At 47.3% G+C, this 115,343-nt stretch carries 102 protein-coding genes and 1 pseudogene (1 of these 103 cut by a window edge); 50 read left to right on the forward strand and 53 right to left on the reverse strand.

Annotation, left to right across the window (positions count from 1 at the left end; genetic code table 11):
* The first annotated feature begins 92 nt into the window (after nucleotides 1–92).
* The 4 genes from BC792_RS02115 to BC792_RS02130 all read left to right on the forward strand — a co-directional run bounded on the left by BC792_RS02115 (nucleotide 93) and on the right by BC792_RS02130 (nucleotide 4,835).
* The gene (locus BC792_RS02115; protein ID WP_148907337.1) at nucleotides 93–1,088 is read left to right on the forward strand and encodes a FecCD family ABC transporter permease; all 996 of its coding nucleotides are present in this window, start codon (nucleotides 93–95) and stop codon (nucleotides 1,086–1,088) included.
* Nucleotides 1,089–1,236: 148 nt separating this feature from the next.
* Entirely contained in the window at nucleotides 1,237–2,046 is an 810-nt protein-coding gene (locus BC792_RS02120; protein WP_148907338.1) for a heme ABC transporter ATP-binding protein, read from the forward strand.
* Between the two features lie 65 nt (nucleotides 2,047–2,111).
* Nucleotides 2,112–3,074 carry a helix-turn-helix transcriptional regulator gene (locus BC792_RS02125; protein ID WP_148907339.1) on the forward strand — a complete coding sequence of 321 codons (963 nt, stop codon included), beginning with the start codon at nucleotides 2,112–2,114 and terminating at the stop codon, nucleotides 3,072–3,074.
* Between the two features lie 531 nt (nucleotides 3,075–3,605).
* Nucleotides 3,606–4,835: an MFS transporter gene (locus BC792_RS02130; RefSeq protein ID WP_148907340.1), complete on the forward strand. Its 1,230-nt coding sequence runs from the start codon at nucleotides 3,606–3,608 to the stop codon at nucleotides 4,833–4,835.
* A gap of 114 nt (nucleotides 4,836–4,949) precedes the next feature.
* Here the strand turns inward: BC792_RS02130 and smc are convergent, their stop codons facing one another.
* From smc to BC792_RS02150, 4 genes are all read right to left on the reverse strand, one after another.
* Nucleotides 4,950–8,492 (reverse strand): chromosome segregation protein SMC, encoded by a 3,543-nt coding sequence (gene smc, locus BC792_RS02135; protein WP_148907341.1) that lies wholly within the window; start codon nucleotides 8,490–8,492, stop codon nucleotides 4,950–4,952.
* A gap of 219 nt (nucleotides 8,493–8,711) precedes the next feature.
* On the reverse strand, nucleotides 8,712–9,410 hold the full coding sequence (locus BC792_RS02140; RefSeq protein ID WP_148907342.1) for a DUF4397 domain-containing protein: 699 nt from the start codon (nucleotides 9,408–9,410) through the stop codon (nucleotides 8,712–8,714).
* Between the two features lie 624 nt (nucleotides 9,411–10,034).
* A complete protein-coding gene (locus BC792_RS02145; protein WP_148907343.1) occupies nucleotides 10,035–11,156 on the reverse strand; it encodes an EamA family transporter in 1,122 nt (373 codons plus the stop codon).
* 212 nt (nucleotides 11,157–11,368) lie between these two features.
* Nucleotides 11,369–11,854 (reverse strand): Lrp/AsnC family transcriptional regulator, encoded by a 486-nt coding sequence (locus BC792_RS02150; RefSeq protein WP_148907344.1) that lies wholly within the window; start codon nucleotides 11,852–11,854, stop codon nucleotides 11,369–11,371.
* A 236-nt stretch (nucleotides 11,855–12,090) separates the two neighbouring features.
* Between BC792_RS02150 and BC792_RS02155 the strand changes: the two genes are divergently transcribed.
* Both BC792_RS02155 and BC792_RS02160 read left to right on the forward strand, forming a co-directional pair.
* Nucleotides 12,091–15,012, forward strand: coding sequence for an FAD-binding and (Fe-S)-binding domain-containing protein (locus BC792_RS02155; protein ID WP_317131701.1), 2,922 nt, complete (start codon nucleotides 12,091–12,093; stop codon nucleotides 15,010–15,012).
* Nucleotides 15,013–15,060: 48 nt separating this feature from the next.
* Entirely contained in the window at nucleotides 15,061–15,696 is a 636-nt protein-coding gene (locus BC792_RS02160) for a hypothetical protein (protein ID WP_148907345.1), read from the forward strand.
* 35 nt (nucleotides 15,697–15,731) lie between these two features.
* Here BC792_RS02160 and BC792_RS02165 read toward each other — a convergent pair whose 3' ends face one another.
* The 7 genes from BC792_RS02165 to BC792_RS02195 form a co-directional block, all read right to left on the reverse strand.
* Entirely contained in the window at nucleotides 15,732–15,941 is a 210-nt protein-coding gene (locus tag BC792_RS02165) for a hypothetical protein (protein WP_148907346.1), read from the reverse strand.
* A 198-nt stretch (nucleotides 15,942–16,139) separates the two neighbouring features.
* A complete protein-coding gene (locus BC792_RS02170; RefSeq protein ID WP_148907347.1) occupies nucleotides 16,140–17,159 on the reverse strand; it encodes a cytochrome-c peroxidase in 1,020 nt (339 codons plus the stop codon).
* 151 nt (nucleotides 17,160–17,310) lie between these two features.
* Nucleotides 17,311–18,210, reverse strand: coding sequence for an MbnP family protein (locus BC792_RS02175; RefSeq protein WP_148907348.1), 900 nt, complete (start codon nucleotides 18,208–18,210; stop codon nucleotides 17,311–17,313).
* Between the two features lie 78 nt (nucleotides 18,211–18,288).
* The gene (locus BC792_RS02180; RefSeq protein ID WP_148907349.1) at nucleotides 18,289–18,672 is read right to left on the reverse strand and encodes a hypothetical protein; all 384 of its coding nucleotides are present in this window, start codon (nucleotides 18,670–18,672) and stop codon (nucleotides 18,289–18,291) included.
* A gap of 21 nt (nucleotides 18,673–18,693) precedes the next feature.
* The gene (locus BC792_RS02185; protein ID WP_148907350.1) at nucleotides 18,694–20,682 is read right to left on the reverse strand and encodes a TonB-dependent receptor plug domain-containing protein; all 1,989 of its coding nucleotides are present in this window, start codon (nucleotides 20,680–20,682) and stop codon (nucleotides 18,694–18,696) included.
* 4 nt (nucleotides 20,683–20,686) lie between these two features.
* A complete protein-coding gene (locus tag BC792_RS02190; RefSeq protein ID WP_148907351.1) occupies nucleotides 20,687–21,616 on the reverse strand; it encodes a hypothetical protein in 930 nt (309 codons plus the stop codon).
* A gap of 322 nt (nucleotides 21,617–21,938) precedes the next feature.
* Nucleotides 21,939–22,307, reverse strand: a complete 369-nt coding sequence (locus tag BC792_RS02195) for a hypothetical protein (RefSeq protein ID WP_148907352.1) — start codon at nucleotides 22,305–22,307, stop codon at nucleotides 21,939–21,941.
* A 59-nt stretch (nucleotides 22,308–22,366) separates the two neighbouring features.
* On the opposite strand from BC792_RS02195, the gene BC792_RS02200 reads away from it, so the two are divergent.
* From BC792_RS02200 to BC792_RS02215, 4 genes are read left to right on the forward strand one after another with little or no spacing between them, the layout of a single operon-like run.
* Nucleotides 22,367–23,245: a hypothetical protein gene (locus BC792_RS02200; protein ID WP_148907353.1), complete on the forward strand. Its 879-nt coding sequence runs from the start codon at nucleotides 22,367–22,369 to the stop codon at nucleotides 23,243–23,245.
* Between the two features lie 21 nt (nucleotides 23,246–23,266).
* A complete protein-coding gene (locus BC792_RS02205; RefSeq protein WP_148907354.1) occupies nucleotides 23,267–24,079 on the forward strand; it encodes an alpha/beta hydrolase in 813 nt (270 codons plus the stop codon).
* A gap of 5 nt (nucleotides 24,080–24,084) precedes the next feature.
* A complete protein-coding gene (locus BC792_RS02210; protein WP_148907355.1) occupies nucleotides 24,085–26,400 on the forward strand; it encodes a TonB-dependent receptor in 2,316 nt (771 codons plus the stop codon).
* A 55-nt stretch (nucleotides 26,401–26,455) separates the two neighbouring features.
* The gene (locus BC792_RS02215; RefSeq protein WP_170249930.1) at nucleotides 26,456–27,253 is read left to right on the forward strand and encodes a DUF4249 domain-containing protein; all 798 of its coding nucleotides are present in this window, start codon (nucleotides 26,456–26,458) and stop codon (nucleotides 27,251–27,253) included.
* Between the two features lie 13 nt (nucleotides 27,254–27,266).
* Here BC792_RS02215 and BC792_RS02220 read toward each other — a convergent pair whose 3' ends face one another.
* Nucleotides 27,267–27,902 carry a polysaccharide deacetylase family protein gene (locus tag BC792_RS02220; protein ID WP_317131702.1) on the reverse strand — a complete coding sequence of 212 codons (636 nt, stop codon included), beginning with the start codon at nucleotides 27,900–27,902 and terminating at the stop codon, nucleotides 27,267–27,269.
* 31 nt (nucleotides 27,903–27,933) lie between these two features.
* Between BC792_RS02220 and BC792_RS02225 the strand changes: the two genes are divergently transcribed.
* From BC792_RS02225 to BC792_RS02240, 4 genes are read left to right on the forward strand one after another with little or no spacing between them, the layout of a single operon-like run.
* The gene (locus BC792_RS02225) at nucleotides 27,934–29,286 is read left to right on the forward strand and encodes a TolC family protein (RefSeq protein ID WP_148907357.1); all 1,353 of its coding nucleotides are present in this window, start codon (nucleotides 27,934–27,936) and stop codon (nucleotides 29,284–29,286) included.
* A gap of 13 nt (nucleotides 29,287–29,299) precedes the next feature.
* Entirely contained in the window at nucleotides 29,300–30,613 is a 1,314-nt protein-coding gene (locus tag BC792_RS02230; RefSeq protein ID WP_148907358.1) for an efflux RND transporter periplasmic adaptor subunit, read from the forward strand.
* 51 nt (nucleotides 30,614–30,664) lie between these two features.
* Nucleotides 30,665–31,555 (forward strand): ComEA family DNA-binding protein, encoded by an 891-nt coding sequence (locus tag BC792_RS02235; RefSeq protein ID WP_148907359.1) that lies wholly within the window; start codon nucleotides 30,665–30,667, stop codon nucleotides 31,553–31,555.
* 4 nt (nucleotides 31,556–31,559) lie between these two features.
* Entirely contained in the window at nucleotides 31,560–32,090 is a 531-nt protein-coding gene (locus BC792_RS02240) for an adenine phosphoribosyltransferase (RefSeq protein ID WP_148907360.1), read from the forward strand.
* 177 nt (nucleotides 32,091–32,267) lie between these two features.
* Here BC792_RS02240 and BC792_RS02245 read toward each other — a convergent pair whose 3' ends face one another.
* The 4 genes from BC792_RS02245 to BC792_RS02260 form a co-directional block, all read right to left on the reverse strand.
* Nucleotides 32,268–33,071 carry a M48 family metallopeptidase gene (locus BC792_RS02245; RefSeq protein WP_148907361.1) on the reverse strand — a complete coding sequence of 268 codons (804 nt, stop codon included), beginning with the start codon at nucleotides 33,069–33,071 and terminating at the stop codon, nucleotides 32,268–32,270.
* 251 nt (nucleotides 33,072–33,322) lie between these two features.
* Nucleotides 33,323–33,970, reverse strand: a complete 648-nt coding sequence (gene plsY, locus BC792_RS02250) for a glycerol-3-phosphate 1-O-acyltransferase PlsY (RefSeq protein ID WP_148907362.1) — start codon at nucleotides 33,968–33,970, stop codon at nucleotides 33,323–33,325.
* A 27-nt stretch (nucleotides 33,971–33,997) separates the two neighbouring features.
* Nucleotides 33,998–34,852 carry a carboxylating nicotinate-nucleotide diphosphorylase gene (nadC, locus tag BC792_RS02255; protein WP_148907363.1) on the reverse strand — a complete coding sequence of 285 codons (855 nt, stop codon included), beginning with the start codon at nucleotides 34,850–34,852 and terminating at the stop codon, nucleotides 33,998–34,000.
* 69 nt (nucleotides 34,853–34,921) lie between these two features.
* Nucleotides 34,922–35,365 carry a DUF4783 domain-containing protein gene (locus tag BC792_RS02260; protein ID WP_148907364.1) on the reverse strand — a complete coding sequence of 148 codons (444 nt, stop codon included), beginning with the start codon at nucleotides 35,363–35,365 and terminating at the stop codon, nucleotides 34,922–34,924.
* A gap of 149 nt (nucleotides 35,366–35,514) precedes the next feature.
* Here BC792_RS02260 and gpmI point away from each other — a divergent pair, with 149 nt between their 5' ends.
* Together gpmI and BC792_RS02270 are read left to right on the forward strand one after the other, a co-directional pair.
* Entirely contained in the window at nucleotides 35,515–37,050 is a 1,536-nt protein-coding gene (gene gpmI, locus BC792_RS02265) for a 2,3-bisphosphoglycerate-independent phosphoglycerate mutase (protein WP_425262444.1), read from the forward strand.
* The gene (locus BC792_RS02270; protein WP_148907365.1) at nucleotides 37,037–37,594 is read left to right on the forward strand and encodes a hypothetical protein; all 558 of its coding nucleotides are present in this window, start codon (nucleotides 37,037–37,039) and stop codon (nucleotides 37,592–37,594) included. Before gpmI ends, BC792_RS02270 begins: the two co-directional genes overlap by 14 nt.
* A 59-nt stretch (nucleotides 37,595–37,653) precedes the next feature.
* On the opposite strand, the gene BC792_RS02275 is transcribed toward BC792_RS02270, so the two are convergent.
* The 6 genes from BC792_RS02275 to BC792_RS02300 form a co-directional block, all read right to left on the reverse strand.
* On the reverse strand, nucleotides 37,654–39,324 hold the full coding sequence (locus tag BC792_RS02275; RefSeq protein WP_148907366.1) for a DNA polymerase/3'-5' exonuclease PolX: 1,671 nt from the start codon (nucleotides 39,322–39,324) through the stop codon (nucleotides 37,654–37,656).
* Nucleotides 39,325–39,330: 6 nt separating this feature from the next.
* On the reverse strand, nucleotides 39,331–40,644 hold the full coding sequence (locus tag BC792_RS02280; protein ID WP_148907367.1) for an NAD(P)/FAD-dependent oxidoreductase: 1,314 nt from the start codon (nucleotides 40,642–40,644) through the stop codon (nucleotides 39,331–39,333).
* A gap of 278 nt (nucleotides 40,645–40,922) precedes the next feature.
* Nucleotides 40,923–41,252, reverse strand: coding sequence for a 2Fe-2S iron-sulfur cluster-binding protein (locus tag BC792_RS02285; RefSeq protein ID WP_148907368.1), 330 nt, complete (start codon nucleotides 41,250–41,252; stop codon nucleotides 40,923–40,925).
* Between the two features lies 1 nt (nucleotide 41,253).
* On the reverse strand, nucleotides 41,254–42,258 hold the full coding sequence (locus BC792_RS02290) for an NAD(P)/FAD-dependent oxidoreductase (protein WP_148907369.1): 1,005 nt from the start codon (nucleotides 42,256–42,258) through the stop codon (nucleotides 41,254–41,256).
* On the reverse strand, nucleotides 42,255–42,695 hold the full coding sequence (locus BC792_RS02295) for a MarR family winged helix-turn-helix transcriptional regulator (protein ID WP_148907370.1): 441 nt from the start codon (nucleotides 42,693–42,695) through the stop codon (nucleotides 42,255–42,257). The genes BC792_RS02290 and BC792_RS02295 overlap by 4 nt, the downstream gene beginning before the upstream one ends.
* Nucleotides 42,696–42,893: 198 nt before the next feature.
* Nucleotides 42,894–43,889 carry an acyl-ACP desaturase gene (locus BC792_RS02300; RefSeq protein ID WP_148907371.1) on the reverse strand — a complete coding sequence of 332 codons (996 nt, stop codon included), beginning with the start codon at nucleotides 43,887–43,889 and terminating at the stop codon, nucleotides 42,894–42,896.
* Between the two features lie 280 nt (nucleotides 43,890–44,169).
* Here BC792_RS02300 and BC792_RS02310 point away from each other — a divergent pair, with 280 nt between their 5' ends.
* Entirely contained in the window at nucleotides 44,170–45,393 is a 1,224-nt protein-coding gene (locus BC792_RS02310; protein WP_148907373.1) for a cysteine desulfurase, read from the forward strand.
* Nucleotides 45,394–45,401: 8 nt separating this feature from the next.
* Nucleotides 45,402–45,821, forward strand: a complete 420-nt coding sequence (locus BC792_RS02315) for a SufE family protein (RefSeq protein ID WP_148907374.1) — start codon at nucleotides 45,402–45,404, stop codon at nucleotides 45,819–45,821.
* Between the two features lie 30 nt (nucleotides 45,822–45,851).
* Here BC792_RS02315 and murI read toward each other — a convergent pair whose 3' ends face one another.
* Together murI and BC792_RS02325 are read right to left on the reverse strand one after the other, a co-directional pair.
* Nucleotides 45,852–46,682 (reverse strand): glutamate racemase, encoded by an 831-nt coding sequence (murI, locus tag BC792_RS02320; RefSeq protein ID WP_148907375.1) that lies wholly within the window; start codon nucleotides 46,680–46,682, stop codon nucleotides 45,852–45,854.
* A 237-nt stretch (nucleotides 46,683–46,919) separates the two neighbouring features.
* Entirely contained in the window at nucleotides 46,920–48,338 is a 1,419-nt protein-coding gene (locus tag BC792_RS02325; protein WP_148907376.1) for a glycoside hydrolase family 125 protein, read from the reverse strand.
* 287 nt (nucleotides 48,339–48,625) lie between these two features.
* Here BC792_RS02325 and BC792_RS02330 point away from each other — a divergent pair, with 287 nt between their 5' ends.
* On the forward strand, nucleotides 48,626–50,251 hold the full coding sequence (locus BC792_RS02330; protein WP_148907377.1) for a capsule assembly Wzi family protein: 1,626 nt from the start codon (nucleotides 48,626–48,628) through the stop codon (nucleotides 50,249–50,251).
* Between the two features lie 328 nt (nucleotides 50,252–50,579).
* Nucleotides 50,580–50,996 (forward strand): type II 3-dehydroquinate dehydratase, encoded by a 417-nt coding sequence (aroQ, locus tag BC792_RS02335; protein ID WP_148907378.1) that lies wholly within the window; start codon nucleotides 50,580–50,582, stop codon nucleotides 50,994–50,996.
* 232 nt (nucleotides 50,997–51,228) lie between these two features.
* On the opposite strand, the gene BC792_RS02340 is transcribed toward aroQ, so the two are convergent.
* Together BC792_RS02340 and lgt are read right to left on the reverse strand one after the other, a co-directional pair.
* On the reverse strand, nucleotides 51,229–52,434 hold the full coding sequence (locus BC792_RS02340) for a multidrug effflux MFS transporter (protein ID WP_148907379.1): 1,206 nt from the start codon (nucleotides 52,432–52,434) through the stop codon (nucleotides 51,229–51,231).
* Between the two features lie 46 nt (nucleotides 52,435–52,480).
* Nucleotides 52,481–53,305 (reverse strand): prolipoprotein diacylglyceryl transferase, encoded by an 825-nt coding sequence (gene lgt, locus BC792_RS02345; protein WP_148907380.1) that lies wholly within the window; start codon nucleotides 53,303–53,305, stop codon nucleotides 52,481–52,483.
* A 452-nt stretch (nucleotides 53,306–53,757) separates the two neighbouring features.
* Here lgt and BC792_RS02350 point away from each other — a divergent pair, with 452 nt between their 5' ends.
* From BC792_RS02350 to BC792_RS02360, 3 genes are all read left to right on the forward strand, one after another.
* A complete protein-coding gene (locus tag BC792_RS02350; protein ID WP_148907381.1) occupies nucleotides 53,758–54,876 on the forward strand; it encodes a M42 family metallopeptidase in 1,119 nt (372 codons plus the stop codon).
* Between the two features lie 76 nt (nucleotides 54,877–54,952).
* Nucleotides 54,953–55,294: a DUF3467 domain-containing protein gene (locus BC792_RS02355; protein ID WP_246154789.1), complete on the forward strand. Its 342-nt coding sequence runs from the start codon at nucleotides 54,953–54,955 to the stop codon at nucleotides 55,292–55,294.
* Nucleotides 55,295–55,493: 199 nt separating this feature from the next.
* Nucleotides 55,494–57,005 carry a bifunctional GNAT family N-acetyltransferase/carbon-nitrogen hydrolase family protein gene (locus BC792_RS02360; RefSeq protein ID WP_148907382.1) on the forward strand — a complete coding sequence of 504 codons (1,512 nt, stop codon included), beginning with the start codon at nucleotides 55,494–55,496 and terminating at the stop codon, nucleotides 57,003–57,005.
* Nucleotides 57,006–57,191: 186 nt separating this feature from the next.
* On the opposite strand, the gene BC792_RS02365 is transcribed toward BC792_RS02360, so the two are convergent.
* Nucleotides 57,192–57,638 (reverse strand): acyl-CoA thioesterase, encoded by a 447-nt coding sequence (locus BC792_RS02365; RefSeq protein WP_148907383.1) that lies wholly within the window; start codon nucleotides 57,636–57,638, stop codon nucleotides 57,192–57,194.
* Nucleotides 57,639–57,813: 175 nt separating this feature from the next.
* Nucleotides 57,814–59,079 (reverse strand): DUF819 family protein, encoded by a 1,266-nt coding sequence (locus BC792_RS02370; RefSeq protein ID WP_148907384.1) that lies wholly within the window; start codon nucleotides 59,077–59,079, stop codon nucleotides 57,814–57,816.
* Between the two features lie 162 nt (nucleotides 59,080–59,241).
* On the opposite strand from BC792_RS02370, the gene BC792_RS02375 reads away from it, so the two are divergent.
* Nucleotides 59,242–60,309 (forward strand): Gfo/Idh/MocA family protein, encoded by a 1,068-nt coding sequence (locus BC792_RS02375; protein WP_148907385.1) that lies wholly within the window; start codon nucleotides 59,242–59,244, stop codon nucleotides 60,307–60,309.
* Nucleotides 60,310–60,342: 33 nt separating this feature from the next.
* Here BC792_RS02375 and BC792_RS02380 read toward each other — a convergent pair whose 3' ends face one another.
* Nucleotides 60,343–60,966 (reverse strand): 7-carboxy-7-deazaguanine synthase QueE, encoded by a 624-nt coding sequence (locus BC792_RS02380; RefSeq protein ID WP_148907386.1) that lies wholly within the window; start codon nucleotides 60,964–60,966, stop codon nucleotides 60,343–60,345.
* 300 nt (nucleotides 60,967–61,266) lie between these two features.
* On the opposite strand from BC792_RS02380, the gene thrS reads away from it, so the two are divergent.
* The 5 genes from thrS (at nucleotide 61,267) to BC792_RS02405 (ending at nucleotide 65,284) form a co-directional block, all read left to right on the forward strand.
* Nucleotides 61,267–63,192, forward strand: coding sequence for a threonine--tRNA ligase (gene thrS, locus BC792_RS02385; RefSeq protein WP_148907387.1), 1,926 nt, complete (start codon nucleotides 61,267–61,269; stop codon nucleotides 63,190–63,192).
* A 47-nt stretch (nucleotides 63,193–63,239) separates the two neighbouring features.
* Nucleotides 63,240–63,764: a translation initiation factor IF-3 gene (infC, locus tag BC792_RS02390; protein ID WP_425262445.1), complete on the forward strand. Its 525-nt coding sequence runs from the start codon at nucleotides 63,240–63,242 to the stop codon at nucleotides 63,762–63,764.
* 34 nt (nucleotides 63,765–63,798) lie between these two features.
* Nucleotides 63,799–63,999, forward strand: a complete 201-nt coding sequence (gene rpmI, locus BC792_RS02395) for a 50S ribosomal protein L35 (RefSeq protein WP_148907389.1) — start codon at nucleotides 63,799–63,801, stop codon at nucleotides 63,997–63,999.
* Between the two features lie 100 nt (nucleotides 64,000–64,099).
* Nucleotides 64,100–64,444 (forward strand): 50S ribosomal protein L20, encoded by a 345-nt coding sequence (rplT, locus tag BC792_RS02400; RefSeq protein ID WP_148907390.1) that lies wholly within the window; start codon nucleotides 64,100–64,102, stop codon nucleotides 64,442–64,444.
* 249 nt (nucleotides 64,445–64,693) lie between these two features.
* Nucleotides 64,694–65,284, forward strand: a complete 591-nt coding sequence (locus BC792_RS02405) for a 2'-5' RNA ligase family protein (RefSeq protein WP_148907391.1) — start codon at nucleotides 64,694–64,696, stop codon at nucleotides 65,282–65,284.
* Here the strand turns inward: BC792_RS02405 and BC792_RS02410 are convergent.
* A complete protein-coding gene (locus BC792_RS02410; RefSeq protein WP_148907392.1) occupies nucleotides 65,277–66,749 on the reverse strand; it encodes an aminotransferase-like domain-containing protein in 1,473 nt (490 codons plus the stop codon). The genes BC792_RS02405 and BC792_RS02410 overlap by 8 nt on opposite strands.
* 198 nt (nucleotides 66,750–66,947) lie before the next feature.
* Here BC792_RS02410 and bioB point away from each other — a divergent pair, with 198 nt between their 5' ends.
* From bioB to BC792_RS02440, 6 genes and pseudogenes are all read left to right on the forward strand, one after another.
* Nucleotides 66,948–67,919 (forward strand): biotin synthase BioB, encoded by a 972-nt coding sequence (bioB, locus tag BC792_RS02415; protein WP_148907393.1) that lies wholly within the window; start codon nucleotides 66,948–66,950, stop codon nucleotides 67,917–67,919.
* A 452-nt stretch (nucleotides 67,920–68,371) separates the two neighbouring features.
* Nucleotides 68,372–69,249: pseudogene (locus tag BC792_RS02420) on the forward strand (IS982 family transposase).
* 60 nt (nucleotides 69,250–69,309) lie between these two features.
* Nucleotides 69,310–69,690 (forward strand): response regulator, encoded by a 381-nt coding sequence (locus BC792_RS02425; RefSeq protein WP_148907394.1) that lies wholly within the window; start codon nucleotides 69,310–69,312, stop codon nucleotides 69,688–69,690.
* Nucleotides 69,691–69,791: 101 nt separating this feature from the next.
* Nucleotides 69,792–70,559 carry a DUF3050 domain-containing protein gene (locus BC792_RS02430; protein WP_148907395.1) on the forward strand — a complete coding sequence of 256 codons (768 nt, stop codon included), beginning with the start codon at nucleotides 69,792–69,794 and terminating at the stop codon, nucleotides 70,557–70,559.
* Nucleotides 70,560–71,092: 533 nt separating this feature from the next.
* On the forward strand, nucleotides 71,093–71,389 hold the full coding sequence (locus BC792_RS02435) for a GNAT family N-acetyltransferase (RefSeq protein ID WP_148907396.1): 297 nt from the start codon (nucleotides 71,093–71,095) through the stop codon (nucleotides 71,387–71,389).
* Nucleotides 71,390–71,879: 490 nt separating this feature from the next.
* A complete protein-coding gene (locus BC792_RS02440; RefSeq protein ID WP_148907397.1) occupies nucleotides 71,880–74,477 on the forward strand; it encodes a TonB-dependent receptor in 2,598 nt (865 codons plus the stop codon).
* A gap of 595 nt (nucleotides 74,478–75,072) precedes the next feature.
* On the opposite strand, the gene BC792_RS02445 is transcribed toward BC792_RS02440, so the two are convergent.
* The 6 genes from BC792_RS02445 to BC792_RS02470 form a co-directional block, all read right to left on the reverse strand.
* Nucleotides 75,073–75,645, reverse strand: coding sequence for an OmpH/Skp family outer membrane protein (locus BC792_RS02445; protein ID WP_148907398.1), 573 nt, complete (start codon nucleotides 75,643–75,645; stop codon nucleotides 75,073–75,075).
* A 107-nt stretch (nucleotides 75,646–75,752) separates the two neighbouring features.
* Entirely contained in the window at nucleotides 75,753–76,286 is a 534-nt protein-coding gene (locus BC792_RS02450; RefSeq protein WP_148907399.1) for an OmpH/Skp family outer membrane protein, read from the reverse strand.
* Nucleotides 76,287–76,335: 49 nt separating this feature from the next.
* On the reverse strand, nucleotides 76,336–78,912 hold the full coding sequence (gene bamA / locus BC792_RS02455; protein ID WP_148907400.1) for an outer membrane protein assembly factor BamA: 2,577 nt from the start codon (nucleotides 78,910–78,912) through the stop codon (nucleotides 76,336–76,338).
* A gap of 292 nt (nucleotides 78,913–79,204) precedes the next feature.
* Nucleotides 79,205–79,942, reverse strand: coding sequence for an isoprenyl transferase (locus BC792_RS02460; RefSeq protein ID WP_148907401.1), 738 nt, complete (start codon nucleotides 79,940–79,942; stop codon nucleotides 79,205–79,207).
* 461 nt (nucleotides 79,943–80,403) lie between these two features.
* Nucleotides 80,404–81,297: an NAD kinase gene (locus BC792_RS02465; RefSeq protein WP_148907402.1), complete on the reverse strand. Its 894-nt coding sequence runs from the start codon at nucleotides 81,295–81,297 to the stop codon at nucleotides 80,404–80,406.
* Nucleotides 81,298–81,409: 112 nt separating this feature from the next.
* Nucleotides 81,410–82,072 (reverse strand): CBS domain-containing protein, encoded by a 663-nt coding sequence (locus BC792_RS02470; RefSeq protein ID WP_148907403.1) that lies wholly within the window; start codon nucleotides 82,070–82,072, stop codon nucleotides 81,410–81,412.
* A gap of 288 nt (nucleotides 82,073–82,360) precedes the next feature.
* Between BC792_RS02470 and glsA the strand changes: the two genes are divergently transcribed.
* Nucleotides 82,361–83,194: a lyso-glycine lipid O-acyltransferase GlsA gene (glsA, locus tag BC792_RS02475; protein ID WP_148907404.1), complete on the forward strand. Its 834-nt coding sequence runs from the start codon at nucleotides 82,361–82,363 to the stop codon at nucleotides 83,192–83,194.
* Between the two features lie 3 nt (nucleotides 83,195–83,197).
* The gene (glsB, locus tag BC792_RS02480; protein ID WP_148907405.1) at nucleotides 83,198–84,157 is read left to right on the forward strand and encodes a glycine N(alpha)-acyltransferase GlsB; all 960 of its coding nucleotides are present in this window, start codon (nucleotides 83,198–83,200) and stop codon (nucleotides 84,155–84,157) included.
* A gap of 53 nt (nucleotides 84,158–84,210) precedes the next feature.
* Here the strand turns inward: glsB and BC792_RS02485 are convergent, their stop codons facing one another.
* Genes BC792_RS02485 through ubiE form a run of 4 tightly spaced genes read right to left on the reverse strand, consistent with a single transcriptional unit; the run spans nucleotide 84,211 to nucleotide 86,728 of the window.
* Complete coding sequence (locus tag BC792_RS02485; RefSeq protein WP_211357451.1) at nucleotides 84,211–84,663, reverse strand: GNAT family N-acetyltransferase; 453 nt, start codon at nucleotides 84,661–84,663, stop codon at nucleotides 84,211–84,213.
* Nucleotides 84,664–85,119 carry a GatB/YqeY domain-containing protein gene (locus BC792_RS02490; protein ID WP_148907406.1) on the reverse strand — a complete coding sequence of 152 codons (456 nt, stop codon included), beginning with the start codon at nucleotides 85,117–85,119 and terminating at the stop codon, nucleotides 84,664–84,666.
* A gap of 54 nt (nucleotides 85,120–85,173) precedes the next feature.
* The gene (locus BC792_RS02495; RefSeq protein WP_148907407.1) at nucleotides 85,174–85,947 is read right to left on the reverse strand and encodes an SDR family oxidoreductase; all 774 of its coding nucleotides are present in this window, start codon (nucleotides 85,945–85,947) and stop codon (nucleotides 85,174–85,176) included.
* Between the two features lie 40 nt (nucleotides 85,948–85,987).
* Nucleotides 85,988–86,728: a bifunctional demethylmenaquinone methyltransferase/2-methoxy-6-polyprenyl-1,4-benzoquinol methylase UbiE gene (gene ubiE, locus BC792_RS02500; RefSeq protein WP_148907408.1), complete on the reverse strand. Its 741-nt coding sequence runs from the start codon at nucleotides 86,726–86,728 to the stop codon at nucleotides 85,988–85,990.
* Between the two features lie 419 nt (nucleotides 86,729–87,147).
* On the opposite strand from ubiE, the gene dnaB reads away from it, so the two are divergent.
* The 11 genes from dnaB to BC792_RS02555 all read left to right on the forward strand — a co-directional run bounded on the left by dnaB (nucleotide 87,148) and on the right by BC792_RS02555 (nucleotide 100,829).
* Entirely contained in the window at nucleotides 87,148–88,740 is a 1,593-nt protein-coding gene (dnaB, locus tag BC792_RS02505; RefSeq protein ID WP_148907409.1) for a replicative DNA helicase, read from the forward strand.
* Nucleotides 88,741–88,995: 255 nt separating this feature from the next.
* A complete protein-coding gene (locus BC792_RS02510; protein ID WP_148907410.1) occupies nucleotides 88,996–91,269 on the forward strand; it encodes an ATP-dependent helicase in 2,274 nt (757 codons plus the stop codon).
* Nucleotides 91,270–91,327: 58 nt separating this feature from the next.
* The gene (locus BC792_RS02515; RefSeq protein WP_148907411.1) at nucleotides 91,328–92,014 is read left to right on the forward strand and encodes a DUF4290 domain-containing protein; all 687 of its coding nucleotides are present in this window, start codon (nucleotides 91,328–91,330) and stop codon (nucleotides 92,012–92,014) included.
* A 196-nt stretch (nucleotides 92,015–92,210) separates the two neighbouring features.
* Complete coding sequence (gene murA / locus BC792_RS02520) at nucleotides 92,211–93,533, forward strand: UDP-N-acetylglucosamine 1-carboxyvinyltransferase (RefSeq protein WP_148907412.1); 1,323 nt, start codon at nucleotides 92,211–92,213, stop codon at nucleotides 93,531–93,533.
* Nucleotides 93,534–94,129: 596 nt separating this feature from the next.
* Nucleotides 94,130–95,449: an ammonium transporter gene (locus BC792_RS02525; RefSeq protein WP_148907413.1), complete on the forward strand. Its 1,320-nt coding sequence runs from the start codon at nucleotides 94,130–94,132 to the stop codon at nucleotides 95,447–95,449.
* Nucleotides 95,450–95,832: 383 nt separating this feature from the next.
* On the forward strand, nucleotides 95,833–97,623 hold the full coding sequence (gene lepA, locus BC792_RS02530) for a translation elongation factor 4 (protein ID WP_148907414.1): 1,791 nt from the start codon (nucleotides 95,833–95,835) through the stop codon (nucleotides 97,621–97,623).
* Nucleotides 97,624–97,747: 124 nt separating this feature from the next.
* Nucleotides 97,748–98,632 carry a bifunctional 5,10-methylenetetrahydrofolate dehydrogenase/5,10-methenyltetrahydrofolate cyclohydrolase gene (locus tag BC792_RS02535; protein ID WP_148907415.1) on the forward strand — a complete coding sequence of 295 codons (885 nt, stop codon included), beginning with the start codon at nucleotides 97,748–97,750 and terminating at the stop codon, nucleotides 98,630–98,632.
* Nucleotides 98,633–98,708: 76 nt separating this feature from the next.
* Complete coding sequence (locus BC792_RS02540) at nucleotides 98,709–99,215, forward strand: hypothetical protein (protein ID WP_148907416.1); 507 nt, start codon at nucleotides 98,709–98,711, stop codon at nucleotides 99,213–99,215.
* Between the two features lie 142 nt (nucleotides 99,216–99,357).
* A complete protein-coding gene (locus BC792_RS02545; RefSeq protein WP_148907417.1) occupies nucleotides 99,358–99,810 on the forward strand; it encodes a hypothetical protein in 453 nt (150 codons plus the stop codon).
* A 93-nt stretch (nucleotides 99,811–99,903) separates the two neighbouring features.
* On the forward strand, nucleotides 99,904–100,398 hold the full coding sequence (locus BC792_RS02550; RefSeq protein ID WP_148907418.1) for a BON domain-containing protein: 495 nt from the start codon (nucleotides 99,904–99,906) through the stop codon (nucleotides 100,396–100,398).
* Between the two features lie 8 nt (nucleotides 100,399–100,406).
* Nucleotides 100,407–100,829 carry an SH3 domain-containing protein gene (locus BC792_RS02555; RefSeq protein WP_148907419.1) on the forward strand — a complete coding sequence of 141 codons (423 nt, stop codon included), beginning with the start codon at nucleotides 100,407–100,409 and terminating at the stop codon, nucleotides 100,827–100,829.
* A gap of 386 nt (nucleotides 100,830–101,215) precedes the next feature.
* Here BC792_RS02555 and BC792_RS18255 read toward each other — a convergent pair whose 3' ends face one another.
* Complete coding sequence (locus tag BC792_RS18255; protein ID WP_170249933.1) at nucleotides 101,216–101,356, reverse strand: hypothetical protein; 141 nt, start codon at nucleotides 101,354–101,356, stop codon at nucleotides 101,216–101,218.
* 250 nt (nucleotides 101,357–101,606) lie between these two features.
* Nucleotides 101,607–102,482, reverse strand: coding sequence for a LysR family transcriptional regulator (locus BC792_RS02560; RefSeq protein WP_148907420.1), 876 nt, complete (start codon nucleotides 102,480–102,482; stop codon nucleotides 101,607–101,609).
* 82 nt (nucleotides 102,483–102,564) lie between these two features.
* Here BC792_RS02560 and BC792_RS02565 point away from each other — a divergent pair, with 82 nt between their 5' ends.
* Nucleotides 102,565–103,272, forward strand: a complete 708-nt coding sequence (locus BC792_RS02565; protein WP_148907421.1) for a class I SAM-dependent methyltransferase — start codon at nucleotides 102,565–102,567, stop codon at nucleotides 103,270–103,272.
* Between the two features lie 66 nt (nucleotides 103,273–103,338).
* Here BC792_RS02565 and BC792_RS02570 read toward each other — a convergent pair whose 3' ends face one another.
* From BC792_RS02570 to BC792_RS02615, 10 genes are all read right to left on the reverse strand, one after another.
* Entirely contained in the window at nucleotides 103,339–104,175 is an 837-nt protein-coding gene (locus tag BC792_RS02570) for an MBL fold metallo-hydrolase (protein ID WP_148907422.1), read from the reverse strand.
* 2 nt (nucleotides 104,176–104,177) lie between these two features.
* The gene (locus BC792_RS02575; RefSeq protein WP_148907423.1) at nucleotides 104,178–104,678 is read right to left on the reverse strand and encodes a hypothetical protein; all 501 of its coding nucleotides are present in this window, start codon (nucleotides 104,676–104,678) and stop codon (nucleotides 104,178–104,180) included.
* 103 nt (nucleotides 104,679–104,781) lie between these two features.
* Nucleotides 104,782–107,952, reverse strand: a complete 3,171-nt coding sequence (locus BC792_RS02580) for an efflux RND transporter permease subunit (RefSeq protein ID WP_148907424.1) — start codon at nucleotides 107,950–107,952, stop codon at nucleotides 104,782–104,784.
* 26 nt (nucleotides 107,953–107,978) lie between these two features.
* Nucleotides 107,979–109,106, reverse strand: coding sequence for an efflux RND transporter periplasmic adaptor subunit (locus BC792_RS02585; protein ID WP_148907425.1), 1,128 nt, complete (start codon nucleotides 109,104–109,106; stop codon nucleotides 107,979–107,981).
* A 35-nt stretch (nucleotides 109,107–109,141) separates the two neighbouring features.
* Complete coding sequence (locus BC792_RS02590) at nucleotides 109,142–110,476, reverse strand: TolC family protein (RefSeq protein WP_148907426.1); 1,335 nt, start codon at nucleotides 110,474–110,476, stop codon at nucleotides 109,142–109,144.
* A gap of 1 nt (nucleotide 110,477) precedes the next feature.
* Nucleotides 110,478–111,056 carry a TetR/AcrR family transcriptional regulator gene (locus BC792_RS02595; protein ID WP_148907427.1) on the reverse strand — a complete coding sequence of 193 codons (579 nt, stop codon included), beginning with the start codon at nucleotides 111,054–111,056 and terminating at the stop codon, nucleotides 110,478–110,480.
* 224 nt (nucleotides 111,057–111,280) lie between these two features.
* Nucleotides 111,281–111,706, reverse strand: coding sequence for a c-type cytochrome (locus BC792_RS02600; RefSeq protein ID WP_148907428.1), 426 nt, complete (start codon nucleotides 111,704–111,706; stop codon nucleotides 111,281–111,283).
* A gap of 8 nt (nucleotides 111,707–111,714) precedes the next feature.
* Nucleotides 111,715–112,365, reverse strand: coding sequence for an SCO family protein (locus BC792_RS02605; RefSeq protein WP_246154790.1), 651 nt, complete (start codon nucleotides 112,363–112,365; stop codon nucleotides 111,715–111,717).
* Nucleotides 112,362–112,799, reverse strand: coding sequence for a transposase (locus BC792_RS02610; RefSeq protein ID WP_148907429.1), 438 nt, complete (start codon nucleotides 112,797–112,799; stop codon nucleotides 112,362–112,364). Before BC792_RS02610 ends, BC792_RS02605 begins: the two co-directional genes overlap by 4 nt.
* 178 nt (nucleotides 112,800–112,977) lie before the next feature.
* Nucleotides 112,978–113,532, reverse strand: coding sequence for a YiiD C-terminal domain-containing protein (locus BC792_RS02615; RefSeq protein WP_148907430.1), 555 nt, complete (start codon nucleotides 113,530–113,532; stop codon nucleotides 112,978–112,980).
* A 208-nt stretch (nucleotides 113,533–113,740) separates the two neighbouring features.
* Here BC792_RS02615 and BC792_RS02620 point away from each other — a divergent pair, with 208 nt between their 5' ends.
* Complete coding sequence (locus BC792_RS02620) at nucleotides 113,741–114,964, forward strand: MFS transporter (RefSeq protein WP_148907431.1); 1,224 nt, start codon at nucleotides 113,741–113,743, stop codon at nucleotides 114,962–114,964.
* 238 nt (nucleotides 114,965–115,202) lie between these two features.
* On the opposite strand, the gene BC792_RS02625 is transcribed toward BC792_RS02620, so the two are convergent.
* Nucleotides 115,203–115,343: the 3' end of a uridine kinase family protein gene (locus BC792_RS02625; RefSeq protein ID WP_148907432.1), read on the reverse strand. Its footprint extends 504 nt past the window's final position; only the last 141 of its 645 coding nucleotides appear in the window; the start codon falls outside the window, past its right edge; the stop codon is at nucleotides 115,203–115,205.

Below are 115,343 nucleotides of genomic sequence, written 5' to 3' on the forward strand. Positions count from 1 at the left end.
CAAAAAGAATGTGCGGAAAGTGCATCGTCCTACTATCGTCTATCATATTTTGGAAGAAAGGAAACGTGTCAACAAAACAACGGATTATTATAATGGTACTGACTAGCACTTTGCTAGCCGTAGCGTTGCTGTCTTTAAGTCTAGGAGCTTATTACATAGCAATCGACGACGTCTGGCGCCTTATCCTGGAGAAAATTGGGATGGCGACCAGTGATTCGTTGGATGGTGATGTTCTTTTTGTAGTGCGGACGCCACGGGTTCTACTTGGACTCTTGGTTGGGGCCGCATTGGGTGGGGCGGGTGCCGCGGTTCAAGGTATCTTCAGAAATCCGCTGGCTGATCCAGGGTTGATCGGCATTTCCGCTGGCGCATCGTTATTTGCTGTATTGGTAATAGCATTTGAAAGTATCCTGTTCGTCGGACTATCGCAACTGTTTGGACATTACCTGTTGATCTTGGGATCTTTTGTGGGAGCAGGACTAACGGCATTTATGGTATATCGTCTTTCCTTGAAGGAAGGACGTCCTCAGGTGACGACCATGTTACTGGCGGGAATCGCCATCAACGGACTGGCAGGAGCGCTTACAGGCCTGACGACCTATATGGCAACAGAGCAGCAGTTGCGTACTATTACGTTCTGGATGCTGGGAAGTTTGGGCGGAGCGACGTGGGAAAGTGTGGCCGCGGTCACGCCCTTTATCATACTACCGGTGTTCGGCATGCTGTTTTTCGGAAAGGCGCTGAACGCTTTTGCGCTTGGGGAAACACAGGCCGACCTCTTGGGTATGCGGACCGACAACGTCAAGCTTTGGGTCGTTACGTTGGGCACTCTTGCTGTGGGAGCCGCCGTTGCTGTGTCGGGTATCATCGGATTTGTTGGTCTGCTGGTGCCCCACACTGTCCGCCTGATGGGGGGGGCAGACAACCGGTATGTGCTGGTCGCATCAATCATTATGGGATCGATGGTACTGACGCTGGCCGATGTGCTGTGTCGTACCTTGGCAGCGCCCATTGAGCTACCGATCGGTGTAATAACCGCGCTGCTGGGCACGCCGGTTTTTCTGTATATTTTAATAAAAGAAAGGTAGACTATTTATGTTTGTGTGCTTTCAAGGTATTCATGTATTATGTGGTGCGTTTTGCTCTCCGCTGTTATTGAGGCCTATGTCAGAGAGGAAATGCGGAAGATAGCACTACCTCGGAGACTTATTTAGATGTTGCTTAACACGTTGTACTATGTTACGGGTAGATAAATTAAATTATGAAATCAAGGGTCGAACGCTGTTGAAGGACGTCTCGCTGCAGGTGCGGAAAGGAGAGATCGTAGTTTTATTGGGAGCTAATGGTGCCGGAAAGTCAACACTGATGCGCCTCCTGGCCGGCGATGTGGCGCCGTGCTCAGGAACGGTGAGACTATGTGGGCAGCCGCTGGAAAAATACAACATGCGCCGGCTGGCCAGGCAACGTGCAATGCTCATCCAACAACAGCAGGTGGCCCTGTCATTTACGGTTCGGGAAATCGTCCTGATGGGACGTTACCCACATTTCCGCTCGGCACCACAAGCTGCCGATCTCGCTATCGTGGAAGAGGTGATGGCCTTGTGCGGTGTATCGGATTTCGGAGATCGGGTTTATATGAGTTTGTCAGGAGGGGAGCAGCAGCGGGTGCAGCTTGCCCGTGTACTCGCACAGATCTGGGACAATCCTGAGGGGCTGTTGTTGCTTGACGAACCTATCTCGGCGTTGGACATGTACTATCAGCAAAAGGTGCTGGCTATTGCTAAGGCCCTTTCGCGCCGGGGCTATATGGTGGTATTGATTCTACATGACCTCAATTATGCCGCAAGCTATGCAGACCGGATCGTCATGCTAAAGCACGGACGTAAGTTGTTCGACGGCACTCCCATAGAGGTGCTGACCACTCCGAACATATATACCGTTTTTTCCGTGGAAGCCGAAGTCGACATTAGTCCGTATACCTTACGTCCCTATGTCAGATTCAAGGAGATGAAACTGGATGAACCAGTGATGAGGTGTGTTATTTAGAATTAATTTAAATAATTGAAATAAGTTGTATATCTTTAAGGCATGAATTTGCAGGAACTTTCACTATGCGTGTAAAAAGTAAAATAGTAGAGTTGAGCGAATGGCTTTTTATCGAGGAAGTACCGGATAGCTATGACCCCAATAGACCGTTGGAAGAGCACCGCTCCGTCATCGACAATGAAGCGATGCATATGGAGATATTTCACCTATCTACAAGCGGACTATTTATTTTGCATACAAAAATGTTGTTCGAGCAGGCCATGCACATCCATATCGACATCGAAGGCGAGGCTGTCACGAGCCAGTTTGTCTTTTTTAAATCGGCGGATAATAAACTCCCGTATGGTATGAGTCGCCACAATATCCGGTATATTCCTTCAGCGAAGACCGTACACGGGGTTAAGGAGAATATCGAGTACAGCTATTTTATTGCAGTAATATCAAAGGAATATTATCTCAACCTGATAAAGCGGGACTCGCTGCTTCACGAACATTTTATGCAGGAAATAGAAAAGGGGCAATATGCCTCGTTTTCAGAAGAGGATCTGACGGCGACATATGAGATGCAGCATACCATTACCGAACTGGTTGAATCCAGAAAAACGGGGGAGATCCGGCGCCTGCATACCGAGTCGCGTGTCGTCGAACTGCTCATGTATCAATTTGAACAGTATAATGAAAAGAACGGGAAGCATGCCCCTTTGTTCAATGAAGACGATATCGCCCGCCTTGAGCTTGCGCGGCAGATCCTTGAGCAGCGCCTGTCTAACCCGCCGACGCAGAAAGAGCTGGCTGCGGAAGTGCTGATGAGCGAAAGCAAGCTGCGGAAAGATTTTAAAGAATATTTCTCCGTGACCATACACGACTATCTAACACGGATTCGGATGGAGAAAGCCCGTAGCTATCTACTCGATGATAAGATGTCGGTATATAAAGTAGCGTTGTTAACCGGTTTTGGTCATCAGAACAACTTCAGCAGTGCTTTTAAGAAATACTACGGTATATCCCCGGGAGAATTGAAGTTTTGAAACGTTTAGGAAAAGAAGATTTTAAGTGCGTATTGTTATTCACCCGAACACATGCTGTCCGTAGAGTTAGCGGTCTCTATGGATCGGCTCAAAAACGGGGGGCTGAGATTTCCTTTTTTTGTACTATCCCTTAGTGACGCTCCGCTTCGCAATAAGGACGGTGCTGGGGCCTCGTAGAGGTCCGATGTTTATAGCTTATACATGTTTGTGATTAATACGCCCCCCGTCAGGGGTCGAACTATAACATGCATATATTTCTATAATGTGCAACCCTTCGGGTATATTTTTCATATACGATATATACCAGTCGGAGAATAATTGTATCCAGTTTTTTACTATCTTTGCTTTCGTTATGAAAGTTATTTGGCTCCAATTCCTATTGTCTGTCCGCTACAGAATAGTCTAAAATAGGCTTTTTCTTAGCTTAGACACCGTTAAACAAGCTGTTCCGTGCTTGTTTTATTTCTATTCCCATTTTTATTTATTGATTAAAAGCGCCGGAAGGCATTGGCGTTTTATAGTTTAAAGTGTATGCACGAAAAAGAAAACTGGAAAAAAAAGTTCCTTGTTATTTGGGTTGGGCAGTTTATATCGCTGATGACGAGCTCAGCCGTAAATTTTGCCATCATTATATGGCTGAGTATTGAACATGGATCGGCAGAAGTGTTGGCCTACGGTGCTATAGCCGGGATGCTGCCGGCAGCGGTTATCGGTCCATTTGCAGGAATATACATCGACAGGTGGAACCGTAAAAAGACGATGATGTTTGCCGACGGCTTTGTGGCGCTTTGTACGCTGGTCATGTCGATCAGCTTTTATCTGGGATATGAAAGCCTCCTTTTGATCTATGCAATGCTTGCCTTGCGGTCGGTGGGTTCTGCCTTTCATATGCCTGCTATGCAGGCTTCCATTCCGATGATCGCTCCCGAGCGGGAGCTGTTGCGCATTGCAGGTGTCAACCAGATGATCCAGTCGGTTTCGGCGATCGCCGGGCCTGCATTGGGAGCGCTTGCTATTACACTGCTGTCAATAGGCAACGTGCTGCTATTGGATATCGTGGGCGCTGTCGTGGCGATTGTATCGTTGTTATTTGTCTACATTCCAGATCCAGTCGTTCCCGAAAAGGCTAAAGCGAGTTTCAGGCAGGCCCAGAGCGACCTCCGGTTGGGTTTTAGAGCTATTTTGGACAACAGGGGGCTAACCTGGCTGTTTACGTATTCTTCGATCGCTACTTTTTGTATTATGCCTGTTGCGGTTTTGTTTCCGTTGTTAACGTTGCAATACTTCGGCGGTGGCAAGTTGGAGATGAGCATTATCGAAATGGTGTGGGGGATAGGTATGTTAGTGGGCGGCAGTGTGCTGGGCGTTTTTAAGCTGACGGTCCGGAAGGTCGTCATGATTAACGTTATGCACATGGTGCTTGGCGTGAGCCTTTCTCTATCCGGTGTTATTCCTCCGTACGCTTTTTGGTTGTTTGTGGGCTTGACGGCTATCGGTGGCGTTGCGGCGACAATATATAATGCAAGCTTTATGACCGTGCTACAGGAAGAGGTACGCCCCGAGGTGATGGGCCGTGTTTTCTCCTTGTATTTCAGTATTGCCATCATACCTACCGTGGTCGGATTATTAGGTACCGGGTGGGCGTCTGATCTGTTTGGGGTAAATAATATCTTTATTGTGTTGGGCGCGGTGATTGCCCTCATCGGGATACTGTCTTTCTTTAATCCTTATATAATGGCGTTGGGGAAACGGGACGGCTAGTACATTGGACATAGCAGGGGGGCTTCTTTCTTTACCTCCCCCGCTGTTTTTATATGTTAAGGACGGCGTCTTATCTTATGGACTTGGACTTCATGGATTAAGAAAAAGCTGCCTCTAAGCGACGTCCCGTAGGTCTACCGGCACCACCCGTGATACTCCCTGCTCGACCATCGTAACACCGTAGATAATATCCGTGCTAGCTATCGTGCGCTTGTTGTGCGACACAATAATAAACTGTGAGTTCGCCGAAAAATCACGTATGATGTTGTTGAACTTGTCGATATTCGTGTCATCGAGCGGCGCATCAACTTCGTCGAACACGCAGAACGGAGCCGGCTTGAGTAGGTATAAGGAGAACAACAACGCTGTCGCTGTCAGTGTCTTTTCACCACCCGAGAGCTGGTTGATCGAAAGAGGACGCTTGCCTTTGGGCCGCGCGATAATGTCAATGTCCGACTCCAGCGGGTTGTTTGGATCTGTCAGAATCATGTCGCAGGAGTCTTCTTGGTTAAAGAGTGACCGGAACACCTGAATAAAGTTATCCCGAACTGTATTAAAAGCCTGCATAAACTTGTCGTTCGCCGTCTGGTCGATCTCGTTGATGGTCGCCATCAGCGAAGCTTTCGCTTCTAAAAGGTCGCCCTTTTCTTTCGATATAAATGAGTGGCGGTCATTCATCTCGTCATAGGCTTCCTTGGCCATTGGGTTGATAGACCCGTACGTGTCAAGCTGTTTCTTCAATCTAGTGCAGGTTTCCGTCAGTTCCTCCTGGCTGGCGGCGATGTCCGGCATATCTCCCTCCAGTAAGGTGTTAATATCGATGTCAAATTCAACCGCCAGGCGTTCTTTCAGGCTGTTTAATTCTATCTGAAGTGACGTTTTTTTGTCCTTTAACTCGGCTAGTAAAAAGTCGTTTTGGTCTTTGTTGCGACGAAGCTGCGAAATCGATTCTTCCAGTTCGTTTATTTTTCGCCGGGCGGCGAAGAATTCTTCCTCGATCTCCTGGAGGCCTTTCTCCAGCGCTTCTTTTTGCGCGTACATGGCGACAAGATCATCGTCGTTAACATCTGTATACTGTTGCGCGTCGGTCATGTCTTTTTTGACCTGTTCAAATTCAGCTGTATTTTTTGCTATACGCGTCTCCAAAGATTCTTGTTGGGTTTCACGGTATTCCACATCTTTTTGTAGACTGGATACTTTGTTTTGCTGCTGGTGGAAGCGTATATTCTCTTGATTAAACGCTGCTGATTTGTCCGTTAGGACTTCAGAGAGTTCGGTATACACCTCCTGCAGACTCATGACTTCCTCCTGGCAGTTGGCCTGCTCAGACTTTAACGTGGCTAATGCAGGCTCGGCCGTTTCCAGTTCCTCATTAATGGTCACGATTTTACTTTCGATATCTTGTTTGCGGTTCTGGCTGTTGGTAATGAACGCCTGATATTGCTCCTGCTTGGTTTTTACTGTTAGCAGCTCATTATTGAGACGGTTTAGTATATTCCGGAGCTCGTCAATGACGTCGCGCTGCGACGACAGACGTAAGGTAGCAAGCCTGTCCACATCTTCCGCTTCCTGAGCCTGTAGTTCCTCAATCCGCCGGGTCAGGTCCTTAATCTCTTTAGCCAGATTTTCGAGGTTCTTTGCGCGGCCAATCCGCTTGCCTTCGAACAGGCCGATAGAACCGCCGCTTACGCCGAGCCTGTGTTTGGAAAATTTGCCTTCAGGATGTAGGATCACGACATCTTCGGCAGGCAGTTCCTCATCCAGCGAATCCGCTGCCTCAGACTTTAATAGGAAAACGTGGCGCAGCAGGTGCTCGCATAGCGCTGCATATTTCTTGTCCACTTTTACCACGTCGAGAGCTGGAACAACATAATCAGAAGGTACGGCAACAGACGGGGAGTCCGGCTGTTGTATGGCATCCAGGACGAAAAAGTTGGCTCTCCCACGGGACGCATCACTAAGAAGCTGTATGGCTTGTACGGCTTCCTGGCGGTTCTCGACTACATAGTGGTTCATCACCGGTTCGAGGTAATTCTCGATGGCGACGCGGTACTCCTCCTGGCAGAACAGGATATCAGAAAATAGTGGATATGATTTTTTCCAGCCTGCGTTTTTCCGTAGAAATTTGATGGACTCCGGAAAACCTTCCAGATTATCGACGAGCGATTTCGTAAGGTTATACTCATTTTGTTTGGCGTCGACAAGGCGTGACTCTCGGCTGATTTGCAAACGCGTCTCTGTCAGTCGTTCTTCCACCTCCTGCATCTGCCGCTGGAGCTGCTGCTCGGCAAGGACGGCCGCATCATACTGATTTTGTTGGATGTCTACGCGCGCCTCGAGCTCGGCAACCGCCCGGTTGAATTCCGTTAACTCTTCCTCCTTGACGGTTGTATCGCTCACGGTGCGAAGCGATTCCTGCTGTAAAGCCTCCTTCTGAATGTTCAACACCGCTATGTCCTTTTCCAGCTTGTACGTTTTGTTTTGTATTGTGCTGCTCCGAAGTGTGCATTCATCGAGCTTGGCTTTTGCAGACTGCTGCTGTATGCGGATCTCGTCGACTTCCGTTTTATTTTTTTCAATGGTTTGTTGCAACATTTCCAGCGCCTGCTGTTCCTCGTACAGCTCTTCATGCAGGCGTTTGATGGTGTGGAGTACATGTTCGAGTTGAGACCTGTCCTGGGCCAGCTCGGCAGTTAGCCGTGTTTCTTTGTCCTGCAGGTGTTTAATCTGCTCGTTTTTTATCTTTTTGTCTGATTCGTACGCACGTATTTTATTGATATACTCGTTCGTACTTTTCTGTTGCGTAGCTAAGTTTTTCTCTTTGGAAAGAATGTCTTCGCGGAGTTTCTTTAACTGCTCTTCCTGTTCAGCAATGGCCGAGTGGATTTGCGTTATTGTTTCCTGCTGGATACTTTCCTGTTCGGCTATCCGTTCCAGGTCGGCGCTGAAGCCTTCGAGACGGTAATAGGCCAAGCCCACGCTTGCCTGACGGTATTCGTCTTTCAGTTGGAAATACTTGTCTGCTTTTTTAGCCTGCGCCTCAAGTTGCTTTAGATTTTTGCTAATCTCGTGAAGAAGATCATCCACGCGCGACAGGTCGGACTCCGTGTCTTTAAGTTTAGCGAGGGTCTGTTTTTTACGGACTTTGTATTTAGAGATCCCCGAAGCTTCTTCAAACAAGTTTCGGCGGGAGTTATCTTTGTTGTTGATGATCTCATCGATCATCTTCAGTTCGATAATCGCATAAGAATCTGCTCCTAGTCCAGTGTCCAAAAAGAGGTCGGTGATGTCCTTCAGCCGGCATTTGACGTCGTTGAGCCGATATTCGCTGTCTCCGTTGCGATACAGTTTACGGGTGATCGTTACCGTAGAAAACTCGGTAGGCAATAGCTGACTGTTGTTTTCGAAGGTCAACGAGACTTCTGCTAAATTCGCGGGCTTTCGGTTAGCCGTGCCGTTGAAGATGATGTTCTCCATCTTTTCCGACCGGAGCATACGCGTGCTTTGCTCGCCCAACACCCAGCGTATGGCATCCACCACGTTAGATTTACCACACCCGTTCGGCCCCACGATGGCGGTAACACCTTCATTGAAATTGATGGTGATTTTATCGCCAAAGCTCTTAAATCCTTTGATCTCTAATTTTGTCAACTGCATATGTTGCCCCTCTTCTTTCTAAAAAATCGAAGGACGAAAATACAGAATTTTCAATATAACTGAAAGAGACCGTAATCAGGAGTTGGGAATTAGGCGTTGGTGATTAGTAATCAGAAGTTGGACAGAGGGATGGAGAAAAAGAAAAGGGGCGAGCGAAATGAATCATTTAGCCTCCCCTTTCCGGATTGTTATAAAGATAAATTATGGACTGTCCTATAGTTAGTGTGGTATTACACCAATGTATAGGGGCATACTGTTATCCTCTTTTGTTCCGATCAACAGGATGCTGTAATAATAACCTCTGGTAAAGTTGTAGCTGTCGCGTTCGGCAATCTTGTTGCCATCTGCATCCCTGACTTCGAGCCTGAAACTTCCGCTTTCTTTGGCCACGAAGGTTTGATGTTGCACGGCGGACGCTCCGGTTTCTACTGGTCTGTCAGCAAAAGCGGGGGTGGAGCTGTCTCCGATGAAAAGGCTGACTTCCGAAACACCGTTTGCAAGATTAAAGAAACGGAAGGCCGTTTTATCGCCCAGGTTGTCAATGACCTTATCCTGTGTCATCGCAAACTTGGGTTGGGCGGGTGTACCGTAGACAAATGAAGAGTAGGCCGTACTATCCCTTACTGTGATTGTAGAATCGACGATAGTTTTGTTTTGGCTGGCCGACATTGCCCGCAGGTTGCGGTTTCCTACGTATAAAGATGCTGTAGAATATCCCCTGAACATGATGGGTGCATAGCCCGCATTTAAGGTCCTTCCGTCAATCTGATAGTAAAGGCCTTCCGGACTGGTAAAGGCGTTTACAAAGGTCATAAATCCTGCCGGTACTGGAACTCTATCCTCGTCTTTTAAGCAACCTGCGAAAAATACGAGACTGAAAAGAAGGGTTCCTAATAGCTGTATCGATATCTTTTTCATCTGATTAATTGTTTATTCATATTGTGTTTATTTTCCAATTGCATTCATGAGCTCACTACGTTCGGTTATTCATATTGTGTCTATTTCCAATTGCATTCATGAGTTGGTTTCACCCCACGTATGCAACCGTTGGCCGTCAATGGTATTCGGGAGTCTATGTTTTTCTCCTTTTGCGTGGTAACATATGCTGGTTTCATGCATCATTGTTTTTGGGAATAATACGAGATGGGCTTGCCGATTGCTACAGGGAACAAGACAAAAACTTCCGGAATTCTTGACGGATCGGAAATTTGTGACCCCAGGGGAAGGTAAGACGCAGCAGATGAGTGAGACGGAGGTAAAGTGGAGACTGCTCACACGGTAGCAAAAGACACCCAAAAGTCGTGAAGACGTAAAGGTGTAAAGCGTTTTTTGTATCGTGAGATCACGTTAGCGTGTTAGACGGGGCAAGCTGCGTTCTACCCCTGATTATAAGTCTCTAATCGCAGGTTATGTATCCCTAATCGCGAGAAACGCTTTATCTGCCCATCCGGATCGAATCATATAACGTATGTGTTTCTATAGATAGGATTAACGACGCGAAGAAAACCTACGACGGTGGCGTCAGGCTTTTTGGAATGCTTCCTATTCGTGATCGTCCCCGACGCGTTCTCCCTTTTTATTTTTCTTTTCGTGCTTGCTGTTAAAGTTGGATATCTCGACGATACGGGGAATGCTGCTTTTTGGAGCCATATCGCGTAGCTTCTTTATCCGTTTAGCCCGCTTCAAAATCTTGAATTTTTTATTATCGCGGTATAGGTTCCAGTTCATCAGCATGACGCTCGACAGCACAACTACCAAACCTGCGATTTGTAAAGCTGTTACCTGATGGCTTGTGAAATAGTGTGCCAGTATCAGTGCGACGATCGGGTTAATATACGCGTAAGAGCTGACCTCTGTTGCCGGGCGGTGTTGAAGCAGCCAGATGTAGCTACCGAAAGCCAGTATAGAACCCATTGTCGCGAGGTAGGCCATCGCTCCCCAGTCTACGGGGTGGACAGCGTTCAAATCAAACCGCGCATATTCGCCGCTGACCAAGGCTACAACCGTGAAAGAAACGCCAGCCGACACCATCTGCCAGGCTGTTTTAACCATGACATGGAGATCGTTACTGTCTTTCTGTCCCTCGTTGCGTCTCTTTTCTTTGCTATACTTCGAAATCAGCGATCCGATCGTCCAGCCGATCGTACCGAGGATGAGTACGACCATGGCGATCAGCTTCATGTCTTTATTGCTGTGGCTGTTGTCCGGGGTAAAAAGCTGTTCGGCAAATAACATAAATACACCTACAAATCCAAAAAGGAGTCCCATGACGATAGGCAGGCTTGAAAAATTTTCTTTCCATTTCGGTTTATCAAAAACAACAAACCAGATAGCTGTTGCCGAGGATAGGATGGTTACAATGGCGCTGGAAATGTACTGCTCTGACCAGATAATCGCTGCCATGTCCACAAACAGCAACAGGAAGCCGATAAGCAGGGCATCTTTGACTGCGGGCTTTAGGAAGAGTTTATACCCCCTTAGCCAGCAATAGCTCATCAATATGGTGCCGGCAATAAAGAAGCGGATAGACCCCAATACAAAGGGACTAAAGCTCCTTAACGCTTTCTCAATAAAGAAAAAGGTAGAGCCCCAGACAATGTATACCACAAGGTAGGCCAATACGATCCTAATAAGGGCGGGGGAATCGGTTCGCTGTGTTGTCATAGTCCTTTTCGAGTATACGTGTTTTTCTTTCCGGGTGTGAGCCTTCCAATTAATACGGTTCTACGCAAATGTGATTAATGTCACGTTCTTGGTCCATCTTCCCGGCAACCACCGCCGGTGCAATCGCGCTTCATAGGCGGACGTCTGGCATAGCCATACCAATGACCTATTTATGCGTGGCGTACAAATGGATCTATATATTTATGTATGCGTTAAGATGTTTTTTTTGTTGGTATAACGAGCTTCTGTTCTTCTTTAACCGTCTCTAATACGATTGTCGTTCGTGTGGATATAATGCCTTCAATTTTTCCTAATGTGTTACGCATGAGGTCGACAAGTCCGGCCGCGTCATTTGTCCGTACTTTGATTAAATAACCGTCGTCTCCAGCGATGTCGTGAACCTCTTGGACTTCGGGTATTTCCGCCAGCATGAAACCTACCTTCTGCACGCCGATAATATCTTGCGCTTTGATGAAGATGAAAGACAACAGTTTCTGATCCAAAGCGTTCGGATTTATTTTAGCGTTGTATTGCAGGATGACCTCTTTCTGCTCCAATTTCTTGACACGCTCCAATATGGCGGATGGCGCCATGCCTAGTTCCCTGGCGATGTCCGCGTTGTTCGTGCGCGCATTTTCCTGCATAATGCGCAATATTTGATAGTCGATATGATCAAGGTTGTATTCAAATTTTGCCATAGTGCTGCAAATATAGGTATATTCTGAATTATATTCAAAACTAACTGCTAAAAATAGAATTTTATTCTAAAGTATGTTGGTCTCTCTTTACTATAGACGTTTAGTCGCTTTATCGACTATCTTGTTAAAGGGTGCGTGTTTTTGCGTTTTTGGAAACAAACTTGGGTAAAAAGAATAAAACACTAGCGAATCATACGCGAATTAATTAGTTTTGTTATCATAAAAATACCAAAAAAGTGCAAATAAGAGCGAAATTAAGTCAACTTTCATCTCTACTCTCTGGAGACCTGTTTTTCCTGCCGGACAACCCGAAGCATCAGACGATGCGGATGGCGTATGCAACGGACGCTTCCGTGTACCAGGAAATACCATTGGCGGTAGCCATACCGAAAGGAAAAGCAGATTTGCTACATCTCATCAACTTTGCCGGGACGGAAGGGGTGACGCTGATACCGAGGACGGCGGGGACGTCGCTTGCAGGACAGGTGGTCGGCTCCGGTATTATTGTTGACGTATCGCGGTATTTTAACCGTATAATAGAGTTGAACGTAGAACAGAAATGGGTTCGTGTTGAGCCGGGCGTCATACGCGACGATCTGAACAGCTATCTGAAGCCTTTTGGTTTGATGTTCGGTCCGGAAACATCAACAGCGAGCCGCGCCATGATTGGTGGAATGATCGGAAACAATTCCTCAGGTCTACATTCCATTGTCTGGGGGGATACCCGTCAAAACCTGCTCGAAGCCACCGTGTTACTTGATGATGCTTCCGAGGCTATCTTCGAGCCACTCGACGAACAGCGGCTGTTTGCCAAACTAACACTGACATCCCGTGAGGGCGAAATTTACCGGAAGCTTAATGCATTGCTGACGGATAAAGATCATATTGCTGCCATCGAATCCGGTTACCCAAAGAAGACCCTCACGCGGAGAAACACAGGATACGCTTTGGACTTTCTTGTGGACACGGCGTCGCCGTTTAATCTCTGTCACCTGTTGGCGGGTTCGGAAGGTACCCTAGGCCTGGTAACAGAAGCCAAGCTAAAACTGATGGCACTTCCTCCAAAAGAGGTCGGGGTGGTGTGTGTGCATTTTGCCGATATGGTAGAATGCATGGAGGGAAACGTAGTTGCTCTCTCGCACCGTCCCGAAGCATCGGAATTGGTAGATAAGTATATACTCGACTTTACCAAGGGGCACCCCACTTACCAATACAACCGTTTTTTTATTGAGGGCGACCCGGCCGCTTTACTTATTATTGAGTTTCGGGCAGACAGCGAGGCGGAACTATTTCAAAAAGCGGAAGCGCTGAAAAGCGATCTCCTTTCGAGAGGACTGGGGTATGCTTATCCTTTTGTTGTGGGGGCCGGGCGGACGAACCTCGTGTGGGATGTCCGTAAGGCAGGGCTAGGACTGATCCGTAATTTGCCGGGGGACGAGCAGCCGGTGAATTTAATAGAAGACTGTGCCGTATCGCCTGAGGATCTGCCGGCATACGTCCGCGAGGTACAGCAGCTACTGGCGGAAGAACAGGTGCATGCGTCGTATTATGCACACGCCGGTGCCGGCGAACTACATATAGAACCGTTTATCAACTTAAAAGATAGGGAAGGCCGACGGAAGTTCAGGACAATACTTGAGCGGACGACGGACCTGATCTTAAAATACAACGGTTCCCTTAGCGGAGAACACGGCGACGGAAGGCTGCGTGGAGAATTCATCGGCAAGGTGCTTGGGGAACGTGTGTACGACCTGTTAAAGCAGACCAAAAGTATCTTCGATCCCAAAGGGGTTTTTAATGCTAATAAGATTGTCGACACGCCTCCAATGGATACATCGCTCCGTTACGATCAGGTGGCCGACGGCAATGCTGTGAAGACATATTTTGACTTTACTAAGGAGGAAAGTATTCTGCGGTTGGCAGAAAAGTGCTCGGGATCAGGTGATTGTCGTAAAACCGAGATTACGGGAGGGACGATGTGTCCGTCGTTCATGGCGACCCGCGACGAAAAAGATACGACCCGCGCGCGCGCGAACATGTTGAGACAGTTTTTAACAAATTCAACAAGGAAAAACAAGTTCGACCATGAAGAAATAAAGGAGGTGATGGATTTATGTCTAAGCTGTAAAGCCTGCAAAAGCGAATGCCCCTCGAGCGTGGATGTGGCAAAAATGAAGGCGGAATTCTTACAGCAGTACTATGATATACATGGCGCCTCTTTCCGCTCCTCTGTCATCGCCAACTTCACGAAAAGCCAGCAGCTGGGGTCGTATGTCGCGCCGCTGTACAATATGGTTGTGAAGACGCCGTTGTTGGCAGACATGGTCAAAGCTGTGGTCGGCTTTGCGCCAAAAAGATCGTTGCCAACAGTGAGCTTCACCACGTTGTCGCGATGGGTAAGCAGGCAGAAACGCAATGCCGGCGGGCGCAGAGTATACCTGTTTAGCGACGAGTTTACCGAATACAATGATACGCCGATCGGAGTAACTGCCTATAAACTGCTTACGGCATTGGGCTATGAAGTCGTGGTGCCGAAGCATGTGGAAAGTGGTAGGACCTACCTATCAAAAGGTTTCCTGAAGGAAGCACGGGAAATCGCTAACAAAAACGTTAACCTGCTTAAGAATGTGGTGACAGAAGAGACGCCCCTACTGGGCATTGAGCCCTCGGCGATTATCACTTTCCGCGATGAATATATTGATCTGGTCGATCCATCTAATAGAGCCGCAGCGACACGGCTTGCTGCAAACGCGTTGATGATCGACGAATTTTTGGTACGTGAAATAGAAGCCGGGCGGATCCATCAGGAACAGTTTACCGCCAACGCGAAAAAGATCAAGCTCCACGGGCATTGTTATCAGAAGGCGTTTCACCTTGTTGGTTATACTGAACGGGTGCTGTCCTTTCCGCAAAACTATGAGGTCGAGGTGATCCCGTCGGGCTGTTGCGGTATGGCCGGCTCGTTCGGTTATGAAAAGGAACACTATGATGTGTCCATGAAGGTCGCCGAACTGGTATTGTTACCTGCGGTCCGAAACACGGAGGAGGAGACATTGATTGCTGCCGCAGGCACGTCATGCCGACATCAGATTAAGGATGGAGCAAAAAGACGATCCTTCCACCCTGTAGAAATTTTGTACAGTGCTTTGGCGCTTTAAAACAATTGTTTGCTATCGTTTGTTATTCTTCAATAAAAACTATTAATTATGAAAAGGATACTTTACCCCACTGTTTTATTTGCTTTTTTAGGATGCTGCACGCTCTATGGATGTGGAAATGCATCGGACAAAGGCAAAGGTGCGCAGGGCGGCCAACGGCAAATCGGACAGTATGTGGTGAACCCCGATGTGGATAACCCGTCTGTGTATCTAACGTTAGTGGAATCGCACGAGACAGATTCGTCGGTGGTATATACCGGGAAGTCGTTACACGGTCAGGATACGATAGGTTTGGAGATTGAAGTCATTAAAAGTATTCCCGCGGGCTTATTGGCCGACGGCAATCCGGATAACGAAGGTGGCTTTACACCCGGAGCTATAAAATTCAGATCGCTGGGTGCGGAATCGGATAATTTTGTCCACGCCCTGGGGGCGCTTTATAAAATCCCTGCGCAGAGAAGTATGACAGACGATACCATACTGCCCCTTGTTTTCTCTTCCAACAGGAAGGAAGTTGATCTCGGAAATAACGGCACGTATACGTTTAAATTATTCCTGGACAACGCTGCAGGCTCCGAGGCTGAGGTTTTTGCGGTGCTCGATTTATATAAGCGTCTTTTCGAACTGCGGGCGAAGGACACGACACATTACGAACGCATCGTCTCCGCATTTGAAGGGGAATAAGAGGGACGGTTTTTCAGATGCGTGATGGGGGCTGCTCAGGGTTGGACATATTTCCCGGTAGGGGCGGCCACGCTGTCGCGGAGCCGGCTGGCGGTGCCTTCGCGGGACCCGACGAAAGGGGCGGATGCCTGTAAGGAAAAAACGTCTTTTTCTGTTTCCCGGAATGGAGGAAAATTCATGTCAACAAATGCGTCGCCGATAGAAAAAGCGAGCGTTGTAAAGAAGGAGATAATAAATTTATACATGCTCTCTCAGTTTGTAGTGGTAAAGGTAGGAGCGGCAACAGGGAGCTGAAATAGGATGTAGGTGAGGGACATATTTCTGTCGGTGAATGAACATATTTATTCGGCGGGCGTGTATAAGGCAGGCCCGCCATTTTTCTTTGCTGACGCTAGTTAGTTCATGGGCGGAGAGAAAATCGGGGCACTGCTCCAGACGCCGCATCACCTACCCACGAAGGCTTCGTCACTTAACGTTCTGATAAAATCGATGATATCCAATTTTTCCTGTTCACTCATCGGTATTCTGTTCCCGTTTTCCTTCAAAATAGGATCCAGATTGTCGGCATAGACAACGCCCTCATCAAAATAATCTAACACGGCTTTTAGCGTCGGGAATTGCCCAAAGCTTCCGTAGGGGGCGGTATATTCGGCATTCCGCAGTGAAGGAACGCGGAAACGCATAAGGTCTTCCCGTAGACCCGTCACCCGTGCCCGGCCGGCCTCCTCGGAGCTGGGATTGGCTGGAAAGCCGACGTTTCTAAAGCTTTGGTCGGTGAACAGCGCTGTGTTATGGCAGCCTGCACATTTTGCTTTGAAGGCGCGATAGCCCCGCGCTTCACTTTCCGAAAATGCTGTACCCTCTTTTCGTTTTACCTTGTCGTATTTGCTGTTGGCAGAGATCAGTGTATACTGATATTGGGCCAGACTTCGATATATTCTATCGGGGGTGATCTCCTCATCGCCAAATGCCTTTCTGAACAACACGAGGTATTCCTGTTCTGTTTTTATCTTTCCAATGACCTCCAGAATGGAAGAATTCATTTCTTCGTGCGTGATGATGGGAACAAGGGGCTGCTTTTCTAACTGTAGGATATTCCCGTCCCAGTTGTAGAATTTCATGAAAGCCATATTTTGGATGGGAGGCGTATTCCGTAGCCCGACCCTCCCGTAGATTCCTTTGGCCCGAACCTCATTGTCGGCAAATGCATTGGATTGCCGGTGGCAACTCGCGCAGGAAATGGTATTATTGCCGCTGAATTTTTTCTCATGGAATAGCTTTTCTCCTAGTTCCACTCCATACTTCGTGGGGCGGTTCCTGTCCACGAAACTGTTCAGCGGCGGAAAGCTATCCGGTATCCGTAAGGCAATCTCGGGGTTGTCGTGAGGTACCGGCGCAAGCGTATCCTCCCCGGTGCAGGAGAGGAATAATAAAATGGAAACAATAAAGAGTAGCCTTTTCATACAAGTCGATTTTACGATGTGATAGGGGGCTGCTTCGAAGAGAAATCCGCGACGAGGGTGGTCCCGTGGGTCGTTAGATTCCTCTTCGTGCGCCCTTAACCATGATACTGCTATGGAACCACGTATCGTACCGATACGTGGTTCCACTATGTTAGTTTTCGACATCGGTGACGGAGAACATCCCGCTGATATCGCTCGACCCGTTGCCGCCGAGGTTGTCTACGAATCGCAACATCTGGACAGCCGTATGTGTATTCGGCGTAGCGTCGTTATACGTTGCATTAGGATCTTCATGCTGATTCGGATCGTTTCCCGATTTCAGCGAGAGCGTGTGCGACTTCCCGCTGAGCAGTTTGTCGAAATCGGCATTGATCGTAATGCGTGGACTGTTTTTTCCGACGACGGCATGGCTCGGAAACGACAGGGTAATATCTCTGTAAGCGTCGACCCCCTGTGTATAGCTGTCGGGGTCGCCGTTCGTCCCTACCACCGTGCTTCCCGTGTGGATCGACATCTGTTTATGGTCGACATCATAGAAGCCTTCGATCTTCGTAAAGCGGTATCCGGCCCCCCATTCCCACATCATCTTCGTATCGTTAGCCCCCGCTTCTGTATAAAATATAGGAAATCGTACCTGATCCAACGTGTTCAGATCGGCTCTGACTCCCAAACCAAATTTTATCTGCTTGTATTCTCCAGCAGGGATATTACTGAGCACATAATCCAGCGTCTGCGGTTTCGACTGGTTTACGACCGTGGCGCCTTTGTCCAGGTCGTTAATGTTATAAGGAATCTCGCCGCCTTCAACCTTCACCAGACGGATGTTGCTTATGACATATTTCAGCTCTGAAAAGTGATGAATCTGTCCTTTGGCCGACGTGTTTACGGTGGCTGTCGCAGAGGCGGCGCCTCCAAGAACAATAGTCGTATTTTTAAACGTGTTGTTGAAGTGTAATGTGATGTTATTGGCGACAGGATCGTTGTCCTTGCCGCAAGATGCCAGTATCAGTGAAACGATGGACGGTAAGAAGTATATTAATCGTGTTTTCATATGTCTCTTATATTTGATTTAATCTGTTGTTATTTTTGCTGTGCTGAAACTCTTTCTCGCAGGAGTGGAATTGGTCGGTTATACGGTAAACGCCGTAGTGGGTGTAAGTGCCGGCCACGCTATCGGCGGAGGTACAGAAACCTCCCGAAGGGGTTCCGTATAGTAGCTATCTCTATATAGCGGGCGCCTGTCGGGAATCTCTGTTACCTTGTTTTGGGGGGCAAACGCTACGACGGAAATTGCCAGCATGTCCAGCCGCTGATAGATTGGTGCGGAGCCCGGATCGGTATTTCCCGTTTTCTCCAATTGCTTCTTCAGGTGGCAGGTTCCGTGACAGCCAAGTGCCGGGTTGTTTTTGTTGATGCAAAACTGCTGCTCTATAGCGGCTTGATGCTGTCGGAAGTGCAGGACAATGGCAGCCTGCTGAAAGCCGGCGGACAAGGACAAAACAATCATCAACATACAAAGAGCCGGCTTCATTTTCTAAAAATTAAACTTCAGCGAACTGAAAACATTGCGCCCCATACGGGGTATGTTTCCCCAATCGGCATAGGTGCTGTAATATTCGTTGAACAGATTTTCGGCGCCAACCTGTAACGCCGCCCGGTAATGTCCGATCTTGAACGTGTAGTCTGCAGCAATATTCCATACTATATAAGCCGGAGTGTGATCTTCACCATATTCAGGACTGTAGTTGTCCTGCGCAAAGTCGCCGTTTACCGATGTCCGGATTCCGATGTTGCGGTGCATAAAATGAAGCGAGCTCTGATAGCTTAACGGCCGGATGAAAGGTAAATTTCCGTTTTTGTTGTCCGTAGCTCTGGCGTAGGTGATGGTGCCTTTCCAATGCAGGTGCTGCAAAATATCATAGCTGGCATTTAATGCCATGTTAAAAAGCCTCGCATACTGTAGCGACGTGTAGCCTTTTACACCGACAGACTGATAGTTCATTGGGCTCCCCAGGCTAAGGATGCGCCCCACGATATAGTTTTCGATGTGAAAATAGTTGGCCTTAGCCTCTACAGCTATCCGCTCGCCTTTAAATCCTGCACTGGCGTTAACTTCATAGGAAATCTCGTTTTCCAGATCTGGATTTCCTATATAGTCATAGCGGTCGAAGCTGTTATAGATGTAATATCCATACCCTTCTGACACCGACGGAGCCCGATGTCCATAGCCCGTTCCGACAGACAAATCAAGCTGTCGGAAGTTCAGCTGATAACTCGCATGGAGGCTTGGCAATGCTCTATTCTTTTCCTGTGGCGTTCCAGGGTGAAAAATCCAATTGAACTCCACGTATTTTGAATGATTGTAATTCCAGCCTAGGGAACCGCCAATGTTTAGACGGCTGATGTCGGAAATGTTCCATGTGTTGTTCACGGAAAGTCCGGCAAAACGGGCCGTGACCCAAGGCCAGCTATAAGCAAACATCGTTTTTTTGCTTCGGTCCTGAGGATACATCGTCATCTCGGCAATGGACAGGTTGTTGTAAAGATTCAGTTGGATTTCAGCGCTGTATGCTCCCCGCTTCAGGTTGGCCCGCGACACCAGGCCATAGGTGGTGCTCCACCCCGGCATATCCATATGGACTAAGTTTTCCGGACGTTTAGTATCATCCATATAGTGTTCGATGGCATTGAAATACAACTTGGTATCCAAAACTTTTAAGAGGCCGTCCTCAAAGAGCTGTTTGTACGCTGCCGACGTGATTATTGCGCGTGATAGCCATAGATCCATCGGAAGAGCAGGAAAACCGACGTCGTTTGCTTTATCGTAGATAGCGTCAACCCTTACTGATGAGAGCGCCCCTGTTTTGTACGCCAATCCTAAAGAGGTATTCAATTTGCTATACTGTGAGTGGTTTACTTCGTTGCTATTCCCGTCGTGATAGTTTCCTGCCTTACGGAACGAAATGCTTCCGTCTGCGACGAATTTATCGCTGGAGTAGGCTAAATTGCCAAGGTTGAAAAACTGCCTGTTGTTGCCTTCGAAACCTGTTTGGTAGGCGCCGTTCCACTTCCTGTCCAGACCGAATGGCGTGCTTTTTCTTTTGAGGTCGATGCTACCGGCTACCGTCGCACCATGCATATTGCCCTCTTGTCCTGATGTGATGTCGACGGCAGTCAGATTGTTGCTTTCCACATATGAGGTCACAGGATCCATCTTGTCGGTGCAGGCTCCGAAAATGTGCATGCCATCGATTGTCACGGTGGAGCGTTCCATACTCATGTTGTTCAGCAGCGGTTCCCAGGCGTACGCGCCCCGTTTTATAAAGCTGATATTGTCTGCTGACGCCAGAAATTCATCTACCGAAACGGCCATTTTCATATCCGTCTGGATTTTACGTTTGGCCTGGGCCGTTATGCTTATTTCATCAATGACCTTAGTGCTATCGCGCTGAGCCCGGTTATGCTGCGCACTTGCGTTCAGGCCGATCAATGAAAGCAATAGCGCTGTGTATCTCGTCTTCATTGTCCTAGAATAAAATGTCGATATGTAGTTCGCTTTTCACGCCTTCCACACCGGGGGTAAAATCGTCCGGAACTACCGTGCCCTTTAATATTTGACCTTGGTGGTTCAGCAGAATGAAATTAAGGGTCCAGTTTCCGGTCATGGTGTAGTTGACGATGCCGTGATACAGACCGTCGTCCTCTTGTGTTAGATCATTGTTGTTTGGAGACGAATGATTGCCCATAGACGGCTCAGGCATCCGTGGATCCAGTTGCAACGTGAAGCCGTTCACTGCTGTGTAGGAATATTGTGTGGGATCGGGAAAGCTACCGGAGGGTGAATTGCCCGGTCTGTCGTATCTGTAGATGCCAGCTACCAGTTCGTTTTCGCCGACTTTCGGCCTCTGGGGTGCTATTAATGCGATGAAATACTGCTGGCCGTCCTTCCCTGTGAATGTCGTCATGTTCCTGTTTTTGTTAGCCTGTTCATGGACGGCTACCTCTTGCGTGATGCCATACGACTGGCCGTTGGCGGTGAATCCAATATAAAGTTCCCATTTGGTGTCATTGTCGCTTTCCTCCGTGAACACTGCGTATCCGGAAAAATGATTTTCGCCGTTCCGGCGCAGCAGGTCATAAAGGTGGGGACAGGAGGCGTTTCGGCCGTCTGCATGGGCCACGATCGGAAGAAATGTAACCGCCGACACGTCTGCCTCCTGGTTGGTCCGGCTGTCCATAATTTTCAGACGGAGTTCGTTATAGCCCTTGTAGAACATTCCGTTCAGCGCCTCAATACTGATTCTGTACCCTCCGCTGTGGATTGAATAAGCTTCTTTAAATTCATGATGCTCGATAACGGCCGGATCCGTCTCCGCTTGATAGTCGGTTTTTTCCTTTGTACAAGACAACACGGTGAAGCAAAACAGCGCCGTGAAGAAAGAAAATATATTGTTCATCTGTTTATTCTTGTGTTGATATGTAAATATTGTCCAACGACACTGTATTCACCAGCTTCCATCGCTAAGCAAGGTTTGCGCACAGTCGACTGTACATGCCTGTAATCGCGTTTTAGGCGGTCCATTGCGCATGTTGTATTCGGAGACCGTCGCAGAATACCTGTATCGGACGAAAGTAGATGGAATCCCGTAGCAGTCGAGTAGTTTATTATCGTCGAGCAGTCGGATGGAAAGCAGGTGGGAATCATGCCAAGGCAGATCCGTGCTGCTTTGCGCAAGTGCAGAGCGGATAACTTAGACTAGCTAATGCTACTGGAGGTACTTAAACGATAGGGGGGCGGAATATAGCGGTGTGGTAGTTAAACCGGTAGTCGGCCAGATACGGCGACAAAGGTTCTTTCATTATATCCATATGGGGAAGGGAACTCGTAAAAAAGGTCTTTTCTTTGTGTATATAGTGGGCACTATATTCGTATGCCGCAAGACTCTTTTTGGTTTCCTCTTTCTCTTTTTCTTTTATCTTTTTCATCAACACACACTGGCCGTCGCAGTGCAGCTGAGGTTTGTCCTTGTTAATACATTTTGCAATGTAGTCGGGCAGATGTATCTGATATTCCAAGGTCATGATACTGCGATAGAACGAGTGCAGTGTCAAGGCGACCAATAGCATATATGTGCAGATACTTCTCAATCGGAAACTTTTTTTGACAAACTTACATAAAACTTTTATAATTCCGTTAAATTCGTCGTATGGTTAGCAGGCTTTTGTTTATTATCTTCATGCTGGCATGGGCCGCAACTCTTTTTTCTCAACGCTATCATGTCGATAGGACAGCCATCGGGAAGCTAAAAGACAGCCGGCTTAGTGAGCTGTCGGGGATTATTGGAGCCTCGTTTGATTCGACGTTGTTTTGGGTTCATAATGACAGTGGCGATAGTGCGCGCATCTTTTTGGTCGATGCTAACGCCCGGTTAAAGGCGGTTTATTACCTCGAAGGTGTGCATATCGTGGATACAGAAGATATAACCATGTTCCGGGAGCAGGGGCGGACATTTTTGGTGTTGGGGGATATAGGCGACAATCGGGGCGTTCGCCAGCATATTTATCTTTACATATTTGAAGAGCCGCACTGTGAGGCGGGAAAGGAGATTGTTGAGATCCCAGCACAGCAAATCCGGAAAGTAACCATGCGTTACGAAGATAGGCCCCGCGATGCGGAGGCGCTATTTGCCGATCCAATGGACCGGCGCTTATATCTCGTTTCCAAACGCGATTTTCGGGCCGGATTATACCCCATAGAGCTCTCATCACTCACCGACGGGGATTTCCTTATCTTGCGAAGAGCGTGTGATCTGCCGATGACGTTTGTGACCGCCGCCGACATGAGTGCCGACGGCGCGGGACTGTTGATAAAAAACCTAACGCAGGTATTTTTCTGGCAGAGGCGTACGGGACAGCCTCTGCTCGATTTGCTGGGCCAACAGCCCGTAGTGTTACCTTATCATCCGGAGCCCCAGGGCGAGGCTATATGCTTCGGACGGCAGAATTCCGTTTTTTATACGATAAGTGAACGCCCATTAGGATTAGATGCTTATCTTTATCGATATAAAATAGTCCCATTAGATTAAAGATGGATACATTTTGATTTTATGAAGAAACTTCTTTCGTTTTTCGCTATCGTCATCTGTTTAAAAACGGCTCACGCAGCCAGGGTGGATACGGTCGATGTACCCAGTGCACGTATGAACAAGGAAATTAAAGCTGTCGTTATTTCGCCCGAACATACGAAGGCTACCCATGTCCTCTACTTATTGCATGGCTATTCGGGCAAATACAGCGACTGGGTAAGACGCGCGCCCCGGCTCGCCGACCTTGTCGATGCCTACGGTTTTATGGTTGTCTGTCCGGATGGTGGTTATGATAGCTGGTATTGGGATACCGAACAGGCAGACTATCAGTACGAGACTTTTATCACACGGGAGCTTCTGCCCTATATTGAAAGGAGTTACGGCGTAGGCAGCGACCGGTTTAACCGCGGAATTACAGGACTCAGTATGGGCGGGCATGGGGCGTTGTATCTGGCTTTTCGCCATCAGGATCTTTTTGCCTTCGCGGGGAGTACCTCCGGAGGTGTGGATATCCGTCCGTTTCCGAATAACTGGAACATAAAGCAGCGCATTGGAAGTTATCATGACCATCCCAACGCCTGGAATGAACATACGGTGATGGGGCTGATCCATCTGATACAGCCCGGAAACCTCCAGCTGTTTATTGACTGTGGAACGGACGATTTTTTCTTCGACGTAAATAACCGGCTGCATGAACAGCTTACCTATCATAATATACCTCATCACTATTTAACCATGCCGGGAAAACACGACTGGAACTACTGGTCGCGGTCTATCGACTTTCAGATGGCCTTCTTCAATCAATGTTTTCAGCGTACGGAGGCGACGAAATAACAGTAATGAACAATTTTTTTTTGATTTTCATGACTCTTCTGTTTTCCGGTACGGTCATGGGGCAGCAGGTTGTCCTGAATGGTGTTGTCAGAGACGCCACCTCAGGCGAAACGTTAATAGGAGCCGTGGTGTCTTTGCAGAATGGAGAGACGGCCACAAGCACGAATGCCTACGGTTTTTATTCCCTTTCAATGCCGGCAGGCGAGCATCAGGTACTTATCAGCTACGTGGGGTATCAGACAGCGGCGAAGGCAGTCCGGCTTACAGCAAACCAACGTCTGGATGTCGAGCTGACGCCATTGGACAACCAGATCGATGAAGTTGTTGTGTCGGCACGGCGTGGCGATCATCATGTTCGCGATCCGCAGATGGGTGCCTTTAACTTCAGTATGGAAGAAATTAAAAACGTGCCGGTAATTTTTGGAGAGAAAGATCTATTAAAAACAATCCAGCTGCTGCCCGGTATACAGAGCGGGGGAGAAGGGTCATCAAATTTCTATGTCCGGGGAGGCGGGGGCGACCAGAATCTGATTCTGCTGGACGAAGCTACCGTATACAATGCATCCCATCTGCTTGGTTTCTTCTCTACCTTTAATTCGGACGCGATAAAGGATGTGCAGCTCTACAAAGGAGGGGTGCCCGCGCAGTTCGGAGGACGTATTTCATCCGTATTGGACATCTCCATGATGGACGGCAATAAAAAGCGATTCGCCGCAGAAGGCGGCGTAGGTTTGATAGCATCCAGACTCAAAGTGGAGGCTCCTATCGTGAAGGATAAAGGTTCGTTCATGTTAAGTGGACGCCGTACATATGCAGACATGTTTTTGAAGTTGTCTAAAGACCCCGATATCAATAGGAGTAAATTATATTTCTATGATCTTAATGCTAAGGCAAACTATAAATTTGATGACAAAAATACCCTATATCTGTCCGGCTATTTCGGAAAGGATGACCTTGGGTATTCAGATCTTTTTAGCTTCGACTGGGGAAACGCGACGGCAACAGTTCGTTGGAACCATCTTTTGAATGATAAACTGTTTAGCAACACCTCGTTGATATATAGTGATTTTACCTACCATGTACAGGTATCCAGCGATAATAGCGACTTTAAGATTGCATCAAAAATACGCAACTGGAACCTGAAGCAGGACTTCTCGTATTATGCCAATACCGACAATACATTCCGCTTCGGGATAAACATCTTGCGCCAGTCCATTCATCCGGCGAGCCTTACAGCGGGCGAGAATACCGCAGTCAATTCAATCGACATGGATAGCCGACAGGGCCTCGAACTGGCCGCGTACATGTCCCATGAATGGAAACCTTGGGACAACCTATCTCTGATTTATGGCGTGCGTCTGAACGATTTTGCGGTTATGGGCCCTGGCACCTTTTACAGCTTTGATAGTGACGGGGAACCGATTGCGGAGCGATATTATGGAACAGCGATCGTCAAACATTATCTAAACATAGAGCCGCGGTTCTCGGCCAGCTTCCTCATAAACGAAGAAAGTAGTTTAAAGGCCTCCTATAACAGGATTGCGCAAAACCTGCATCAGCTCACCAACACAACTTCAAGTTTGCCGACAGATCAATATGTCGTCAGCAGCATTAATATCAAGCCGCAAACGGCCGATCAGGTTGCCCTCGGTTATTTTAGAAACTTCAAGAACAATAAGTATGAGTTTTCGGTGGAAGCCTATTATAAGCATATGGGCAATCAGATCGACTTCCGGAACGGAGCGGACCTGCAGGCAAACAGGTACTTAGAAGGAGAGCTTCTTTTCGGGATAGGACGGGCTTATGGGCTGGAATGGTACCTGCGAAAGAGCAGTGGCCGCTTAAACGGCTGGGTAAGTTATACTTTGTCCAAAAGTGAGCGGAAGTTTGACGGTATCGATGGCGGACAATGGTTTAGAGCTCGTCAGGACCGTACACACGATGTATCTGTGGTGGGCATGTATGAGCTTTCGAAGAAGTGGACTTTGGGGGCTACGTTTGTATTCAACACGGGCAACGCTGTGACGTTTCCCAGTGGCAAGTACGAGGTGGGAGGGCGATCGATGCTTTACTACACCGAGAGAAACGGCTACCGCATGCCCGATTACCATCGTCTGGATCTGTCGGCGACATATGAACCCGGCAGAAGAAACAAACGCTTCCACTCAAGCTGGACTTTCGGCGTATTTAATGCCTATAACAGAAAAAACGCATATATTATAGACTTCCGGGAGAATAGTAGCAATCCCAACATAACAGAGGCATATAAAATTGCGCTCTTTGGTGCTATTCCGTCTGTTACCTGGAACTTCAAATTTTGATAAAGAAATGTCCATGATTGCCTGCACACAAGTACAAATGAACAATTATTTACATATGAACGTTCGATTGTTTCTACTATGGATCGGTTCTCTGTTTTTATTGTCCTCCTGCGAGGAGCTGATTGATATTGACTTAAACGAAGGGGATCCCCGCGTCGTCATTGAGGCGCAGCTGTCGGACCTTGGAGATGTACAGCGCGTACGTGTGTCGGCGTCGGTGGCATTTAATGAGCCCTTCAACTCCAGGCCGCTGGCGGGTGCGACGGTGGTTGTCCGGGATGACCGAGGAGGAAGCTTTCTCTTTCAATATGAGGATAACGGATATTATGTACATCATACTTTTAGGCCAATGGTTGGGAGAAGCTATTTTCTGCAGGTCAACGTGGGCCAAGAGCGATATGAGTCGGTGTGCCGAATGCCCCAATACGTAGAGGTCGATTCCATTGGGGTGCTGGAAGAAACAATCTTCGGAGATCCTTATTACTTCGCTACTTTTAAGTTTAACGATCCGGCAGACATGCCCAATTATTACCTATACGAGCTGTCCATAAATGGCGGAACGTTTCGTTTTGCTTCGGCCCTGAACGACAAGTTTAACGACGGGCTATATGTGACACACCAGATTTCTGACCTGGAAACCGACCTGATGGTCGGAGACAATATCACCGTGCGGCGGTACTGCGTCGATCGGAGTGTTTATCAGTATTGGAGTGAATACCAGAGTACCAATCCCGGAACGGCGGCGCCTGGGAATCCGACGTCAAATATATCGAACGATGCGCTAGGGTATTTCTCCGTCGCTTCGGCGAAGGAATTCGCGATGCGTATTGAAGCCCGCGACATAGGGGATTAACGTCTTGATCCCGTTACAGCAGGGAAAAAGTATAACCCCGCTCTTGTAGATAAGCAATCGCTCTGGGCAGTGCATACGATAGGCGGGGCATAGCTTTTACGTTATCGTGGAATACGATGATAGAGCCGTTGCGACTGTACCGTACAACGTTTCGAAAGCATTTTTCGGGTGTAAGATTTAAATCAAAATCGCCCGATAGTACGTCCCAGAAGATGATGCGGTAGTGTTTCGAAATTTCCTTCAGCTGGGACTTTTTAGCCCGGGCGTATGGCGGGCGGAATAGGTCTGTTTTTGTAAGCTCCTGGCACGCTTGGATATCCTTCAGATAGGTAGCGTCCCCCGTATCCCAACCGCGCAGGTGATGATACGTATGATTGCCTACCTGATGTCCATCTGCTAGGATACGTTCGAAAATTGAAGGGTTTTTTCGGATGTTGTCCCCGACACAGAAGAATGTTGCTTTTACATCGTAATAGGCCAACGTATCCAGAACGAATGGGGTGATCTCCGGTATAGGGCCATCGTCGAACGTAAGGTATACTTTTTTTTCTGTTCTAGACTTATTGAACACCACTTCGGGATAGCACCAGCGTAAAAAAAAAGGAGCGTTCACAAAATACATGTTGATAATATCAATTTTTTGTCTCAAATTTAGGAATCATTTATACTTAAATTACGAAATGATAAGAAAAATATCTTCCTGTATATTTTGTTTAATGGTTTTACTTGGTATGCAGATGCCGGGATGTTACGCGCAGATTACGTTGGAAAATGCCATTAAGACCACGCTGGAGCGTAATCTGCAAATTAGACAGGCACAATTTGGCTATCAGCTGACCGAGCAGGATCTTTATCAGTCGAAATCGGAGTTATATCCGAATTTGTCGTTTGGCGCCAGCAACTCCTACAACTATGGATTGACGTTCGACCAGACATCGGGGCAGTTAATCCGCGGAAACGATTGGACGAGTAACGCGGGGGCACAACTTTCATCTAGCGTCGCTATATTTCAGGGATTTCAGAGGATAAACCAGATTAAAGCAAACAAGATACAGCTATCTATCGACGCTACAGAGGTGGACAAAATAAAAAATGATCTTACGCTGTCGGTCGTCACCAACTATCTGGAGGCTATTACCAATGGGGAGCTCTATGAAGCGGCTATGCAGCAGGTTAAGCTATCGAGGGAGCAGCTGCGTCAGGATAGCATTCAGTTTTCGGTGGGCAATAAAACGGTTGCCGACCTTGCTCAGGCGGAAAATCAGGTCGCTACCGACGAACTTAATATTATGACGTCTGAAAATGCGTATCAGCTCTCGCTGCTTAACCTCAAGCAGTTGATGGAAATGTCCCCCGATACCGTATTTACGCTGGTTAAACCGAATATTGCAGAAGTTATGGCCGAGTATGCGATCACTTCCTTTGACGACGTTTTCAATAAAGCGTTGGCCACACAGCCCGTCATCGAACAGGCAACGTACATCAAGAGCCTGGCTCTGAAAAATATCGACATCGCCAGAGGTGCATTTTTTCCAACTATCAGTTTATCCGTAGGTTACGGTACAAACTATTCCTCGCAGGCGTTTGATCCAGTAACGAGGGCAAGATTGGACTTCTTGGATCAGTTTAACGAAAACAGGTCTTTTCGGGGAACGGTGGGGCTGGAAGTGCCGATTTTCAATAACAACCAAACGAAGGTAGCGGTAAACAAAGCAAAAATAAATTATCTGCAGGCAGAAAATGACGAGGCCATCGCCCGGCGTAATTTAGAGAAGACCATAGCACAGGCAATCCTTGATCTAAGGTCGGCAAACAAGCAATACTTCGCTTCGCAGGTGGCGTTCAATACATCGCGCGTGGCCTATGAAACGATCAAGGAACGTTATGATGTCGGCATGGCGAACTCTATAGAGATGTTTACCGCCCAGACGAATATGAACAAAGCGGAATTCGAGATGATCCGAAGAAAATATGAAATGGTATTTCGGGGGAAAGTAATCGACTATTACATTGGCAATCCTATTACATTCTAATAAAATATAATTCATGGCAAAGAAAAAGAGCAATCTGCCTAAAATACTGGTAATCGCTGCGGTCTTGATTTTAATCCTTGTCGTTGTGGGGAGCAAACTGGGATGGTTTGGTGATGGAGCGGAACAAAAGGTGGCCGTCGATGTTGTTGAGGAGAAAACGATATCCGAACTTGTTTCTGCGAGCGGCAAGGTGCAGCCCGAGTTTGAAGTGAAGCTGAGTTCTGAAGTGTCAGGCGAGATCATCGAACTGAATGTCCGAGAAGGACAGGTAGTAAAAAAAGGAGACGTGTTGTGTCGCGTAAAGCCAGATTTATTGCAATCGAGCTATGATCAGGTGGCCGCTATGGTAAGCCAGCAGCGAGCCAATCTTGCCGCAGCCCAGCAGATGCTAAGGCAACAGGAAGCGAACTTCGTAAACACAGAGGCAATTTATAAAAGAAGCCTCGAGCTTTTCGAAAAACGCGTTATTTCTGCCTCCGAAATGGATAAGGCGCGGGCCGACTACGAAAGTGCCCAGGCAAGTATAGAATCGCAGCGGCAGCAGGTGGTGGCCTCCCGTTTTGCCGTGAGCCAGTCGCAGGCACAACTTCAGGAGGCTGGAAACAGCTTGTCCCGAACGACCATTTACGCCCCCTCGGATGGCGTGGTCTCCCTACTGTCGATAGAGCTGGGAGAACGTGTCGTCGGAACGGCGCAGATGGCCGGTACCGAGATTATGCGTATAGCAAATATGTCCACAATGGAGGTCAATGTCGAGGTAAACGAAAACGATATCAACAGGGTAAAGGTAGGCAATGAAGCCACCATCGAGGTGGATGCATTTCAGGGCCGGAAATTCAAGGGGGTGGTGACGGAGATATCGAGTTCTTCGACCTCTACTGGAACGACGACTGCTACGACTTCGGCAGAGCAGGTGACTAACTTCAACGTGAAGGTGCGGATCGAGGCATCGTCCTATGAAGATCTAATCGATGAAAATAATATCCATTCTTCTCCGTTTAAGCCGGGACTTTCCGCGACCGTCCAGATTCATACCAAGTCAGATAAAGGACTCATTGTCCCGATTCAGGCCGTAACTGTACGTTCATCGGACGCAAAAGCGGATTCGCTGAGCAACGGCGAAATGAAAGAGTACGTTTTTGTGCTCGCAGGCGATGTTGTCAAAATGACGGAGGTCAAAACGGGAATACAGGACGACACCAACATCATTGTTAAATCTGGACTGAAGAAAGGAGATGAAGTTGTATCCCGTCCGTTCAATGCCATTTCCAAGACACTGCAGGACGGCACACGGGTGAAGAAGGTGGCCGCCAGCGAATTAAAATAAGGATTCAACCTGGAATATGCTGAGGTGAAAAAAACGTTGCTTTTCTTAGAGATGAGTGAGAACGAGCGAAAAGGTTTTCTCGTTCTGCTAGTCATTATTGTCGCGGCAGCCGTTGTCCCTCGGATCTATATCGCTTACGGTGGGAAACATGCCGAAGATATCGTCTATACGTCAATCAGCGAAAAGGCAGAAGCCGATGAATATTTCCAGCCGCAGAAAGATGAGGAACATTCAACCACCGACGCGCTTAAACAGAAAGACGACCATCGGCCAACGAAATATCGTCTGTTTCCTTTCAATCCGAATGGCCTGCCGGTGGAAAAATGGCAGGAGCTGGGGTTTACGGATAAGCAGATACGGGTGATTAAAAACTACGAGGCAAAAGGGGGACGCTTTTCGTCAAAAGCAGACCTAGCCAAAGTGTATTCTATTTCCGATAGAGATTTAGAGCGTATAGGGCCGTACCTCGTGTTTGAAGAGCCTAGGCGTCCAACACCGGCGGCGGTTCGTGAACGCGCCTATGCGCAGTCTCCGAAAAAGAAGCTTTTGATCGATCTGAACACTGCAGATACTACCGCTCTGAAAGAATTACGCGGAATCGGTTCCGTTCTAGCTACACGCATTGTTAAGTTTCGTGATGGTTTAGGTGGCTTTCACCGGGTCGATCAACTGAGGGAGGTCTACGGTATCTCCGACGATCTGTTTTCTACGTTGCAGCCGTATCTGCAGATAAAAGATAGCACAATAAAGCAGCTGGCGATAAACAAGCTGACGGAAGATGAACTCGCATCCCATCCCTATGTTTCGAAGAAGATGGCCTCGCTGTTATTTCGTTATCGGGAACAACATGGCGACTTCCGGTCGTTGTCCGACCTCCGAAGGATGTATGCTGTGGACCCCGAGTTTTTGCGTAAAATTGAACCCTACTTGAAATTCAACTAAAAGAATGTTAGAAGAACAAATAAAGTCCGCCATTCGGGATATCCCTGATTTTCCGCAACCGGGCATTGTATTTAAAGACATCACCCCGATCTTAAAGAACCAAGCCTTATGTAGCGCCATTGTGGAAGAATTCGCCGACCGCCTGTCGGGGTTACACATTGATGTGGTTGCCGGAGTGGAAAGCCGGGGCTTTTTGTTTGGGATGATGCTGGCCAACAGACTGAATGTTCCCTTTGTCCCTATCCGGAAGCAGGGTAAACTTCCGTTTAAAACTGTAGCTGAGTCGTATAAACTCGAGTACGGTCAAGCCACCATCGAAGTACATGAGGATGCCTTTTCACGGGGAAGCCGTGTCCTACTGCACGACGATCTACTCGCTACGGGCGGAACGGTAGTTGCGGCATCGAAATTAATAGAGAAGTTGGGGGGAGTAGTTGCCGGATACGCATTTGTCGTAAGCCTGACGTTTCTACAGGGCGGGGGGCGGTTAACGCGATTCAGCGACGAAATTGTGTCTTTAGTCGAATACGACTGATCCGCCCGAATGCTTCAGGCTCGTCATCGCAGTTTCATGGAGATTCAACTCTGTAAGTCGATCATCGTGTTTACGATTCGCCGGCTTCACAGCTTTGTCGATTATTGCTTATCGAGTGTGTGAGGGAGCTCCGTAAGGCAGGAGAGAAGTCTGCATGACTTGCAGAGCCCCTTTGTGTTACCTCTTGTAATATTTCATTGCTGTCGGTATCAGTTTCTTGATATCGTTGATCCTTCTCGCATCGCTGGGGTGGGTGCTCAAAAACTCCGGCGTAGAATTGGCCGCCTTCGCAGATGCCATCCGTTCCCAAAAACCTACGGCGCTTTCAGGGCTGTAGCCTGCCATCGCCATAAATATAAGACCTAATTGATCGGCCTCTGATTCATTATTGCGGGAATACTTCAGTAAGGCCAGCTGTCCGCCTATGCCATAGGCGTTGTTGAGTAGGCCTTGCACGATGGAACTCTTACCTGCGGTAGCCACCCCCAAAACCTGTGCGCCCACCTGCATTGCGTACTGATTGGACATCTGCTCCATCGAGTGGCGGGCGATAGCGTGGGCTATCTCGTGGCCCATAACCGTGGCAAGTCCAGCTTCGTTGGCAGTAAACGGAAGAATCCCCGTGTAGACCGCAACCTTTCCTCCAGGCATGCACCATGCATTGACATCGCTACTTTCTACGAGATTAAACTCCCAGTTGAAGTTGTACTGCTGAGCCAAACCTTCGGCGGCCAAATATTGATTAACGGCCGAAGCAATGCGATTGCCTACGTTCTTGACCAACGCGGCATTTGAAGTCCCCGTAACAACCTTGGTAGAAGATGAATTCAAAAATTCCTTGTAGGCTACCGCTGCCTGTTCCTGAATTTGCTCGTCACTTACGAGCGAAAGTTGCCTCCTGCCCGACAGCGGGACAGTCGAACAAGATGCCAGCACCGCTGCAAGCGCCACCATCGACGTATATCTATATATCTTTTTCATTGTATTAATTATTGATTCGTGTTTGCATCTATTGTATTCGTGAATGCTTCGCATTTTCTTGTGATGAAGGATATCGCAATTTATGCACATTCACCTATTAAATTTCGTTTTCACCGGCGCCCGGTTGTCCTGACCCCTGCTGTTTGCTCCGATGAAATCAATGAACGATCCCATTGTGTCGGCATGCCACGGACTACGGGAACCACACAAGGTAAAGCTCTTAATTTTTATACAAAACTTATGCCTAAAACTCAACGTTGCTTTTTCTTGAATAAATAGATCTTCGATTCGTGTCCCTTCAATAGACGCTCGATATTTTTTTGGTGGGTTACCAGTATCAACGCACAGATGGCTATCCCGTACAAAAGTACAGCCGGCACAGACGTGTGAAAGATAAATGCAATGCTGAACGGAAAGGTAAAACCGGCCAGTATGGAGCTAAGGGACACGTAGTGTGTGAAAATGAGTGTAAGCAAAAATACGCTTACACAGCATAATGCTGCTTCGGGATGTATAGCGATCACCATGCCGAATAATGTTGCGACGCCTTTTCCCCCGCGGAAGCCAGCAAAGACCGGAAAGAGATGCCCCAACACGGCGATGACACCCAAAGCTAACTGGAAGTTGACAAATTGTACAGAATTCGGGACACCCACAACTGCCGAATCCAGCAGGTAAGGTAGGTTAGTAGAGGTCCACCCTTTTAAGATATCGACGAACATGACGACAGACCCGGCTTTTTTGCCTAGTACCCTGAAGGTATTGGTGGCGCCCGCATTTCCGCTTCCATATTCACGGACGTCTACCCCGTAGAACGCACCTCCAAACCAAACAGCCGACGGGATAGATCCAAATAGATAAGCTAATATGACTATGCCTACTAAATAAATTGAAATCATATATTAATTTAAGCCTACTAAATATAACTATATAATCTTGGCCTTTAAGCTTAAATCTAAACTTTTAACGGAGTGCGTCAATGCTCCTACAGAAATGAAATCTACGCCCGTGAGCGCATAGTCGCGGATAGTCTCCAAGGTGATTCCGCCCGACGCTTCGGTGACAAGCTTCCCATCAACGAGCTCGACAGCTTCTTTGACTTCGGCTACGGTAAAGTTGTCGAACATAACCCGGTCAACATAGGTGTGCTTTAAAACCTCTTTCAGCTCTGCGAAATTACGTACTTCGATTTCTATTTGGATATCTAGCTTGTTGTCTAGACGATAGGCCTGTGCTTTTTCGAGAGCATTAGTAATTCCCCCGGCATAGTCTACATGGTTGTCCTTGATCAAGATCATATCATACAGTCCGAACCGATGGTTTGCCCCGCCCCCGATGTGTACGGCCTCTTTCTCCAGAAAGCGTAGCAGAGGCGTTGTTTTCCGGGTGTCAAGGACTTGCGCCTTTGTCCCTTTAAGCTGTTCGGTATACTGTTTCGTACGGGTGGCTATTCCTGACATGCGCTGCATGACGTTGAGCACTAGACGTTCGGCCTTCAATATGCTGTGGATAGGCCCTTGTACATAGAAGGCAACTTGCCCTGGTTCTATCGGAGATCCATCCTTTAATAAAATATGCGCGTTAAGCTTAGGGTCAATCACCCGGAAGATTTCCTGTGCAACGGAAACTCCGGCCAATATGCCGACGTCTTTTACGAGCAGCTTTGCTTCTCCTAGTGCAGCGGCATCGATCGTGGACAACGCGGTATGATCACCTTCTCTAACATCTTCCTCGAGCGCCAATTCAACAAATTTCTCCAGTTTACTTAACTCAACTGCCATCTATTCGAATTAAATTATTTAGCGAAGATGACGAAAATATATTTTATTCTAAAATCTTCCGGCCGTTTTTTATCCATTGCCGCCAGCTTCTATTCGTAGTTCCGTTATTTCGAACTGCTCATTATTTTGCACGATTTTTAAAAAAACGCGGTACACATTGCCGCCCGATTGGAGCGAGAAGACGACAAAAGCACTCGACGAGCTTCTGGCCCTCTGCACCTCCTTTAGCCCGGTAACCTTGTTTGTGCGGAAAAAGTCTTCGAGTAGAAGTTCGGCTTGGAACTTGGTGTAGCTGCCCTCGTCGCTCTTTATCGAAAGATGTAAGTTGTTCGAGAAATGCGCGCTTAGCCGCTTAGCGCTGCCTGTTTTTAGTACCGCTGTTATTTCCTTTACCGTATCTTCGAAAGAAGTCGAGGTGAAAGCGTACGACAGCGAATACGCACTGGTTAATATCGCCACGCAAAACGCCTTGACCATCAGCATAAGAGGATTAAAAACCGAACCCAACCACATAACATATCTCCCTTTTTATTGTTGTTATGAATACTAAAATGATGCCAATAATCGTTCTTTTCTGCGGCGGTCGTTCGCCGTATGCCGAATTTCGTATATCTGGGAGATAAGGATATTGCACATCAAAATGAATTTAATTAAGTTTGTGTGTGATTAATTCAGAAAATAAACGAGTAGCGCTATTGATCCTAGACGGTTTAGGATATGGCAGAGAAGATAGTTCAAATGCTGTAAAAGCAGCAAAGACCCCTTTTTTAGATCATCTATTGACAACCTATCCGAACAGCCGTTTGGAGGCGTCTGGAGAAGCTGTCGGACTACCTGATGGTCAGATGGGAAATTCAGAAGTCGGCCATATGAATCTTGGCGCCGGACGTGTTGTATATCAGGAACTCGGGCGTATCAACAAAGCAGCCAACGAGGGAGAGTTCAACAGCAACGCCGTGATTCAGGAAGCTTTTTCCTACGCAAAAGCAACCGGTAAAAAGGTGCATTTTATAGGTTTGCTTTCAGACGGGGGAGTGCATGCGCACATCGCCCACCTGAAAGCTTTGTGCGATGCTGCCGGCAAATCGGGACTTCATAGCGGACAGGTGTTTATCCACGCATTCATGGATGGCCGTGATACCGACCCGAATGGGGGATTGGGATATATAGCGGATTTGCAAAGCCATCTGTCCAATAGTGTCGGTACAATTGCAAGTGCGGTGGGCCGGTATTATGCGATGGATCGCGATAATCGGTGGGAGCGTGTTAAAGAGGCCTACGACCTATTGACCAAAGGTGTAGGAACGCCTACGTCCGACATCCAACAGGCCATTGAAGATTCATACAAAAATGGCGTAACGGACGAGTTTATTAAGCCCATCGTGGTAACAGGACCTGACGGACGTCCGTTGGCTACAATAGCGGATGGTGATGTCGTGTTCTGCTACAATTTCCGCACGGACCGCGGCCGGGAGATAACAATAGCATTGACACAGGAATCATTCCCGCAGTACGGAATGACCCCACTATCCCTTCACTATGTGACGATGACCTCGTACGATGATACCTTTAAAAATGTACACGTTGTCTTTCAAAAAGATAACCTCACCAATACATTGGGAGAGGCGTTAAGTGCGCAGAATAAAACGCAGGTACGTATTGCTGAAACGGAGAAATACCCACACGTGACGTTCTTCTTTTCCGGCGGTCGGGAAGACGAATTTCAGGGTGAAAGGCGGTTGCTCATTCCGTCGCCAAAAGTGGCGACATACGATCTACAACCGGAGATGAGTGCCGAGGGGATTACCGAAGCCATCTGCAAAGATATGATAGAACACACACCAGACTTCATCTGCTTGAATTTTGCCAATCCGGACATGGTGGGACATACGGGCGTTTTCGACGCGGTTGTCAAGGCGGTGGAGACAGTGGACGCCTGTACAAAACAGGTCGTGGAAACAGGCTTGGAACAAGGATATTCTTTTATCATCCTCGCGGACCACGGAAACTCGGAATTTATGGTAAACGACGACGGATCGCCAAATACAGCGCATACGACCAACCTCGTTCCATGCATACTGATAGACAAAGACTACCATCACATTAACGACGGTAAACTGGGAGATGTTGCTCCGACGATACTAACTTTATTGGGTGCACAGATTCCTACAGAGATGAGCGGAAATGTATTGGTATAACGAAAATTATAAAAGATGGAAAGCAGTAGCGGCCGCGGCTGTTACTGCTTTGCTTTTCTCATGCGGCACTAATGAAAAGCCCGCGGCAAAAAGCCGTCCATTTATAGATATCCCTGCTTTTTTTAAGGAAGAGGTAAAATCTTTGTCGGCCCGTAGACCTAGCGTGGTGAAGACTGTAACCAAGGACACGGTGTCCGAACGGAAGGAGCTGCAGGTGGAAAATTGGGCCAACGAACTATCCAGTTTTATGACGGTCGACCTCAACAAGCCGGCATATGCCGGTCATCTTCAGAAAGACAGCACGGCCAACACCGTAATCATCCAATCGCTAGATCCTGCAATAGACATTTCCCGTGTAGAAATTCAGTATGGAGCGGACGGGAAGCCCCACGAGTTTCTTATAAAGCGCACGATTAAAAATTCGCTGTACGAAACTAGGGAGACGTTACACTATAAGAAGGGGGCGAGCTATAGTCTTGAGAAGCATCAATCGGTCCTTGTGCTTGGCGACAAGTACTATCGGATTGAGGGCATCATCGAATAATAGCCGGCAAGATCTCCTGTTTCGTGAACGACCCTGTCTGACAACGCTGGGCAGGGCGACTACCGTGGCTTACGTTGTGCGAAATACGCTTCTATCTTTTCCAGCGGGAAGGCGTTTAGACAGTTTGCTGCGGACAGACCTCCTTTTCGTGCGGCATATACACCATATCGCATATCGGCGAGTCCTTCTGTACGGTGAGCATCGGGGTTGATGGAAAGCAGCACGCCCTTTTCCAGTGCATAGCTCTGCCAGCGCCAGTCGAGGTCGAGACGCAGCGGGTTAGCATTTATCTCAATGACCACGTGGTTGGCGGCACACGCGTCGATGACCTTTTTGTAGTCGATTGGGTACCCTGACCGGCTTAATAGCAGACGGCCTGTGGGGTGCCCGAGTATCGTGGTGTACGGATTCTCAATTGCCCTGATCAGGCGCTGCGTAGCTTTTTCTTCGTCCATGCGGAGATTGCTGTGGATAGACGCCACAACGAAATCAAACCGCTTCAGAACTTCATCCGGATAATCTAAGGATCCGTCGGATAGTATATCAGACTCGATGCCTTTAAAAATCCGGAACGGAGACAGTTTCGCGTTAAGCAACTCTATTTCCGCCCACTGCTGCTCTACGCGTTCTATGGACAGACCATTGGCATAGACCGCACTTCTGGAGTGGTCGCAAACGCCGAGGTACGACAGCCCTAATTCGTCTTTGCTATAGCGTGCCATCTGCTCTACGGTGTGCATTCCGTCACTATAGGTGGAGTGGTTGTGCAGTGCGCCCTTTAAGTCTTGGTATGTAATTAGTTCGGGAAGCGTATGGCTTTGTGCCAATCTGACCTCACGGAGGCCTTCCCTCAGTTCCGGCGGTACGTAAGACAATCCTAAGGCTTCGTAAACAGCCTCTTCTGTCGGCATCGCGGGCAGATCTTCCGCGATAGCTTTTAGCGCGGAAATATGGTCTTTGCTACCCGTGGTCAATAGCAGATCGATCGCCAGATTTTCTTTTTCGGTGGAAATGATCTGATACCGTATACCAAGATCATCTGTAAATAGCAGGGAAGAATCAAATGTCTCCAAGATGGTGTAACCTCCCGCGTTTTCTGCCCACGAGGCAATCTGGTGTATCGCTGTAGTGGTTAGAATATCGACAGAAGATATAATTTCGCATTTCCTACGGAGCTCGCCTGTCAGAAAATGTTGGTCGCCGGAAAACCCGCTGGCTAGTGTATCAAGAAGTTCTGCTGCCAGTTTTTCGACTTTGGCATACAGAAACAGTCCCTGATTGGCGTTCGAAAATTCAATAGCTTTTCGTATCTCTTCCTGCGTTTTCAGACCAAATCCTTTGGCCTCGACGAGCCTGTTTTCGTTACACGCATAAAGTAGCTCCCCCACAGACTCAATCCCGAGCTCTCTCCAGATCACCTGGATCTTCTTTGGCCCCAGACCTTTAATTGAAAGCATGTCCAAAACCCCATGTGGCGTCTTGGACACCAGCTGATCTAGCTCCGGAAAAGACCCGGTTTCGATAATCGAAATAATCTTTTCGGCTGTGCTTTTTCCTATTCCCTGCTGTTCACTTAGCTGATCAGGCGTAGCATCCACCGCCGGGAACGGGAGTTTGTTAACTTTAAAAGATGCGGCAGCCATAGCTTTCGTCCGGAACGGGTTCTCATTGAACACCTCCATTAATTGACTGCACAGTTTGAATGTTTTTGCTATGGCCTTATTTTCCATGTTACGCTAAGAATGTTGATATGTTGTTTCCTCTTTTTCAGCTTCCGGTCGTGTATAGCGATTGATGATCAGCCGGATCCCGCTGTTTTTGGTAAAAAACTTGATAGACCAGTTGACAAATGTTACCAGTTTATTCCGGAACCCAAAGATAGAAACTAAATGCACAAACATCCACGTCATCCATGCTAAAAATCCTTTCATGTGGAAATTCCCGAGGTCGACAACGGCCCGGTTACGTCCCACCGTGGCCATCGACCCCTTATCAAAATACTTGAAGTTCTCGACAGTTTGGTTGTTCATGGTGCTGAGAATGTGTTTGGCGACATATTTTCCTTGCTGTTGAGCAACGGGAGCTACGCCGGGGAGACCCCGAGGGGTCGAGTCTGTTATCATTGCGGCGACGTCGCCGATGGCGTAAACGTTTTCCATACCTTCGACGCGGCACTGCCCATCTGTTTGGATACGGTTACCTCGCTGAATGGTTTCTGCTGCTATGCCCGCTGGAAATTGTCCCATAACACCGGCTCCCCATATTACCGTCTTCGTTGGGATAGACTCGCCATTGGAAAAGGTAATTGTATTGCCGTCGTAGCCGGTCACCTGCGTGTTCAGCATGACGTTCACGCCCAGCTCTTTTAAATATCGTTCAGCGTCCTGGGACGATTTTTCAGACAAAGCACCAAGGACCTTGCCCGTTCCTTCGACGAGGAATACTTTCATCTCGTGTGTTGACAGTTCCGGGTAGTCCTTTTTTAGCATATGTAGCTGTATCTCGGCTATCGCTCCCGAAAGCTCGACGCCGGTAGGACCTCCGCCAACGACGACAAAGTTGAGGTAGCGCTCACGGTCGTGAAGGTTGCGTCGTAGAACAGCTTCTTCCAGGTTTTGCAATACATAACTCCTGATGTTCAGTGCTTCGTGTATACTTTTCATCGGAAGCGCATATTTTTCGACCTGCTTATTGCCGAAAAAATTAGACGTCGCTCCCGTTGCGATAATGAGGTAGTCGTAATCATAGTCGCCCACTGAAGTTTTCACGATTTTCTCTTTCTGGTCGATCTGTAGTACCTCAGCCATCCTGAACCGGAAATTCTGCTGGGATTTGAACATCTTGCGGATAGGGAACGAGATGGCGTCGGCGGCCAGCGTTCCTGTTGCCACCTGGTACATCAGGGGTTGGAAAGTGTGGAAGTTATTCCGATCTATCAGCAAAACCTCGACCTCTTTGTCTTTAAACTGCTTGGCAGCTTCTACGCCGCCAAAACCGCCGCCAATGATGATAACCCTTGGAAAGCTTCTTTCAGAACGATCTAATAACATATAAACTAATTTTGTTCAAATTTGAAGTAGGTTGCAAATATCCGACAGTTTCGTTACATTAACATTAACTTATCTTCATATTTATGAGAGCTTTTCAGACACATTTACATTCCTTGGTGGATAGTCTGGCTATTCCGGAAAATGTCCCGACTGAGTTAGATCGGTCAAAAACCTCCGTTACATAAAATTTTGCCGGTCCAGAATTTCAGAATTTGAACCTACTTATTCCTTTCTTACAAAGGTAAGAAAACTTAGTGTTATTTATACACTTAGACTGATCATTGTAGTGCGCCCTTGATGACAATGGATAATCCGTCGTTGTCGTTCGTCAGGTGCAGCTGGCACGCCAGCCGGCTGTTGTCGTTGGCATCGGGTAAGGTATCGAGCATGTCCAGCTCCTGGTCGGACGGATCGGGGAGACGTCCGCTACCTTCTTTGATCTGAACATGACAGGTAGCGCAGAGGGCCATTCCACCGCATGTAGCCAATATATCATACTCTGACGCCTTTAGGATTTCCATCAGGTTTAAGTTGATATCTGTTGGTACCTCGATCGTGCGTATCGTCCCATCGCGGTCCTCTACGAGAATATTGATAAGATTTTCCATTTTAAAACGCGTTAACTCCATTCACAGTAGTATACTTAAAACTCAGCTTTTTATCGGGATGCACGTACTTAAAAGCGCTTTGACACATTAAAGCTGCTTCGTGATAACCGCAAAGTATCAACTTTAGCTTGCCAGGATACGTGTTGATATCGCCGATTGCATATATTCGCTCTACGTTGGTACTATAATCAAACGTGTTGACTTCGATTGCGTTTTTATCGAGGTTTAATCCCCAATCGGCAATAGGACCGAGTTTTGGACTGAGGCCGTATAGTGGGATAAAATGATCTGCGGATACGGTAACCATTTCTTTTTGTTTGTTCGTAAGATGAACCTCTTTCAGGTTGCCGTCTCCTTCCAATGCCACCAAATTGTGGGATAGCAGTAGGCTTATCTTTCCTTGCTGAGCGAGGTTGAACACCTTTTCTGCAGAATCGGGTGCACCACGAAACGAGTCACTCCGGTGCACTAAGGTGACTTTGCTGGCAACGTCCGCAAGGTATAACGTCCAGTCTAAGGCCGAGTCGCCCCCGCCCGCGATGACTACATCGGTGTCGCGGAAACGCTCGGGATCCTTGATCATATAATGTACGTACCGTCCCTCGTATACTTCCAGATTCGCCAGCTCCGGTTTACGTGGTTCAAAACACCCGAGTCCGCCCGCGATAACAACTACCTGGCAGTGTACGAGCGTGCCGTCTGAACCGACGACGTGGTAAGAACCGTCATCCTGCTTTATTAACGTTTCAACACGTTCGCCTAAACTGAATGTCGGCTTAAACGGAGCAATCTGCTCCATCTGATTGTCTATCAGTTCCTGGGCCTTGATCATAGGGTACCCCGGAATATCATATATAGGTTTGTGTGGGTAAATTTCGGACAGTTGCCCGCCTACTTGAGGCAGTACGTCAAAAAGATGACATCTCATTTTTAATAGGCCGGCTTCAAATACGGCAAATAGTCCGACAGGGCCGGCGCCGATGATACATATATCTGTGGTGATCATATCGGTTGATTTAAGTTGTTGTATATCGTGTTCAAAATTCTCGTAAAATGTGCGAAGTCCTCTTCGGATAGGTTGCTCCATGCCTTCATCCGTATTTCCGCAACTGCAGGCGTCAATTCTTCTACCTTTTGTTTGCCGTTGCCGCTCAGCATGATCTGCAGACAACGCCTGTCGTCTGGATGTTCGACACGCTGCACTAATTCTTTTTTTATCAAAAGATCGATGATACGTGTTAACGTCGGCTGGTCTTTGCCGCATTTTTCAGCCAGATCCTTATGTGTCATCGGATCGTCGTTATAAAGAACTTTCAGGATCGCCCATTGGTCGATCGTGATATCAAAGTCTTTCTGTGCAAATGCCGCCTGCGCGTACTGTTTGACGCGTCGGGCAGTTCTGTCCAGCAAAAATGAATATTGCGTGTATTTTTCTTTTAGCATAGCAATTATTAGTGTGACAACTAAAATAGGGAATAGTTATGATAATAAAAAAGAATGCGAAAAAATTGTTTTTCCGTGACCTTGCATGTACAGTAAGGGGATGGTCCGGAACAAAAAAAGCCCCCGGTTCAGTTCTCCCGCGAGCACTGAACCGGAGGCATAAATACGTGTTATAATCCGCGTCCTATAGCTGTAGGCTTAGCCGTGGATCCATTTAAATTTATACTGTATTTCAGGGATCTTTACCCGCTCCGCCAGTCTTGTTAAGCGGTCAGGAAGTTTCATCAGATAGTCTCTCGCCTTTTCTCCTTTTTCGTTAAGTCCCGTTATTTTGTCGATCGCCCACTCGTCATTTAATGATTTAAGGATGTCGACGTAATCGAGCGCCGTATATACTTCCAGGCGCTGTGCAGCGTCGGAAAAATGGGCGAAGGCTTCTCCCTGCGGCTCGCCGGCTTCGCGGAGAAAGTGTGCCGGCATAACAATTTTTTTACGCATCATGTCTTCAAAAGCGATCATCACTTCGCTGGCGTCTACCTTGATAGCCTGTGAAATAAAAGACATATATGCCTTGGCATGTCGGGCTTCGTCTGAAGCGATAACGCCACACATCTTGGCCAGCAGACGGTCGCCGGATTTTTTGGAGATCGCTGCAACACGGCGGTGCGAGATGTTTGTGGCCAGCTCCTGGAAAGACGTGTAGATAAAGTTCCGATAGGGGTCAGCTCCTGTCCCGATATCGAACCCATCCTGAATAAGATACTGTGTCGATATTTCGAACTGGCGCATGTCTATGCGTCCTGAAAGGTATAGGTATTTGTTAAGGAGATCGCCGTGGCGGTTTTCTTCCGCGGTCCAGGCGCGCACCCATTTCATCCATCCACCTTGTTCGTTTTTTTCGACGTCTTCGACCATGGTGAGCCACGATTCATAGGTAGGAAGCGCCTCTTCTGTTATGGTATCACCGATCAAAACCGCTACTAAGTCATATGGAAGTTCCTTTGCGCTCTCTTGCAAATCTCGCACCTCCTCAAAAAAAGTGTCACGTGAGGCATCCGGCAAAAAATCAGCTGGCTGCCACATTTCCTCCACCGGTTTCAGGTACTCGCTCATCTCATTTAACATGAACGGTTCCAGGTAGGCCATCACTTCTTTTCTCGACCCTTCAGGGATATTTAATGGTAATTCTTGCATATGCTTACAAAGATAGCCAAATAGAAAGAAATTATTTACAAAATAAATGACGGGAAAGTTTAAAAATTTCTTGAGACCGGCTGTTCATGCTGATAAAAAAAGGATCCCCGTATATCTACGGATACGTGTAAAAAAGTTTCCCAGCGGAGTGCCGTCCATCCATACCGATGCCGATGTGGCGTTCCGGCTACTGCAGCAGGCAAGTGAAAAAGAATACACTGGATTGACCTATTTTCTTGCTTAATATACTAACTTTGTAGAACATTTAAGGAGACAACATTTGGGAACTTTTGATATATTAAACATCCGTAACGATTTTCCTATTTTAGACAGGCAGGTCAATGGTAAGCCCCTCATCTATTTAGATAATGGAGCCACAACGCATAAGCCTAAACAGGTTATCGACGCAGTGGTTCGCTATTATGCAGATATGAATAGCAATGTACACCGTGGGGTACATTATTTAAGTCAGATATCGACAGACGCATTCGAAATTACGCGCCGGAAGGTGCAAGCATTTATCAATGCGGCACACGACCACGAAGTTATCATCACCAAGGGTACTACAGAAGCCATTAATATAGTGGCCACCTGTTACGGTAGACCTTTTATCGGTAAGGACGATGAAATTATCATCTCTGCCATGGAGCATCACTCGAACATTGTGCCGTGGCAGATGCTCTGCGAGGAGAAGGGCTGCAAGCTGCGCATTATCCCGATGAATGAACGTGGTGAATTGGACCTCGATGGCTACCGCAGTCTTTTTTCAGAGCGTACAAAGCTGGTGTCGTTTACATATGTGTCCAATGCATTGGGTACTGTCAATCCTGTGAAAGAGATGATCGATATTGCTCATCGGTACAATGTGCCTGTTCTGGTGGATGGAGCACAGGCTATTCAACACCTAGCTGTCGATGTACGTGCGCTTGATGTAGACTTCTTTGCATTTTCCGGCCACAAGATGTACGGCCCGACAGGCGTGGGTGTACTGTATGGTAAGGAAGAGCTGCTCAACAAGATGCCGCCCTATCAGGGAGGAGGTGATATGATAAAGGATGTTACCTTCGAAAAAACCACCTATAACGAGCTTCCTTTTAAATTCGAAGCGGGAACGCCCAACATCGAAGCAGGGATCTGCCTGGCAGAGGCTATTGACTATATTAACAGTATCGGGCTTGATGCCATAAAAGAGTATGAGGACGGGCTGTTGGCATACGCTACAGAACAGCTGGCACGGGTGGAAGGGCTACGGTTCATAGGAACAGCAGCACATAAATCTTCCGTTATCTCTTTTGTGGTCGACGGTATTCACCCCTACGATATTGGTGTGATATTAGACAAACTGGGTATTGCTGTCCGTACCGGACATCACTGTGCGCAGCCCGTTATGGACGGGTTCCAGATACCGGGAACAGTTAGGGCATCGTTGGCTATGTACAACACCGCGGAAGAGATTGACGCGTTAACGTCGGGCGTCGAACGGGCAGTCCGCATGCTCAAATAAATTGAAAAATGACAATAAACGAAATACAAGACGAACTGATCGAGGACTTTGCCTTTTATCAGGACTGGATGGAAAAATATGAATATATTATCCAGCTGGGTAAGGAAGTTCCATTGATCAAGGAAGAATACAAGACGGACGACTATATTATCAAAGGGTGTCAGTCGAAAGTGTGGCTGTATCCTGAGCTGCGCGACGGGAAAGTCTACTTCACCGCGGACAGCGATGCGATCATCACGAAGGGGCTGGTTAGTTTGATGGTAAAAGTCTTGTCAGGACATCCGGCTCAAGAAATTGCGAAGGCAGATCTTTATTTTATCGACCAAATAGGATTAAAAGAGCATCTGTCCCCGACCCGTGCGAACGGCTTGCTGTCAATGGTCAAGCAGATGAAGCTGTATGCATTGGCACTGGGCGCTAAGAGCTAGCTGGCTGAACAGGATGCGTACGGCGTTCGCTTAGCAGTTTTGTACTTTTATGTGCGAAGCAATAATAGGCTCGCCGAAAAATATCTTGGCTTTTTTTTCGAAATCATCCGGATCGTCGGTGGTATAAAACTGCGTGGACTGGCTTTTCGAACATGCGGACTCGACCTCAGGATGCCTATACAGATAGTCGGTCAGGCTATCAGCGATTAATGGCCCCTGTGCCAGGAGGTGTATATGCGGCGGGACGAACTTATTGATGGCGGGTAGTAGCAGCGGGTAGTGCGTGCACGCAAGGACCAGTGTATCTATGTTGTTGCTCTGGGAAAGCAGAGTCTGGATATCCCGTTCTACGAGGTAGTCGGCGGCAGGGGTGTTGATCTCATCGTTTTCAACCAGCGGCACCCATAGCGGGCAGGCGTGTTGATACACTTTCATTTCAGGATGAAACTTGTTGATCTCGATTTTATACGACTCGGATAGCACGGTTCCCTGTGTGGCTAATATACCTACTTCATTGGTTTCCGTAAACCGGTCAATAGACTCCGTAGTGGGACGGATAACGCCCAGTACCTTTTTTCCCGGAGGCAGATCGTTCTGCTGTATTGTCCGTAACGCTTTTGCAGAAGCTGTGTTGCATGCCAGAATTACCAGGTTGCACCCCATATCAAACAGGGTAAACACACATTCTTTGGTAAACTGGTATACAGCGTCGAACGAACGCGGGCCGTAAGGAACCCGGGCATTGTCGCCCAGATAGATGTAATCGTACTGCGGGAGTTTGTTCTTGATCTCGCGGAAAATGGTTAGACCGCCGAATCCGGAATCGAATATACCTATAGGCCCTGTTTGAGTTGTATCCATAGCGGCCGAATATAATGAAAAACTTTCTGGAAAAGTAAATAAATGCTATCGTGATCGGGGACCCACGCTGTTTTTGATGAGAAACGAAGTATCACTAAGGATACACAAAAAACAGGGGGAGTCTTTAGGCTCTTTTTATTATGCTGTCCGTCGAGACCCTGTGGATCTCGGCGGACAGCCATGATGGTATTTTATGTCTCGCCGCACCATTTCTGTTGGTCAGGCGGACACCGGAGATTACTTAAGCAACGATGGCTTTTCTTTGTAGGTCTTCCACAGCAATTCGCCGAATAATGTGTTTGTCCAGGCGAACCAGTGGCGGGTGAACTTCTTCGGGTCGTCCTTGTGGAACGATTCGTGCATGAAGCCCGTATCGCCATGGGTTTTCCGTAGCGTCTCTATACAGGACCTGATTTCATTATCGTCTGTAGATGTAAACGCACGCATGATAATTGCCATTGGCCAGATCATGTCGCGGCCGATATGAGGGCCACCAATACCTTCGGCTGCCGTTCCCTTGAAAAAGAAAGGATTCTTTTCTGACAGGATGAATTTACGGGTGCGTTGGTAAACTTCATCGTTCACATCAACAGCGCCCAGGTAAGGCAGCGCAAGCAGTGACGGAACATTTGCATCGTCCATCATGAGGTAACTTCCGAATCCGTCGACCTCATACGCATACACACGGCCGTGCTCGGGGTGATCAATGATTCCGTACCGGTTAACGGCCGCTTCAACCTCATTGGCAAGCGCCTCCATGCGGCCGGCTAGGTCGGTGTTGTTTTTTACCTTTCTCAGGATTTCTGCAGACTGGCGCAGGCTCGTCACGGCAAACAGGTTGGAAGGAATGAGAAACATAAAGATGGAACAATCGTCCGACGGACGGAAGGCAGAGCAGATCAATCCTACGGGATTTACGGGGTAGCCGAGCCCATCCACCTGCAAGGTGTCCGATCCGCGCGAAGTGGTGCGTGAGAAGACATATGGTCCGACATTTTCTTTACGCTGTTGTTCAATGAAAGTTTTATACGTGTTCTCCTGTGCTTTAACCCACTCATCGTCGAAAGGCGTAGTATCGTTGGTTTCTTTCCAATAGTGATATGCCAGCCGGATAGGGTAACAAAGCGAATCAATTTCCCATTTCCTTTCATGGATACCTGGTTTCATATCCGTATGATCGGAGAACCATTCGCCTTTCTTTGTCGGATCATTATAGAACGCATTCGCGTATGGATCAATATTAATGCATTGTGTCTGTTTATTGACCAGTCCGAGGATAAGATCCTGTAGCTTACGGTCCTTTTTCATAAATTGCAGGTAGGGCCACACCTGTGCACTGCTGTCCCGAAGCCACATGGCGTCGATATCGCCGGTAATCACATAGGTCAGCTTTTTAGACGCTGTAGACTCGTCGTATACGGTAGTGTCGAGTGTGTTTGGGAAACAGTTATTAAAAAGCCATCCCAGCTCTTTGTTGCTTACATTTTTTTGGAATTCAGCAATGGCATTTTCAATGACTTTGCTTGAAAAATGTCTTTTGTCTGCAGCCACACGTACGGTAGGAAAGGGGTTTAGCGATTCTGCAAATGAAAATTTGCTGGCCATTACACCTGCACCCAGAGCAGCGGCATTTTGAAGAAATGTTCTACGTTTCATATGTAATTAATTATTTTTCAATAGCCATATGGAATGTCCCGATTGTTTTTATTTCTGTTTTGTGTGTCGGCAATCGTGGCCATTTCATTCTATCGTTTGTTTTTTTGTGCTATACAACATGGTTATCGATTGCCTAAGATATAAAAAATATCGTAAATCAAGCGAACGCTAAACGATTTAGCACATGTATATCTCCAGATTGCAGATTGTGATTATTATGTCTAGTTTTGTTACAAAATTTTAGGAATAATAATTGTTGGGAGAAACCCGATATATTTAAACAATTTATGAAGCGACACCACTTTCTTCTTTCTTCACTTGCTCTTCTGTTCACAACGCAGGTATTGGAAGCCCAGATCAGAACCCAGCCCTATTCATATCAGCATTATCAAAAGTATGATCGGTTTTTATATTCGCCTGAAACCAGGATACATACGGCGTCAAAACCTTTTTTGTTAAAAGGCGACCTGTTGACGAAGATGGATTCTGTGCAGTCCTTAAACCAGGCCGGGTCGGATAATATCTTTATGCGGAAGATCTTTAATGAGCATCTGGTGGAAGTTGAAAAGGAAGATCACACCTTCTTCCTCGATTTTCTTCCGGATTTTATGATCGGGAAAGAATTGATCGGCAGTGACAAGCGGACAACCTGGTTGAACACAAGGGGATTTCAGGTTGGACTTACCATCAAAGACAAATTTACCTTCTATGCGAACGCATTCGAAAACCAAGGTGTATTTGCCGACTACCTGACCGACTATGTCAATCGGAATCAGGTAATGCCCGGACAGGGGATTGTCAAACATCAGGCGAATAATGAAAAAGACTGGATGTATGCCACGGCCAGTCTAACATATGATTTCAGCGACTACTTCCAAACAACCCTGGCGTATGATAAGAACCACATCGGCGACGGTTATCGGTCTCTTCTACTTTCCGATTTCTCTTCGAATTACGCAAATTTGAAGTTAACGGGTACCATCGGTAATGTGCAATACACGTCTATATGGGCTTATATGACTGATCCCAAAAATCCGCGGGTCGATTCGCTGAATGCCGGGGGACGCTTCGGAGACGGCATCAAATGGGGAGCCTTCCAATACCTGGACTATAACGCAACGAAGCGCTTATCAATCGGTTTTTTTCAAGCTGTTGTCTGGGCAAACAAAAATCAGGCAGGACACCGCGGATTTGATTTCAACTATATCAATCCTGTGATGTTTATGCGTCCCGTGGAATCGAACAATTCGACTTCCCCGGATAAAATGTTTCTCGGACTAAATGCCAAATATAAAGTGTGGAATAACTTAACGGCATATGGGCAATTCCTGCTGGGCGAATTTACCGCAAAGGAATTTTTTGCAGGTAACGGATACGCGCATAATAAATGGGGAACACAGATCGGGCTTAAAGGCTTCGACATATTCCGTGTTCAAAACCTTAACTTTCTTGCCGAATATAACGTCGTAAGGCCCTATACGTACCAGCATTTTGTTTCTATCTCCAACTATAGCAACCGGAGTGAGCCGTTGGCACATCCGCGTGGAGCTAACTTCAGAGAACTTGTCGGTATTGCAAACTACTCGTGGAAAAGATTCGATTTTTCGTTGCAGGGAGTTTACAGCCGTTTCGGAACGGATCCGGAAGATGGGAGCAACATGGGGGGGGACATCTTCCAGTCTTATAATAATATTCCTAACCGGTACGGAAACTACATCGGACAGGGAGTGCGGAACGATCTGTTCTTCGCGGATTTAAAGGCGGCGTATGTGCTGAACCCCAGATATAACCTGCGGTTCGAAGTAGGCTATACGCAGCGCTACAACCGTATTGAAAACTCAGCAACAGAAAAATCCGGCGTTATAAGTTTTGGCCTTCGTTCTTCTTTCCGTAATTTTTACGGAGATATCTAGGATATTGCTATCTTTAGCATCTGCAGAGAAGCTGTCTGACGAGCTTGAAGCGTAGTCACGGTAACCGTAGTTGGGTGGAATCGGCGCCGGTTTAAACGGGTGCTGTTCAGAAAATGCACCAAACCTTCAAAGCAAAAGAGGCGATGCGGCAAGCGCACGTAGCGCGTTCATGGACATCTTTAAGATGATTGATAGGAAGACAACTTGTATGTTGACGTCATGAGCTCGCTTTGCTTCGCAGCTGCCTTCGACAGGCAGCTTCGTTTCTCAGGTTCGCGGTAACGCGGCATCGGCTTTTAGGACAGGCTTATTTACACCAGTACTAGTTATGAAGAAGATTATTATTATCAATGGACCCAACCTGAACTTATTGGGGGTCCGGGAAAAGAGTATCTACGGAACAAAAGATTTTCAGTCGTATTTCGACGAACTGAAAGCCAGTTTTGCCGGGGTTGAGCTTTCTTATTTCCAAAGCAATCACGAGGGGGCCATCATTGACAAGCTGCATGAGATCGGCTTCAATTTTGACGGTGTCGTTTTAAATGCCGGTGCATATACGCATACTTCCGTTGCTATCGGCGATGCCATTGCGGCTATCACGACGCCTGTCGTTGAGGTTCATATATCCAATGTACATAAACGGGAAGAATTTAGACACCATTCTTATTTAGCAAAAAATTGTGTCGGTGTGATCTGCGGTTTTGGGCTTGATAGCTATAAACTCGGCGTTCAAAGCTTTCTATAGCCGATTTGGCGTCGCGACAATGTGATGCTATTCCTTCAGTTCAAAAATCATGAGGATCGAGATGAAACAACTTTGAAACGATCGTTCCGAATAAAAAGGACATGTATACGTTCGTGGACAACGACGGGCCGTGTTGGAGATTTCCGGCTTGAGGAAGCCTTGGAGAACTCCTGTATACGGCTGCGGACAGTGTTCGGAAAGCATGTTTTCTGATCCTCGCTGTCGTCTCCCGTTATAGAATACGTTCCGTGGCGGGCTTGCCCGCGAATAGGTGGATACACAGAGAAATAACTGCGGCCGCGCCCATGACAACGACCATCGGATAGGGCGTATTGTTATGAAAGAAACTTACCAAGCCTGATGTTAATGCGCCGATAGCCATTTGAACACAGCCCAAAAGAGCGGAGGCGCTACCAGCCAGCACTTTGAAAGGAGAGAGGGCCATGGCAGACGTGTTGGGAAAAATGAAACCGTGCCCTAGCAGGTAGCAGAAAATTAAGCTCAAAAGAACGGGAAAGCTCAAGGTGCCGGTCATGAGGCAGCCTATCATGATGACGGCTATCACCGATTGCCAGAGATTTGCAATTTTACTAATCTGCGGACTGCTCCAGCGTTTCAGAAGTACGCGGTTTATCTGTGTTGCGACAATCATCGCCGACGCGACAAAAGCGAAAGCCAGGCCATATTCGGTTTGGGATAGTCCAAAGTATTGCTGCATAACGAAGGAAGAGCCCGCGAGATAGGCGTATAGTCCGGAAGAAGCTATCGATCCGACGAGGCAATAGCTAAGAAAGGTCTTGTTTGTGAATACCTGCCAAAATTTGCCGATAATAGCCGTGGGACGCAGCGAAAAATCTTTGTTGCCACTATACGACTCGGGCAGGTAGAAAAAAGTGGCGATTAAGATAATAACACCGATGACGAGCAGCGAGCCAAAGATATAATGCCAGTCCCAGTGGCTAAGCAAGAATGCGCCGGCGCTCGGCGCTAATATGGGCGAAATGGCTATCACCAACATGAGCAGGCTGAATACCCGAGCTGCTTCCCGAGGCTCGTAGTAGTCCTGGATCATGGCTCTCGAAGCCACCATGCCCGCACAGCTGCCCAGCGCCTGCATAAAACGGAGTACAATAAGGTGTTCAATATCGCGCGTCAGAATACAGAAGAATGTTGCCATGATATAAATAAGTAGACCAACAAGCAAGGGCTTTTTCCTGCCGAATCGGTCTAATAAAGGGCCGTATATCAGCTGTCCGAAGGCAATGCCCACAAAGAAGCTGGTCAGCGAAAGCTGAACCCGGTCTACGGAAGTTTCGAAGTCGGCGGCGATGGTTTGAAAAGCAGGAAGATACATGTCGATAGAGAATGGCCCTACCGCAGATAACAGTCCGAGAATAAATAGAATGACGGTTCTGTTGTTTGTGATTTTTTGTTGCATAAAAACGACTGTTAAAAAAAAGCCCATCTTGTCAGATGGGCTGTATTTACTTGCTGATTTCCTTCGGTTTTCGGAAAATCAGATATAAGCCTCCTAACATAAACGGAATACTCAAGAGCTGGCCCATGTTAAACTTCATGCCATCCTCAAAAGCCTCTTGGTTTTCCTTAAAGAACTCCAGTGCAAACCTCGCGCCAAACAAAAGAACAAGAAAAACACCGAACAAATAGCCCGCTTTCGGTTTCCGGTTGCGTTGGTACATCGTCCAGAGGATCACGAAAATGACCACATACGCCAGGGCTTCATATAGCTGGGCAGGGTGCCTCGGCACAGCATCTACCTTTTCGAACACAACCGCCCACGGCACCGAGGCCGGCAAACCGATAATCTCCGAGTTGAAGAAGTTTCCTAAGCGGACAAAAGCTCCCGCCAAGGGTACGACCAGAATCAACCGGTCGGTAATCCACATGAAGTCTGTTTTGGTTTTTCGGGAAAACAGCCATAGGGCGGTCAAGATCCCGATAGCTCCGCCGTGACTGGCTAGTCCCTGGAACCCCGTAAGTTCGAAGTTGCCGTTTATCATCCGGAAAGGAAGGATCATTTCCAGCGGATGTTGTATGTAGTAGTCGAACTCATAGAACAGGCAGTGGCCCAGGCGTGCCCCGATCAGCGTTCCCAGAAAAATATAGATGCTCAGCTGATCCAGCAGCTCCTGGCTTTTGCCTTCCTTTTTGAAGATGTTCAGCATAAGGATATACGAAACGACGAACGCGGCAAGGAAGCACAGTGCGTAGTAACGTAAACCAAACGAACCTATCTCAAAGATAACCGGGTCAATATTCCAATGAATGGCAGTTAAGATGGAAATCATAGTCGTAAATTGTCCGGTAAACTTAGATAAATTTGTGTTGATATGCAATTATAATTACGTGAATGAAATAATAGGAATTCTGTAGTCTTTTTTGGAGAGCCTGTCCGTGTTATTATTAGGACTTATCTGGAGCGATGGCAGTTTTGAATGTCTAAGATGAATATTTTCCATAGCACAGCCGATGCCTTAGGTGATCACCTGGACGTGTTTAATGGGTTTGAGTAGAAAAAAGTGGCGATTGTAGAATTGCAGGCGCAATCAAGGGGTCTGTTTTGGAGCGTTGGAAATCCCCATCCTAGTCCGTTAGTGCTCAAAGCGATAGCGATTGTATTGTTGTATGAGTCCAGGATCTGGTAGTCGCCCCCTGTTCAATCGATATCAGCGTTACCCTCTGTAGTCGGCATTTGAAATCATCCTAAAATTTTTCTAATTTGTGCGCAAATAGTGTGAATATGGCAAAAAATAAAGGAAAAGAAAATAAGAAGCATGTATCGGTCGTAACTGACAAGTCGTTAAAGTTTTTTGAGACTTATATAAACAACCCGTCGCCCACAGGCTTCGAGTGGGAGGGGCAACGCTTATGGCTTGACTATATAAAGCCGTACGTCGATGAGACCTATATTGACAACTATGGCACGGCCATGGGGATCATCAATCCGAAGGCGCCTTACAAGGTGGTCATTGAAGCACACGCCGATGAAATTTCGTGGTTTGTAAATTATATCACGAAAGACGGGCTTATTTACGTCATCCGTAACGGCGGCTCCGATCACCAGATCGCGCCCTCTAAACGCGTCAACATTCATACGGACAAGGGCATGGTGAAGGCCGTTTTTGGATGGCCGGCCATTCATACCCGTTCGGGCGAAAAAGAAGAAGCGCCTACCTTGAAGAATATATTCCTGGATTGTGGGGCAACCTCTAAAGAGGAAGTAGAAGAGATGGGTATACATGTAGGGTGTGTTGTCACATACGAAGATGAGTTTATGGTATTGAACGATCGCTATTATGTAGGCCGTGCCCTGGACAACCGGGCAGGCGGGTTCATGATTGCGGAAGTGGCCAGGCTGCTGAAAGAAAACGAAAAGAAGCTGCCCTTCGGCCTTTACGTGGTCAATTCCGTACAGGAGGAAATCGGATTGCGAGGAGCTGAAATGATTGCCGATTATATTAAGCCGAACGTGGCGATTGTAACCGACGTTACCCACGACACGCAGACGCCTATGATCAATAAAATTACCCAGGGCGACTTAGCCTGTGGGCAGGGGCCGGTATTGTCGTACGCACCGGCCGTACAGATTAACCTAAACCGCCTACTGATAGAAGTGGCAGAGCATAATGGTATTCCTTTTCAGCGCCAGGCATCTTCCCGCTGGACGGGGACGGATACCGACGCCTTTGCCTATTCAAACGGCGGGGTGCCCTCGGCCCTGATATCGCTGCCCTTACGGTACATGCACACAACAGTCGAAATGATTCACAAGGAAGATGTGGATAACGTCATCCGTCTGATTTATGAAGCGGTACTGAAGATCGAAGCTGGTCAGGACTTCCGTACGTTCAGCCACTGATTGCAAGACGAAATATATCTTGCATCTAAAGGTAAATTTATCTAAGTTTAGAACGGAAGAATTAAATAAAAGTGCAATGGACGTCAATTTTATGGATTTGAAAAACAACAATAACGAACCCGAGGAGAATAATGAGTTGAGTATAGAGTTGAGTGAAGAGATCGCGGAAGGGATTTACAGTAATCTGGCTATCATAACCCACTCGAATACAGAATTTGTTCTCGATTTTATACGTATTATGCCTGGAGTTCCCAAGGCTAAGGTGAAATCAAGAATTGTTCTGACACCCGAGCACGCCAAGAGGCTGCTGGGTGCTTTGCAGGATAACATTAACCGGTTCGAAGCGGCCAATGGCGCTATCAAAACAAACGATCCGGCGTTGCCCATGAATTTTGGAGGGCCGGCTGGAGAAGCTTAGTCGTTAAAAGTGAAAAGAGAGAGCTGCAAGGTTCTCTCTTTTTTATTAAAATGTTTGCAACCTGGGCACATTGATCTGGGGCGGTGAGTATCTGGAGGTGGTTCGGTCGGATCAGGTTTTAATGTACCTTCCGGCCGGTAGACATCACCCACCGCGTAAAAACCAATCGCTGGCTCGTTTGTTGTAGGTTAGGAGGCTTATGGATATACAAGTTAGAAATTTAACGGTAGAAGATTATAAGGATTTAAAGCGTTCGATGGAGAAGGCTTATGGAAACGATTCAGGGCAGGTGTGGACACGCGAAAATATCGAAGATCTGATCGGTCTGTTTCCGGAAGGACAACTATGTGTGGAAGTGAATGGCCGCGTGGTTGCCTGTGCACTGTCGCTGATCATTGATTCCAAAAAGACGAACATCTACAAGAAATATTACGAAATCATAGACGGCGGGAAGTTTTCCACGCACGATTACGACGGCGATACGCTGTACGGAATCGAAGTGTTTGTACATCCCGATTTCCGTTCGCTCCGGCTGGGCCGGCGGCTATACGACGCGCGGAAGGAGTTGTGCGAAGAGATGAACTTAAAAAGCATCGTGGCGGGAGGTCGCATACCGAATTACCATAACTATGCTGATAAAATGACCCCGCGTACGTATATCGAAAAAGTTAAGCGAAAGGAGATTTACGATCCCACGTTAACTTTTCAGCTATCGAATGATTTTCATGTCAGCAAAATTTTAAAGAATTACCTGCCCGAGGATAAGGAATCGAATGAGTTTGCGACGCTACTAGTCTGGGACAATATTTATTACGAGCCCGACGCAAAGTCGAACTCGGCAACGCGGCAGACGATCCGTTTGGGATTGGTACAATGGCAGATGCGCGCTTTTAAAGATATCGAGGAGTTTTATGACCAGGTTGAGTTTTTTGTGGATACCGTCAGCGATTACGGAACAGACTTTATCATGTTCCCGGAGTTTTTTAACACGCCGTTGATGAGTCCCTACAACGATTTGCCTGAGCGGGCAGCAATGGAAAAGCTTGCAGATCTGACAGACGAAATCATTGATAAGATGCAGCAGCTAGCCGTATCTTACAACGTGAATATCATCGCAGGCTCCATGCCTATCGTAGAATATAAGAAGTTATATAACGCTTCTTATTTATGTCATCGGAACGGTAAGCTGGACGTCCATAAAAAAATACATATTACGCCCAATGAGCTTAAATATTACGGGATGGTTGGTGGAAACGAAATTAACGTCTTCGACACTGACTGTGGTAAGGTGGGGCTTTTAATCTGTTACGATGTCGAATTTCCCGAAGTTAGCCGTATTATGGCTGATCAGGGGATGCAGATGCTATTTGTTCCTTTTATGACCGATACGCAAAATGGATATATGCGTGTCCGGGCATGTGCGCAGGCGCGTGCCATCGAAAATGAGTGTTACGTGGCCATTGCCGGATGTGTAGGCAATCTGCCGCGCGTTAACAATATGGATATACAATACTCCCAGTCGGCGGTCTTTACGCCATCCGACTTTGCCTTTCCAAACAACGGAATTAAGGCCGAAGCGACACCAAATACGGAAATGGTGCTGATCGCCGATGTAGATCTATATGCTTTGCGGGATCTGCATGAATACGGAACAGTGAAAATACTAAAAGACAGGAGGAAGGACCTGTATCAGGTGAAAGTGCTTAAGTAACGGACGGGTTTATGTGCCCGGCCGGAGGTTATACAATCCCCAGCCAAGGGTCAGGGTGCACACACGTGCGTTTTAGCACATCTTCTGCGCAAGGTGACTCTTACGAACAATATGACACGGAAAGCTGAGGAGCTGTTACCGAAGCCCGCCAACAGCGCTTTGGATATCGGTGTCTTTAAAATGGCGTTACGCTACCACTTCCTCGTAATCATCCGCCCTCGGTATGTTGGCAATGATCGGAATCCACTCATCGGGGACGGTTGTCAACTTGCGCTCCACTAGATTTAGCCAGGCGCCGTCGACATTTACAGTGGCGGCCTTTACACCATTCTCTTTGTAGATCTCGTGCCGAAATGAAAATCTAAAGTTCTTCAAGTTCAGTTTAACGATTTCAACTTTGATTTTTATATGTTCGTCTAGCCCTATTTCCCTGTGGTAGATCAGCTCTTCCCGGAAAAGGATAGGGCCTATGTGTTTTTTTGCGAACTCGTCTAGCGAAAGCCCGGCGCGTTTCAGCATATTGCTCCGCGCCTGGGCGCAGAAGTCGGCATATGCCGAGTGCCGGAGATGCCTGTTGGGGTCCAACTGGGACCACAGCACCTGTCCTTCAAAAAAAATATTTGTTTGTTCCATACCAACCAAGATACGGAAAGTTAAACTAAAATAGGAAGGACAATCGTTGCCAGGGTACGGCAGGTCTCCGTTTTCTTTCAAACAAGCTTCGTTGCAAAGGGCGCGTTGCTGGGCGTCCGCCGTGACGCCTCGCCGAACACGGAAGGCAGGATAAGGGTAATTGCTCCGCCTGCCGTCAGACGGGTGAAACCAATTGCATGAGTATCGCCGTTAACCATCCTGCATATGTTCCTATAGCATATCCGAAGACGGCGAGAATAACGCCTACAGAGATCAACGATGGGTGGAAAGCTGCCGCGGTGACGGTTGCCGATGCTACGCCTCCGACGTTGGCCGTGCTTCCCACGGCCAAGTAAAAAAATGGAATCTTCATCAGCTTGGCGACACCGATTAACAATAGGGCGTGAATGCTTATCCAGATCAGGCCCACGATAAACAATCCCGGATTGTCCAGAATGGCCGATATGTCCATTTGCATGCCTATGGTTACAACAAGCATATACAGCAACGTTGTCCCCAGTTTTGACGCTCCGGCATTTTCAAGCTTGCGGGCAGGGGTAAACGAAAGGATGATACCGATGACTGTGGCAAATAGAACCAACCAAAAGAACCCGTTCGTGAGGGAGAATTTTTCCAGCTGGGGGAAATGTTCCGCCATATATGCGGAAACCGGTGTTGCCAGTAACGAGGAGATACCCGTCCCGCCGAGGGCCAGGGCCAGCATGAAAATGAAATCTCTGGATTCGGGAATGCGGCTATTCGCCTGGGTCCGTTCGTCCATCTGCCTGGTTAGTACCTTGACATCCGTATCGTCAGCCTTTAAAAGTCTGTCAATAGCCTTAGACTTCGTAGCTCCGTATAACAACAGCGCCATCCAGATGTAAGCAACAAACACATCAACGGCCAGTATAGCCGAGAATAGCTGAGGCGATGGTTGCAGAATTTCTTTGAGGGCGACCTGATTTGCACTTCCACCAACCCACGAGCCCGCGAGGGCTCCCAGCCCACGCCATACCTCATCGGGGCCTGCACCGCCAACTACATCCGGCGCAACAATCGCCGTAAGCCAGACGGCTGCTGGACCACCTACAACAATGCCGATTGTTCCGGTGATAAACATCAGTCCTGCACGTTTACGCATATTCCACATCTCCCGAAGATCTAAATTTAGTGTGAATAGAATCAGGCAGGCGGGTAGAAAGTAGCGGCTGCCAATACTTGTCAGCGGCGAATTTATCCCGTCGATGACGCGAAAGGAATTGAGCAAACCGGGTAAAAAATAGCACAATAAAAGAGGTGGGATAACGGAGTAGAACCCTTGGATATACCTGTTTTTCAGTGTGGACGTATAGAAAATAATTCCCAGCACAATCATTAATATACCGAAGACACCGGCTTGGTCAGTGATTAAGGGGGTAAATTCGTTGGTTGTATTTTGCATAATTTTCGGGCAATTGCTAAATTGCTCGTGAAAATATGTAATATTTTCGGAACCACCGCTGTTTTTTTATTATTCTTGCATAAAGATGCGTGGTTTGGGGCGCTTTTTGGTGGACCTCCGTGTCTGCCAGCCGGATGCCGTTAATTTTGTTAGTTGAATAGTATGAAAATTCGAATTTTGGTTGTAGGGTGCGGTAATATGGGGAAGTCGCACGCTAAAGCTTATCACTTGTCGGAGGGCTTTGAAATTGTCGGGCTTGTCGCTAGGGGAAAAAGTAAGGATGAACTGAACGCAGCGTTAGGTGCAAGTTATCCCACCTTCGACGACTATGCAACGGCGCTTGCTGAGACAGTCCCGGATGCGGTGTGTATTGCTACCTATCCCGACACGCACGAGGCATATGCTGTAGCGGCCTTCGACAAAGGGGCACATGTTTTCATCGAAAAGCCGCTGGCAGACAGTATAGCCGGTGCCGAACGGGTTGTGGAGGCTGCAAAGCGCGCAGGTAAAAAACTGGTCGTTGGTTACATTTTACGCTACCACCCATCCTGGATGAAATTCATTGACATCGGTAGAGAACTCGGAACCCCTTTGGTGTTTCGTATGAATCTGAACCAGCAGAGTCATGGATACATGTGGGATGTGCACCGTAACCTAATGAAGAGCCTTAGTCCGATTGTAGACTGTGGTGTTCATTATATCGACGTGATGTGCCAGATGACACCCGCGAAGCCTATACTGGTGTCTGCCATCGGCGCGAGGCTCAGCAACGACATACCGCCAGATAACTACAATTACGGCCAACTGCAAATCCGCTTTGATGATGGATCGGTCGGCTGGTATGAGGCGGGCTGGGGGCCAATGATCAGTCAGACGGCATTTTTCGTCAAGGATGTAATCGGGCCACATGGTTCGGTTTCTATTGTCGCTAGCACGGCGGGTGGTGAAGGAAAATCCGATGCAGTGGAATCGCATACCAAAACCGAGTCGCTTCGGGTGCATCATGCGGCTATCGACGACGCGAACGAGTTCATTATGCAAGATGAGTGGATCAATCTTCAGGATGAACCTGATCATCAGGAGCTGTGTAATCGCGAGCAGGCCTATTTTCTACGGGCGATCCGCGAAGATCTTGACTTGTCGAAGCCGATTCAGGACGCTGTTAACAGTTTGCGCATCGCATTTGCCTGCGATGAATCCGTGAGGACAGGGAAGGTTGTCGAGTTGTAAAGGTGTGAAGTTGTAAGATGCTTCTTTACAACTTTACGGTATATTAAGATATTTATGTGTCTGCAAAGAGATCTCCCACTGTGGATGTTCCTTCACATAATCGATAATGAGGGGAGTCATCTCGGCAGCGCGTGACCACTCGGGCTGTAAATATAGCTTACAGTTTTTGCCTACAAATCTGGCGTGCTCCTCTGCCCACTGGAAGTCGCTTTTGTTAAACACAATGACTTTCAGTTCCCCTGCGGCATTTAACACATCGGGGCGGGGACCTTTAAATTTTTTCGGAGACAGACATATCCAGTCCCAAAAACCGGAGAGCGGATAAGCGCCTGACGTTTCTATAAAAGTTTGTATCCCCTCTTCTTTCAAACGCCGTGTCAGGTAGTCGAGATTGTATATTAAGGGCTCTCCTCCGGTGATAACGACCGTTTTTGCAGGGTGAAGCTTGGCATTTTCAACGATCGCGTCTGCCGGTGTGAGCGGGTGCAGGTCAGCGTTCCAGCTCTCTTTCACGTCGCACCAGTGGCAGCCAACATCGCATCCGCCTAAGCGTATAAAATATGCCGCTTTACCGGTGTGGTAGCCTTCGCCCTGTATCGTGTAAAATTCTTCCATGAGTGGAAGTAAAGTGCCGTCTGCTGGAACCTGATTTGACATGTTCTTGTTTTTTTGAGAGCACAAAGGTACAAAAATAGCCCTATATAATAACGTTAGTTGCCAGCTGGGGGTCAGGAATTGACTTAATTGTGAAGAAGTTCCCTGCCGGAATGTCGACGTAGCCCAATAAGGCGTGCAGGAACGCATTGCCGGAAAGGTTGTACCTCGCGTTTTCTTTTCTTAAAGATATTGAATACCTTTGCTTTTTGTTAAAAACAAGCGTACCTGCGGCACCAAGGTAATTGTACACCTTGCGCGGTTAGGTTTGTATCTTTAAATAAATTAAAATCATATTCGTAGATGATTAACATTACACTGCCTGACGGTTCGGTACGTCAGTATGAAAACGGGACAACAGCCATGGAGGTTGCCCTATCTATTTCCGAGGGGTTGGCGAGAAATGTATTAGCAGCCGAAGTCAATGGTGAGGTGTGGGACGCTTCCCGCGCCATTGAAAGCGATTCGACGGTAAAGTTGCTTACGTGGAACGATCCTCAGGGCAAGTCAACTTTTTGGCATTCGTCAGCTCACTTGTTGGCCGAGGCATTGGAAGCCCTTTATCCGGGGATTAAATTCGGTATCGGCCCTGCGATTGAAACAGGCTTTTACTATGACGTCGATTTCGGCGACCGCGACTTCTCGTCCGAAGAATTTAAGCAGATTGAAGACAAGATGCTTGAACTGGCAAAAAGGAAAGAAGTGTTCGAGCGTAAACCTGTTTCTAAAGCCGACGCTTTAGCTTATTTTGCGGAAAAAGGAGACGAATACAAGCTCGATCTGATTAAGGATCTGGAAGATGGAAAAATCACTTTTTATACACAAGGAAACTTTACAGATTTATGCCGGGGGCCACACATTCCAAATACAGGTTTCATAAAGGCTATTAAGCTTACCAATGTGGCCGGAGCATACTGGCGGGGAGACGAAAGTCGTAAACAGCTGACCCGTATCTATGGTGTAACCTTCCCGAAGGCTTCCGAACTTTCTGACTACTTAAAATTTATAGAAGAAGCCAAAAAACGGGATCATCGCAAGTTAGGCAAGGAATTGGAGCTTTTTGCCTTTTCTGAAAAAGTCGGTGCCGGATTGCCATTGTGGCTGCCAAAGGGAGCTACATTACGCCAGAAGCTACAGGACTTTTTACAGCGGGCGCAGATCAAAGCTGGATACGAGCCTGTCGTTACGCCCCACATCGGTCATAAGCAGCTGTATGTTACGTCCGGTCATTACGAAAAATACGGTGCTGATGCATTTCAGCCTATCCATACGCCGGTGGAAGGCGAAGAGTTCTTCCTGAAACCGATGAATTGTCCGCACCATTGCGAAATTTATAAAACAAAGCCACGTTCCTATAAAGACCTTCCTGTACGCTTTGCGGAATTTGGTACCGTATACCGCTATGAGCAGTCGGGCGAGCTCCACGGGTTGACGCGTGTGAGAGGCTTTACGCAGGACGACGCGCACCTGTTCTGCCGGCCCGACCAGGTGAAGGATGAGTTTAAGAAGGTTATTGACCTGGTGTTATATGTTTTCGGAGCTTTAGGGTTTGATGATTTTACGGCTCAGGTGTCTCTTCGCGATCCGGAAAACCGGTCGAAATACATCGGAACAGACGAGAACTGGGCCTTGGCTGAGGCCGCTATCATCGAAGCTGCGGCAGAAAAGGGACTTCCCACCGTCGTGGAATATGGAGAGGCTGCGTTCTATGGGCCGAAGCTTGATTTTATGGTGAAGGATGCGCTGGGACGAAAATGGCAACTGGGGACGATTCAGGTTGATTACAACCTTCCTGAACGTTTCGAATTGGAATATACGGGAAGCGACAATCAAAAACATCGTCCGGTGATGATACACCGCGCACCGTTCGGTTCGTTGGAGCGATTTGTAGCCGTGCTGATTGAACACTGCGCGGGGCAGTTCCCGTTATGGCTTGCTCCTGAGCAGTTTATCGTCCTGCCAGTGTCAGAAAAATATGAAGAATCTGCAAAAACTCTTTTAGAATCGCTAAATAATTCCGATATTCGCGGACTGATTGACCTTCGTGACGAAAAGGTCGGTCGTAAGATTCGTGACGCAGAAGTTAAAAAAATCCCGTATATGTTGATTATAGGGGAAAAAGAGACGGAAAGTGGCACAGTTTCTGTTCGTAAACACGGGTCTGTAGATTTAGGATCAATGAGTCCACAGGCATTTAAGGAATTATTAATTAAAGAAATAACCGTTTAATTTTTAAATATTTGGCATTAAATAGAGGTGGTGGTCCTAGACCGCCAATGAGAAGGAAAGAACCAGAACATCGCATTAACGAATTTATCAGAGTACCGGAGGTACGTCTGGTCGGCGATAATGTAGAACAAGGAATTTATCCAACCCGCAAAGCGTTAGAACTAGCTGACGAGTTGGAACTTGATCTCGTGGAGATTTCGCCAAATGCAGTTCCACCGGTTTGTCGGATTATAGATTACAGTAAGTTTGTTTACGAGCAGAAGAAGAAACAAAAGGAAATTAAAGCGAACGCGAAGCAAACTGTTATCAAAGAGATTCGTTTTGGTCCGAATACGAGCGACCACGACTTTGAGTTTAAGCTGAAGCATGCTATTAAGTTTCTGGAGAGCGGTGAGAAAGTTCGTGCATATGTTCACTTTAAAGGCCGCGCGATCGTGTTTAAAGAGCAGGGAGAAATTCTCCTGTTGCGTTTTGCGCAGGCGCTGGAAGATTACGGTAAGGTTGAACTATTGCCGAAACTGGAAGGGAAACGTATGTTTTTAACCTTGGCACCGAAGACTGTAAAAAAATAGAATTCTAACAGATTGATATAAAAATAATTGAATTATGCCAAAAGTAAAAACCAATTCCAGCGCGAAAAAACGCTTTAAATTGACTGGAACAGGTAAAATTGCAAGAAAAAACGCTTACAAAAGCCACATCTTGACAAAGAAAACGACAAAACAGAAACGTAACTTGACAACAACCAGTTATGTGCATGATGCTGATATGGGCAATGTTAAACGCATGCTTGCTATCGGTAAATAAGTTTTATCTCAATTTTTAATAATAATTTTTTTAACCGGGTATCAGGTAGTAAGATTGCTGAAAAACGTAACACCTTATACCAAACTAAATTTAATAAGATATGCCACGTTCGGTTAACGCAGTAGCTTCGAGAAGAAGAAGAAAAAGAATCCTGAAATTAGCAAAAGGCTATTTCGGATCAAGAAGCAAAGTTTATACTATTGCTAAAAATACAGTAGAAAAAGGTTTACAGTACGCTTACCGCGACCGTAAAACCAAAAAACGCGAGTTCAGGGCTTTATGGATTCAGCGTATCAACGCAGGTGCACGTCAGCATGGAATTTCGTATTCTCAGCTGATTGGAAAATTGAATGCTAAGAATGTCGGTTTGAACCGTAAGGTATTGGCTGATTTAGCATTAAATCACCCAGAAGCTTTCAAAGCAGTAGTTGACGCAGTAAAATAAAGTTGTAACCGTTATCAATTTGTTAGATATTAAAAGGAACCTTCGGGTTCCTTTTTTTTTTGTTACCGATATTGCGGGACAGTCCTTTTGAATGGTCGCAGACGTTATTGTCTATTGAATGATCATACCCCGCAGCATGGGGGCGGCAGGGCAATAGGCGAAACGTCAGGACGGATAACGTCGACTGCACGCCGTGCTTGCCGAGAAAATGCGTATCTTGTAGAGAAGTTAGGTCTAATTGGCAGTTTTATGGAAAAAATGCAGATATCTATTGTTTTTCAGCCCTGCGAAAACGGGGTTCGCTTCGTAGCGTCATTAAAGCAAGCTGCTTATCGTCTGCTTGAAGCGTCCTATTCAAGTTACCGATCGATCGCGCACATCAGTATCTGTAATCTCCTGCTTTCGGAAAGAGAGGTGGACGTGATCGTTCGCCGTCTAAGGGAAGGTCTGAAGTACGAGCATAGTCAGCACGTGTATTTTGACCGATTCGCGTCATACCCTTCGTCGGGGACATTGTATATGGCTCCTACCGTATACGCGAGGAATTTCCTAAAGGGAAAGATACGGAAAATAGCGGAGGAGATCAGGCAGGTAGTGCCGGTGCGGCCGTCGGCAGATCCTCATTTAACTATAGGCCGCGGATTGGAGAAAGACGATCTTGAGCGTCTGACGAACGCAGCGGTATTTCAGCAGATCGATTTCGATTTCTTTTGTAACGGAATCCTGCTACGTAAGTTTAATCCCGAAAAGAAACATTACGAGCCGCTCTTGGAAATTCCGTTTGGCGGAGAGGAACGTCCGGATGCCGCCGGCGGCCAGCTCGCTCTTCCCTTCACGTAGACATCAGCAAAGCCTTTTTCAGGATGCGTAAGCTTGTTGCCATTTCCTCCTGATCTAAGTGCCCAAATCCTATGCGCATGGCTGTCATGCTGGCATTTTGGTACAGGATGTTTCTCGGTATAAAGAGATGGTCCTCAGCACAATGCTGGCTCAACTGGATCAGGTTTACCGGTGATTTAAACGTTGCCCATACGGCGAGACCTCCTGCCGGCTTGTTTGCCGTAAGCCAGGGCTTAAATTCGTCGGTTAACATATCGATAAACTGATTGCGGCGCTCCCGATATATCTTTAAAGACTTTTTTAGATGCCTTGAGATTAAACCTTCCTCAATAAGTTCACCTAAGGCCTGTTCCATCAGCACGTCGCCCTGTCGGTCTATTATCCCCAGCAGTTTACGCATTTCGACCATAATATTTCTGGGCGCTACGATGAAGCCCGTGCGGAACCCCGGAGCCAGCGATTTACCAAAGGAACTTATATAGATTACCATTCCCGATGTGTCCGCAGTGGCGAGCGGCAGGAGGGGCTGTTTGTCGTAATGAAAGTCGTAGTCGTGGTCGTCTTCTACGATGACAAAACCGAATTCCTGCGCAAGCTGTAGAAGTAACATGCGGCGCGCGGGGCTCAGGCTGACGGTCGTGGGGTAGTGGTGCTGAGGCGTAACATACACCATACGTACCGTCTGTCGCGTACACAGGGCTCGCAAGGCATCAGTGTCAATTCCCTCTGCGTCAACCGGCAATGGATGGATCCGCGCACCATTCTTCTGAAAAACCATATTGGCCGAAAAATATCCCGGCGAGCCGACCACCACCAGTTCGTCCCGCTGTAACAATATTTCGGATAGGATAAAAAGGCTCATTTCCGGGCTCCTCGTGATAAGAAGATTTCCGGCTGATACATGTAGGCCCCGCGACAAGCGCAGGTAGTGTGTAAGTTGTTCTTTAAAGTATTCGCTGCCTTCGTGATTATAGTATCCCATTTTTTTACGGTTTCGTTTCCGCTTCATGTTGGCGCTATAGATTCTGGAAAGGTCCTCCAGCTGCGTTAAACGGATGTCGGGTGTGCCGTCGTTAAATACGTATGCATAATCGGCATAATCGTAGGGGTTGTCCAGCAACATGGAACGTTTAAAGACGAAGCCGGTGCATTTGGGGTACGTTACGTCGGAATCTTGTCGGGCCTTTGGCTCGGGGATGGACGAAGCTATGAAGGCGCCGCGGTTGGGCTTGATGACAATCCAGCCCTGTGCCGATAGCTCGTCGTAGGAAGCGACGACAGTATTGCGGTGGACATCTAGCAGAATGCCTAGCTGCCGTGTGCCGGGAAGTTTCGTGTCCGGCGGTAATAGGTTGCGCTGAATAGCCATGATGAGCTGGTTGGCGATCTGTAGAAAGATCGGTGTCGTAGCGTTCCGATCTATTTGGATAATGCTTCGGAATGGAATGTCAACCGGACTAGGCATAATATAAAAACTGGCATACTTAAACCTGCCGGCAAGGTACTACATTTGCTTCAAATCTGAAACAAATGGCCGATCTTTTAACAAAAATAGTCCATGACGCAGCCGACAGGCAGCTCAATACGCGGCGATTCGTCCTGCACGATGCCCGGTCGACGATGGGCAACGAAATAGATACCGTAATACCAAAATATCATGCTGATGAAAGACCAATCGATGTTGCGCCACGACTGGCGTGAAGAGGAGCTTCTGGCCGTCTACGACAAGCCGCTGCTCGAATTAATCTATGAGGCAGCCACGGTTCACCGGATGTGGCATCGGGCAGACGAAATACAGCTCTCGACACTTCTTTCTGTAAAAACCGGCGGATGTCCGGAAGATTGTTCGTATTGTGGACAGGCTGCGCGTTATCACACCGGCATCGAAGTGCAGTCTCTGTTGCCCACCGAGACGGTTATCGCCCATGCGAGAGAAGCGAAAGAGCAGGGGGCTTCCCGCTTCTGTATGGCTGCGGCATGGCGGGAAGTGCGCGACAATCGCGATTTCGACCGGATCATAGATATGGTTAAAGGGGTAAATGCGCTGGGAATGGAGGTCTGCTGCACATTAGGTATGTTGACCGGCGAGCAGGCAAAGCGTCTGCAGGAGGCGGGGCTGTATGCTTACAACCATAATCTGGATACGTCGGAAAATTATTACGACGAGATCATCTCTACACGTACATTTGACAACCGCTTACAGACGATAGCCAATGTACGTAACGCAGGCATTACGGTCTGCTCCGGTGGAATTATCGGTCTGGGCGAATCGAAAGCAGACCGCCTCAGCATGTTGCAGACATTGGCCAATATGGAGATACACCCCGAGTCGGTCCCGATTAATGCATTGGCGCCGGTCCAGGGAACACCGCTGCAAGATAATCCTAAGGTGGATATCTGGGATATGGTACGCATGATCGCAACGGCGCGTCTGGTGATGCCTGCGACGATGGTACGCTTAAGCGCCGAACGGACGGAAATGACCGAAGCAGAACAGGCTTGGTGCTTCATGGCGGGAGCGAACTCTATTTTTACAGGGAAACGCGAAAAGTTGCTGGTGACACCCAACCCCGGTATCCCGGAGGATCTGGACATGCTGGCAAAGCTGGGACTGAAACCAATGAGCAGGTCCTGAGCCGTACGTGATAAGCTGCCCGTATCACCGGCGGGCGGCTCCTCACGCTGCCACATAGGGAGTAGCGTGAGCCGTGCATATTGATTTTTTTATGCGAAGGCATCCCCTGTAAAAGCACCCCTGGTGATTTACGCTGGTAACGAACTGTATATTATTCTTTTACCTTTTATTTATATCGCTTTTCCCATCACTGGGAAAGCGTGTTTATGTCGTTAAAATTCAGAATCGACATAAATCCCGTAATATTTTCCTAAATTGCAGGGGAAAGGCTCCCTTGGTACATCTTCCGTAGTGGGCTACTCTCATCAACTATTTTTAACTTTTTGTTGATATTCATAAGATTTTTTAAGATTAACCCGTTGTGCATTATGATTTAGGGTTAAAATAAGGGTAAATAAGTTGCTCATTACGCTGATAATCAGTAAATTGTTTTAACCACAAAACGATTTAGAATGAACAACTTAACAGCAAATTACGAAAGAATATTGGAAGTTTTGAGAAAAATATCGACAGACAGGCAATTACCTATGCAACGCAGACGTCCAGCTATGAGCGACCTTGAGTTGATCAGTCTGAGTTTGACAGCAGAATACATGGGTATTGATAGTGAAAGCGATCTTTTCCGAAAGTTACCGTCTTGTCTTCTAAGTAAAATAGACCGTACAGTATACAATAGAAGGAAACGAAGATTGATGCCTTATCAAAACGCTATCGGTCTGAAGCTTGCCGAATCTTTTAACTCTTGCGAAGATGTATTTATCGTGGATAGTATGCCTTTGGAAGTCTGTAAAATTGCGCGCAGTTCCCGCTCAAAAATATGTAAAGAAGAACTCTACAGCAGTCCGGCAAAGGGGTACTGTGCCTCACAAAAGATGTACTATTTTGGTTATAAACTCCATGCTGTATGTTCTTTAAAAGGTGTCTTTCAGTCGATTGACCTTACACCGGCGAATGTCCATGATATTCATTATCTGAATGATATCAAAGATCAGATCTCGGATTGCACGCTGTTGGGAGATAAAGGATACCTGTCCCAAACGATACAGTTAAACCTTTTTGAACATGCCAAATTAGATTGGATACCCCAAAAAGAAATAACCAAAAGGGATTTAAACCTCAATTTGGCCTGTTCAGAAAATCTAGAAAGAGGATTGAAACTTTATTCTCTCAAATGTGCGACCAGTTCATGGTTAGACGCAACTATGCCAAATCTTTCGACGGTTTCAAAACCAGGATTTTAACAAAGATTACAGCAATGACGGTAATTCAGTACATCAACAAGAATCTATTCAATAGAAACATAAACAATTTAAAAATCAGCATTATTTAAAATGCACAACGGGTAAGATTATTAAAATTATATTTGGGAACATACCGATGAAAAACAGTTATGAAGCTAGCAAAAAGGGTTAGAATGGTGTTTGCAGATGATTCTGACATCCATCATTTCTATCTTAGCAATTTGTTGCCTGCATTTCCGAATCTTGAACTTGTCCACATGGCGAAGGACGGCAAAGGGCTGTTGTCGTTCTTAGAGCAGCAGGCAGATGTGCCGGACGTCGGGATTATAGACTTACATATGCCTGTTTTGGATGGATTAAGTACTACCAGAGAACTTTTGCAGCGCTATCCCCGTATACGTATTTATGGATTTACGTCGTCGAGCGATGCGCGTGAGAAGGAAATGATGCTGCAGGCTGGAATGTGTAAAATATACGCCAAAAATGAGCTGCGGGAACTGCTGGCAGAAATCGCTGCGTGCAACGGATGAATTTTCTATCGATACGCTTAACCACGGCCGTCTACCCCAATAGCGCAACAGCCTTTTTGTTTTTTTAATCGAGTAGCGAACGATTTTAGTAGTTTTGCACTATGGAAAAAATTCAAGTGCTGAATAACTATATCGCGGCAGTACGCGAAGAACTGCTGCATCACCCCTTATATCAGAAAATTGTTGATATTCATGGGCTGAGAACCTTCACCGAGGGACATGTGTACGCTGTTTGGGATTTTATGTCTTTACTAAAAGCTTTACAGGCACAGCTAACGTGTGTAAAGGTGCCTTGGTTTGCAAGCCCATACCCCACGACGCGTTACCTGATTAACGAAATAGTATTGGCGGAGGAGTCGGACGAATATATTGACGGCCGGCGTCTAAGCCACTTTGAGATGTATTTGGATGCAATGCGCGGTATGGGATCTTCGGTAGGACAGATAGAAGGTTTCGTTGAGATCGTAAAAAATGGTTCGGGCATGGAAGAAGCGCTATTGCTTCAGCCGATTGATGAACGTATTCGGGACTTCGTACGTTTTACCTTTGAGGTCATCGCAAGCAACGAACCTCATAAAATAGCGTCGGCCTTTACTTTCGGACGCGAAGATCTTATACCCGATATGTTTACATCTATTCTTCGGGAAATACAATCCCGTTTTCCTGCTGCCGATCTGAGTAAAATGATTTATTACTTTCAGCGACATATCGAGCTGGATGGCGATGAACACGGTCCCCTCGCCATAAAGATGATTGAAGAGTTAGCGGGAGACGACGAGCAGAAATTGGAGGAGATGGCGGTCGTAGCTAAGGAATCACTGAAAAAACGTTTGGCTTTGTGGGATGCCATAGCGGATAACATCGGCTGATGTGCCAAAGGAGAAGCCTGCCGTCCTGCAGAATCTATGCGGATCGGACAATGAAAGAAAGCTGCAGGCGTCGGCTCTTTCTGTGTCCATGGTGGATGTTGGCGAACAACGACAGGAATTGTTCCGCAGTGCGCCCGCGTGCGGCGGCAAACCCGTCGGAGCTCCCCGGCCCGTGTTGAGGACGTCAACAATCAGACGGGAATCTTGTTAAGTAGATAACCCGGTGCAACATTGGCTCAGTACAGGCTCCGCCGAAGCCCGTCACGGCGTCTATCCTTCGACAAGCTCGGATGATACCGAGTGCTTTACGGTCACGCTGGGCATTTGGGTAGGCTCAGTACAGGCTCCGCCGAAGCCCGTCACGACGTCTATCCTTCGACAGGCTGTGGATGACACCGAGTGCTTTACGGTCAAGCTGGGCATTTGGTAGGCTCAGTACAGGCTCTGTCGAAGAGCGACATGTTCTGGGCTTTCGGGTAGTAAATGGACGCCATACTGGACAACGGGTAGAAGACAGCAAAAATGAAAATGTTATGGAAAAATTTGAACTTAATGTAGATGGACAGGGGCGGGGCGAACTCGCCTTATTGGTCGATGGTATAAAAGCTGGGAAGATGGACGTTTTCATCCGTGGAAGTGTGCTAACAGTTTATCACACGGAGGTAGACCAGATGCACGAAGGTAAGGGATATGCTAAGCAGCTTCTCGGCGAGCTTGTCCGTCAGGCGCGTGCCCGGGAGTTGAAGATCAAACCCTTATGTCCGTATGTTCACGCACAGTTTACGAGACATCCCGACCTCTATAACGATATTTGGTTAAAAGAGCAATAACCCCGGCCATAGACATCGGGGATGTGGCTGAAAGGCGGGTTTCACCGCCATAGTACGTAGGATCATGAATACGCTTAGAACCGATACCAACGGACAATCCGGTGATACTAAAAAGGATGATTTTTCGCAGCTGGCCACAGCCGTTCACGTTTCGTTCCCGCAATCCCGCTTGTTCGGTTTCCCAGACCTTTTCGACACCTAAAAATAAAATCTATAAAAACAGTAGACTTTATTTAAACTATTGTTATATTTGCTCGTCCGTGTGCCGTTCACATGGCAGAGCAGTAATTTAATAATGGAAAAATGATGATATACCTTCTCAGAAAGCCACCATTGTCTTCTCCGGAGTTTTCCTATTTAGGAGCCAGTTGGGTGAAAGTCGGCCGAATGCGTTAGGATACGGACGTTCCTACGTCCGTATCCTACTGCAAACCACGGGTATCAATTGGCGTTGGCACTTGTATTTATTTACTATTAAACTCACGATCTTATGAAAAGAAATAGAGTACGTTTGTATTCTACCTGTATTTTATTGTTTGCGCTGGGCTTGGAAAGCCCTAATCTGTATGCGCAAGTAGAAACAAAGCCGATCATCAATGCATCGATTACGGGAACCGTCATTGATGGAGAAACCAAGGAACCTTTGGCGGGTGTCACTGTCCAGCTGGAGGCCGTCACCCATAGTGTAAAGACCGATGTAGATGGTAAGTTCCGTTTTGTAACCGGACAGAAGTTGCCGGTTACGGTGGTGGTGACTTATGTCGGTTATCAACGAAAAAGTGTGGTACTCTCCGAGCCGTCTTCTGTAATAGAGTTGAGCCCTTCGGTAGAAAACCTCAACGAGGTAGTCGTTACTTCCCGAAGGCGAAGGGAACAGCTTCAGGACATACCGCTTCCGGTATCCCTGATCCGCTCGGCAACCATTGAAGATGCGGGGGCATTCAACGTGAGCCGCATTAAGGAGATCGTTCCTACCGTACAGCTATATGCATCAAATGCAAGAAATACCACGCTAAACATACGCGGGCTGGGGTCTACGTATGGTCTCACCAACGATGGTATAGACCCCGGTGTAGGCTTCTACCTCGATGGGGTATATATGGCCCGCCCAGCGGCAACATGGCTGGACTTTATTGATATTGAACAAATAGAAGTCCTGCGGGGACCGCAGGGTACGCTGTTTGGAAAAAATACGACGGCTGGGGCATTCAACATTACTTCCCGTCTTCCTTATTTCCACCCAGAAGCCAACTTCGAGGTAAACTATGGAAACTACGGCTTCATTCAGGGTAAAGCTTCCCTAACAGGGCCGCTTATTAAAGACAAGTTGGCGGCGCGCGTCTCGTTTTCCGGTACGCAGCGGGATGGAACGCTCTATAATGTTGCAGCGGACAGAGCAATAAACGACATGAACAATATAGGCTTTCGTGGGCAGCTGTTATATACGCCCCGCAGTGACGTAAAGGTGTCTCTCGTTGGCGATGTGACCAAGCAGCGTCCGGACGGATACGGGTGGGGAATTGCCGGTGTCGTTAAAAATCAGCGATCTGCGTACAGACAGTTCGACCGCATATTGGAAGATCTCGGATACCAAATTCCCTATGAAAGCGCATTTGAAAGGAAGGTCGATCTGGATACGCGGTCCAGGGCTGATAACGAGCTAGGAGGCCTGTCGTTAAACATAGATTATAAGTTAGGGAACGGTACGTTGACGTCAACATCGGCATGGCGTTACTGGAAATGGGTGCCGTTGAATGATAGAGACTATTTAGGCATACCGGTATATACGGTGTCTTCGGGAAATTCCCTGCACGACCAGTGGTCGCAGGAATTCCGATACGCGGGACAGCTTGGCGAGAACATCAGTGGCGTGGTCGGCGTATTTGGGCTCTGGCAGGATCTGAGAACGGACCCGGTACATACGGAGGAAGCGGGAGATGCATTATGGCGGTTTCAGCAGCAGAACGCATCGCAAACACAGTGGGGCCCGGGGCTTATCGACCGAGTGGGCATCCGCACGCGCTACGGAATAAAGAGCGCGAGTCTGGCAGCCTTCTCGCAAATAGACTGGGCCGTCACGCCAAAGCTACATATCCTTCCGGGATTACGGTATAACTATGATAAGAAGACGGCCGATTACGACCGGAAAAAATATATTGAAAATAATATTGCTTACACGGCGGAGCAGTTTGCTGCGGTTAACAGCATCTATTCCGATCAGCAATTTCTCGTTGATGCGGACGCTGCCAATTTCTCGGGACAGCTGTCGTTGCAGTACAAATTTACGCCGCGCTATAATGTGTATACAACCTACTCCCGGAGCTATAAACCAATAGGTATTAATGTCGGCGGACTGCCCGTTATAGATGGAAGGGTGGCGACGGAACTGGCGGAAGTCAAGCCAGAGTCGGTAAACCATGTGGAGTTTGGCTTAAAATCCAACCCGTTGCCCAACACCTTTCTTAATATTACCGCTTACCGGAGTCATATTAAAGATTACCAGACGCAGGTGCAGACGCCCGATCCGGGGGTCAACAGGGGCTATCTGGCGAACGCAGAGCGGGTACGGGTGCAGGGTGTTGAGGTCGACGGAAGCTTTCAGCTGAAGGACTACTTCCGGCTGAATGCGGCGCTGGCGTATACAGACGGTAAATACGTTACTTTTACCAATGCCCCTGTCCCGTTGGAGGAAGTGGGAGGGGAGCTCGCCTTTAAGGACATATCTGGGGGCGTGCTGCCCGGTATTTCGAAGTGGTCTTGGTCCGCGGGGGCAGAATTGACTCAAAAGGGACGGTTGCTTACGCTGGAAGGCCGGTATTTTATAGGACTCGATGTGTTTTACCGATCGGATTTTTCATCTAGTCCATCGCCGTCGCAGTACCTGAATGTCGAAAGTTATGCATTGGTAAATGCACGTGTCGGTTTTAGGGCAACACGAGGCTTGTCCGTCATTGTGTGGAGCCGTAATCTTACGGATAGGGACTATTATGAGCAATTGCTGGCCGCTCCCGGAAACTTCGGACAGTATGCAGGGGTGATTGGTGATCCACGCACCTATGGTGTGACTCTGCGGTGTGCCCTAAAATAGGAGAGTTAAAAGCGGCTTTCAACTTTGGGGTGGTCGCCTGATGTGATTGACGAAAAAAACGAGGCGATACGTAACTTTGTTGTGAAGTAGCGTGGTTTAGGCCAACACTTGTGGCATTTTGACGTTAATTGTCGTTATATTCGTAATTCATAATTTTAGTTAATAATTGGTTAGTAGAAAGGCACCTGAAGCTCCCCGCTTCAGGTGTTCTTTGTTTATTGTCAGCGCCTCGTTGCGCAACCCTAGGTCTGTCGGTATACCGCCTTCTGTAAAGTTGATACATAGCCTTTGGTTCTGCTGTATGTTAGGCTGAGCCTGTCGAAACCTGTCTCGGTGTTTATCCTTCGACAAGCTCTGGATGACACCGATACCGCCACGTTAGGCCGAGCCTGTCCGAAACCTGTCTCGGTGTTTATCCTTCGACAAGCTCTGGATGACACGGAGACTTCCCCACATCAGGATAACAACCAATGCCGATCAGCTCCACATGCAGAACAGGTATATGGGAGTGCAACGGTACCGTCTATAAACGAAAGTAGGTGCCTTCAAGAAGACACCTACTTTCGTTTATAAGAAATAATGTTATTACCGCTTATTAGTTTGTCGGTACTGCTGGCGTTACCGGTGTGGCGTTTGCGCTGATACCTAACTTCGCTTTTACATCTGCTGAGATGTCTTCTCCCCCCTGGAAATAAATGACGCTTCCGCTAGACGTGTCCAGAACATAGGCGTAACCTTTTTCCTTAGCCACCGCGTTGATTGCGTTCATCACTTTTGTCTGTATAGGCGCAAGAAGTTCCTGTTGTTTTTTTCCAAGGTCTTCTTGTGCTACACGTTGCACCTCCTGGATACGTTGCTCGATATTCTGTAACTCCTGACCCAATGTCTGCAGCTCCGCATCTACTGTCGCTTTGTTGGCTTCACTGCGGTTTCTAAGCTTTTCATTTGCGTCATTCTGTTTCTTCTGGTATTCTTCATACATCCCCTGAAGTTCTTTCGTTTTTGTATCGTTCAACGTCTTGAGTTGATCGTTTGCAGTTTTGAATTCAGGAGTCATTTGAAAGATCTCGTCCGCGTTCACATGTCCGATTTTTTGTTGCGCACTTAATGATTGTGTGCCCAACACTACCACTGCCGCTACAGCTACACTTCTAAATAAATTTTTCATTCTTTCCATTTTAATCTTTGTTGCCTACTAAGCGCAGACACGACTTTTTTGTTTTTTTATAATGTTAATAATTAATTCCGATTTTTCGACAAGTATAAACAAAAAAATTAGTTTGCCAAGCTCGGATTGGGCTTCAATCCTAATTTTGTAATGATTTCATTACTTTTATCCAGTGCCGGATTCGCGTAGAGGAAAGTAACCTCGGTACCTCGATCGAGGATAAGATCCAGGCCCTGTGCTGTAGCAACGTCCTGAATGGCTTTGGCCACGCGATCCTCAATAGGCTTAATAAGGCGTACCCGCTCTTTGAAGAGGTCTCCTTCAAATCCGAACCGTTGGCGCTGCAATTCTTTAACTTGCTTCTCCTTGTTAACAATTTCATCTTCTCTGCGTCTGCGCATGTCTTCGTTCAACAGCACCTGATCGTTCTGATAAGCCTGGTAAAGTTTCTCAATTTCTCCGTATTGTTTATCGACTTCCTCCTGCCATTTTGTAGAGAGGTCGTCCAACTGCTTCTGCGCCGCAACATATTCAGGGATATGTTTTAAAATGTACTCGGAATCTACATAAGCGAAACGCTGGGCGAACGCTGCACTTACCGATGTAACAACAAAAGCGACGATAAAAACTATTCTTTTCATAGTGACTGTTCTTTTTACAAGTTGTAGGACAATTATAGTTCCAAAAGGTTTAAAAGCCTCCCATATTCTGCAGGATACTGAAGGTAAAGTTTTGCTTCCATTGGCTTGACTGTAATCCCGGAATCGGATCGAACGCATGACCGTAGTCGATGCCCAACATACCGAAAATCGGAAGGAATATCCGTGCTCCTACGCCCGCCGAACGTCGCATCTTAAATGGATTGACTTCGCTAAACTTATTCCATGTGTTTCCTGCCTCCGCGAAAGCCAGTACAAACACCGTGGCCTGCTCATTTAACATCACAGGGTGACGAAGTTCTAACTGATATTTTGCGTAAATCGGACTACCGGAGTTTATCGCAATATTCGCGAATCCATTGCCTGTCGACTCCGGAATGATGGTACCGTTGGCATAACCACGCATGGCAATAATTTCAGATCCCTGCAGGAAGTCGAATCCCATCATACCGTCTCCTCCCAGCTTAAAGCGTTCGAAGGTAGAGGTTGGTGTTCTGTCGGTATAATTACCCAAATAGCCGAACTGTGCCTGTGTTTTTAATACAAGTTTGCCAGCAATCTTTGTGTACCATTGGCTATCAAACTTCCACTTATGATACTCCGTCCATTTATATCTCACGTTGTCCGGTGCTGTTTGGTAATTAATACTATTCCATGCGGAATAGGGTGGAGTCAGCTGTACCGAAAACCGGAGGTGAGAACCGGAGGTCGGATATATCGGTGCATCGACGGAGTTCCGGCTGATCTCCTGTGTCAGGTTGATGTTATACGCTGTACCGTCGGAGAACAGGAAGTAGTTTCCGTAGTTCTGCAACTTATACTGCTGGAAGGATAGGGACGTATTGATCTGGAAATAGTTGTCGGGCCACTGCAGACGTTTTCCCAGCGTCGCTGTAACCCCTGTCATCCAGATACGGCTTAATTCTTCGTCGCTCACCATCTGGCGACCCGTAAACATGTTAAACCCACCCAACGATGAATTGGACGTATAAGCACTCAAGCCAAAATAGATAGGCTTTTTCCCTCCCAGCCAAGGCTCTGAGAACGAAAAGCTATACGACTGATAACGTTTACCCGACGTTTGCCCACGGATACTCAGCTTTTGTCCATCGCCACGGGGTAGGGGTTTCCAGGCATCTTTCTTGAAGAGGTTACTGGTAGAAAAGTTATTGAATGTTAGCCCCAACGTTCCGATAACTTGTCCTGCCCCGTAGCCGCCGGAAAGTTCGACTTGATCGGAGGGTTTTTCCACCACGGTATACTCCAGGTCGGTGGTCCCCTCTTCGTAGTTTAGGTTCGTTGGCACCGGATTAATTTTTTGCTCATCGAACATACCTAACTGCGAGATCTCCCGCACGCTGCGCATAAGCATTTCCCGCGAAAATTTCTGCCCCGGTTTAGTGTAAATCGAGCGTAGTACCACACGGTCGTTTGTCACATCGTTTCCTTTGACGATCACGTTGTTGATGGTGAACTGCTTCCCTTCGCTCAATACAATTTCCAGGTCTATAGTGTCGTTATAGATCCGCTTGATAATAGGCTGCACACCGAACGTCAGATACCCGTCGTTTTGGTAGAGGGCGCTTATGTCGTCGCTATTGCGTGTGGGCCCGGAAAGCTTCGTGTTTAGCTTCTCTTCACTGTAGATGTCGCCCTTCTCGATACCGAGTATCAGATTCAGTATGGAATCGGTGTACTTCGAGTTGCCGGACCATTCAATATTCCCGACATAATAACGGGGGCCCTCGTAGAGGTTCAGATAAATATCTACTTCATTGTTGTCGTGGCGGACGACGCTGTCCGATAGTATCTGTGCATCGCGGTAGCCTTTGTCCTGCATTTTCGCGACTAAGTTCTCTTTGGCTTCTTTATATTTTTCGTCTTTAAATTTGCCAGGGCCGAAAATGCGGAACCAACGACGGGGTTTCACCCCCTTAAGATATTTCCGGAGCTGTTTGTCAGAAAACGCTTCGGAGCCTTCAAAATGGACCCGGTGCACCCTGATTTTTTTATTCTTCTCCACATCAACAACGACGATTTCGTTGTTGGCCTGTGCTGTATCTTTCTCTGTACGTATTTTTATCTCGGGGTACAGGTAGGATTTTTCGCGCAGGAATTTTTGGATGGTAGACTGCGTGGTTTTAATCAGGTTCGCGTTGACGATCTTTCCCGAGTTCGTATTGAGCCGTTTACGGATCTCTTCGGTTTCGCCCTTTTTTAATCCGTTGATATCGATCCGTGTTAGACGCGGGCGCTCCTGCACCCGTATTTCCAGATAAATATTGTCGCCTTCGATCCGTTCGGCATACAACTGCACGTCGTCGAATAGGTTTTGACCCATTAGCGTTTTTACGACATTAGCCGTCGCTTCGCTCGGAACTTCGATATATTGTCCGACCACCAGTTTCGAAATGGTAATCAAAACATCATTATCCAGATATTCAGTGCCTGAAACGCGGACACCCCCGATGACGTAATTCTTGGGGTCCAAATAACTGATTTCATCGGGATCGTTCAGATTGATGGGGTTGTTGCCCCTTATCTGAGCGAATAATTGTTGTCCTCCAAAAAGTATGGTAAATGCTATTAGATATAGTACGCGCTTCATTTATTCTGTTTTCTCGGTGCTAAAGTACACCAATCTGTTGTTAATTTTTGTTAAAAGAAATAATTAATAACCAACCTATTAATTAGGCCTTTAATTGACGCTGCAAAGGTAAATAAATCCCGGAGCCTGTTTAAATTTATCTAATTATTTTTTTACGTCTCAAACTGTGGTTCTGAGCGCAGGAAAAGGCGTTGCAGCACTCTCGGGCCCTGCGCTCCGTCCAACGCGTTCAGAGAACACAATCTAACGATTTTTATCTATCAACACAACGGAAAAGCTCTTCTTCAAATGCTTACAGTTGTTCGCTTGTCTTGCCGAATCTTCTTTCGCGCTGCTGGTAGTTATAAATGGCTTCGAAGAGGTCTTCCCGCTTGAATTCCGGCCACATTTTATCTAAAAAGCAAAACTCGGTATAGGCCATTTGATAAAGCAAATAGTTGCTGATACGTTGCTCGCCGCCGGTACGGATCATAAGATCCGGATCGGGGATCCCGGATGTATAGAGGTTGTCGCTAATCGTCTGCTCATTGATATCTGCCGGGTTAAGTCTGCCGTCAGCGACCTGTTTCGCGATAGAGCGTGTGGCCTCTACGATTTCGGATCGTGATCCATAGCTTAATGCCAGCGTCAGCACGCAGGCCGTGTTGTCCTTGGTCAGGGTTTTCGTGTCTTCAAGCTTAGCCTGACAGTTTGATGGCAGATCGGCGATATTGCCGATGGTGTTAAGGCGTATGCCGTTCGCTATGAAGGTTTCGGTTTCCTTGGCCAGTGTGTTGACCAGAAGCTCCATCAACGCCTGTACCTCGAACTTCGGCCTGCTCCAGTTTTCTGATGAAAAAGCATACAGTGTCAGGTATTTTACACCGATGTCTACGCACCCTTCCATCGCCTCGCGGACAGCAGACACGCCGTTCTGGTGTCCAAATATCCGAAGCTTGCCTATGCCTTTGGCCCATCGGCCGTTTCCATCCATGATAATTGCTATATGTGCAGGCAGATTCTCTCTATTTATTTTCTCTTTGAAACTCATCTGTGTGATTGTTTAAATATGCCGACAGCGATGCGTGTTGGTGTTATTTGTGTTTAAGGTGATACCAGGTTTAGAAAAGCAATTCCGGGACAGCTGTTGCAGATGACATACGTACAGGCTGCCATAGCCGCCGGATTTCCCGTCTGCGGGCTCTCCTGCAGGTCGGGGCACGGAGCGGCAATGCTGGACAATGTATGAATATGGCTTCACAAACTTGAAATTTTGGTGTAAAGATAACGGTTTTCGGACAATATGAGATATATGTTTAGTAACTGCGTTGATTACGGCCGTGCGCATAACCCGCGTTTGATTCTTATTTCGGTTCAGAATGGATTTGACAAACAGGCTAATCCAATAGCTGCACCGCGCTGACTTCCCTTGGTTCTCCCGTAAACCGACACCAGGACGGCGGCACTTGCTATAGAATTTTTGAGCTCATAATAAAAATAGACGGACGCCGGTTAATAGTTTCGTACATCGAGTCCCCAAAGTAACTTTTCGCGAAGTGTACTGAAAAAGCTGTCAGACGCCAGGCGGATGAGGTGGATCCGGAATGGAGCCCTTCGGACACGTAGCTTTGTGCTGATATCCAGCGTTTCACTTTTAGAGTCACAGCTGAGGATGTATTTCTCCGTCCGGCTTTCTATTTCCAGCTCCAGTTCGCTGTCGGCGGAAATTATAATCGGCCGCACGTTCAGGTTGTGTGGCGATATCGGGGTAATAACGAAGTTGCCGCTGCCAGGCATGATAATTGGCCCCCCGCAGCTTAGGGAGTACGCCGTTGAGCCCGTCGGTGTGGCGATAATAACGCCATCGGCCCAATAGGAATTTAGCAGTTCGCCGTTTAAAACGGCGTTTATAGTGATCATTGATGAGGTGTCGTGCCGGAAGACGGTGATATCATTTAATGCAAAGTTTTCCGTTCCGAAGATTGTTTTATTGCTTCCGCTGACCTCCAGCAGATCGCGCGCCTGCAGCGTATAGTTTCCTGCAAAGATGTCATCCAATGCCTGAATCATTTTCGATTTGGAGATGGAGGCAAGAAACCCCAGTCTTCCAAAGTTGATGCCGGCTATCGGTATGCCGGAGTCCCGCACCTGCGAAACGGCAGACAGCATCGTTCCGTCGCCTCCTAGGCTTAGCAGAAACATAATATCGCCGGGCAGGTCCTTATGATTATGGTATAAAAGAAAGGTCTCGGGACACGCAAACTGCTGTCTTAAGAACTCGTAAAAATCTGCGTGGATATAGATTAATATATCCTTTTCTTTCAGATAGGCAAACAGCTGCTCCACGTAGGGAACGACCGATGAGTTGAAAGCCCGTCCATAAATGGCAATGGAATTTTTCTGCATGGGAAAAGGGTTTGACAAACTTATGCAAAGATGCTAAAAAAAAACGGCATGAGCACCTATCTGCCGGCTTTGCTACGCACGGCAGGTTTAGTGCCTTCATAACGAGAGGTGGCTACAGATTCAAGTAGTTCATCAGGATATCATAACGTTCTTTGATATCCGAATCCTGACTGCCGTCGTTAAAGGTGGCTTTGACGACATAGTCAAACCGCCAAAGTGAAGCGACAAGCGTGGAGATATTTTGTTTATCGACCTTGATGGTCATCTCAATCTTGGTCGTATTGGGGATGTCCCTGACGGCGGCGTTTAAAATACGGATATTCTCTGATTCGAAAATATGAGCGATATGGGAGAACGACACATCATTCTTCCCCAATTCTAGTACAATGATTGCACCGGGCTCCTTGTTGCTTAACGTTTCATTGACAGACGACAGCAGATCGCCGAGGGTGACCACGCCAACATAGTTGTTTTCCTTGTCCAAAATCGGGAGTACTTCCAGCTGGTGGGCGCTCATGTACTGTAAAGCGTCGTATACATGTTGATATTCGTATAAGTACACAAAGCGGAGGGAAACCATTAAGCTGTGCAGCTCATGCGTATCATCATGAGCCGCAAGAAGGTGATCCTCCGCGATGACGCCGAGGAAATCTCTTCCGTTAACCACCGGTAGCTGCGAGGTGTGAAGCTCATTCATTTTGTCTAACGTGAAGCTAATGCTGTCATCCGATTTCACGTCGAAATAGTTTTTTGCCAGTATTTCACCTATATACATGATGAGCGCTTTTTTTAATATTAAACATGGAAAAAAACAAAACGTTCTGTGTTTTCACATGTAATATACTAATTTAAAAATAATCGTTGATACCGGGGCAAATTTCATGTAAATAACTTTTTACATCGTGGAGTGCCCATTTTGGAAGGGCTCAAAGGGAATTTGACGGGATTGCCGCAAAAAAAGAAACGCAAAAGAATAATTAGATGAATTTTAAACGGCCTCTAATATATATTTTCGTTAATTTTACGGCATTATTTATCGAAATACAATAGTGTAACACCACCAATGAGCGAAGAGATAGCGCAAGAGAAGTTTATCCAGGTACGTGAAGTTATTCGAAAAAAGAGCCCCGGTTTGGCGAAATGGATTCCAAGGCCGTTAGTCAGCTATTTGGAGCGGGTAATCCATGAAGATGAGATTAACTACATTATGACGAAGTTCCGCGATCTTTATGGGCTGGACTTCGTGAACGCTTTGATCGAAGAGCTGGGCGTGAAGGTGGTGCTGGAAGGGACGGAAAATATCCCGTTGGAGGAGAGTGTAATCTTTGCGTCCAACCATCCGCTGGGCGGGCTGGACGGCATTGCGATTATGCAGGCAATCGGCAGATACCGCCGTGACGTCAAGTTTCTGGTCAACGATATTCTGATGAATATCCGTAATCTGGAGCCCCTCTTTATTCCGGTAAACAAAATCGGCAACCAGGCGAAAAGTGGAATTGTAGCTATTGATCAGGCATATGCTACAGATAATGCCCTGCTGATCTTTCCTGCAGGGTTGGTATCGCGGAAAATCGACGGGCGCATTGCCGACCTGGAATGGAAGAAAAGTTTTATCTCAAAAGCAAAAAAATATAAAAGAGACGTCATACCGGTCTACATCGATGGCAAAAATTCCGATTTTTTCTATAATTTAGCTAGACTAAGACAAAAGATCGGAATAAAGGCCAATTTGGAAATGCTGTATTTACCGGACGAAATGTTTTCGCAGCGAAATCAGACAGTCACAATCCGGGTGGGCGAACGTATCCCGTACGGTTATTTTGACAAAACCAAAAGCGAACGTGCGTGGGCACACGAAGTGAGAGAGCGAGTTTACAGAATGGGGGACAAAAAATAGTATATGCAAGAAATTATTGCTCCAGTAGAGAGAGAATTAATAAAGGCTGAGTTAACGAAAGAAGCCTTCATACGATATACCAACAACGGGAATAATGAAGTTTATCTCGTGAACTATCATACGGCTCCCCATATCATGCGTGAAATCGGGAGACTTCGGGAGCTTACCTTCCGGGGGGCAGGGGGAGGAACGGGGCTGCCGTTGGATATCGATGAGAATGACACCTGCGAACATAATTACGACCAGCTGATCGCGTGGAATCCCGAAGAGGAGGAAATCATCGCCGGGTACCGCGTTATCAAGTGTAAAGATGCCATAGATGCCGAGGGCAATGTGCATCTATCGACTGCACATTACTTCCAATTCTCCGAGAAGTTTAAGACGGATTATCTGCCCTATACATTAGAATTGGGACGCTCGTGGGTGCAGCCGCGTTTTCAGCCGGCGATCGACAACAGAAAGGGACTATTTTCTTTAGATAATCTGTGGGATGGACTGGGAGCCCTGGTGGTCATTAATCCGGATATTAAGTACCTGTTTGGAAAGGTAACCATGTATCCCCATTATAACGCAACAGCCCGGGATCTTCTGATTTACTTCATGGAGTATTATTTTCCGGATAGGGAGAAGCTGGTCCTGCCTTTTAATGAACTGAATGTAGGATACAAAACCGATATCACGCCTTTTTTTGGGATTTTTGACGGCCTGGAATATAAAGAAGGCTATAAAGTGTTAAATACCAAAGTCCGTGAACTCGGAGAGAATATTCCTCCATTGATCAATACCTATATGAACCTATCGCCAACGATGCGCACATTTGGTACGGCAATGAACGACGAATTTGGCGAAGTGGAGGAAACGGGTATTATGATTACGCTGGAAGATATCTACCCCGCCAAGAAAGAACGGCATATGATTACCTATGAGCGGGACAAATATTACGGAAAACGCGAGCGGAAGTAAGGTTTGCGTATTGAGATGGGAGACATGTTCTGAGGTCTCTTATCTCATATCGACTACCGCCCTTTTCTTAACATTTCAATGTGTGGAATATCGTCTTCCAGATACATATCGCTGACGCGCTCAAATCCGAGGCTTTCATAAAACCGTTGCAGGTAAAGCTGTGCGCTGATCCTTATCGGGGTGTTGGGATATTTTAGGTTCCAGTACTGTATGGCCCGCTGCATGAGCTCTTTTCCCAATCCATATTTTCTGAAATTGGTGTCGACAACTACGCGGCCTATGGATAGGTCCTCGTAGGAGATTCCTGCAGGAAGTAAACGCGCGTAAGCTACTATACGATCCTGATGCTGGCCAAACAGGTGGAAGGCCTGCAGGTCTTTATTGTCGCATTCGGGATATAGACAGTTCTGTTCCAGCATAAATACGTCGATACGAAGCCGCAGGATCTGATAAAGATCCAACGCGGTGAGGTCGTTAAACGCTTTTACAGTCCACTGTATATTCATTTACAGGCGGTTCAGCAGCTCTTTCACAATTTCCGATAGGGTTCGGCCATCCGCCTGCCCCGCTAATTTCTGGTTTGCGGCCCCCATCACCTTACCCATGTCTTTGGCGCTTGTAGCGCCGACTTCGGCAATGATCTTTTCCACGATTGATGTAATGGCTTCCCGATCAAGCTGCTGCGGTAAATATTCCTCGATGACTTTTTGCTCTTCCGTTTCTATAGCATAGAGGTCTTCCCGGTTTTGCGCTTTATATATTTCGGCGGACTCCTTCCGTTGTTTCACCAGTTTTTGCAGCACCTTTGTCTCTGCCTCTTCCGAAAGATCATCTACATGGTTCTTCTCTGTCTTCGCTAATAAGATGGCCGCTTTTATGGCGCGTAGTCCGCGCAGCCGGACATTATCTTTAGCGATCATCGCTGCTTTTATATCTTGATTGATTCTTTGTTCTAATGACATCGTTCGTATGTTAAATTTGGTATATTATTCTTCTTATCCGGTTTATCTGCAGGCTTAATCCGGCAGATCTCTTTTGATAATTGTCCCGGTGGCTTGTGCTGTTGGCATGACCAGCAGGTCGTTGATGTTGACATGAGCGGGGCGCGACAGCACGAAGGAAATGATTTCGGCGATATCCTGTCCGCTGAGTGGTGTGATCCCTTTATATACGGCCTTTGCGCGTTCCTTATCTCCTTTGAAGCGGACTTCCGAAAACTCAGTTTCTACCATCCCGGGGTCAACAGACGTAACTTTAATGCCTTTTGTCAGCAAATCGATGCGCATCGCCTGGGTCAGCGCATCTACGGCATGTTTCGTCGCGCAATATACGTTGCCGTTGGGGTAAACTTCTTTTCCCGCGATTGACCCTAAATTCACAATATGGGGAGCGGGACTGTTTTCCATAAGCGGAACAGCATATTTGGTAACGTATAGGAGGCCTTTTACATTGGTATCTATCATGCGGTCCCAGTCGCCTGTGCTGCCTTCATGAATGGGGTCCAGCCCCTGGCTCAGTCCCGCATTGTTGATCAGGATATCGACGTCCCGCCATTCTACCGGCAGGTTGGCAAATGTGTTTTCAACCTGCTCCCGGTCACGGACATCCAGTTCAAAGCAAAAGACATCACACGAAGGAAAAAGCTCCTGTATTTCCGACTGTATTTCATGCAGACGCTGTAGTCTGCGCGCACATAATAAAAGCCTGTAACGTGATTCTGAAGCAAGTACTTTAGCACACGCCTCGCCGATCCCCGAACTTGCTCCTGTTATAAGTACTGTTCTCATCATTGAATGCTTTAAGGTCGCTGTATATATTTATTTTTTTAGTCTATTTGATACACTCATAAATGGTACAAAAGCCAAATGTCTGCGGACGGACATGGGTCGTCTGAAAGCCGGCCTTCTTGGTAATAGCCGCAAAACGTTCGCCATCGGGAAAGTTTGCAACAGACTCCGGCAGATAAGAATAGGCACTGGCGTCTTTCGATATCAGCCTGCCGAGAGCGGGCGTCAGTTTATGGAAATAGAAATGATAAAACTGCTTAATCGGGAAAGCCGTGGGATTGGAAAGCTCTAAAATGACAGCTTTGCCGCCGGGACGTAGGACGCGGCAGATATCGGAAAGGCCTTGCTCTAAATTTTCGAAGTTCCGCACGCCGAAAGCGACGGTGACGGCATCAAATGTATTATCGTCGAACTTCAGGCTTTCGGAGTCGCCCAATTGCACTTCGAAACGACCCTGCAGCCCCTTTTTTTCGATTTTCTCGCGGGCGATATCGAGCATTCCTGACGAAATATCCACCCCAATGATTTTCTCGGGATTCAACAGCTTTAACGACTCGATGGCGAAATCGCCTGTTCCGGTCGCTACATCCAAGATGAGTCGGGGGCGAAGGCTTTCTAACGATCGTATCGCTTTTTTACGCCAGATGGTATCTATCCCCATGGTCATCATCCGGTTCAGCACGTCGTAGGTCTTTGAAATGTTGTTGAACATTTCCGCGACCTGTTCCTTCTTTCCTCCTTCTTTTGACTTGTAGGGTTTTATCGTTGAGCTGTCATTTGCCATGTCGCAAAGATACGATATTGACCGTCACCAAAAAAATGAATGATACTGAATAAATTGATACGGAATGGGATAACTGTTTGGCTTAGAAAGAATAGCAGCCATGGAGTCGGATTTTTGCTTGATCTAAACGGTAGGCACCAACGTTTTTAACATGTCCTGAAGTTATCCACATTGGCTTAACCGTTTGTGAGTGAGTGTACTTTTTGTGTTTTTAACACGTTATACACAATAGATGTGTATAAGTTAGGTGTTCTTTTTCAGGGTATTCGGAGCGGTTACGCACGGTTGTTCACGCAACCGAAAAAGGGTGTTTACAACTTATTCAATCGTTCATGTTTATTTTTTATATTTTTGTTACCCCGTTACGAGCACGGTCAATAGATAAGACTTAAAGATTAAACAGAACAACCTTTTTTGGAATGGCGACAGATAACGAATTTTCTAACAACATGGGCGGCAAATCCAATTTTGCAAAGAAGCGTACAAGTCTTAATAATCTTATCGGAGGACTGGGGAAGCTTCCTCCGCAGGCATTGGATTTGGAAGAGGCGGTGTTAGGGGCGCTTATGCTTGAAAAAAATGCATTAAGCGAAGTTATAGACATTCTCAAGCCAGAGTCTTTTTACAAGGAGGCACATCAGAAAATCTACGAGGCTATCTTCAGTTTGTTCCAGCAGACGTCGCCCATCGATCTATTGACGGTGACGGCTGAGCTGCGTAAAATGGGAGCGCTGGAAATGGTTGGAGGGGCCTATTACATCACGCAGTTGACAGACCGCGTTGTGTCTGCGGCGAATATTGAATATCACGCGCGGATAATTTCACAAAAATATATACAGCGCGAGCTGATTAAGGTGTCTACCGAGATTATCAATAGCTCGTACGACGAGACGGCCGATATCTTCGACCTGTTGGATCACGCCGAGAAATCGTTGTTTGATATCGCACAGAACAACCTGCGTCGTGATTCGCGCAAAATGGATGATATCATGCGGGAAGCAATTTCCAATCTGGAGATGCTGCGTGATAGAACAGACGGCCTCACCGGAATCCCTTCGGGCCTAACGGCGTTGGATCGTATGACATCAGGATGGCAGCCGTCGGATCTGGTGATTATTGCGGCACGTCCGGCTATGGGAAAGACAGCGTTCGTCTTATCGGTAGCCCGGAATGCTGCGGTAGATCATCAGCGTGCTGTAGCCGTCTTCTCGCTGGAGATGTCGTCGGTGCAGCTGGTGAATCGTCTGATAGCCGGCGAAACCGAAATAGAACAGGAAAAGCTGAAAAAAGGAAATCTGGCTGACCATGAATGGCAGCAGCTACACTCGCGTATTGGACGGCTCACGGAGGCGCCGATCATCATTGACGATACGCCTGCCTTAAACGTGTTTGAGTTTCGGGCAAAATGCCGGCGTCTGAAAGCGCAGCACGATATACAGATGGTTATCGTCGATTACCTCCAGCTGATGCATGGTAAATCAGAGGGCAAAGGCGGAGGGAACCGTGAACAGGAAATCGGTAGTATCTCCCGTGCCTTGAAATCGGTCGCGAAAGAGTTGAATATTCCGGTGTTGGCACTTTCACAGTTAAGCCGCGCGGTTGAATCGCGCCCCGGAAATAGCAAGCGGCCGATGCTGTCGGATTTGCGGGAGTCGGGATCCATCGAGCAGGATGCGGATATGGTTCTTTTCCTGTACCGTCCTGAGTATTACGGATTGACCGAAGATGAAGAAGGGCGCCCTACAGCCGGGGTCGGAGAAGTGATTATTGCGAAACACCGTAACGGTGAAACAGGTATCGTGCCGCTGAAATTCGTCGGTAAATTTGTTAAGTTCGTGGATCTGGAAGAAGATTTTGGCGGTGCTGGCGGAGATTCTTTCGGTACGCCGGATAGCTTTGGATCGGCCCTTGGTCCGTCGGATGCTTTTAGCAATTTCGGTGGCAACTTCGACACAGGAGGAATAACCATGCCGTCGCGCATGAATGATATGCCGGACGACGCGCCTTTTTAGGCGTTGTAAGGTGCAGGTATATAGGTGGCAAGGGCAGCGTTCGTCTCCCGATCGCTGTAGTTAGCAGATAGATGTCGTACAGGCCTGTGCCTAGGCATGCTGCTCAGGGCTGATATGATTTTTCCTTTCGTTGATACAGGCACTAGATAGGTTCATGTTGCCGTCAGTATAATGATTTATGCTGGAGAGTGGATTATTTTTCTTAATTTTACCGCTACTTTTTAGCAGGACTTTCATAAAATTCAGGAGAAAGATTTGGATTATTTAGCAGGATTAAATCCTTCCCAACGTGGAGCGGTAGAGCAGACCGAAGGACCGGTAATGATCGTGGCCGGAGCGGGCTCTGGAAAAACACGCGTTATCACATATCGTGTTGCCCATTTGATTCGAAAAGGCGTAGATCCTTTTAATATTTTGGTGCTTACGTTTACAAACAAGGCAGCTAAGGAAATGCGCGAACGTATTATGAGTGTCGTAGGGCAGGAAGCAAAAAACATCTGGATGGGAACTTTTCACTCCGTGTTTGCACGTATACTGCGTGTGGAGGCTGAGCTTCTCGGCTATCCCAGAAATTTTACCATCTACGATACCGACGATACGAAAAGCTTAATCCGTGCGATCATTAAGGAGATGAATCTGGACGATAAGCTGTACAACGCCAACCACGTCTACGGCCGTATTTCATCGGCAAAGAACAATTTGATTTCTCCACAGGAGTATAATAAAAACGAGGCCATTATGGCTGAGGACATTGCGAACGGGCGAGGCCAGTTAGGGCAGATATATATGACCTATGCACAACGCTGCTATCGGGCGGGCGCCATGGATTTTGACGACCTGCTGTTTAAAACAAATGTACTGCTAAATAAGCACCCTGAGGTACTGCATAAATATCAGCACCAGTTTAAATACCTCATGGTGGATGAGTATCAGGATACCAACTTTTCCCAGTACCTTATCGTTAAGCGTCTTGCTGCGGTCAATGAGAATATCTGTGTCGTAGGTGATGACGCGCAGAGTATTTATGCCTTCCGCGGTGCGAATATTCAGAATATTTTAAATTTCCAGAAGGACTATCCTGATGTCCGTATATTTAAGCTCGAGCAGAACTATCGCTCCACGAAGATGATCGTAAACGCGGCCAATAGTGTAATCGCGAAGAATCAAAATCAGCTGGAGAAGAATGTGTTTTCCGAGAACGAAGACGGAGAGAAAATCAAGGTAACGCGCGCGTTCTCTGATAATGAGGAGGGTAAGATTGTCGCGGAGGCGATCGCACAGGAACGGGCGCTCAAAGGACTAAAATATAAAGATTTTGCCATTCTGTACCGGACGAATGCGCAGTCTCGCGCCATGGAAGAAGCATTGCGGAAGATAAATATTCCGTATAAGCTTTACGGGGGCACGTCATTCTACCAACGGAAAGAGATCAAGGATCTTATAGCCTATTTCAGGCTTACATTCAATCCGAACGATGAAGAGGCATTAAAGCGTGTAATAAATTATCCGCGAAGGGGCATAGGCGACACCACGCTGGAAAAAATATTGGTGGCTGCAGACAAGCAGCAATACCGGCTTTGGGATGTGGTGGTTAATGCCCCCATGTTTTTAGATGGCCGGAGTGCGGGGGCTGTCGGGAATTTCGGACTGATGATACAGAGTTTTCAGGCAGTTGCCAAGACAAACTCCGCGTTCGATACAGCCATGCATATTGCACAGCACTCGGGGATTCTGAAAGATTTGTACGAGGACAAGTCTGTAGAAGGTTTGAGCCGGTATGAAAACATTCAGGAACTTCTCAACGGAATAAAGGAATTTTCGGAGCGTGAAGATATTGCGGAAAAAGGCTTGGACGTGTTTATGCAGGACATCGCCCTGTTGACGAACGACGACAACGACAAGGACCCCAATGCGGATACGGTATCTCTGATGACTATCCACTCGTCCAAGGGGCTGGAGTTTCCCGTGGTGTTTATCGTCGGACTCGAAGAGAATTTGTTTCCTTCCCAGCTATCGTTGAACTCGCGTTCAGAATTGGAAGAGGAACGACGGCTATTTTACGTTGCCGTAACGCGGGCAGAAAAAAAGCTTCATCTCTCTTACGCCACCTCGCGGTACCGTTGGGGTACGCTGAACAACTGCGAGCCTAGCCGTTTTCTTGATGAGCTGAACCCAGCCTGCCTGGAACTCGACTTCCAGCCGCGTAGCAGCGCTGGGGGGGCAGAGAGCTTTCAGTCTGAGCGTGTAGTATGGAAGCAGCGGGAAGCCGACACGTTTTCAAAGCCAAAACCCAAAGTGGTCAAAACGACATCGATTCTGCCGAAGGCACATGTGCCGACCCCGGGTTTTGCTCCGTCGGACACATCCGGATTGCAGGTCGGCATGGAAGTTGAGCACGAACGTTTCGGATTCGGTAAAGTGATTAATCTGGAAGGAAACAAGCCGGATATTAAGGCAACTATTTTTTTCAAAGAGTTGGGGCAGAAACAATTGTTGCTTAAATTTGCAAAACTTAGAATAGTACAATAGATATAAAAGGTAAAAACCGCGCTGAAATAACATCGTTTTCAGCGTAAAACTACAGGATATGGATTTCGATTACAACAGTACCCGCCCAAAGCTCATTTTAGCTGAATATGGAAGAAACGTGCAAAATATGGTTGACTATATCTGCTCGCTTCCAACGAAAGAAGAAAGAAACCGATATGCTCAGGTAGTTATCGATATGATGGGGGTCTTAAACCCACATTTGCGGGACGTCTCTGACTTTAAGCATAAGTTATGGGACCATTTGCATATCATCTCCGATTTCAAGATAGACGTTGATTCTCCTTACCCTGTTCCGAGCCGTGATGCTATACACCAAAAACCGGAACTCCTCAATTATCCGCAGCACCCTATCCGGTATAAGCACTACGGATACACCGTAGAACGCATGATTGAAAAGGCTTTAGGGATGTCGCAACCTGAACATAGGCAGCGCATGGCTTTGGCTATTGCTAATTTCATGAAAATGGCATACGTCACATGGAATAAGGACAGTGTACAGGATGAGCACATAATCCAGGATCTTGCAGAATTGTCGAAAGGACAGTTGACTTTGTCGGCCGATACTGTGTTAACGAAGCTGGAGTTCAAAACACCTCCTCCGGGAAGCCGTACCAAAAGTGCCAGCACCGTGAATAACAACCAGAAGAGCAACAACAACGGAGGTGCAAAAAAAATGCAGAGTGTTCAAAAGAAAAGCAACGGCCAGAAAAAGAAAAAAAAATAGTTTTATAGAAGCTGTAAGCCGAAGGGCAATTGCATAGCGGACCTCGTTATCCAATTGCTCTTTTTGTTGCGCCGCCTATCTGAAACACGAGTGATAATAAATAGTTGAATAATCCATAGATCTCTAAAAGACGAACCGGGTGAAGCGGGCTCATTTATTCCAATGATGCGTGCACCCAATAAATAATCATTTATATATGAATGCATTCGAAATAATCGGGGGGAAAAAATTGTCAGGGGAAATCGTCCCACAAGGTGCAAAGAACGAGGCTTTGCAAATTCTCTCGGCAGTGCTGCTAACGGAAGAGAAGATGACCATTAGCAATATTCCGGATATCAAGGACGTAAACAAGCTGATCGACCTTTTGGCGGCGCTAGGTGTATCGGTTAACCGGATAAATAAAGATACTTACGAATTCGAAGCTAAGGATATCAACATAGCGTATTTTCAGTCGGAAGAGTTTAAGCAAAAAGGAGGAGGGCTCCGCGGATCAATTATGATTGTGGGGCCGCTGCTGGCCCGTTTCGGTAAGGCCGCGATTCCAAAACCGGGAGGCGATAAAATCGGTCGCCGGCGTCTGGATACGCATTTTCTCGGGTTCGAAAAGCTGGGTGCTAAGTTTGTATATGATGCCGATAATCATTTTTTTAACGTCGACGCTTCTGAGCTTAAGGGCGCCTATATACTGCTGGACGAGGCTTCCGTTACAGGAACAGCGAATGTAGTGATGGCAGCTGTCTTGGCTAAGGGGACCACGACCATCTATAACGCGGCCTGCGAGCCCTATCTGCAACAGCTGTGTAAAATGCTGAACCGTATGGGGGCCAAGATATCCGGAATCGGCTCTAACCTGCTGACGATAGAAGGGGTGGACAAGCTGGGGGGGACTACGCACCGTATGTTGCCCGATATGATCGAAATAGGTTCTTTTATCGGTCTGGCAGCAATGACCGGCTCCGAACTGACGATAAAAAACGTCTGTTTTACGGAACTGGGTATCATTCCGACCGTGTTTTCCAAGTTGGGAATTAAATTTGAATTACGGGGGGACGATATCTTTATCCCGTCGCAGGAGGGCTACGAGATAGACACATTTATCGATGGTTCGATACTGACTGTTTCTGATGCTCCATGGCCCGGGTTTACGCCGGATCTCCTGAGTATCGTATTGGTTACGGCAATTCAGGCCAAAGGAAATGTGCTTATCCACCAAAAGATGTTTGAGAGCCGCCTGTTTTTCGTCGATAAACTAATCGATATGGGCGCGCAGATCATCCTTTGCGACCCCCATAGAGCTACCGTGATAGGGCTGAACAAGCAGACGAAATTACGTGGAATTGAGATGACGTCTCCAGATATCCGTGCAGGCGTTTCATTGCTTATTGCTGCCCTTTCGGCACACGGAAAATCGGTCATCTATAACATTGAGCAGATTGAGCGGGGGTACCAGGATATCGAAGAACGTCTGAAAGCACTTGGTGCAGATATCAGACGTATTGATGCCCAGCCTTCTCATTAATATAAATCGGGTAGTTCAGGGGTTGTTGCCCAGCAGTCTCTGAACTACCGTCCTGTGATGAAGGTTTTTTATAGCCAATAGCCAACAGGTTGTAAAGTCGTTGATTTGTAAAGTTGTGGAGGTCTTCTCCAACTTGTTTAGCTAATAGCCATCAGCCAATAAGTTGTAAAAGTCGTTGATTTGTAAAGTCGTGGAGGTTGTCTAACTCATCTAGCCAACAGCTCGTAGCCAATGTCCAATAGCCAACAAGTTGTAAAGTCGTTGATTCGTAAAGTCGCGGTGGTTCTTTAACTCAACTAGCCAATAGCCAATATACAATAGTCGACAAATTGTAAAGCCGTGGAGGTCTTCTCTAACTTGTTTAGCCAATAGCTAATAGCCATCATTCAACAGTTCTTATTGATTTTCTGTAGTAATTCGGAGTATGTGTCGGTATTTTGATTGTTGTTCTGTTTGTTTTGTGGTTTGTGCCTTTGTTTTGGGGTGTTTTTTTATTTTTTTATATTAATTTAATGTGTTATGTTAAATTTTTTTAAAAAAAATATTGATTTCTTGTTGGTATTGTATATAATTGTATCGGAAAACAATATAATAATATGTCAACGTCGCAAAAAAAATCATTATTTCCGTTTTTTATCATGGTGATCATTGTGATTGCCGCGTTTTTTAACCCTTCTTTGCCTAAAAACACGTCGGAGCATGTGTATGATGGTGCAGATGTTGCGTGGATGCTTGCTTCAACCGCGCTCGTTTTAATTATGACGCCGGGATTGGCATACTTCTACGGCGGGATGGTCAAGAAAAAGAACGTGATCTCGACAATGCTGCAAAGCTTTATCTGTATGGCCGTCGTGGCGGTTTTGTGGGTCGTTTTCGGCTTTAGTCTGGTGTTTGGCGATACAGTCGGCGGGATAGTCGGAAACCCGACGACCTTTTTTATGTTCAAGGACGTCTTGGACCATGAACCCTGGGGTGGAGCGCCGACAATTCCCTTCGCACTATTTGCCATGTACCAGCTGAAATTTGCGATCATTACACCGGCGTTGATAACAGGTGCATTTGCCGAGCGCATCCGGTTTACCTCGTACATCCTTTTTATCTGTTTATTCTTTATTTTTATATATGCTCCATTGGCGCATGCTACGTGGCATCCGGACGGTATCCTGTTTAAAATGGGAGTTCTGGATTTTGCCGGAGGAACCGTCGTCCACATGTCGGCAGGGTTAACGGCCTTGGCTTCGGCGATATATCTGAAACAGGGTAAGAGCTGTAAGGAACATACACCTGCGCGTATCACCTATGTGTTACTCGGTACCGGTCTGTTGTGGTTCGGCTGGTTTGGATTTAACGCAGGATCTGCTTTCGGTGCGTCGGCACTGGCCGCTACAGCGTTGGCGACGACGACAGCTGCGTCTGGTGCGGCGGCCGTCATGTATATTTTGTTTGACGCTGCCCGTGGGACGAAGCCATCGGCCATGGGAACATGCATAGGAGTGGTCGTAGGTCTTGTAGCGATAACGCCTGCTGCTGGATTTGTAACCGTACCGCACTCTATCGTTATCGGAGCTGTTGCAGCAATTATCAGCCGTCTGTTAATCGATTGGCGGACAAAATCGAATATCGATGACACATTAGACGTATTTCCAAGCCACGGGGTCGGGGGGATGGTTGGCATGATCCTAACGGGAGTGTTTGCTCATTCGGCCATCAATAGTGCCGTGGAAACAAACGGCTTGTATTATGGCGAAACCGGATTGTTCACTGCCCATCTTATAGGGCTTCTCGGTGCTACCGTATTCATCCTGGTTTTAGCCTTCGTGTTACTAAAGGTCGCCGATCTGATCACACCGTTGCGAGTGAGCGAACAAGAAGAAGAAGAAGGTCTGGATCTGTCGCAGCACGGCGAAAGACTATAAAGACCCGATATGTTCATCCTGAGCCTGTCGAAGGATAGACATGTCGTGATTCAGCGGAGCCGGTACGGAGCCCGCCGACGTAGTCACTATGACATGAATCCCTTGTATCTGAATGATGTGCAACGGGTTATAAAGATATCATTTTACTAACTAAACCAAATTTTGAATTGCCCCGCGTGCCGTCCTGCACGCGGGGATTTTTTATGTCGGCTGTCATATACGGAGTTGAACAGTGCATCGGCGGCGATCGAGGAGGGATGCCCTAACAGGAAGACTGCAAACCGTAATCCGGATCTCCGGGGTTTTTATTTACTAAATAATCCGCCATTATCTGCTTTAAAAAAATTATATTTGCCAATTAGATTTATTGGATAAAAACCTGTATGAAGCATATACGTAATTTCTGTATTATCGCGCATATTGACCATGGGAAGAGCACCTTGGCCGACCGTTTGTTGGAATATACGAATACTATTTCCCAGCGGGAAGCGCAGGCGCAGTTATTGGATAATATGGATTTGGAACGTGAGCGCGGCATTACGATTAAGTCGCACGCTATCCAAATGGAATATACCAAAGATGGCCAGCAATATATATTAAATTTGATCGATACGCCCGGACACGTAGACTTTTCGTATGAGGTCTCGCGTTCGATAGCGGCCTGCGAGGGGGCTTTGCTCATCGTGGATGCTTCGCAGGGAATCCAGGCACAGACGATTTCAAATCTCTACCTGGCATTGGAGCATGATCTGGAGATCATCCCTATTTTGAATAAAATGGATCTTCCCGGGGCGATGCCCGAGGAGGTTAAAGATCAGATTATCGATCTGATCGGCGGGAAGCGGGAAGACATTATTCCTGCATCGGGAAAAACCGGGATGGGTGTGCCCGATATCTTGCAAGCTATTATCGAACGGATTCCTGCACCCGTGGGGGACCCCCAAGCTCCTCTGCAGGCATTGATCTTCGACTCGGTATTTAACTCCTTCCGCGGAATTATGGCCTATTTCAAGGTGGAGAACGGCGAGATCAGAAAAGGCGACCGGGTGAAGTTTGTCGCTACCGGAAAGGAGTACATTGCCGACGAAATTGGTACCTTAAAATTAAATCAGGTGCCGAAGGATATGATCAGAACGGGTGACGTCGGTTATATCATTTCCGGTATCAAGGAAGCGCGGGAAGTGAAGGTGGGCGATACCATTACGCACCGTGACCGTCCGTGTGCGCAGGCCATTCAGGGATTCGAAGAGGTAAAACCGATGGTCTTCGCGGGGATTTATCCTGTTGATACCGAAGATTTCGAAGAGCTAAGGGAATCCATGCACAGGCTGCAGCTGAATGATGCTTCGCTGGTTTTTGAACCGGAGTCGTCCGCAGCCCTGGGCTTTGGTTTCCGCTGTGGTTTCCTCGGAATGCTACATATGGAGATTATCCAGGAGCGCCTGGAGCGCGAGTTTAATATGACGGTCATCACCACGGTACCGAACGTGTCTTACCGCGCCTTCCTGACGAAAGACAAAGAGGAAATCACTGTCCATAACCCCTCTGATCTACCCGATCCGAGTAAGCTGGACTTTATTGAGGAACCCTACATCAAAGCAAACATTATTACCAAGTCCGACTTTGTCGGGCCTGTCATGTCGCTGTGTATACAGAAGCGCGGTACTATTGTTAATCAATCCTACCTTACGGCAGATCGCGTGGAGCTGACTTTCGAGATGCCTATGGGAGAAATCGTCTTCGACTTCTACGATAAGCTGAAAACCATCTCCAAAGGTTACGCTTCTTTTGATTACCATCAGGTAGGGTACCGTAAATCGGATCTGGTAAAGCTGGATATCCGTTTGAATGATGAGCCGGTCGATGCTTTGTCTTCGTTAATACACCGAAGCAATGCCTATGAGTTTGGAAAGAAGATCTGTGAAAAACTAAAGGAACTTCTTCCGCGGCAGCAGTTTGAGATACGGATTCAGGCATCGATCGGAGCCAAAATCATTGCGCGGGAAACGATTTCTGCACTTCGGAAAGATGTAACGGCCAAATGTTACGGTGGGGACATCTCCCGTAAACGTAAGCTGCTCGAGAAGCAAAAGAAAGGGAAAAAGCGTATGCGTCAGGTCGGTAATGTGGAGATTCCGCAATCGGCATTTATGGCGGTACTTAAATTGGATTAATTATTTAATGGTCAGTGAATAGTAAACCGTTGACCGTGTCTGGTACTTTGCGGCGAGCTGCCCACCATACCATTCACCGGCAACTAATTACGGGACAACTGAGCACTGTCACAACTGTAATACGATGAATTTATTAGACGGAAAGCTGGTATCAGCAAAGATCAAAGAAGATATTAAACAAGAAGCGGCTTCCTTTACTGCGCAAGCCGGTCGTAAACCCCACCTTGTGGCTATTCTGGTGGGTAATGACGGCGGAAGCGAGACCTACGTAGCCAGTAAGATGCGCAACTGCGAGCTGGTGGGGTTTGAATCGACCAATATCCGGTACGATGTGGATATTACGGAAGCTGAGTTGCTCGCCAAGATCGGCGAAATTAACGAGGACCCCACAATCGACGGGTTAATTGTGCAGTTGCCCCTTCCGAAGCATATCGATCCGGATAAGGTGACCGAGGCAATCGATTACCGTAAAGACGTGGATGGCTTTCACCCGATTAATTTGGGACGGATGCAACGTAACCTCCCTTGTTTCATTCCTGCGACGCCTTATGGTATCATGTTAATGTTGGAGCATTATGGAATCGAAACTTCAGGTAAGAAGGCTGTCGTTGTCGGCCGTAGCAACATTGTTGGTTCACCGATGAGTATTTTACTGGCGAGAAACAGTACTCCCGGTAACTGCACTGTTACTTTAACGCACAGCCGTACGGCAAACCTGAAGGAGGAGATCTTAGCCGGAGATATTGTGGTGGCCGCAATAGGCCGCAAGAATTTCGTTACCGCGGATATGGTAAAGGAAGGTGCCGTCGTGATTGACGTTGGTATAAACCGTGAAGAATCGGCCGAAACAAAATCCGGCTTTAAGCTTTATGGAGACGTCGACTTTGAAGGTGTTTCTAAAAAGGCGTCATGGATTACGCCGGTTCCGGGAGGGGTCGGTCTAATGACGATCGTCGGACTGCTCAAAAATACATTGGAAGCAGCGAAGGGTACTATATATCCCAAGTAGAAGAATAATTATGTTTTTTGGTACAATAATTGTTTGATGAAGAGAATTAACCATCAAAATAATTAAAAGAAAAAACATGAAAAAATTGGCCTTATTAGCATTGATTGCCGGAACGATTAGTTTCGCAGCATGCAACAACAGCCCGTCCAAGGACAAAAACGCCGATGGAGAGGTATCAGCCGGCGAGCAGCTTGACCATACCTTGGACTCTATAGACGATCACGCCGACCATGCACATGCTGCATTGGACAAGGAGATTGAAGAGGCAGAGGCCCGTGTTAAGAAAGCACAGGCGGATCTGGATGAGGCTGTGAGGAACGGCGACAAGGAAGCGGAAACAGCAGCACGTAAGGCGCTGGATGATGCAAATACAGCTTGGGACAGGGTAAAGGCGGCTGCTAAGGATGCCGGACACTCCATTGAAGAAGGAGCCAATAAGGCCGTAGATGCAACGAAGGATGCTGCTCAGGCAACGGGCCGCGCTATTGATAGGGCGATAGATAAGACTGCCGACAAGGCGAATCAGGTAGCCGAGGATGCAGAACGCAAGGCAAAAAACGTTAAGGAAGCGCTTAAGAACTAAAAAGATTGTAATGATAGACGGAAGCCGGACTCCCCATGTCCGGCTTTTGTTTTTGGAGGAGCCGGGATAGACTTAGCTGCCTGCGATGAGGTAGACCATCTAAGATATATTGCGGATCCGTGTAATTTCTCTAAGTTCGTATATGGACATGAACACCAAACGCACGCTCGTAGATCTTTGTGCCAGGCACACAGAAGAACGCCTAAAGGAAATCATGCATAGTATCTCGGTGGCTCAGGAGGGCATCGAGAGCGACACAAAGAGCAGCGCCGGGGACAAATACGAAACGTCGAGGGAGTTGATTCAGCAAGATCTGAGTAGGCTCCAGGAACAGCTTCATCAGGCGAAGCGGGATCGGTTGGCGTTAGATCAGCTGGTATTGGAAGAGCGGGAACGAGCCGGTGCGGGCACGGTCGTCGTCACGGAAAAGCTGCTATACTTTATCGCAATCAGTCTCGGAAAACTAACCGTCGAAGACCAGGACTTTATTGTGGTTTCGCCGTATTCGCCGATCGGAAAGTTGCTGATAGGGAAAGGTGCGGGAGAGGAAATACACTTTAACGGAGCGTCTCAGAAAATACTCGCCGTGCATTAGCATGTTCCGGAATGAAAGTAAATTCCAAACAATCTCTTTTAGATATTGTTAAGTAGAGGAAGAATGTATGGTTCTACCCTTAATGGAATTATCATGAAGAACAAAGTAAAAAGCTGGGTTTTTATCCTGTTAATGACGACCGCTGTTGTCGTAGGAGCGATTTCCTGCAAGCCGAAGGTATCGGATGCCGATCTAAAAGCGAAGATCGAAACGGTAACCGCCGATCATCCGAATGTTGTGGTCAGTGTAAAAGACGGAGCTGTAACGCTTTCCGGTACCGTTGCATCCGAAGAGGACAGGAGTCGGTTAGCGGAGGTAGCAAAAAATGCAGATCCCAACAACGTTAAATCTGTTGCAAATGAGTTGACGGTAGAAGCTGCACCGATTATTACGAACACAGACGACGCCGACCTGACGGCGAAGGTAGCGGATGCAACCAAAGATTATCCTTCGGTAAAAGCGGAGGTCAGCAGTGGTATCATTACGGTTACGGGCAGTATCGAGCAGACCCGTGTACAGCCGCTGAAGATGGCGTTGGATGCGCTAAATCCAAAAAAGGTAGACATGTCGGGATTAACTGTTAAATAGGCAAAACCATGGGATTGTTAGATAAATATAAGACGCTTTTGGATACGGCAAAGGCCTCTGGTATACCGGATTTACAATATGCTGAGCAGGAAGGGGTGCTTCAGATAAGGGGCACGGCGCCGAACGCTGATACAAAAAACAAGTTATGGGATGTATATAACCAAATTGATCCGAACTTCCTCTCCGGCGATGTCGTTATGAACATAGATGTGTCCAGTGCGGTGGAAGGAAGTCAGGTGCGGGTGGCCACGCAGGAATCAAATCTAAACATCCGGAAAGGCCCGGGCACCGATCAGCCTATTGTGGGAAAGGCGGCGAAAGGGGAAGTCATCATATTGATCAGCCGTGCAAATGATCAGTGGTGGCTGGTACGGACGAAAGATGGAGAAGAAGGATACTGCTACGCGCAGTACCTGGAGCCGGTTGAATAAGCGTTTTATAGAAGAGCGGACCTCGAGGCTTCCTTCTTGACACCCGTCGCAAGGGCAGCGCTTATAAAAGCGCAAAAAACCGTCATTGCGAGGAAGAATGACGAAGCAATCTATTAACTCCTATTCCCTGTTATTCTTTTTGTTTACCCAACTATGTTTGAAATATATAGAAAATTGATCTGATTTTTTGCCCGGAGAAGCCTCAAAACAAAATGGCCGTGGTCATTTTCCCAACTCAAAGTTTGTTTTTGTAAAGTGACCGCGGTCGTTTTTAAAAACGAACGTTCCATTTTTTATTTGACCACGGCCATTTTAGGGTATAAAAGTACAAAAAAGGCCGACATCCCAAGATACCGGCCAAGCGTTAACCAACAGGAGCAGTTATCCTAAGATCCGTCATGACTTTCCGGATGCGGAGCGCTATTCCCGAAGATCGGGCGCTTGCCGTGCGTATGGCTAGGCATATGGCTTTCCGGCGTTGCCGGACCAGTTGGATTATCGATTTTCTTCGTGTTAAGTTCTATCATTTTTCTAAAATATTATAGTTAAATAACAGTTGAATGCCGGCGGTCTCTTGTCTTGCAGCAAGCTCTTTCCGGGGACGATTCCGATGTTTGTATCGCGGGCCGGTGCCCTTCCGGGTACCCGACACGGCAAACATACACTGATCGTCAGAAAAACGTGTCCAAAATGTCCGAAATTGGTACAGATGTCCTTAATTGTCCTAAAATGGGTATAAATGTCCCGAGATATTGCTTCCCATCGGTCGTATAGGAATTACTTTTTTAACGTGTGGAGAATTAACTTCTGCAAATCCGAAAAGGCTGCGTGCTCCGGCTCCACGGTATAGGCCAGAAGGATGTCGGTTCTGATCTCTGATTCACTGGGATTCAGGAAATCAACGGCAAGATGTGCATACTGGCTCTGTACGCTTTGTGGCACAACGGAGATGCCCGCCCCGAGATGAACCAATTCCAGTATAGACGGAACATTGTTACATTCATGCCTTAAATTTGGCGTAAAACCGAGTTTTGCGCAATACGCTATCATCTGGCTATGGTATATAGGTGCGTAGTTGGCGTGATACGATACAAAGGGCTGCCTGGATAGTTGCGCAAGATCCTCCGGCAGCGGCATGCCGCGGGGGATTGCCAAAACAAAGCCATCTTCATAGAGCCTTTCGGTTTGTAGTTTCGCGGAATAATTAGGTCCGCGGATAATACCGAAATCCATTTGACGGTCTTCCAGGGCCTTAATCTGCTGCTTGGTGGATAATTCGAACAGCTTCGTCTGCACGAAAGGGTATTGCCGTTGTATCTCCTGTACAAGCCTGCCGAGTTTGGATTTGTCCGTCGAGCTGATGTAGCCGATCTTGACATCCCCGGCAAATGAGCCGTGGATCCGGTTGGTCAGCTGTTGGGCCAACTGCAGGCGCCTCAACATTTCAGACGCTTCATGGAAGAAAAAACGCCCTGCTTCGGTGAGGGTGACACGTCTGTTGTTCCGGAGGAATAGGACAGCGCCAAGCTCTTCTTCCAGTTCCTTGATCTGTCGGCTTAATGGAGGCTGGGAAATATAGAGCCTTTTTGCGGCTCTTCCAAAATGCAGCTCTTCAGCTAAGGTGATAAAATACCGGAGATGTCTTAGTTCCATACGATATAGGTATTGATAGATGATAAATATAGTATTTTTAAGGTATCACCTGATTAGGTAGTTTTGAAAAAAAAGAAAAGGGATGAAATCAACAATCCGCGAGATCGAGGAACGCTTTGACAAGGATGTGGAGCGTTTTGCCAATTTGGACACCGGACAGCAGACAACATTGGATGCCCGTTTTAATATGGAAATTATTACAGAGGCCATCGCGCGTCGATATCCGCGCCTAAAATCGGTATTGGATATAGGGTGTGGTGCCGGGAACTATACGGTGAAACTTTTACAGAAGGCATCCCCTATGGACATCACGTTAGTTGATTTAAGTCAGAACATGTTAAACAGGGCGGTTGAACGCGTGCAGAAAGCAACATCGGGGAAGGTTACCGCTATTAAAGGAGACTTTCGTCAGATAGCGTTGCCCAGCGGCGGGTACGACGTCGTCATCGCCACTGCTGTGCTGCATCATTTACGTGACGACCGCGACTGGGAGGAATGTTTTGCAAAGTTGTATAGGTTGCTTAGGAAAGGTGGAAGCATCTGGATTTTCGATCTCGTTTACCAATGCGACGAACTGCTACAACGCTACCTATATCACGATCTTTATGGCGAGTATCTTGTTTCACTGAAGGATGAGGCTTATCGGGATGATGTCTTCGCATATATAGACAAAGAAGACACACCCCGCGATCTGCTATACCAGTTGGATTTGTTACGGAGCGTGGGCTTTCAGAAGGTGGACGTCCTGCATAAAAACTTATGTTTTGCTTCCTTTGTAGGATTCAAGTAGTTTCGACGCGCGTGTTTCGGCGAACGTCAAACGATAACCTTAATTCTTGCGTTTACGCTGGACTATCTATCCTAGATCATCCAGCGTAAACGTGTCTTTAAGCCGTACACCTTTTTCTGTATGCTGCAGTGTACAGCAGGCATGTACAGGGTCGTGCTCCAGAAACAGAATATATTCCCTGTCAACAAACTCCGGCCAGTAATGCTGGCGCTCTTCCATAGTCGTTAACGGCCTAACATCATAGCTCATGACGTAAGGAAGCGGGATATGTCCTACGGAAGGCAATAAATCAGCCATGTATAAGATGGTCTTATTCTTGTACCGGATCTGCGGAAGCATCATTGCTTCCGTATGGCCGTAGGCATAACGGATGTCAATGTTGGCAGAAAACGGTTGCCCTTCCTTTATGAAGCACAACTGTCCACTTTCCTCGAGGGGCAGAATGTTCTCCTTCAGGAAAGAGGCCCGCTCCCTGGGATTTGGCGATAGAGCCCAGTTCCAGTGCTTTTCGTTGCTCCAGAATCTTGCGTTCTTAAAAGCCGGGACCAGTTTGTCCCCGGCCCGCATGACAGCTCCGCCACAGTGGTCAAAATGAAGGTGCGTTAGGATAACGTCCGTAATGTCGTCCCGATGAAAGCCATATTTGGCTAAGGACTTATCCAGCGTGGCATCCCCATGGAGAAAGTAATGACCAAAGAATTTTTCGTCCTGCTTGTCTCCAAGGGCCGTATCGATTAACACGAGCTGACTTCCGTCTTCTATTAAAAGTAGACGGTTCGCCCATGTACAGAGGTTCCGTTCGTCGGGCGGATTTGTTTTTTGCCAGATCGCTTTGGGCACGACGCCGAACATTGCGCCGCCGTCTAATTTAAAGAAACCGGTATCTATCGTGTATAAATTCATTACTACTTAAACAGTCCACCAAGCATGCCGCCTAAGCCACCTTTTTTTACCGCACTCACGGCATCGTTTAAGTTCACCTTGCCGTCGCCGTCCTGATCAAGGATTGACCCTGCGCCGCCACCTGTAAAGGAACTGAGTATGTCGGCAATGTTAAGGTCGCCGCTTTTTATCTTCGCCGAAATCATGCTGATGACCTTGGGAAGGATAGAACTGGCAAAGTTGCCCGCAGTGGCACTGTCTATACCAACATTAGAACCCAGCTTCGAGGTGAGCGAGGAGATCATGTTTTGCACTACCGGATTGGAGGTTAGCGCATTGCTGTCCTCACTGCTGAATATACGGGTTAGATCACCCATATTACCGCCAGAGACAGCGGACTTCAACCCGTCGATCAATGAACTGCCTGTTTCTTTCGCCACATCACCTGCGAGGTTATTCGAAATACTGCTGTTATCAACTTCCTTGTTGATCAGCCCTTGTATAAGTTGCTGAATGTTTTCCATATCGGTTTTTTAATTTGTGTAGACTAAAGGTAATAAAATGATAGCGACAAAAAAAGACGTCTCCACGTGGAAACGTCTTTTTTTCGTTGTTTCGTAATCGAACTTAATGTGCACTCAGATTTTTAGCTTTCTCCGGATCGAAGTTGGCTTCCAGTTCAGCCAGCTTTTTCTTTCCGTAAGCCATCTTAGTGATGACATAGAACAATACGGGGACGATGAATATTGCCAGAAGCGTTGCTGCCGTCATCCCACCGAATACGGTCCAACCGATGGTCCGCCGTGCGAAAGCTCCGGCGCCGTTGGACATCATCAAAGGTATAATACCTAAGATAAAGGCAAATGACGTCATGATGATAGGGCGCAGCCGGAGTTTAACAGCATCCAGAATGGCGTCCAGCAATGGCATACCGATATCGACCCGTTCCTTTGCGAATTCGACAATCAGGATCGCATTTTTCGCGGCAAGACCGATGATTGTGACAAGTCCGATTTGTGCATAGATATTGTTATCCAAGGTCGGAATAAACATAAGCGTCAATATAGCTCCGAATATACCGATAGGTACGGACAGGAGAATGGAAAACGGTACCGACCAGCTCTCGTAAAGAGAGGCGAGCAGCAAGAACACGAAGATGATACAAAGTGCGAAAATCATAACTGTGGTATTGCCGGACTGACTTTCCTGCAGTGATAATCCGGAAAAGTCGTAGCTGTAGCCGTTCGGTAACGTTTCTTCGGCTACTTCCCGCAAAGCACGTAATGCATCTCCGGAGCTATATCCCGGAGCAGCCGAACCACTCACCTCTATACTTCTAAAGATATTATAGTGGTTGATGATCGACGGGTTTTGTACCAGTTCCCATGTGACCAGCGTACTTAACGGCACGGACTCGCCCCGTGCATTGTTTACATACAGTTTGTTGATGTCTTCAATGTTCATGCGGTATTGGTTGTCGGCCTGTGTAACCACGCGGAAGTTACGGCCGTACCGTGTAAAGTCATTAATGTAGGCAGATCCGAGATAGGCCGAGATCGTACTATAAATGGACGATACCGGTACGAGCATCTTTTTCGCCTGTTCTCTGTTTACCGAAATTCTGAAGTTCGGCGAATTGGAGTTGAAGAGCGTATACGCCATGCCGATTTCGGGACGCTGGTTGGCTGCAGCCAGAAATTTCCCGACTACGGCTTCAAACTGTTTGATGTCTACCGTTTGCTGATCTTGTATCATCAGGGAGAAGCCGCCCGATGTTCCGAGTCCGGGGATTGCTGGTGGCGTCACCGCTAAAACGCGGGCTTTGCTATAGCTTGCATATTTAGCCATAATAGCACCTGTAATGTCGGCAGCAGTCCGTGTACGGGTAGCCCACGGTTTCAAAGAAACGAAAAGGGTAGCGGCGTTCGATTTGAAAGACCGGTTTAATATGTTAATTCCGGAGATCAGCGTGATGTGCTGAATTTCGGGGAAGTCCTTGCGGAACTGTTCGTTCAGTTCTGTCAGGACTTCGCCTGTACGGCTTGCTGCCGATCCTTCCGGCAGGGTGATGCCGGCAAAGAACGATCCATTGTCTTCCGTTGGGATAAATCCGGTAGGCTTGATCTTAAACATGTATCCTGTCCCGACGAAGATGCACAAAAGAATGATAAGTGCTAACGGTGCCCGCCGTATACTTGCTTTTACACCCCGCGAGTACTTGTGTGTTACCCGTTCAAACCATACGTTAAATTTATAGAAAAATCTGTTGAGTCCCTTTGCATCTTTATTTACCGCGGTTGGCTTCAGCAGTAGCGAGCATAGTGCCGGTGTCAACGAAAGGGCGACGAAAGCGGATAACATGACCGAGACGGCAATGGTAATCGCAAATTGCTGATAGAGCTTACCAACCATTCCGGGGATAAATCCTACAGGAACGAATACAGCGGCCAAGATCAGTGCTATGGCAATTACCGGTGCCGTGATATCCTTCATGGCGTGTGAGGTCGCTTCCCGTGCACTCATTTTGTAGTGGTCGATATAATGCTGTACTGCCTCAACCACAACGATCGCGTCGTCCACGACAATCCCGATGGCGAGCACGAAGGCCAGTAAGGTCAGGTTGTTTATCGAGAAGCCAAAGAGTGTAAAGAAGATAAATGTACCCACTACCGAAACCGGGATGGCCAAGACGGGTATCAACGTTGCTCTCCACGACTGGAGGAAGAAGAAAACCACGAATGTCACCAGAATCAACGCTTCTATCAATGTATGGATGACCGAGTCGATCGAAGCATGCACTACCGACACAGTCTCATAACCGACGACATAGTCGACATCTTCGGGAAAGGATTTTTTCAGGTTTTCCAGCGTTTCGTAAATACCGTCAGCGGTCTCCACGGCATTTCCTCCCGGCGTCTGGGCGACCATCATACCTGTCGATATCATCCCGTCGGTACGGGTGTTTGTCGCGTAGCTGAACTGCCCCAGCTCTACGCGGGCGACGTCTTTCAGCTGTACGATAGAACCGTCTTCATTCGCCTTGACGATGATCTCTTCAAAATCCTCAACCGACGAGAGATCCGAATCCGTAATGACCGGATATTCAAATACCTGCGGATTCTGTAGCGGGGGAGCCCCGACAGATCCTCCGGGCATCCGCAAATTCTGCTCAGAAATGGCGGTAGACACATCGGCCGGAGTAAGGTTTAGGGTCGTCAACTTGTTGGCGTCCAACCAGACCCGCATTGAAAAAGGTTGTCCAAACGCGGTTACATCACCCACACCTTTGACACGCATGATGGCATCCTTTACATAAAGGTTGGCGTAGTTGGCCAAAAACTTGTCATCGCGGGTTCCTTTAGGAGAAACCAGAGAAACCAACATCAAGATGTCCGTATTCGCCTTGCGCGTCGTTACCCCCAAGCGGCGGACAGCTTCAGGAAGCGACGGTTCGGCAATACCAACACGGTTTTGAACGTCCAATGTGGCAACGTCGATGTCCGTGCCGACTTCGAATGTTACAGTAATAGCTGACTGTCCGTTAGACGTACTGTTAGATGACATATAGATCATGCCGGGCGTACCGTTGATCTGGCTTTCGATGGGGGTGGTCACCGTTTGCTCCACGGTTTGCGCATCCGCTCCGGTATAGTTTGCCGTTACGGTAACAGTGGGTGGTGCAATCGATGGGTACTGACTTATGGGGAGCGTCATGATCGATATCGTACCGATAATCATGATCAATATCGATATGACAATCGCCGTGACGGGCCTTCTTATAAAAACTTCTGATATCATACTAATTTTGTTTAGGTCTTCGACAATTATTTCTGAGGAGCACTCTCGGCCACTTGAACACCCGGTCTCACGTTCATGATGCCGTCTACAATAATTTTCTCACCAGCCTCAAGACCCGAGTTTACAACGACATTCTCATCTACTTTCAGCCCCAGCTGTACAGGGCGGATTTCCGCTTTGCTGCTATCGTTAACGACATATACATTATACACGCCTAACTGGTCCTGCACAGCCTTGAAAGGAATGATCAATTGTTCGGTCGGCGATGTACTTTTTACATTCATCGTCAGATTCATTCCCGCGCGCAGCGTATTCTGGGCGTTGTTAAACGTAGCCCGTACCGTGATGGTTCCTGTCTGTGGGTTTACGGCCCTGTCAATGATGGATACTTTGCCGGGCGCTTCGTATGTCGTTCCATCGGGAAGTGCCACGGTGATCTCGGTCGCCGACTTTCCCGTCTGATAGGCGACAAACTCAGCTATTTCACGTTCATTGATCTGGAACTCGACGGCTATGGGATCTACCGAGCTGATCGTGTTCAGTAATGTTGTTCCTGCGTTTACCAACGCGCCGTTACGCACTTGGGAGATTCCGACAACACCTGAGAACGGAGCCCGGATGATGGAACGTTGCAGGTTGGTTTGCGCGGTTGTTAACGCGGCCTGCGCGGCCTGCACCTGTGCCTTCTGGTTGTTCACATCTGTGAGGGCATAGTCCAGCGTCTGTTTTGCGATGGCGTCCTGTTCAGCTAAGGTCTGGTAGCGTGATAAGTCCTTTTCAACACGCTGCAGGTTAGCCCTGGCAATTTCAAGGTTAGCCTTGGCCTGGTCCACAGCCGCCTGATAGCGGATGCGGTCAATTTCGTATAACGGCTGTCCCTTTGAGACGAAGGAGCCGTCGCCTACATATATCTTTGTAATATAACCAGTTACTTCAGCTAGTATTTGGGTTTCCTGTAAAGGAACAGCGCTGGCGGGATAACTTTTAACGCCGGCTACGATCTGTTTTTCTACGGTTGTTGTCGTAACGGGAACGGCCATCTGCCCTTGTGCGGCAGCCTGCTGCTGTTTGTCAGAGCCATCTTTTGAGCCACATGACTGCCAGAAAAGCCCTGAACCTATGACTAGTGCGGAAAATAAATAGTTCTTATTCATGATTTCGTATGTTTCGTTGATTGATAAGGTTGTTCTTACTTCGTGATGTCTACTGTTCCCAACGCCCGCTGTATATCCAGCTTACTGGAAAGTACGGCATATAGCGCATTTAGGTAATTTAGCTGACTTGTTTTTAGATCTGTCTCAGCCGTCATCAGTTCCAGGTAGGTTTTTACGCCTGCATCATACTGCAGTTTGATGGTGTTATACACTTCTTCCGACAACTCCATATTGTCCCTGGCATTGCGCCACTCGTTCATATTCGACCGGTAGCTGGCCATCGCGGACGAGTATTCGGTGCTGATCTGGTTTTCAAGATTTTTTAAATCCCATTCGATACGTTCTTCTTCTAATTCTGATTTACGGATCTCCTGAATGCGTTTGGTTCCCGTAAAAATCGGTATGGACAACGACAGACCGACGGAGGAGCTCGGAAAGTTATTGCTATACAGGTCGGCAAATGTATTGTTGAAATAGTTTGCGTTATACACCGCGTAGGCGCCAAGCTGGGGTAAGAACTTCCATTTTTGGTATTGGGTGTTTAGCCTTTGTATATTGCGCAACGTCTCCGTCTGGCGGTACTCGACACGGTTTGCAAAGCTCAGTATCTCCGACGTGTCTAGAAGTATATTGCTTTCCATGGCTTGATTTTCGAAGGACAGGCTGATATTCTCCCGTACGTTCATGCCGAGAAGCATCTTGAGATAATCGTATTTATAGTCCCGCATCTCCTGCGCGGTCTTTAGCTCGGCCCGTGCGTTATTCAGCGATATCTGTGCCCGCTTATAGTCGGTTTTGTCTACAAGCCCCGTTTCGTAGCGCGCGCTGGCTTCGGTATACTGCCTTTGTAGACGAGCTATATTTTCATTAATGATTTTAATGGACTCCTCCGAGGTTAGTATATCGTAATACGCCTTGCTGACATCAACCACGGTATTGATTTTGGTGCTTTCTATGTTGAGGTTATTCTGTTCGCGGACAAATTTAGATGCGCGGGACGCCTGAAATAACTCGGGGCTCAGGATAGCCTGGTCTCCACGGATAGAAAGCGAGCTTGTGTTTCTCTGTCCCATTTGAATAGGAGCACCGTTGATGATGTTCGTGGGAATCTGAATGGCGTGTGCGAACGTACCGGTCGCACTTATCTGGGGAAACCATCCGGAAAGGGCCGATGCGATATCACGCTCGCCGATTTCCCGGTCGATATTGGCTTGTTTTAACTCTATTTTATTGCTTAAGGCATAGGCAATCAAATCGTCCAACGTCGCATTGTTGTCAAGTTGACCGGAGGACGGACCGGTCTGGGCATGTGTATATCCTGCGATACTAAATACGAGGAATAAGAATAAAGCAGCTTTTTTGAATCTCATATTATTGATTTTTAACACCATTCCAAATTATTTCTAAAATATCTTCGCGACCTTTCGCCTGCATTTTACAGAAACCGTAGGTGACCATCTTTACATGGGAGGTGGCTGTCCCGATGTAGATTGAAACCAGCGTATAGAAACTTACGTCCCTGATAATTCCCGATTTAATACCTTCTTCAAAAAACAACCGCATACGGTCTGCACCGTAGTAGGAGGGATTTTTCTTTTGTTGAATGAGCTCATAGTAGGGCGATGAATAAAACTGTTCTATAAACCAGAAAACTTCCTTGTTGGCGATGTAATAATCGACCAACCGATTCCATATGAAAAAAAACTTCTCCTTGTAGGAGAGCGCCTGATCGACATTAAAAATATGATCATTGGTGCGTTCCCTACAATATTTGAAGAGCTCTAAAATTAATTCGTCCTTCGACGAAAAATAATGGTAGATGGTGCCTGTTGCAACATTGGCGCGGGCGGCGATTTGACTCATGGGAGTCCCGTGAAAGCCATACTCATTAATCAGTTTTAACGTACTTTCAAAGATCGCCTCTTTTTTATTTAGCAATTGAACGTTCATTCGGTTGCAAATGTAGTAAAAAAGCCACGCTACAAATGTCAAATGTTTGTTATAAATACGGGTAGTTTCGGGGTTTCGCGACAGATGACGTTACTGTTAAATCTTTGTTAAATGATTTAGCGCTATTGCAGAGTCCGGCGCGTCGCCGTATATTTGTGTCATCATAATTTAGGTTTATAATTGGTTAGTTAGAGGTTTCCATTCTCCCCGTTTGGAAACCTTTTTTATTGGCACTGTTCCAAGGCTTCTTTCACCTCATCCTGTGAATAAGTATTTGTGCTGTTCCCAAACCTCGTTGTCACATAGGTCAGGATATAGGCGATCTCCACCGCGCTTAGCTGAGGAATGCCGGGCATCGCGCCCTCGTATGTTTTCCCGTCAACGATGACGGGACCTTCTAATCCGTTTTTTACGATACACGCCAGAGCGGCTCTATTTGTAGCCAGGTATGCTGTATCTGTCAACGGCGGGTATAGCATACCAAGCCCTTCGCCTTTCGCTCCATGGCAGTTCTGGCAATGTACGCCGTACAGTTTCTGTCCGTTTACCGCATACTGTGCAGTTTCGATGCTTACGTTGGGCTGGCAGGAATAGACGGCCAGGGCATACGTCACGCTGACGCCCAGGACGGCAATAAGGTTCTTGCGCATAGGGTCGATTATTGTTCCTTAAGCAGGATTCCCAGATCTTCCATCAGTTGTGCTACCTGTTCATCATTGGTGCCGTCGTATGCTCCGCGGATACGTTTGTTCTGGTCAATTAAGACTAAATATCCCTGGTGGTCGTAGCCTCCCGGTGCAGCGGAATCTTCTTTGGTATACACCAGATATTTTTCCGCGATGCCATAGATATCTTTCTTCGTCCCCGTAACAAATTGCCACCGCTCATCGTCGACGCCGAGTTTCTTTGCATACGACTTCAAGACACTCGGGGAGTCGTATTTAAAATCGATGCTGTGCGATAGAAAAGCTACGTCGTGGTTGCCGCGGTACTTCTCGTATACTTTGAGCATATTGCGCTGCATGGTAGGGCATATACTGGGGCAGTGTGTAAAGAAGAAATTGGCAATATACACTTTGTTGTCAAAGTCTTTGTCGCTTATGAGTACACTGTCCTGATTGAGGAATGTAAACGGTGGGATTTGATGGTAAACCGTATCCACTACGGTCTGTCCGTCGACAATACGTTCTTCTGTCGCCCGTTCACCGATGATAGGCAGTTTTTTCTGCGAGTCGCCGGTACAGCTGTGGAGCGTCACGGCAAACAGCAGCGCGCCTAAATAGTTATGGAAAGAAGATTTTATCATCATTTATCATGTGGAGTTAATGGTACTAAAACACGTTCTGCGTCCTGCGTAGCTTTTTCGAATGCGGTTTTTAATTGACTGATACGATCAACTTCAGCTTGTTGATAAGCGGCATCGGTACTATCTGGCGTATACTCCTTCATCCACGTCATCATGTTGTCCGTAGCCGATTCGAGATCCGCTTTCAGTGTGCTGAGTTGCTCACGCGTAGCGTTCGTATCCAACGATGGGTTGCCTGCCTTCAACGAGGCGAGATTGCCGAGCAATGAGTCTATCAGCACCGTATGTTTATCAAAGGTGGAGACCTGGGGCATGATCAAATCATGAATTTCAATAGCCTTTGCCGACAGCGCCTGTGCGTCGTTCGTGTCTTGGGCATTTTGGCAGGCTGCTGTTAAACAGGCTAGGGCAGCCGCGGTTACGAATAGTTTTTTCATTAGAATAGTTTGTTTTTATGGTGATGAAGCCTGCGTGTGTTATTCATTTGTGTCTGTTTTCCGTCGCAGTTCATGCAGGTTTCACGTGTTCGCATTGTTATTTGTGTTCATGTCCGAAGGTGTCTGTGCGGTTCGCGGCGCTGGGGGACACGTTCGGAACGTGGACATTACACGTTTTTTATCGTGTAGTGTCCGCCCGGCCCCGGTGGTTGTTTGATCCTCGTTCTACGCTATCCGGCTGAACATCTTCGAAATTACGGGTTTTCCCGCCGAAGGTCAAGTCCCGTATGTATATTTCGTTGTTCGACCTGGCACAAAGCAGTCCGTCGCGGTCCAAAATGTGGATGTCGAATGTTTTGATGACTTTGCCTTTGTTCTTTACCTCGTCGAGTGTTTCCCTGACTTCGTCGTCATGAAGACGGACCGAAAAAGAAAGATGTCTGGTTGCTGGTTTAAGGTATTCTATTTTGGCCGATTTAAGCCATGTAACCGTTTTTCCGATGCCGGCGCGCCGGAGCAGCTGATCTAGAAGCAATGTATGGATGGGATCTACCGCTGAAAAGATCGTGCCTCCGAAAATTGTACGGTTGATATTCATGTTTAAAAGGCTTTTGCGGATGACAATGTCGATCTGCCTGAAGTCTGCATGTACCTTTTGCACCCATATTCGCTGGAAGAAAAAAGGGGGATAAAATCGCAGTATCCATTTCAGTGCCTTCGGAGAAAGTCGCATGATACAAATCTAACTAAAAAGCATGGTATTCACGAAGCTTGGGAAAGCCCATGTCGGCCGCCTGTCTAAGCTAATGGAAAAGGGGAACGCCGCGATTGCTCAGTCGTGTGCCGCAACGTTCGGGCTACATACTTTTGTAGCCTGATTTTTTATAATTCTTGTAATAATTGCAAATCGATCGTAAATTGGCCGTCCAATAATAAACTGTATGGAAAGTCGTTTGCAGCCCTCGAGGGTTTGGTTGCTGGTTCTCGTGGCTTCGTTAGGGTATTTTGTAGATATATACGATCTGATTATTTTTTCGATCGTACGCGTGCAGTCGTTTAAGGATATCGGGATCGGCGAATCGGCGATGCGCGCGCACGGCGAATATGTTTTGAACATGCAAATGGCCGGATTGCTTCTCGGCGGGATCGTCTGGGGTGTGATAGCCGACAAATATGGACGGCTGAAGGTTCTTTTTGGATCGATCCTCCTGTATTCGCTGGCTAATATATATAATGGGTTTGTCCAGGATGTGTCGACGTATGCTTGGGTGCGTTTTATCGCGGGGATCGGGCTTGCGGGAGAGCTGGGCGCCGGGATTACTTTGGTCAGCGAAAGTATGGCTAAAAATAAGCGTGGATATGGAACGATGATCGTAGCGGCTGTTGGTGTTCTAGGTGCAATTTTAGCATACTTTATTTCCGAATGGTTTAGCTGGCGCACGGCGTACTTTGTTGGCGGAGGCATGGGATTATGTCTGCTTCTGCTAAGGATGGGAACGTTTGAGTCCAGCCTGTTTAAGCATCATACGAATCAACAGGTGTCTAAGGGAAATATCGGCATGCTTTTTAGCAGCAGGGAACGGTTGGCCCGTTATCTGTATTGTCTATGTATCGGTTTGCCGATCTGGTTTGTCGTGGGTGTGCTCGTGACCCAGGCGCCGGAGATCGGAAAAGCGTTGCATTCGGAAGTCCCCCTCAGCGCTGGGAAAGGCGTCATGTTTACCTATCTCGGTATTTCAATCGGCGATGTGTTCGCAGGGCTGCTGGCCCAATATCTGAAGTCGCGGAAAAAGGTGGTATTCATCTGTCAGTTACTCATTGTATTCTTCGCCGTTTGGTACCTGTCCAGCGAGGGGATATCGGAGCGGAAATTTCTGGCGTTAGCGTTCTTTATGGGGTTAGGGGTAGGCTATTGGGCAACATTCGTGACGATTTCTGCGGAACAGTTCGGTACGAACCTCCGCGCGACGGTCGCGACCACGGCTCCGAATTTTGTCCGGGGAGCGCTGATTCCGTCGACACTTCTCTACGGCTGGCTTGTTCCGTATATCGGCATCCTATATGCTGCGATGGCGGTCACCCTACTACTGTCCGCTATAGCAATCTTTGCGTTGACCCGCCTGCGTGAAAGCTTTGATAAAGATCTCCATTATGTAGAACATTAACAGACGCGGACGACCGACGCGCAGGGGATATTTAAATTACCGGTTGGGACATTTCTTGCACCGTTTGCCACGTTTGTATTTCTTACAGCATTTTTTGAAGACGCAGCACCCCAGGTCGGGGTTCATATTTAATCCCTTTTTTAGTTCATCAAAAAAGGGATTAGCGGTTTCATCTATATAATCTAAAGCCATAGCCATTCTTCCATTCTCCATGCAAAGATAGCTATTTAGATTAGATTTAAATAATGCTGATGTCGAGTTTTTTTTCCTTTAGGTCAACGGATATCTTATTCGCCGCGTCATCAATGATCTTCGGGTCGTCAGCGTTGTTTAGAATGACCAGATCGCAGATCGGCTTGTAGGGAAGTAGATACGCGTT

This window comes from Sphingobacterium allocomposti (genome assembly GCF_008124885.1).
GTDB lineage: Bacteria > Bacteroidota > Bacteroidia > Sphingobacteriales > Sphingobacteriaceae > Sphingobacterium > Sphingobacterium allocomposti.

What these genes read in the sequence shown, in the direction of transcription:
- BC792_RS02130 (WP_148907340.1), top strand. Translation starts at nt 3,606, where the DNA reads ATGCACGAAAAAGAAAACTGGAAAAAAAAGTTCCTTGTTATTTGGGTT.
- BC792_RS02580 (WP_148907424.1), bottom strand. Translation starts at nt 107,952, where the DNA reads ATGATATCAGAAGTTTTTATAAGAAGGCCCGTCACGGCGATTGTCATA.
- BC792_RS02190 (WP_148907351.1), bottom strand. Translation starts at nt 21,616, where the DNA reads ATGAACAATATATTTTCTTTCTTCACGGCGCTGTTTTGCTTCACCGTG.
- BC792_RS02165 (WP_148907346.1), bottom strand. Translation starts at nt 15,941, where the DNA reads ATGTATAAATTTATTATCTCCTTCTTTACAACGCTCGCTTTTTCTATC.
- BC792_RS02315 (WP_148907374.1), top strand. Translation starts at nt 45,402, where the DNA reads ATGACAATAAACGAAATACAAGACGAACTGATCGAGGACTTTGCCTTT.
- BC792_RS02490 (WP_148907406.1), bottom strand. Translation starts at nt 85,119, where the DNA reads ATGTCATTAGAACAAAGAATCAATCAAGATATAAAAGCAGCGATGATC.
- BC792_RS02285 (WP_148907368.1), bottom strand. Translation starts at nt 41,252, where the DNA reads ATGGAAAATCTTATCAATATTCTCGTAGAGGACCGCGATGGGACGATA.
- BC792_RS02585 (WP_148907425.1), bottom strand. Translation starts at nt 109,106, where the DNA reads ATGAATAAGAACTATTTATTTTCCGCACTAGTCATAGGTTCAGGGCTT.
- BC792_RS02380 (WP_148907386.1), bottom strand. Translation starts at nt 60,966, where the DNA reads ATGTCAAATCAGGTTCCAGCAGACGGCACTTTACTTCCACTCATGGAA.
- BC792_RS18255 (WP_170249933.1), bottom strand. Translation starts at nt 101,356, where the DNA reads ATGATAGAACTTAACACGAAGAAAATCGATAATCCAACTGGTCCGGCA.
- BC792_RS02405 (WP_148907391.1), top strand. Translation starts at nt 64,694, where the DNA reads ATGGAAAAAATGCAGATATCTATTGTTTTTCAGCCCTGCGAAAACGGG.
- bioB (WP_148907393.1), top strand. Translation starts at nt 66,948, where the DNA reads ATGAAAGACCAATCGATGTTGCGCCACGACTGGCGTGAAGAGGAGCTT.
- BC792_RS02410 (WP_148907392.1), bottom strand. Translation starts at nt 66,749, where the DNA reads ATGCCTAGTCCGGTTGACATTCCATTCCGAAGCATTATCCAAATAGAT.
- nadC (WP_148907363.1), bottom strand. Translation starts at nt 34,852, where the DNA reads ATGGCAGTTGAGTTAAGTAAACTGGAGAAATTTGTTGAATTGGCGCTC.
- BC792_RS02460 (WP_148907401.1), bottom strand. Translation starts at nt 79,942, where the DNA reads ATGAGTTTCAAAGAGAAAATAAATAGAGAGAATCTGCCTGCACATATA.
- BC792_RS02295 (WP_148907370.1), bottom strand. Translation starts at nt 42,695, where the DNA reads ATGCTAAAAGAAAAATACACGCAATATTCATTTTTGCTGGACAGAACT.
- BC792_RS02375 (WP_148907385.1), top strand. Translation starts at nt 59,242, where the DNA reads ATGAAAATTCGAATTTTGGTTGTAGGGTGCGGTAATATGGGGAAGTCG.
- BC792_RS02470 (WP_148907403.1), bottom strand. Translation starts at nt 82,072, where the DNA reads ATGTATATAGGTGAAATACTGGCAAAAAACTATTTCGACGTGAAATCG.
- murA (WP_148907412.1), top strand. Translation starts at nt 92,211, where the DNA reads ATGAATGCATTCGAAATAATCGGGGGGAAAAAATTGTCAGGGGAAATC.
- aroQ (WP_148907378.1), top strand. Translation starts at nt 50,580, where the DNA reads ATGAAGAAGATTATTATTATCAATGGACCCAACCTGAACTTATTGGGG.
- rplT (WP_148907390.1), top strand. Translation starts at nt 64,100, where the DNA reads ATGCCACGTTCGGTTAACGCAGTAGCTTCGAGAAGAAGAAGAAAAAGA.
- thrS (WP_148907387.1), top strand. Translation starts at nt 61,267, where the DNA reads ATGATTAACATTACACTGCCTGACGGTTCGGTACGTCAGTATGAAAAC.
- BC792_RS02160 (WP_148907345.1), top strand. Translation starts at nt 15,061, where the DNA reads ATGAAAAGGATACTTTACCCCACTGTTTTATTTGCTTTTTTAGGATGC.
- smc (WP_148907341.1), bottom strand. Translation starts at nt 8,492, where the DNA reads ATGCAGTTGACAAAATTAGAGATCAAAGGATTTAAGAGCTTTGGCGAT.
- infC (WP_425262445.1), top strand. Translation starts at nt 63,240, where the DNA reads ATGAGAAGGAAAGAACCAGAACATCGCATTAACGAATTTATCAGAGTA.
- BC792_RS02370 (WP_148907384.1), bottom strand. Translation starts at nt 59,079, where the DNA reads ATGCAAAATACAACCAACGAATTTACCCCCTTAATCACTGACCAAGCC.
- BC792_RS02445 (WP_148907398.1), bottom strand. Translation starts at nt 75,645, where the DNA reads ATGAAAAATTTATTTAGAAGTGTAGCTGTAGCGGCAGTGGTAGTGTTG.
- ubiE (WP_148907408.1), bottom strand. Translation starts at nt 86,728, where the DNA reads ATGGCAAATGACAGCTCAACGATAAAACCCTACAAGTCAAAAGAAGGA.
- BC792_RS02275 (WP_148907366.1), bottom strand. Translation starts at nt 39,324, where the DNA reads ATGGAAAATAAGGCCATAGCAAAAACATTCAAACTGTGCAGTCAATTA.
- BC792_RS02450 (WP_148907399.1), bottom strand. Translation starts at nt 76,286, where the DNA reads ATGAAAAGAATAGTTTTTATCGTCGCTTTTGTTGTTACATCGGTAAGT.
- BC792_RS02170 (WP_148907347.1), bottom strand. Translation starts at nt 17,159, where the DNA reads ATGAAAAGGCTACTCTTTATTGTTTCCATTTTATTATTCCTCTCCTGC.
- bamA (WP_148907400.1), bottom strand. Translation starts at nt 78,912, where the DNA reads ATGAAGCGCGTACTATATCTAATAGCATTTACCATACTTTTTGGAGGA.
- BC792_RS02525 (WP_148907413.1), top strand. Translation starts at nt 94,130, where the DNA reads ATGTCAACGTCGCAAAAAAAATCATTATTTCCGTTTTTTATCATGGTG.
- lepA (WP_148907414.1), top strand. Translation starts at nt 95,833, where the DNA reads ATGAAGCATATACGTAATTTCTGTATTATCGCGCATATTGACCATGGG.
- BC792_RS02575 (WP_148907423.1), bottom strand. Translation starts at nt 104,678, where the DNA reads ATGGAAAACATTCAGCAACTTATACAAGGGCTGATCAACAAGGAAGTT.
- BC792_RS02350 (WP_148907381.1), top strand. Translation starts at nt 53,758, where the DNA reads ATGGCAAAAAATAAAGGAAAAGAAAATAAGAAGCATGTATCGGTCGTA.
- BC792_RS02205 (WP_148907354.1), top strand. Translation starts at nt 23,267, where the DNA reads ATGAAGAAACTTCTTTCGTTTTTCGCTATCGTCATCTGTTTAAAAACG.
- glsB (WP_148907405.1), top strand. Translation starts at nt 83,198, where the DNA reads ATGCAAGAAATTATTGCTCCAGTAGAGAGAGAATTAATAAAGGCTGAG.
- BC792_RS02230 (WP_148907358.1), top strand. Translation starts at nt 29,300, where the DNA reads ATGGCAAAGAAAAAGAGCAATCTGCCTAAAATACTGGTAATCGCTGCG.
- BC792_RS02560 (WP_148907420.1), bottom strand. Translation starts at nt 102,482, where the DNA reads ATGGAACTAAGACATCTCCGGTATTTTATCACCTTAGCTGAAGAGCTG.
- BC792_RS02485 (WP_211357451.1), bottom strand. Translation starts at nt 84,663, where the DNA reads ATGAATATACAGTGGACTGTAAAAGCGTTTAACGACCTCACCGCGTTG.
- BC792_RS02180 (WP_148907349.1), bottom strand. Translation starts at nt 18,672, where the DNA reads ATGTTGATGATTGTTTTGTCCTTGTCCGCCGGCTTTCAGCAGGCTGCC.
- BC792_RS02555 (WP_148907419.1), top strand. Translation starts at nt 100,407, where the DNA reads ATGGGATTGTTAGATAAATATAAGACGCTTTTGGATACGGCAAAGGCC.
- BC792_RS02140 (WP_148907342.1), bottom strand. Translation starts at nt 9,410, where the DNA reads ATGAAAAAGATATCGATACAGCTATTAGGAACCCTTCTTTTCAGTCTC.
- BC792_RS02535 (WP_148907415.1), top strand. Translation starts at nt 97,748, where the DNA reads ATGAATTTATTAGACGGAAAGCTGGTATCAGCAAAGATCAAAGAAGAT.
- BC792_RS02440 (WP_148907397.1), top strand. Translation starts at nt 71,880, where the DNA reads ATGAAAAGAAATAGAGTACGTTTGTATTCTACCTGTATTTTATTGTTT.
- BC792_RS02435 (WP_148907396.1), top strand. Translation starts at nt 71,093, where the DNA reads ATGGAAAAATTTGAACTTAATGTAGATGGACAGGGGCGGGGCGAACTC.
- BC792_RS02570 (WP_148907422.1), bottom strand. Translation starts at nt 104,175, where the DNA reads ATGAATTTATACACGATAGATACCGGTTTCTTTAAATTAGACGGCGGC.
- BC792_RS02325 (WP_148907376.1), bottom strand. Translation starts at nt 48,338, where the DNA reads ATGAAACGTAGAACATTTCTTCAAAATGCCGCTGCTCTGGGTGCAGGT.
- lgt (WP_148907380.1), bottom strand. Translation starts at nt 53,305, where the DNA reads ATGATTTCCATCTTAACTGCCATTCATTGGAATATTGACCCGGTTATC.
- BC792_RS02340 (WP_148907379.1), bottom strand. Translation starts at nt 52,434, where the DNA reads ATGCAACAAAAAATCACAAACAACAGAACCGTCATTCTATTTATTCTC.
- plsY (WP_148907362.1), bottom strand. Translation starts at nt 33,970, where the DNA reads ATGATTTCAATTTATTTAGTAGGCATAGTCATATTAGCTTATCTATTT.
- BC792_RS02215 (WP_170249930.1), top strand. Translation starts at nt 26,456, where the DNA reads ATGAACGTTCGATTGTTTCTACTATGGATCGGTTCTCTGTTTTTATTG.
- BC792_RS02355 (WP_246154789.1), top strand. Translation starts at nt 54,953, where the DNA reads ATGGACGTCAATTTTATGGATTTGAAAAACAACAATAACGAACCCGAG.
- BC792_RS02280 (WP_148907367.1), bottom strand. Translation starts at nt 40,644, where the DNA reads ATGTTATTAGATCGTTCTGAAAGAAGCTTTCCAAGGGTTATCATCATT.
- BC792_RS02425 (WP_148907394.1), top strand. Translation starts at nt 69,310, where the DNA reads ATGAAGCTAGCAAAAAGGGTTAGAATGGTGTTTGCAGATGATTCTGAC.
- rpmI (WP_148907389.1), top strand. Translation starts at nt 63,799, where the DNA reads ATGCCAAAAGTAAAAACCAATTCCAGCGCGAAAAAACGCTTTAAATTG.
- BC792_RS02600 (WP_148907428.1), bottom strand. Translation starts at nt 111,706, where the DNA reads ATGCGCAAGAACCTTATTGCCGTCCTGGGCGTCAGCGTGACGTATGCC.
- BC792_RS02545 (WP_148907417.1), top strand. Translation starts at nt 99,358, where the DNA reads ATGGACATGAACACCAAACGCACGCTCGTAGATCTTTGTGCCAGGCAC.
- glsA (WP_148907404.1), top strand. Translation starts at nt 82,361, where the DNA reads ATGAGCGAAGAGATAGCGCAAGAGAAGTTTATCCAGGTACGTGAAGTT.
- dnaB (WP_148907409.1), top strand. Translation starts at nt 87,148, where the DNA reads ATGGCGACAGATAACGAATTTTCTAACAACATGGGCGGCAAATCCAAT.
- BC792_RS02430 (WP_148907395.1), top strand. Translation starts at nt 69,792, where the DNA reads ATGGAAAAAATTCAAGTGCTGAATAACTATATCGCGGCAGTACGCGAA.
- BC792_RS02270 (WP_148907365.1), top strand. Translation starts at nt 37,037, where the DNA reads ATGTATTGGTATAACGAAAATTATAAAAGATGGAAAGCAGTAGCGGCC.
- murI (WP_148907375.1), bottom strand. Translation starts at nt 46,682, where the DNA reads ATGGATACAACTCAAACAGGGCCTATAGGTATATTCGATTCCGGATTC.
- BC792_RS02595 (WP_148907427.1), bottom strand. Translation starts at nt 111,056, where the DNA reads ATGAACGTTCAATTGCTAAATAAAAAAGAGGCGATCTTTGAAAGTACG.
- BC792_RS02225 (WP_148907357.1), top strand. Translation starts at nt 27,934, where the DNA reads ATGATAAGAAAAATATCTTCCTGTATATTTTGTTTAATGGTTTTACTT.
- BC792_RS02365 (WP_148907383.1), bottom strand. Translation starts at nt 57,638, where the DNA reads ATGGAACAAACAAATATTTTTTTTGAAGGACAGGTGCTGTGGTCCCAG.
- BC792_RS02615 (WP_148907430.1), bottom strand. Translation starts at nt 113,532, where the DNA reads ATGCGACTTTCTCCGAAGGCACTGAAATGGATACTGCGATTTTATCCC.
- BC792_RS02145 (WP_148907343.1), bottom strand. Translation starts at nt 11,156, where the DNA reads ATGACAACACAGCGAACCGATTCCCCCGCCCTTATTAGGATCGTATTG.
- BC792_RS02185 (WP_148907350.1), bottom strand. Translation starts at nt 20,682, where the DNA reads ATGAAGACGAGATACACAGCGCTATTGCTTTCATTGATCGGCCTGAAC.
- BC792_RS02590 (WP_148907426.1), bottom strand. Translation starts at nt 110,476, where the DNA reads ATGAGATTCAAAAAAGCTGCTTTATTCTTATTCCTCGTATTTAGTATC.
- BC792_RS02360 (WP_148907382.1), top strand. Translation starts at nt 55,494, where the DNA reads ATGGATATACAAGTTAGAAATTTAACGGTAGAAGATTATAAGGATTTA.
- BC792_RS02235 (WP_148907359.1), top strand. Translation starts at nt 30,665, where the DNA reads ATGAGTGAGAACGAGCGAAAAGGTTTTCTCGTTCTGCTAGTCATTATT.
- BC792_RS02605 (WP_246154790.1), bottom strand. Translation starts at nt 112,365, where the DNA reads ATGATGATAAAATCTTCTTTCCATAACTATTTAGGCGCGCTGCTGTTT.
- BC792_RS02115 (WP_148907337.1), top strand. Translation starts at nt 93, where the DNA reads ATGGTACTGACTAGCACTTTGCTAGCCGTAGCGTTGCTGTCTTTAAGT.
- BC792_RS02175 (WP_148907348.1), bottom strand. Translation starts at nt 18,210, where the DNA reads ATGAAAACACGATTAATATACTTCTTACCGTCCATCGTTTCACTGATA.
- BC792_RS02120 (WP_148907338.1), top strand. Translation starts at nt 1,237, where the DNA reads ATGTTACGGGTAGATAAATTAAATTATGAAATCAAGGGTCGAACGCTG.
- BC792_RS02200 (WP_148907353.1), top strand. Translation starts at nt 22,367, where the DNA reads ATGGTTAGCAGGCTTTTGTTTATTATCTTCATGCTGGCATGGGCCGCA.
- BC792_RS02540 (WP_148907416.1), top strand. Translation starts at nt 98,709, where the DNA reads ATGAAAAAATTGGCCTTATTAGCATTGATTGCCGGAACGATTAGTTTC.
- BC792_RS02550 (WP_148907418.1), top strand. Translation starts at nt 99,904, where the DNA reads ATGAAGAACAAAGTAAAAAGCTGGGTTTTTATCCTGTTAATGACGACC.
- BC792_RS02150 (WP_148907344.1), bottom strand. Translation starts at nt 11,854, where the DNA reads ATGGCAAAATTTGAATACAACCTTGATCATATCGACTATCAAATATTG.
- BC792_RS02610 (WP_148907429.1), bottom strand. Translation starts at nt 112,799, where the DNA reads ATGAAAAAACTATTCGTAACCGCGGCTGCCCTAGCCTGTTTAACAGCA.
- BC792_RS02565 (WP_148907421.1), top strand. Translation starts at nt 102,565, where the DNA reads ATGAAATCAACAATCCGCGAGATCGAGGAACGCTTTGACAAGGATGTG.
- BC792_RS02260 (WP_148907364.1), bottom strand. Translation starts at nt 35,365, where the DNA reads ATGTGGTTGGGTTCGGTTTTTAATCCTCTTATGCTGATGGTCAAGGCG.
- BC792_RS02210 (WP_148907355.1), top strand. Translation starts at nt 24,085, where the DNA reads ATGAACAATTTTTTTTTGATTTTCATGACTCTTCTGTTTTCCGGTACG.
- BC792_RS02465 (WP_148907402.1), bottom strand. Translation starts at nt 81,297, where the DNA reads ATGCAGAAAAATTCCATTGCCATTTATGGACGGGCTTTCAACTCATCG.
- BC792_RS02620 (WP_148907431.1), top strand. Translation starts at nt 113,741, where the DNA reads ATGGAAAGTCGTTTGCAGCCCTCGAGGGTTTGGTTGCTGGTTCTCGTG.
- BC792_RS02240 (WP_148907360.1), top strand. Translation starts at nt 31,560, where the DNA reads ATGTTAGAAGAACAAATAAAGTCCGCCATTCGGGATATCCCTGATTTT.
- BC792_RS02290 (WP_148907369.1), bottom strand. Translation starts at nt 42,258, where the DNA reads ATGATCACCACAGATATATGTATCATCGGCGCCGGCCCTGTCGGACTA.
- BC792_RS02245 (WP_148907361.1), bottom strand. Translation starts at nt 33,071, where the DNA reads ATGAAAAAGATATATAGATATACGTCGATGGTGGCGCTTGCAGCGGTG.
- BC792_RS02330 (WP_148907377.1), top strand. Translation starts at nt 48,626, where the DNA reads ATGAAGCGACACCACTTTCTTCTTTCTTCACTTGCTCTTCTGTTCACA.
- BC792_RS02125 (WP_148907339.1), top strand. Translation starts at nt 2,112, where the DNA reads ATGCGTGTAAAAAGTAAAATAGTAGAGTTGAGCGAATGGCTTTTTATC.
- BC792_RS02515 (WP_148907411.1), top strand. Translation starts at nt 91,328, where the DNA reads ATGGATTTCGATTACAACAGTACCCGCCCAAAGCTCATTTTAGCTGAA.
- BC792_RS02495 (WP_148907407.1), bottom strand. Translation starts at nt 85,947, where the DNA reads ATGATGAGAACAGTACTTATAACAGGAGCAAGTTCGGGGATCGGCGAG.
- BC792_RS02300 (WP_148907371.1), bottom strand. Translation starts at nt 43,889, where the DNA reads ATGCAAGAATTACCATTAAATATCCCTGAAGGGTCGAGAAAAGAAGTG.